The sequence below is a fragment of the Rhodohalobacter sulfatireducens genome (assembly GCF_022012475.1).
Classification (GTDB): Bacteria; Bacteroidota; Rhodothermia; order Balneolales; family Balneolaceae; genus Rhodohalobacter; species Rhodohalobacter sulfatireducens.
In genome coordinates, this window is the sequence record NZ_JAKLWS010000015.1 from 1 (window position 1) to 99,961 (window position 99,961).

Below are 99,961 nucleotides of genomic sequence, written 5' to 3' on the forward strand. Positions count from 1 at the left end.
ACAACCGTATTTCTTTACAGCTCTAGCGAACTATGTACGTAGCTCGGCTCGCCTGAGCCGATAAGACAAATCAAACAAATTACCCTGATAAGCACGTTACTGGTAAATTGTATTGATGGGGAGCACTGAATGAGTAAAAAACCTTCAACTTTCTACCAGGACCACATCTTTGTTGTTCACGGCTCATGGAAACCGTATTACGTCTTTTTTTCCTTCACAAAAGCGTTGTGTTGCTTCTCTCTTTCGATGGTTGTGACCGGCCCATGTCCCGGATATACGGTTGTATTATCCGGCAAAATATAGAGTTTTTTACGGATTGATTGAGCAAGCGTATCAAAATTTCCTTTATAAAGATCCGTCCGCCCAATGCTTTCAAAAAAGATCACATCGCCAGCTATGAGGACCCCTTCTTCCTTAAAATATAATGATACGTGGTCCGGGGCGTGGCCCGGTGTATAGAGTACATCAAACGTAAAATTACCCATCGTAAAGTCCTCCTGCTCAGGGAGCGGTTCGGGAGTAAAATCAAATCCGACGGATTGAAATCCAAACGCCTTTGACTGCTGCTCAAAATGATTCCACAAATAGAGATCGGAATGATTCAGGTAAACAGGAACCTCAAAATCTCGCAATACTCGGTGAAGCCCTAAAATATGATCCACGTGAGCGTGCGTGAGACAAACCGCTTGTAACTCAGCCCCGGTATCTTCTAATTCGCTTTTAAAAGATTTGTACTCATTTGGAGAAGAGAATCCAGGGTCAACAACCAAGGCCTGGTCGTCTTCCAACAGCAGATAGGTGTTTTCGGAAAAAGGGCCTACTTCGAATTTCTTTAGCTTCATCGGCAGTATATAAAAAAAGGATGCAATGACATTCACTGCATCCTTAAATTAGAAACTGAATTTGGTTACTTATTCTTGTTGTAACGTTTATTAAAGCGGTCGATTCGGCCAGCTTTCTTCTGAATCTTCTTATTCTGGTTGTAAAACGGGTGATTCTTTGAATCTACCTCACTTTTGTAGACCCCTTCTTTAGTATTCATGGTACTTCTGGTGGTAAATTCAGTACCATCACTCATTACAACTGTAATTTCTTTGTATTCGGGATGAATTCCTTTTTTCATGGTCTTATAATATTATTCAAAATCTTTTCAGACCCAAAAGATAAGAATATCGATTTCTTCATGCAATCGTAATGTTTGATATAAAGTTGTTCCGGTAATCATCATTTAAAATGGCCAGATAACCGGGGCAAGAAGAATTACAACAGTCCAGAGGATCAATTGCAGCGGGAATCCAACTTTAAAGAAATCTGTAAACCGGTAGTTTCCCGGACCGTAAACCATCAGGTTGGTTTGATATCCAATCGGGCTGATAAGCGACATAGACGCCGCAAGAGTTACTGCCACAAATATTCCTCTTGGATCGATATCCATTGATCCGGCTACCGACAATACAATCGGAAACATGATAGCCACAGCCCCGTTATTTGTGATTATCTCAGTTAAAAATGCAGTAACCAATACAATACCGGCAAGCAGCACCCAGTTGCCATACTCGCTCGTTAAATCAATCATCCAAAAGCCTATCAAATCTGCCGTACCGCTTACCTCCATCGCTTTCCCTAAACCTAATGCAGCACCAATTACGATGAGAACGGTCCAGTCCACGGATTTTCTGGCTTCCCCTGGATCGATCACATTAAATGCCAATAATACTGCCACACCTATTAAACCAGCCAAAGCAATATGAATGATGCCGACAGCTACACTTACAACAATTCCTAAAAGTACAGCTACTGAAACATAAAGAGACTTACCCTCCGGTCGTTCTTCCTTTACTTCTTCCTTGTTTTCTATCTCTTCACCGCCTGCCTCACTTGTGAGGAAAAAATCCTCCGTATCTTCATAAGCACCCCGGAAGCCCCGTCCTGTATCCAGTAGTAGTACATCACCGGGTTGTACCACAAAATCTCCAAGGGCTTTATCAATTCGTTTTCCCCTTCTCCTTACACCTGTTACAGCCGCCCCAAATCGCTCAAGCAATCGCGCATTCTCCAGGGATGAACCTACCAGCCGGGACCCTTCTTTTACTACAATCTGGTGCAATTCTCGATCCTGTTTCTTTTCCCTTTTAATAATTCTCGGGGGCTGATATAATATCTGCAACCCGGGGTAATCACTTAGAGATGGCACCTTCGCTGCAATTCCACCCTCTGCTGCATACATTAAATGATCACCAACCCTGAACTTTTCGTTTGGGGGTACCGGTGCTATTTCACGATCATTTCTATTAAGCCTGGAAAGATAGAAACCCGGTAGTCTGGCCAAACCAGTCTCGCGAATTGTTTTCCCGACAATCTGTGCTTTATCAGTGACTTCAATTTCAACCAACAGCTCCCGCTTTCTCTCCTCCTCATAACGAATATCCCTTCGCGCCGGTGTTAGTATCGGAGATACAAAAACAAGGTAGGTCAAACCTACAGCGGCACATGGTAGTCCAAGCCAAGCCAATTCAAAAAACGAGTACCCTTCAAAACCATAATCTTGTAAAAGCCCATGAGCTATAAGGTTCGTACTGGTTCCGATAAGTGTACATAACCCACCCAGTATCGCTGCATATGAGAGTGGAATTAATAATTTTGAGGCCGGAATCCGGTTCTTTTGAGACCAACTTCTGATTGCAGGAATTCCCATCGCTACGACGGGCGTATTATTCAAAAAAGCAGAATAAACCGAAACACTCGGGCATAGCCTTATTAAAATTCTGCGAATTTTCTTTGATTTTCTCCCGAGGATAAACTCACTGGCCCTGTCTAATGCCCCGCTTTCTCGCAATGCGGCAGCTATAACATAAAGGCTCCCAAGGGCAAGAAGTGTTGTATTGCCAAATCCCATGGCAGCTTCTTCTAAGCTCATTACTCCCGATACAGTAACAATTGCAACTGCAGTTAACAATACCGCATCAGGACTCCACAGATCTGAAGCAAGCGCAATAATGGTAAGTAACAAAACCCCAAAAACAATGATTTGATCTGGACTCATTTTGGCGAATAAATTTTTTTACTTACAAATATCGATGAAGAATTCTGTGATACTTGAGATAACGACCAAATCAAAATAACATAAATGACAGTATATTTACTATGTTTTTATGGAAGTATGCTTATGCGTTTTTTTGTTGATTTTTAAATCGAAATGTAACAGGAATTTCCCCATCAGTTGGAGTTCCAATGTGATAGAGTTCCCATTCAGAATCGTAGTTTGTAATCCTGTCTCTTAAAATCCTTACCAAATCTTCAGAGCTTCCATTTTCGGAATCGAAATTAAACTTCTCCACACGAAATCTGAGTTTTCGATCTTCTCCGTTTACATGAACATCAAGATTTACAATTTTCTTTACATTGGGCACAGTGAACTGAACGCGTACGTTATGCATGATTTTAGGAGTTAGGTTTAATCAAAGGCATTGTAATGAATTTATTATCAAGAAATGTGCCAAACAGTTCTATATGCCTCATTGAACAAGTTCTAATGATTTCTTCGGTCAATCCTGTACGAAAACATACGGTTCATGTCCGATATTGGACACTGAATATCTTCATAAAAGATTACTCGCTAACGTCATTCATATAGTCTTTCAAACGATGAGGTTCTTCAAACAGATCAACCAACTCCGGGCTGTGCGAATCTTTTTCTTGCTGATCCCACTTCTCCAACAGATATTTTACAGCCAGATGTGTGCTCTCATGAAAGTGATTACCGCCCAGGCTACGTGCCAAACCCGAACGCATCAGTAGTTTTTGGACCGGTGTTTTCATCCCGGCAAAATGGAATTCTATATCCCAGTTTTGGAGAGTTTCCATTACAGATCGAAGAGCTTCAATGGCGGTTGTATCCAGGTCGTTGATACTCTTCGCGTCCACGATGACAGCACGGATTTTCTTATTTCTCTCTTCACTTTTGTGAATAATAAAATCTTTGATGAACTCTGCATTGTTGAAATTTATGGACGCATCAAACCGAAGTATGAGCACCTCTTCAATTGGAGAAGCCTGTGGATTTCGGGTCACATCCCGATAGGTCCTTGACCCTTGCACGTGACCTAAAACTGCAAGATTGGGCCTGCTTGAGCGATAAAGGACGAGGAAAAGAGATGCCCCGATTCCCATCAAAATTCCTTCCTGAATGCCGATAAGTAGTACACTTAAAAATGTAAAGATTGCGATGTACCCATCTTGAGGCTTAGTGCGGAAGAAGTATTTTAGTTCTTCCAAATTGATCAACGAAAGAGCGGCCAAAATGATAATGGCAGAGAGACCCGCCAACGGAATGTAATAAAACAGGGGAGTTAAAAAGAGTAACGTTAAGCAGACAACAATTGCACAGATAACATTTGAAAGGGTAGTCCGGGTACCGGCCTGCTCGCTCACAACCGTTCGCGAAAAACTGCCTGAAATAGGCGGGCTTTGAAAAAAGCTCCCGATGAAGTTTGCCGCACCTATTGCAAAAAATTCACGGTTTGGGTTGATGGGATATTTGTATTTGTTGGCATAGGTCTTACCGAGAGAAATCACTGTCATAAGCTGGACCAATACCAAAGTTGTTATGGTGGGAATTAGCCTGCGCAAGTTGTCGAGAGTAAAACCCGGCAGTTCAAATGAAGGCAACCCCGATGGAATCACTCCAATCACTTCAATACCATATTCCTGTAAATTTAACCACCAAACCATCACACCTCCTGCAACTAAAAGCACAAGTGCTCTCGGGAAAAGAGGATTCCATTTTTTTAGCAGATAGAGAATCATAAATCCAATCAACCCGATTCCCAATGCTGTAAAATTAACCATCTCAATCTTTTCGATAATCTGCATCGCTATGATGCCGATATATTGGGATCGTTCGAGATCAACACCAAGAATATTACCCAGCTGGCTGAATACAATGATGAGCGGTGCAGCGGCCGTAAAACCAAAAATGACAGGTTTTGAAAGGAGGTTCACCAAAAATCCCATCCGCAACAGGGATAGTGCAATGTGAACCAGTCCCACAAACATGGTGAGCAGTAATACTACAGACACGTACTCCCCGGTTCCCGGTTCGGCGATCATTCCGGCACCGGACGCGATAATAATCATGTCAGTTGCTACAATCCCGAGTGAAAGATGGCGCGAAGTTCCGAATAGCGGATAGATCAAAAGCGGAATAAGTGATCCGTATAATCCGTAAATAGGCGATAAGCCGGCAATGACAGCGTAAGCCATAACCTGTGGGATTACAATCACACCAATTGTAAGCCCTGCTTTTGTGTCGGCGATAAACTCTTGTTTGGAGTATCTGTGAATCCAGGTTAGAATAGTAAATTTATTCCTGATCCAGGAAAGAATAGCCGTCAGGTCCATATCTCAATGATTGAAACCTTGTTTTTTGTGATCGCCGTTGCCACAATTAATGATTTGATTAGCGGCTGAATATCAATCGGTAGTAGATTTAGAATCCGCTTATCTCCCTGAAAATATAAATAAAAATGCAATAATTGCGGTTTGTTTTATCTCATTCCATCGTGAATATGGATGAGTAAATATCCATACCGTACCAAATGTTTCCGATCCGGATATTTTCATCCGGGGCGTGCTGATTATTGTCATGATTCGCTATAGGGACAATTACAATCGGTTTTTGCATGATCTGCTCAAAATGATAGATAGGCAGAGTTCCACCCATGGTCGGGTAGAGTATCAAATCATCAGAAGTGGCTTGTTTGATAGCATCTACAATTTGCTGTGTCATGGCATTATCAACGGACGTCCGCATGGCCGGGTAACCGATTCCCCGTGTTACTTTAGCTATTTTTCGGTGCTTTAGACGAGTTTCCATATCCGGATCTTCCCTCACGATATGATACCCCTGTTCGCGTATATGCGCTTCCAATTTATCCTTCATCTCTCCGGGTTGATTTCCTTTTGCCAGACGAATTCCCAACGATGCAGTTGCTGTCGTAGGAATTACATTTCGAGCCAGCTCACCGGTATTTCCGCTCGAAAATCCACGGATGGTTAACGTTGGATACATATAACTTTCAATGAGTGATCGCCCCTCATGTTCGGTCCATGTCAAGCCGAGATCTTCCCGAATTTCATCGTCCACATCCGGCAAGGTTGCAAATGCTTGGCGGTCGGCTTCTGTGATTGGAGCTGTGCTTTCATTGAAATCTTCGATCAAAATTTCACCGGTTTCATTTTTCATACTTGCCAACAAGTTGGCGAGCATCTGTCCGGGTACCGGAGACCATCCCCCGTAATGACCACTATGTAACGGGCGCGAGGGACCGTAAACAGTTACTTCCATTCCCGTCACACCCCGAACGCCAAACACAACCTGCGGCCGGCCACTTTGATGCATCGGTCCATCAAAAAAGAGCCACAGATCTCCATCCAGCATCTCTTTGTATTGCTGCAAAATTTGGCGAACGTGTGGAGATCCTCTCTCCTCCTCGCCATCAAAAAAGAACTTCAGGTTTGATGTGAGTTCCAAATCGTTTTGCTGAAGCGCATCCAGCGTTGCAAGAATAGCTGCGAATGGTGCCTTGTCATCCGAAGCCGATCTACCGTAAATTCGCCAGTCAGGATTGATCGGTTCATCGACTTTGGGAAATTCTATCGGCTCTCCCCCATCTTCCATCGAAGCTGAATATAGCGTAGGCTCCCATGGTGAATGCGTCCAATTGACAGGGTCTGCGGGCTGACCATCATAATGTACGTAAATAATCAATGTTCGATCGGCCCCTGGTGTGTTGATCTCGCCATAAATAACGGGCGGTACTTCCGGTTGATCCGGCAGAGTCAACAACTCCATATTCGCACCGCGTTTTTCAAACTCAGTCATAATCGCACCTGCATTTCGCCGGATGTTCGGAAGATCGCAGGCCACATTCGGGATTCTGATTAACTCAAAATGAGTTTCCAGGATGGAATGAGCATGTTGGCTCCTGTACTCCCGGGTAGCTTGAACAGCAGTTGATTGAGCAAATATTAGGGAGGGAGTAAACAATAAAAAAAAGATGAGAGAAAGAAATCGGAACATAATGGCGGAGTTAACGCATTTTTGGTTTTATTGATGTAATGACGCTTCTTTGTGAACATTCATGTCTTTGCGCCTTTTTGTGATTCATAAAGGGCGCCTCGAAAGCCCGAAGGCTCTAAGAAACACGAAGTATATTTTCCATTTAATAAATATGTTCAACTGATTAAATATAAATAGACAGGTTAAATGTAAGGAGTAAAAATGTAGAGTTAATTACTCAATATGAAGGGTAGTTTAATGATGGTGATAAAACCCCTTCAAAACATCGTTATCAGGCAAATTATTTATACTTCGGTCTGACTCTAAAAAATCTACAGTCGAATCAAAAGCATCTCTCAAAATATCGTATTCGCCCTCTTTCGCAAACACTGTAAAACTATAAAGCCGTTCTTTGCCACGGTAAATGGAGATTCTACCGTTATGAGTAATATCGCGATCAAATCGAACCAGGAGTTCTCCGTAGTGAAAATCATAGATCTTCTTCCCGAGAGGGATCTCCATCTCCTCTTCCCTTTCCTCAATATTTGATAGAATCCGATCAAGATCGATCTCGGGAGCTGGATGCTTTGACCGTTGATTATTTGAAAACAGGTTTGAAAAAAATCTCATAACAGATTTATGGTTTTACCGGCTTGCACTCAGAAATAATGTAACGGAAATGGATGATTGAATGAAGTAACGGCTTTAAATTGTTGTATTGAATGGAAGCAATCGATAATTATAAACACCTATACACCATGAATTTACTATCATCTGATGAAATTTTAGATTTGACGGAAAACATTATCCATGAAGACACACAATTGCATAAAAACCACCTTGATCTGACCGTTGCCGAAGTTCATCGAATGGACGGTGCCGGTTCTTTAGATTTTGGCGGAAGTGAATTTACACCTGCAGACTCAAAGATCATTGATCCGGAGAAACGAAACGCGAATGATTCGTATGGTTGGTGGGATCTGAAAATTGATACTTACAAAGCAGTTTTTAATGAATCATTCGAGGTTCCTGAAAATACGATTGCCGTAATTACACCACACAGCCATGCAGAGAAAGCCGGGGTCATTATCAACACCCTGTACATATCGCCTGAAGATGATCTCAATGACCTGAATATGCATTTTCACGTTCCGGTTGCGGGTTGTAAAATCAAGGAGAACGCACGTATTGCAACGCTAAGATTTCTTGATCTTTCGTAGATTTTCACGGCTCAGCAAGGCATGCTACGTACACCAACTCGTTAAGCGACTAAACAACTTCGAGTCATCAATAAAATCAGTACCTGCAGAATTAAAAATTTTTGAATCCCTGAATCTCATTATTCAATCACCCGAGTTTTCATACACGGCTCAGGCGAGCCGTGCTACGTAAATCGGCTCGCCTGAGCCGATAACTCCCAAAACCTGATTCCACTAAAAACTCCTATTTCAACTTATTTCCACAACATCTCCCCCCATTTCGTCTGAATAAAAACAACAAGGAGGGTCGCGGCTCAGTGAGACGCGTTACGTATTTTGGCTCACCTGAAATCATAACTCCCAATCCTCTTTTTGAATGAGACCGAAGTATAGATTTCTCATTTTGAAATTAAATTCAACGTTCTCTACCGTCCCCATTTTATCTACGGCTTAACTCAATCGTGATACAAATCCAATCCATCCGTTTACTCATCGTACGGATTCTCTTCAACGACCACACCATCTTTTAAATTGACAATCCGATTTCCGTAACCGGCCATCTTTTCGGAATGTGTCACCTGTATTATCGTCACTCCTTCTTTGTTCAATTTTGTGAACATCTCCATGATCTCTTCGCTCTGTTCGGAATGAAGATTTCCGGTCGGCTCGTCAGCGAGAAGAAGTTTAGGACTGCCAATGATCGCACGGGCCACTCCCACAACCTGTTGCTGCCCGCCTGAAAGCTGAGGCGGGAACAGGTCTTTCTTTGCCACGATATTAAACCGATCCAGCATTTCAGCAACCATCGCCTTTCGTTTTTTGGATTTTACCTTCCTGTAAAGGAGTGGCATCTCGATGTTTTCGTAAACGGTCAATTCGTCAATCAGGTGATAGGCCTGGAATACAAAGCCGATGTGTGATTTGTGATAGTCCGACTTTCTTTTTTCAGTCAAATTATGAACCGGTTCATCCAAAAAGAAGTACTCACCCTCGGATGCATCATCCAAAAAACCAAGAATATTTAGCAGAGTAGATTTTCCGGCGCCGCTCGGCCCCATCACTGTTATGAAATCTCCCTCTTTTACTTCGAGATCTATATCCTTCAGAATAAAGGTCCTTTGAAACCGCTTATCGATATACTTGTAAATCTTCTTCAGTTTAATCATTGAATATTATTTTTGATGATATCTCAATCGAATTCAATCAGATCATATGGATTCAGCCGGATCTAATTTTGCCGACTGAACGGCTTGCCAGCTCACAGTTGCAAATGCTATGATTAAAGTCAATCTATTACCGGGAATGTTTTGGATCACCCCTGTTACTTCATAATCACTGCCTCCAATCTCAAGTGTTTGGCCAACTGCATTATCATCCCCAAAATATCGGTCAGACATATCCTGAGTGAGAACTGCAGACTCAGGACTTTTTAATGCGTCATTCTCGTTACCGGCTATCAACTCAAAATCAAAAACATCAAAAAGACTGGAGTCGGCGTAGACGATACTTCGCTGTTCGAAGACCCGGTTTTCATGTCGAACTACCAATGGGTTGAAGGAGCCCACATCAAATAATCGAACACCGGTTTCAACTTCGGGAAACAAACGTTTGCTGGTTGGGAGAATCATGGAGGGTGTCATTGCAATATGCGCCCTGGGATGATCAATCGTTACTCTGTAGATACGGTCTGATTTAGTGTGATATTTATCATACGACATCTCATGAGATACATACAGATAGATCAGGCTGCAAACCGCAATTCCTACTGCAAGCCCAAGGATATTAATAAACGAGTATCCCTTGTGCTTTTTAATATTTCGGCAGACAATTTTGAGGTAATTTATTAGCATGGTTTTGGATATTCTTAGTTGTCCGTGGATAGTGGTTTATAGATTACAACCAACAACTGACAACAAACCACTAACCAATTCATTCACTCCTCAAACTGTCCACCGGGTTTACCAACGTAGCTTTCACCGATTGATAACTAACTGTAAGCCATGCCACAACCAAAGCCGAAATACCCGCCAACAAAATAATACCTAAACCGATATCAATTCTGTAAGCAAAATTCTGCAGCCAGCTCGACATGAAATACCAGGCAACCGGTACTGCAATTACAAAGGCGATAAGAACAAGTTTTGTAAACTCCTTGTTAACCAGCAAAACAATACTTGAGGAAGTTGCTCCCAAAACTTTACGAACTCCAATCTCTTTTGTTCGTCGAAGTACCATTAAGGATGCCAAACCAAATAATCCCAAACAAGCAATAATGATTGCAAAGAAGGAACCAGTTGTAACGATCCGGCTCAAGCGTTGCTCCTGACGGTATTGAGCCTCGAGGGATTGATCGACAAAGGTGTAATTAAAAGGAGTGCCGGGCGATACAGTTTCCCATACGTTCTGGATAGATGCCATTGTTTTACTCAAATTGCCCGTATTGAGCTTAAATGAAAAACGAGGAGATGGCGAATTGCTCAACATGATGTTATTGATACCACTAAATATAATTTCCGGATTCATGGTCATTGCAAGTGGGTCAATCTCTGTATGCAGCGATTCGTAATGGAAATCCTCAACAACCCCAATCACTTCGTGATCAATAAATTCCGGCCCGGGCAATCGCCGGCCAATGGGATTTTCCCATCCAAAGTAATCGACCAATGACTGATTCACGATCATAGCACGGCGTTCATCAGAGGGATTCACATCGGAAAAGTTTCTGCCCTGGATAATTTCAATTCCGAGCGTGTTAATAAATTCAGCATCAATCACATTTGCGTGTAAATTTTGCTGTTGATTCTGATTATCACTGAATCCTATTCGAAACCAGCCAAATACCTGAACCGGTGAAAATGTGGAAACCGAAATAGATTCTACTCCCTGAGCTCCTGATATTTCATTTGCTATTAAATCTCTCATCTGATACCCGTTCTGTATCAGCTCGCTCATAGGCACGGAAGGGCCCGCAGAGAGCCCGGACTCCACCACAACTACCTGGCCTGTTTGATATCCCAGATTCTTGTTTTGCATAAAGCTCAGTTGGCGATGAACCGTAATAGTCCCAAATATAAGTGCAATCGAGAGTGAAAATTGAAGAACCACCATCGACTGCCGGAAGAAACTTTTATCAGCCGAAAGATTCAGATGACCTTTCAGAACTTCAACCGGCCGGAAACCTGATAATATCAATGCGGGATAGATCCCTGCAATCAAGCTGATTAAAATAGCAAGCCCGGCTAATATTCCGATCGATCCGAGAGTGAGTTGAAATTCAAGAGATGTGCCGGAAAGATCATTAAAGAGCGGAAGTAATAACTCACTGAAGGCAACTCCAACCGTGATAGCGAGAACGGTCATCATCAATGCTTCACCCCAGAATTGAGCCATCAAATGCTGACGAATTGCACCCATCGTTTTCCTGATTCCAACTTCCCTCGCCCGGGAAGCCGATTTGCTAATAGACAACGTCATAAAATTCACACATGCAATAAAAAGAATGAGTAAAGCGATAGCAGCCAACAGATAAGAGTAAGCCGGGTCACTTACAGAAGCGATATTAGGAGGAAATTCCGGATTGAGATGAATATCTGTCAACGGCTGTAAACCAATGGCGAAGTTTGTTTCACTCTGCAGTTCCTCTCCCAAAACTGTCTGCAGCATCGATTGGAATTTTGCATCTAATGCGTCAGATTCAGCATTCTCGGCCAAAAGTACATAGGTAGGCCCAAAAATATTAAACCAACTATTGAACGAATTTTCACCTACAAGCCGATCTAGATTCTCATTCGGAAGAAGAATACTGTACTCCAGGCTGGAATTAGATGGAGCATTTTCAAGGACACCGGTTACCGAAAAGCTCTGAAACTCATCATCAATACGAATGGAGAGTGTTTGCTGTAACGGGTTATCAGAACCAAAGAACCTCTCTGCTGTTTCCCGGCTTATCACCACAGATGACGGATTCTGAAACATAGTTTCTCTGTCCCCACTGATAAGTTCGAAATCAAATATGTCAAAGAAATCATTATGAACAACCAGCATCTGTTCATTTTGTTGATCCGGTCTTTCCGGTGCCTGAACAAGATTATTGAACCGGAATATGTAGGTCGATTTTTCAATCTCCGGAATGTACTCCTCCAGTGCCTGCCGGAGTGGAATCGGGGTAGATGTGTTTAACAATTCTCTGCCATCTTCCATGGTTTCCGTTGTCCATGCCCTGTAAATTCGGTCAGAGTTGGAGTGAAATGTATCGTAACTCCACTCATTTTGAACATACAAACCAATGAGCAGGCAGCAGGCAATCCCCACTGCCAAACCAAAAATATTTATAAATGAGTAAACCTTGTGCTTAAACAGGTTTCTAAGGGCAATCTTGAAGTAGTTTTTGATCATAGTTTTGTGTGTTGTTAGTTGTCAGTGGTTAGTAGTTGGTTGTTTTCTTACAACAGACAACTGACAACCAACCACTGACAAATTTATTCACTCCTTAAACTGTTTACGGGGTTTACGATTGCTGCACGGATGGACTGATAACTGATTGTCAGCCAGGCAATTACAATGGCGGAACCACCTGCAATTACAAATGACCAGACCGGCATATCAATCTGGTAGGCAAAGCCTTCGAGCCATTGATCCATAGAATACCAGGCGATTGGTGTTGCAATGGCGATCGCCATAATCACGAGAAGGGTAAATTTCGTTGAAAGAAGCCATACGATTTGTGAAATACTGGCTCCAAGTACTTTTCGAATTCCAATCTCCTTGATTCTCTGCTGAGTTGTAAAAGAAGCCAATCCAAACAAACCTAACGCGGCGATGATGATTGCAATCAATGAAAAGAATCCGAAAAGTGTACCCAGCCGTTCTTCAGAGTTGTACTGTTCATCAAAATTGTCCTGAACAAATGAATACGTAAATGGATAGCCAGGGCGCAGCGTAGCCCACTGCTCTTCCAAAAAACTTAGGACCTCTTCGCGGGAATTATCCCGGATTTTAACCGCTACATTCCTGATTCGATCATCAGGAATCATGAATACAATTGGTGCAATCGATTGATGCAGTGACTCAAAGTTGAAATCATTCACCACTCCGATAACCCTGCCCCTTCGGCCGCCATACAAAAACTGCTTTTCTATTGCCTCTTCAGGTGAATTCCACCCGATCGTTTCCACAGCAGATTCATTCAAGATAAATGCTTCGGTAGAATCGCTGGCCAGGTTGATATCAAAATTTCGTCCGGCAACCAGGTCGATATCAAACGTTTCAAGGAAATTATGGCTGATATGGATATCGGCAATTCGAAAATCGATATCCTGTAATTCGCCATCTACTTCGGCACGTGTACCCTGGGAATCCAGTAACCGACCTGAAGGCACACGACTGGCAACAGATACGTTTAAAATTCCGGGATGCCCAAGAAGCCTCTCCCGAATATTTTCATAATTTGAAGTAATCTGCTGGCTGACCGGTAAAACGGCAATATTTTCCTTGTTAAAACCCAAGTCCTTTGTTCGCATAAAATCGAGTTGGGTGTAAACAATAATCATGCAGGTAATCAAGGCGATGGAGATCGCAAATTGAGTTACCACCAAAACAGACCGGAATCGTTCATGGACTTTCCCGGCCTTGAACGAGCCTTTCAAAACAGTTGCAGGTTGAAATCCTGAGAGAAAGAACGCCGGGTAACTACCTGCTACTAATCCCACAAAAAGAACAATTCCAGACAGCCAGAATAGTTGAGTGTAGTTCTGAAGAAGGTCTAATTCCAGGTTCAGGTTAATAAAATCATTCACAACCGGCAGCATCAGTTCAACAATTAAAATGGCAAATAGCAGGGAAAGCACGGCCATAACCACAGATTCCCCGATAAACTGGCGTATTAACGACCATCGATTTGCACCAATCACTTTTCGAAGACCTACTTCCACCGCTCTTTTTACCGAACGAGCAGTGCTCAAATTCATAAAATTGATGCAGGCAATGATCAGAATAAAAAGTGCAATAGCACCATAGATATACACATATTCGATCCGGCTGTTGGCTTCAATTTCTGAATCGAGGTTCGAGTACAGGTGGATATCAGTGAGAGGTTGCAAAAAAAGCATAGTACCATCAGAAGCTGTTACCGGTTCTCCATCTTCTCCCAAATGAGTTTCTTCAGTACTCAGATGGCGATCCATAAATGCGGGAATCTGCTCTTGTAGCCGTTGATAATCGTACCCTTCCGGAAGCAGCAGATAAGTGGCAAAGTTGTTACTGCCATAGTTTTGCATGAATGCTTCTTGTCCCCCATAAAACTGAACGACCGGTTCCATCGATGCCAGGAAATCGAACTGGAAATGTGAATTCTCAGGAACATCTTCCATAATACCCCGAACCTGGAATTGAAGATTCATCCCCCGGATCTCCGCTTCAATGGATTTTCCCATGGGATCTTCATCCCCAAAATATTTCTTCACCATGCTCTCCGTAACCACAAGGCCATCGGGGTAGGTTAACGCGGTAGACGGGTCACCCTCTATCATCTCCCAGGAAAACATTTCAAAAACTTCAGGATCTGAAAAGAAAAATCTATTTTCTACAAACGCGTTCTCTTCATATCGCAGGAGTGGGCTGATTTCTAAAAAACGAACCATCTCTTCGATCGTACCCTCAAAATCTTGTTCCAAAAGCGGGCCAAAAGGCGGTGCGGCATGGCCAAGATGAAGACTGACCTGCCCATCCTGGTTGAACCAGGCGCGTGATGTACGAACGATACGATCAGAATTTTCATGATAATCATCGTAGCTGAGTTCATGCTGAACGTAGAGCAAAATGAGAATACAAATCCCCATCCCCATGGCCAAACCAAAAATATTGATAAAGGAGTACCCCGGGTTTTTCCGAAGGTTTCTGAACGCGATGGTTATGTAGTTTTTAAGCATAATTTTGGTTGTTGAATATTGTCAGTTGTTTGTTGTTTTGTTGGGCTATTGTACTTACAACTCACCACTCACAACTAACTACTTTACAAGTTTAATCAACTATCATACCAAACCTTTTAAACTCCCTAAATTCACTTTAAACGCCTGTTTTATAGAACGATCTTGTTCGGATTGATACAACTACTGTACGATTGCGAACAGTTTTCCAATGGATTAGTATTTATCAGCCCGAATTTACCAGGTTAGCGAAAAATTGATTCCTGTCTCTCTCTTTAAACTATAATTCATTTGTCAACCTATACAATGACGATGCACCACATTCTAATACCAATAATCCAGCTCGGTCTTCTTCACCACGTATTTACCATAGGTGGAGGCGAATTCGAGATGCATCGGGTGCTCTTCGTACGATTTGAGATCTTCAAGGCTTTTAAACGTCAGAAACATACAGTGAGAGTAATCAGCATCTTCCTGGATATTGGTTCCGAACTCTAGCTCCCGGATTTGGGTAATATTTTCTTCGAGTTCTAATAAATCCTGATTCTTCATTTTCACGATAGAGTCAGTTGCCTGTTCATTCAAATTTAAGAAAACCACATGCCTTAAAACCCGGGATTGGTATTCTGTTGCATCCTTTATTTGGGTGAATCCAAAAAGGGCTGCGATTAAGAAAATTCCAACTGTGATAAAATGAAATCTATCCTTCATGATTTTCTGAGTTTTGCATTGTTGTTAAGGAGAATCGTTCAATCCAAAATTCCTCATATCATATAAATTTTTCATTTTAATCAGGAGCCTCACGCACAAAAAAGAAAATAAACCCTGTCTGATATTGGGATATTAACCCGAAAATCAATAATCATTTTACCTATAAGAATATTAATTGTGACACTACATTCAATCAATAAAAGCGCTTTTCTGAAGTAATAAGTGCAGGTTGTCCGAATTAGAACTTTCTCCTTCTACCTGATAAATTTTCTTTTTTACAATAGAGGCTTGACATGAATTGATTTAGTGTTTAACCTGAATTCACGTTAAAAACGACTTGATGTCTAACACAATTTTTTAATGAATCAGCAAAACGGTTCCACAAACTTTTCCGCGACCGAGCACAAAAACATGTGCTGTATGATGTGTTGTAGAATGCCGCGAAAGGTAGTGGAAAAATTATGCTGATTTAATACAACGATCTTCATACAAAGCCCGCTACCGAACAGGTGGTGGGCTTTTTTGTTTTAAAAACCTGTCTGCCTGTCTGGATGTTAGCTGGGCTTTGTGAGAATGAGCTTAAACACCAATCAAAAACACAAAGCACAAAACAATGCCAGATACACTAACACAAAAAAGAGTACTCGTAACTACCGATTGGGCAGCTGATCATCTAACCGATGAAGGCGTCCGTTTTGTAGAGGTCGACGTAGACACTGAAGCCTATGATTCAGGACATATTCCGGGATCAGTCGGCTGGAACTGGAAGAAAGACCTCCAGGATCAACTCCGAAGAACCATCGCATCAAAAGAGGATTTTGAAAAACTGCTTCAAAAATCCGGAATTGATGAAGATACCACGGTTGTCTTGTATGGTGACAACAACAACTGGTTTGCCGCTTGGGCTTACTGGTTGCTTAAATACTATGGCTTCGATGATGTTCGCATTCTCGATGGCGGGCGCAAAAAGTGGGAAGCTGAAGGGCGTGAACTCACTACAGATCTCCCCAAATACGACTCCACCGATTACACAGTAGGTGATGTAAAAGGTGAATACCGTGCTTTCCGGGATGATATAAAAGAACGACTCAATTCTGATGACTTCGGACTCGTTGATGTTCGCTCTCCGGATGAGTTCACAGGAAAAATCCTGGCTCCTCCCGGACTCGATGAACTGTCTCAGCGTGCCGGCCACATCCCCGGAGCGTCTAACATTCCATGGTCGAAAGCCGTGAATGAAGACGGAACCTTCAAAAGCAAAGAAGAGCTCACCAAAATCTATGCGGACGAAGGAATTACACCTGATAAAGAGATTATCGCTTACTGCCGAATCGGGGAGCGGTCAGCGCACTCCTGGTTTGTCCTGAACGAGCTGCTAGAATTCCCAACTGTGCGGAATTACGACGGTTCATGGACAGAGTGGGGGAACCTGATTGATGCTCCAATCGAACGGTGATCTACCATAACAAAGGACTTGCTCGTTGCGGGCTTCGGCCTCGCAACGGGTCAACTCCTTTCTTCTAATTGATTCTACTCCAACCAATTGTACAGGAATTTAAATTAACGCATCACCCCACAAATGAGCAGTAAGAAAAAGAAAAGTAAACTCGAAAAAATAAAAGAAGGCAGTGAGTACCTTCGCGGTCCATTGGATGTTGAGGTCACCAATGATGAAGATCATTTTAGCAAAGATGCCATCCAGGTATTGAAATTTCACGGTACCTATCAACAGGATGACCGCGATAAACGACAAGGCAGAGACCGCCATTATATGTTTATGATTCGCAGCAGAACTCCGGCAGGAAAACTCACACCGGATCAATACCTGGCTGTGGATGATATCTCGAATGAGTACGCTGACGGAACCATTCGCGTGACGACACGGCAAGCTTTTCAGCTTCATGGAATTATCAAATCAGAGCTCAAGAAAACCATCAAAGAAATTAATGACTCTCTGATTACAACTCTCGGTGCCTGCGGTGATATTGTTCGAAATGTGATGGCCACACCTGCTCCCGATATTGATGGACGGCAAGCCAAAGTTCAGGATTTTGCGGATGAACTGTCGGATATTCTGCTCCCCGCTACGAATGCCTATCATGAAATTTGGCTGGATGGCGAAAAAGTCTATTCCGGCAAAGAGGAAGTGACAAATGGCACCACCGAGCCGTTGTACAGCAGCAGTTATCTTCCACGGAAATTCAAAGTTGGAATTGCTCTTCCCGGCGATAACAGTGTAGATCTATACACACAGGATATTGGCCTGGTTGCTATTTTTGATGATGAGAATGAGATCATAGGATTTAATGTCGTTGTTGGCGGCGGCATGGGGATGCACCATCGCAAGCCGGAAACGTTCCCACGATTGGGAGATCACCTCGGGTATATCACCAAAGACAAAGTGGTGGAAGTGGTAAAGGGAATCATCGGCATTCAGCGCGATTACGGAAACCGCGAAAACCGAAAACAGGCCCGGATGAAATACCTGATCCATGATTGGGGACTCGACAAATTCAGAAGCGAATTGATCGACCGAATCGGGTATGATCTCGAAGAATTTCGGGAAATCCCTAAGTTTGAACTGGAGCTCTACTTGGGATGGCACCAACAGTCCGACGGAAATTGGTTTCTCGGCGTCTCTGTAGAAAACGGCCGCATTAAAGATGAAAGAGATCTGAAACTGAAAACCGCCCTTCGAAAAGTTGTGAAGGAGTTCAGAACGGAAGTTCGCATGACCCCGAATCACAATGTTCTGCTCACAGACATACCTGAAGATCAAAAAGAACCGATTGAACAGGCCTTCAGAGATCATGGAGTGGCCTTGGCCGATGAAATTCCAAACGCCATCAAATTTTCGATGGCCTGCCCTGCCCTTCCAACTTGCGGACTTGCCATTACGGAGTCAGAGCGAGCTTTACCTGCTGTCATTCGGGATCTGAATGATGTACTTGAAAAACTTGAACTGCAAGATGAAAAACTCTCTGTACGGATGACCGGCTGCCCCAACGGATGCTCGCGTCCCTACGTAGCTGACATCGGTTTTGTGGGCCGATCCCTCGATAAATACAGCATTTTTATCGGCGGTGATCCGTCAGGTACAAGGCTCAACAAAGAGTATAAAGACATGGTACCGCGAGAAGAACTGGTGCAGGAAGTGCGTCCTCTGCTTGAACAGTTTAAGAATGAACGCACAGATAACGAATCCTTTAGTGATTTCTGGAACCGAGTTGGAATACAAAATCCTGAAGAGGTACCGGCTTAGATTATGAACACACTCAAACATTTAGAAAAAGGAAAGGTGTACCTGGTTGGTGCCGGCCCCGGCGATCCAGACCTTATAACAATGAAAGGATCGAAAGTTCTGGAATTGGCGGATGTCATCGTTTATGACCGACTGGCCAATCCGGAACTTCTGGGGCTTACCGGGGAAGATTCTGAACATATTTATGTGGGTAAAAGCCCGAATAAACCCTCTGTATCCCAGAAACAGATCAACCAGATTTTGGTATCGAAAGCGCTGAGTGGCAAACATGTGGCCCGGCTTAAAGGCGGCGACCCGTTTGTATTCGGACGCGGCGGTGAGGAATGCGAAGAGTTGCGAGCCAACAGCGTTCCTTATGAAGTGATTCCGGGCATCAGTAGTGCATTGGCAGCTCCGGCTTTCGCAGGCATTCCGGTTACGCATCGTAAAGCAGCCCGTTCATTTACCGTTGTTACGGGGCATACGATTAAAGGAACCGACGATTTTGAAAACTGGTGCCATCTCGTTCATGCAGATACGCTGGTTGTGCTGATGGGCGTCAGAAATTTGCCAAATATTTCAGAGACTTTGATCGAACTTGGAAAGAGCCCCGACACCCCGGCAGCCGTTGTTGAAAGGGCAACCTTTGAGTCACAAAAAGTAGCTGTTGGAACATTGTCGAATATTGCCGAAAAAGCTTCACATTTGTCGCCCCCGGCTACCATTGTGATTGGGGAACTTGCTGCTATGAGTCACGATTTAGCTTGGTTCAACACCGAAAAAGTGCGAGCGGACATCGATGTTCAACATCAATTATTAGCTATTTAAAAATTGTCAGTTGTGAGATATGATGTTGTCAGTTGTTTGTAAAGACATATTAAAAAACAACAAACCACTGACAACGAACAACAAATATTCTTTGAATTATGCAGGACGTTCTCGAACCAATTTTGAAAACAGATAAATTCTCCTCAACAGAACTCAACCAGCTTAATCAACAATTTGAAACTACTGATCCCGGCGAAATACTTTCGTGGGTATATGAAACTTTTGGCACAGAGATGGTTCTCGGCACCGGGTTTGGTTCATCGGGTGTTTTCCTGATTCATCAGTTGCAAACGTACGGTATTGATATCCCGGTTTTTTATCTCGATACGAATCTCTTGTTTGATTCTACATACGAGTTAAAAGACAGAATTGAAGCTCGTTACAATATTGATATTACTAGAGTTACCCCTGAACTATCTTTGAAAAAACAAGCTGATCGATTTGGTGATGAACTCTGGAAGAGAAATCCTAATCAATGCTGCTTTTACAGGAAGGTGCTTCCGCTTCGGAACTATCTTTCTGATAAAAAAGCGTGGGTGACCGGAATCCGCCGAAGTCAATCGGACACAAGAAACCAGGTTCGAATTGTGGATTGGGATGAAGAGAATGATGTAATTAAAATCAACCCGGTGGCCCATTGGTCAGGTAAAAAAATTTGGGATGAAATTCACCGACATAATTTGCCTTATAACCCGATGCACGATGAAGGATATCCGAGTATCGGATGTATACCATGCACTCAACCGGTCAACGCCTCCAAGGAAAGCGACGACCGAAACGGCCGCTGGAATGGTACGGACAAAACAGAGTGCGGAATTCATTTTCCCGAGCATTATAAGAATGGGAGTTGACAATCCCCCTTTGAAGGGGGAAAAATCAACAACGTTGATTTAGGGGGATGACCTGTTGAGATCGAATTCACGCTAATAAACTTATTCGAATTCCGAGTGACCATCCCCCACAACTCGCGCAAGTTTGCAACTTGTGCGATAATCGATTTTGGATATTTAGTCTAAAAAATTAACAACGAAATCAACTAGAATTAATCTCAAAAAAATGTCAAAAGCATTAGATGTCTACCCAATTTACCTTCGCCGATTAAAAGAACGGAAAACCGTCATCGTAGGTGGGGACTGGGAAGCTGAAGGTAAGGTGAAAGATTTTCTGGATCGGGGGGCCTGGCTGACGGTTATCAGTCCGGAATTGAATGAGCAACTGCAGGAGTGGGCGGATGAAGGACGTTTTGAATGGATTCCCCGTCAATATCAATATGGAGATTTTGAAGGTGCTTCGGTTGCTATCGTCGCTGAATTCGAAGGTGATATCAATAAAATAGCTTACAAAGAAGCCAAAGAGCGAAATATACTCATCAATGTGATGGACGACCTTCCCCATGCTAATTTTGCATTTGGGTCAATCGTAAAACAAGGTCCGCTGACGATCTCCATATCTACAGGCGGAGCTGCTCCGGCCTTAGCTGTTCGGCTTCGTCAGCGATTCGAAAAGGAGTTCGGAACAGAATACGGCGAATTCCTTGAGTTCATGCAGAGCCTCCGGAAACCGATGAAGAAACACATCGACGAATTCGATACTCGCAAGAAACTTTGGTATGAGCTGATCGATTCAGAGATTCTTACCCTTTTCCGCGAAAGGAAAGTTGATGAAGCTTACAAACGAGCAAAGAAAATTTTGGGTGATGAACTTGTAGATGATGCTTTGGGAGTTGAAACTGCGGATTAGATGTTGATTGTCAGTGGTTTGTTGTCAATTACAACTAATAAAGAACAACAAATCACTAACCAGTTCGATTTATTTCTTTAATAGGCCTGCCATCTGCAAAAAAGCAAATCACCCTTACCAACTCGAAATCTCACTATCCATCCATGCGAGGCGTTGATCCAACCAATCCCGCAGGTATTGAACCTCCTCCTCGTATGTATCAAATACATAATAATTTCCAAATACCTGGTTACCCAGCAAAAACCAACGATCGAAGTTACGTGCTACAGCACCATCCTCAACCGGCGTAAATATAAGGTCTGAAATCAGTTGATTGAGTGATTCGTTACTCCATTCGGTTGCACGCATCTCCTGCCATCGCTCTTTCACTTTTTGTCGAAACATGGGATCATCAACCAATCGCTCCCACCAAAACGGGACCAGCCAAAGATCATTCGGCAAAAATTGATTGTATTGATAGATCCACGTCTCCGGTGATCGCCTGAACTCCTGTCCATCATTTCCCATCGACAGGTTAAAATCCCACACCGGACCCATATTTAATTTCCCATTGCGATCTTTATACATATATGTGCTTATCCGATAGGCATCCGCATTATGAGCTAACTCATTCAACAAAAAGAAATCCACAAAACTATCGATATTCGCATAATCAGTAAACGTGTACTCACCGTCAAAGTCTTCCGACGTATCGTTCAAAAGAGCCGTTTCAAACTCATGTATATAATTTTGGATATACTCTTTCTGCTGATCGGTAATATCTTCCCAGGCCGGATCTTCATATAGAAAGTATGTTTCCTCGCTCTTCTTATCGAAATATGGATCGTATTCGAGTTCATTTCCATTGACTCCATATTGCGAACGAAATCCTAAAAATTCAGTATAGGTATGATCATTTTCAACCGGATCACCTGCAGTTTTGTCAATTTTCAGGATATAACCGCCGGTAATTTCTTCCGGACCATTTTCATCGGGATCGAGATCAGACAGGTCCAGGCGGACATCATCGCGCTTTATTTTTTCCATGAACACATATATACCCAAATATTCACCATCCAGGAATACCTCACAAAATCGTGTTCTTGATGCGTAATGCCCCATGTTTCTGGCTAACCTGTAAATAAAAACATTCCTGATAAGAGTTTTATCACTGTATGGCCCGTACAGAATCCAATCCTCCTCTTCAGGAAATCCCAGGAGGTCTACATCGATGTCGTCCCCGAATTCATCCCAGGTTTCGATCCCGTACGATTTCTTTGGGAAAAGAGCCTGAGAAGTTGCCCCGCGGTATTCAATACCAATATGGCCGTCGTATGTGATTGAACCGTTCTCGTATACTTTTAAAAGAGCCGGGACTTTGGGTTCATCCACAATTTCTTCACTCTGAAGAGTGATGGACAGTTGAGGTAATTGACTGTTGATATTTACCTGGTCCGGTTCAGGATCGGGCTCAGATCCATTTGAAGTACTATTTTCTTTACAACCGGATAAAGTGCTCCCGAAAACTACCAAGAAAACAATGAAAAGGATATATCGAGAGTTTGAAGTAACGTGTATCATCTATTGATGGATTTTCTCAGAAATTTCTCTCAATATAGTGATTTTAAGCCCTTTGCATCCACAATTCAGTATTGAAACCAACTGTACTGAAAACTGTCAGTCCTTTGTGGCAACTTTAAAACTGACAACTAACCACAAACAACAAACTATACGTGAAACCCTTCCTGCATATTCTCTGTCACCACGTGGCCGTCGAACAAGTGAATCACGCGTCGGGCGTAATCGGCATCATGGGGAGAGTGGGTTACCATCACGATAGTCGTTCCGGCATCGTTGAGTTCAGCAAGCAATTTCATCACTTCGTCTCCGTGATCAGAATCGAGATTACCGGTCGGCTCATCGGCGAGAATCAGTTTGGCGTTTGCTACAACCGCACGCGCAATGGCCACTCGCTGCTGCTGGCCACCGGATAGTTGCTGCGGAAAGTGATTACGCCGGTGCATCATTCCCATTCGCTCAAGGGCAGCTTCCACTTTCTCTTTGCGTTCTTTGGAATCCACACCAAGATAGAGAAGCGGCAGTTCCACATTTTCAAAAACGGTGAGTTCATCAATCAGGTTAAAGCTCTGAAAGATGAATCCAATATTTCCTTTTCGAAGCTGAGCTCGTTCCCGTTCGGAATGGTCTGAGATCTCATGATCCATAAAATGGTACTCACCTTCCGTTGGATTATCCAAGAGCCCCATAATATTCAGCAGAGTAGATTTTCCGCATCCGGAAGGCCCCATAATCGCGCAAAATTCGCCATCTTTAATTTCCAGGTTCACATCATTCAGGGCGGTCGTTTCCACCTCTTCAGTGACGTATACTTTTTTCAGATTCTTTGTTTTAATCATGATTTTGTTCGGTTTGTTGTTTGGTACTTGATAAAGTTTGTAAGGAATTCATGGTTTTCGGTTCATACTTGTAGAAGCTGTCCGTTGTGTGTTGTTAGTGGTCAGTTGTTTTCTTCAACATTCATCAAATCCTTCTCATTATGGATATATCTAAATCAAATTTTGAAAATTTAGAGGTTTATCAACTTTCTGAAACCTTGGCTGATACAATTTGGGATATAATTGTCGTATGGAATTACTTTGCTAAAGATACAGTTGGCAAACAACTTGTTCGCGCTGCTGACAGTATTGGGGCAAACATCGCCGAAGGCAACGGCAGGGGCACTTTCAAAGGAAATAAACGATTTGTAAAAATTGCCAGATCCTCTCTTTACGAAACCAAGTTCTGGCTCAAAAGAGCTTCTAAGCGAAATTTGATTAGTAAGAAAGAACTTCATGTGATCGCTCCTATGATTAACGAATTAGCACCAAGATTAAATGCGTATTTAAATTCAATAGGAAATTAGTTAGTGGTCAGTAGTTTGTTGCTTGTTGTAGGTCGGTATTAAAAATTTACCACTAACAACTAACAACTAACTACATCCAATTTATTCCAAAACCAGAACCTCATTATCCCCAAACGTATCATAACTTGAGGTAATCACTTTATCACCGGGTTCGAGGCCGGAGAGTACTTCAAAATATTCGGGATTCTGTCGGCCTAACCGGATCTCATGCCGTACGGCGCGAGTCTCATCCTCATTCAACAGAAAGACCCAATTGCCGCCTGTGGTTTGATAAAATCCGCCTCGAGGTAAACGAACAGCCTGCGCCGATTCTCCCAATTCAAGCCTGATTCTAACCGTTTGGCCTCTCCGTAATCCATCAGGCGCATCACCGATAAATTCCATATCCACTTCAAACTGTCCATTGGTAATAACCGGGTATATTTTCGTAATGACAAGCTCGTGATCTTCTCCATCAAAGGGGAACGAACCTTCCAGTCCCGGTATAATCCTGGAAAGATGAAACTCGTCGATATTCACACGAACCTTATAATCATCCAGGTTATCAACTTGCCCGATTCTCTCGCCCGCTGAAATGGATTGACCCTGGTTCAGCTCAATGGTACTGAGTTGTCCCGATGCGGGAGCCGTAACCGTTAAATTTTCCAAAATCTGTTGAACAGCTTCCAGGTTTTGGTACATTCGATCTTCTGAGTTATCCAGTTGCCGAGCCTGCGTGATGGTTTGGATAGAATCTCTTCGGTAGGATTCATAGGTCAACTCATATCTTTCTTTTTGATAGCTATAGTTTGCCTGTGTCTCCTCAAATTCTTGTTCCGAGATTAGATCCTGTTCTCGCAGATGCTGATTCCTTTCGAACCGGGCCTCTAAAATCTGTAATTGCGACCGCGCATTGGCCAGCTGTTCCTGGAGCTGTAATGTGTTCTGCTCGAGGTTCAGGCGAGAATTTCGAACGTTATTAATTTGATCATACAGCGCTGAAGTCTGCTGCATCACCTGTAATTGTAAATTGGAGTTCGACATCTCCAGAATTGTGTCCCCCTCCTGAACCATGGTACCCGATTCGAGGAACACCTGGTTTACAACCCCCCCTTCAATGGCATCCAGGTATATCGTCTCTATGGGCTGAACGGTACCCGTAACTTGTATAAATTCCTGGAAAACATCCTCCTGAACGGTTGAAACTGTAACTCGTTCCCTGTCTACATTTAGCGTCGATCGTACATCCATAAACCCGATTACATACACAATCAATGCAGCGATGAGGATCCCTCCAACAACCATCAAAATACGCTTGGTTGTCCAGGTTTTCTTCTCAATTTTCCGATCCATTCCCATATTTAAAGCAATTCTTATGTTTTGAATATTATTAGTTCAACAAGCATGCCAAACTTTATAATCGATGTTCACACGCTTTGAGCAACTGTTATTAGTATTTCAACTGTACGAATTGCAACAGGGTGTGTTCGATTCCGTACAGTTTTTCGACTAAAACCTTGGATTATAGTTAATATAAAGTACTTTACTTCAATGGTATGATTTTTGAGCAAATTGGTGTGAATGTACGGGAAACAATTTAAAATGTTATACAAGCCGGTATGAACAAAGAACAAAAAATGGGACGTGTTCTCGTAATTGATGACGACAAGGATGTTCTGCATGCAGCACAACTTTTCTTAAAACAACATGTTGAGAATGTTAAGATTGAATACAATCCCAAACGTATTCCCAACCACTTAGAGGAGCATGATTACGATGTTGTTCTGCTCGATATGAATTTTACCGATGATGTTAGCAGTGGCGAAGAGGGCTTTTTCTGGCTTGATAAAATTCTTGAAATCGACCCCTCGATAGCAGTCGTCTTAATTACCGCTTATGGTGATATTGAAAAAGCTGTTAAAGCTGTAAAAAAAGGAGCATCTGATTTTGTCTTAAAACCCTGGCAAAATGAGAAACTTCTCGCTACCGTACATTCCGCTGTGAATTTGAGCACATCAAAAAAAGAAGTGCGGGAGCTAAAAACCAAGTATGATACTCTGCGGTCTGACCTTGAACAGCCCTACCAAAATATCATTGGTACCAGTCCGGCTATGCAGAAGGTGTTTCACACTATCGAAAAAGTAGCAAAAACGGATGCCAATGTACTCATAACCGGGGAAAACGGTACTGGAAAAGAACTGGTTGCCAGGGCACTGCATCGACGGTCCAACCGAAGTGAAGACACTTTTGTAACGGTGGACATGGGAGCCTTGCATGAAAATCTTTTCGAAAGTGAGCTGTTTGGTCACCAGAAAGGAGCCTTTACAGATGCACGAGAATCACGGGTGGGACGATTTGAGATTGCCAATGGCGGCACGCTTTTTTTGGATGAGATCGGGAATCTGCCTATTCATCTTCAACCCAAGTTGTTATCCGCTCTGCAAACTCATAAAATTGTTCGAATCGGATCCAATAAACCGATAGAGGTTGACATTCGGTTGATTTGCGCCACAAATGAGCCACTCAAAGAGATGGTTTCAGAAAATGCTTTCAGGCAGGATCTGCTATACAGAATTAATACGATTGAGATTCACCTCCCGCCGCTTCGGGATCGAAATGAGGATATCGATCTGCTGGCCGATCACTTTCTCAAGCAGTACAAAAAGAAATACAAAAAAGAGAATCTGAAACTATCTGACAAAGCATTGGTTCATCTCAAATCCTACCATTGGCCCGGAAATATTCGGGAGTTGGAGCATGCTGTTGAACGGGCAGTGATTTTATCAGATGAGGATATTTTGTCCCCTGGAGACTTTCTGTTGACATCCGGTACCGGGGCATCGCACGAAATTCCCGTGGACGACCTGAACCTGGAAGAGATCGAAAAAGCGGTCATCCAAAAAGCACTAGAAAAACACCGGGGAAATATCTCCCGCGCTGCCGAGGATCTCGGGCTTACGAGAACATCTCTTTATAGAAGAATGGAGAAGTATGAGTTGTGATTTGGTTGGTTGTATGTGGTCGGTTGTTAGTGATTGAATTGATTTTACAACTAACAACTAACTACACACAACTAACATGTAATTTGAATGATTTAGACATACTGAAGCATCAAATAAACTCTTAAAAAGTAAGAACCCTTAAATCAAAAATATGATCAAACGCTTTCGTTTAGGAATTGCAATTCGGGTGGTGTTACTCACTGTAACGTTGTTCTTGCTACTCTACCTGATTCTTGAGACGGAGTACTACATCAGCATGGGGTTTATGGTAATTTTAACCATCATGCAGATCGTTTTTTTGATCCAATTTCTTGAGCGAACCAATGTACTTTTAACCCGTTTCCTGGAATCCATTCGCTATTCTGATTTCACAGGTACATTTCAAAATCACGGCTTAGGGAGTAATTTTAATGAGTTGAATGAGGTATTCTCCAATGTGATTGAAAAATTTAAAGAAGAACGCAGCAAGAAAGAAGAGAGCCTGCGTTACCTGGAAACAGTTGTTGAACATATCGGAATTGGTTTGATCTGTATCAATTCCAATGGGGAAGTTATCCTGATCAACCGGGCAGCCAAGCGGCTTTTTGGGGTTTCCAATATGCGAACCATTCAATCCTTCAGAAAAATATCTGTTTCCCTCACCGATAAAATTATAAACCTTGAGGGAGGAGACCGAACCCTGGAACGAATCTCAATAGAAAATGAAAACCTGGATTTGGCCATCGAAGCAACTGAATTTCGAATGAGGGGCGAGGCATTCAAATTGGTTTCCTTTCAAAACATCCAGACCGAACTGGAAGAGAAAGAGATGGAATCGTGGCAAAATATCACACAGGTTCTCGCACATGAAATCATGAATTCCATCACTCCCATTGCATCTCTTTCCGGAACTATTCACATGCTTATTCAACAGCGTGCTAAAGAGGAGAATAATCATATTTTATTGGATCGCGAAACAGCCGAGGATGTAAATGAAGCGCTGAATACCATCAATAAGAGAAGTCACGGGCTGATGCGATTTGTCAACTCTTATCGCGACTTTACCCAGATTCCCACACCTGATTATGAATATTTCTCTGTTAAAGAACTTCTGCACCGAATTGAACATCTGATGAAAGCGGAATGCGAGAAAGAGGGAGTTGCTTTACATACTGAACTTCAGTCTGATACTCTTGAACTCCGGGCTGATCCCCAACTGATTGAACAGGTGTTGATCAATCTCACAAAAAATGCGTTGAGAGCTCTTCGAAACGTCGAGGAACCGGCTTTAACCTATAAAGCCGGGATCAGCATGGATGGACGAATTTACATCGATATCATCGACAACGGTCCGGGAATAAAAAAAGAGGACCAGGAAAAAATCTTTATTCCGTTCTACTCAACCGCCGGTAATGATCCGGATAAAGGAACGGGAATCGGATTGAGTCTTTCCCGCCAAATTATGCGGATTCACGGCGGCGCACTCCAGGTAAAATCCGAGCCCGGCAAACAGACGGTTTTTACGTTGAAGTTTTGATATGCTCCTCCTCTTGATATTTGTTCAACAATAATGGTCACGCTTTAATCTGTTTCGGGGTTTATCCCGGAGAGAGAGTCAGATTGGATTCAGCCCACTTCGGGGCTGCCACTTTTTGAATTCCATGTTCATAGCGCTATGCACTATGCTGACGATGGGCGCTCCTTTGGAGCTTCATTTATTACCGGTTCCAAAGGTCTCCTTTGGAACCTACACCTCGAAGTTCTGCTTCCACTGGAATCGGAGATTCAGAATAAGTGAAGAAATTGATAACTAAGAAAAAGATGTAAGGACTTTGCAGAATTCGGTTCATACAGATAGTGACTGGTCCCAAAGGGACCGTTGTCATCAGCATAGTGCGAAGCGCTATGCCTTTACATGAAATAATTTACAAAAGCCCTGAAAGGGCGAAGTCCGTAATCCATCAAACCATGCCACAATCATTATCCAAAGTATACACTCATATTATATTCAGCACCAAGCACAGAAAAAATATGATCGACAACCACATCGAAAATGACTTGTACAATTATTTGGGTGGAATTTGCGGAGATTTTGGGTGCAATCCCGTTCAAATCGGAGGGCATAAGAATCATGTCCACATTTTGTGTCTTCTGTCCAGAAAAGTTGCCCAAATGAACCTGATACAGGAGATCAAACAGGGTTCCTCCAAATGGATTAAAACGATGGGAAGCAAGTATGCTGACTTTTACTGGCAGGATGGCTATGGGATTTTCTCTGTATCTCCTACAAATGTTGATAAATTAATCGATTACATTCGAAACCAGAAAATTCACCATCAACAAAGAAGTTTTAAAGAAGAATTAATCCTATTTCTAAAAAAATATGGTGTGGATTATGACGAACGATATCTTTGGGCATAATTGTACCGGAGAGTCAGATTGGAATCAGCCCACTTCGGGGCTGCCACTTTTTGAATTCCATGTTCATAGCGCTGTGCACTATGCTGCCGATGGGCGCTCCTTTGGAGCTTCATTTATTACCGGTTCCAAAGGTCTCCTTTGGAACCTATACACCGAAGTTCTACTTCAAATGGAAGCGGAGCTTCCTATAGGCATTCCGAAGCTGAGCTTCGGAACAAGTGAACTACGAAAACACACCTCTAAGATAATTTCTATACGGATGTCTCCTCCTCTCCCCGACGGTTCGAGACAGGCAAGAGGAGAGTTATTCTACCTCTCATCAAAATCTTCGTCGTCGAAGCCGGTCATACCGCCGAGCATACTTCCCAGCATATCTGAATAGGTTCTGGTGATGTCAGCATCTTCTTTACCCAGTTTCGAGTTTTGGTGAAGTGCTTCGATCACCAAGTCCATCAATGCATATTCGTCATCGGAAGAATTTTTGGTAAATTTTTTCACGATTTGATGGAGTCCGGTCACATTATCTAATCGAGCTTTATACTCTTCGGAACTGAGCAGGTCAGGGATATCGAGCGAATTTCCTTTCGCAAACCAATCCAGGATCTCCTGGTATTCACCCTGTTCTTCTGTATCTGACCTTTTCTGGGGATCAGGAAAGTACCCTTTAAATGTTTTATTGATCGCCTTTCCGATGATATGCTTTGCTACATTGGCAGCTCCTTCCTGTTCACCTTCATAAACCAATTCGAGTTTACCGGTTAGTGCGGGGATCATCGCGTAGAGATCTGTAATTCGAAGTGTTACTTCCGATTCTCCATTCGAAACTGCACGCCGCTCCGCAGCGGAAATAACCTGCTCCATAGCCGTGATGGTCATACGTGTGGAAACACCACTTTTTTGGTCAATGTATTCACTTTCCCGTGCTTCAAAAGCCACATTTTCGAGAATGGTTCTGTAGCTGTCGGGGATGATGACCTTTACTTCGCCATTTCTCTCCGCCCATGATTCCTGCCTGGTAATTTGAATAGCCACATCCATTTCGCGTGGATAATGGGTGATGATCTGAGAGTCAATCCGATCTTTCAGCGGTGTAATGATGTTCCCGCGATTGGTGTAATCCTCAGGGTTGGCAGAAAAAGCCATAGAGACATCCAAAGGAATTCGAATATTGAACCCGCGAATCTGGATATCACGCTCCTGCATAATATTAAGCAACGCTACCTGGATTCTTGGCTGGAGATCGGGAAGCTCATTGATCACAAAAATTCCGCGATTCGTTCTAGGTATCAGGCCAAAATTTATAACCTCTTCATTGGCCAGCGCAATCTTTTTTGATGCCGCTTTTATCGGATCGAGATCACCAATCAGGTCCGCAACGGTTGTATCCGGAGTAGCCAGTTTTTCACCGTATCGCCGTTCCCTGTGAAGCCATTCAATAGGTGTGTCATCTCCCTTATCATCCAGCAAATCTTTGGCATATTTCGACACAGGATTGTATGGATCGTCATTCACCTCCGATCCTTTTACAACCGGTATATATTCATCCAGAAACTGAACCAACATCCGTAATATTCTTGTTTTGGCTTGACCACGGAGTCCCAAAAGAATCAGGTCATGCCTGGCAAGGATTGCATTTTGAATTTGTGGACTCACCGTTTTTTCATATCCCAAAATACCGGGAAAAAGTTCTTCTCTGTTTTTCATCTTTTGGATGAGATTTCTCCGCATCTCCTCTTTAATAGATACAGATTCCCATCCACTTTCCTTTAACTGACCAAATGTTGTTGCTTTTTTTGTCATTTCAATTTTTTAATTCAATACCAATTGCAATTTCATAACTTAAAAACCGTGAGCTTCATTTCTAAAGATTCAATTCTCTTTCAAAAATTTCAGTCACGTTTCTGGATTTAATCATACACTCCTCCCACTCAGATTCCGGGTCAGAATCACTCGTAATGGCTCCGCCAACCGGGTAAAAAAGTGAATCGTCCTGCAGGATTGCTGTTCGAATAACGACGTTAAAATCAAAATCATCCTCCGGGGTGATATACCCGATTGCGCCTGAATAAATTCCGCGTTTGTACATTTCTAATTGATCCGCCGTCTTCATCACTTCAATTTTTGGAGCGCCGGTCATAGATCCCATGGGAAAACAGTTTTTGATGATCTCCACCGGATCTATATGCTCTTTAGCCGTCGATTCCACAACTGAAATAAGTTGATGTACGGTACCGAATGTCTGAACGTCGTAAAGTTTTGAAACTTGTACAGATCCCAATTTTGATACTTTTGACAGATCATGCCGAACCAAATCCACAATCATCAAATTCTCTGCACGATTTTTTTCATTCATCAACTCATCGCGGTTAATCTTGTCCAGCTCCGAATCTAACGACCGCGCGGCAGTACCCTTTATGGGTTCAGAACGAATTGAATTTCCATCCTTTTTCAAAAAACGTTCGGGAGATGCACAACAGACGGAAAATTTTTCATGAGATATAAATGCTCCAAATGGGACTGGATTAATCTCACGCATTCGTGAATACAACCAATATGGATTGCCCAGGTAACCTCCACACAAGGGAATGGTATAGTTCATCTCATAAAAATCTCCCTGATGAATTTTTTGCTGGATGGTTTTCACCGTTTCAAGATACTCGTCCTTTCCAATCAAAGGTTGAAATTCCATCTCAACGGAACCGGGCAGTTCCGATTTCAACGTCGGCTTCCAATCAAAATCATAGCCTAATAATTCTACATTGCTATCTTCAATTTTCAGCAAAATTTCCGGCTCCATAAAATACATGTCCGGGGTGTTGCTCAGAGGTAAATTTTTTGATTCCAAATCCTCAACGAAATTCTTCAAATCATATCCAAAATAGCCAAAAAGCCAGCTTTTTTTATCTTTTCTGAACTCCTGAAGTGCATCCCAGGGATTCATTTCGAACATTTTTTTATCTCCATTTTCGAAGATTTCTATCGTTGAACCGTAAGCTGTAATTGAGCGTTTGGGTTTTGCCGCTATATAGGAACTCCCTGAAGAGGGGTGCCCGGCCAATTGCGATTCGAGTAAAATGAGTGGATATTGACCCAGTATTCCGTACAGCTCATCTATAGACTTATTTTTTAGCGATGATTTCATGTGCTCAATGATAGTAGAAATATTATAACCTATGAACAAGTTTCGATCTTAACCGTTCACTCACTACATTACAGGAAATGTGTTCTGACCAAAAATTATGTATAAATATTTAGCTCGGCCTCTGTTATTCAGATTATCAGCTGATTCAACGCATGATGCAACGGTAAAAATGGCATCATCCATTAGCAAACGGGCGTGGATGAGCAAAGCGGTTGGCTCTATCTACTCTTATTCTAACCCAAGCCTTGAACAAAATATCTTTGGATTAAAATTCCCGAACCCAATTGGGCTTGCCGCAGGTTTCGATAAAAACGCCACTATGGCCCCAGTGCTATCTCGCATGGGCTTTGGTTACCTGGAGATTGGGAGTATTACCGCCAACCCATCCACCGGCAACCCAAAACCACGCAGTTTTCGGCTGCCGGCTGATCGTTCACTTATCAACCGGCTTGGTTTGAATAACGACGGAGTTCAAACCATTTCACGCAGGCTAAAGAATCTCGATCTGTCGATTCCGGTTGGTATTAATATTGCCAAAACGCACGATCCCACAATTACAGGGGAAGATGCAATCAGGGATTATGGATATAGCTTCATCATTCTCAAAGAAATTGCCGATTACATAACATTAAATATTTCTTGTCCGAATACCACGGAAGGAAAAACATTTGAAGAACCTGAAACCCTGAACGCTCTTCTCGAACATCTTGAAATTGGTAAAGACTCAAGTTTGCCGCCGGTACTTGTAAAATTTTCAGTTGATCTGGATGACAATCAGCTTGACGAATTGATTGCAATTTGTGAAGACCACGCTGTTGATGGTTATGTGGCTACAAACACCTCATCCGAAAGATATAATTTAAAGACTTCTACTTCGAAAGTTGAGAAAATTGGCAGAGGCGGACTCAGCGGTAAAGCAATTGCAAAACGAAGCACGGACATAATCCGCAAAATTCATAAAATCACGAAAGGAGAAAAAGTGATCATGGGTGTTGGCGGAATTAGCAGCGGAAAGGATGCAATTGAAAAATTAAAAGCGGGTGCTGACCTTCTGCAAATTTACACTGCATTGGTGTATGAAGGGCCCGGAGTAGTTAAAAAAATAAACCGGGAAATTGCTCAATATCTTAAGGAAAATGATATAGAGCATGTGTATCACATCCACAAAATTAAAGATTAAAGGGAAAAATCATCGTGCATTCAACCGGCTCTTCTGAGGAGTGAGCATCGAACCTCACATTGGTTTCAATTCCGCTTTCAAGCGCCTGGGGTATTCCTGAGCGATCCATCCGGCTGAGTTGTTCGTAGGATTGAATGGTTCCATCCGGCTCAACCACAAACAAGTACTCCAGTTCACCACGAATAGATACATCCTGCGTCCACTCCGGGTAGCTCAGTGAATTCATAAACGATTCCATATCTCCACCCAGGTTGAGGGTGATTCCGGCCGCTTCACAGCTCGGATAATTCCCCATCTCTTCCTCGGTTTCCTGTTGATCCTGAACCATCGTTGAATCCCTGACGCCAAGCGAACCTACCGATGGTTTGGAAAGTGTTTCCCGAAGAATTTGTACCTGTGGCATGACTGTACTAGCAGAATACTCAGTTTCAATCTCCTGTAAAATGGACCGGGTGCTATCCCAATAAGCACCTTCAAAGGGGTAATTTTCCGTAATTTCTGGTTCCTTGAATGTCGAATCGGCAATCTGCTGCCAATATTGTTGGCGGGTATCATCTAGAGTGGTATCTGCCAGCATAACCCGTGCTGAGTCTTTAAGCTCCTCAAACTGGTTTCTTTTTGATTCTATCTCCTGTTGCTCCTCGAACCATTGGCTGAAATCTTCGTCAAATCCGGGTTGATTTCTCCCCTTTTGCATATATGTTTTGGCTTCGTCCAATAATAAAAAGGGGCGAACCAATTCAGCTTCACTGCTGTCAACCACGATCTCTGAAGCCAGGGCTTGAGCGGAATCAACTGTAGAATCGCTGACAGCCACGTTCATTCCTGAATCAGATCTGTTTTCATCTTCAATATTTTCAGACGATGGTATCCCCAATCGTTCCGCCAACCGTTCGGTATAGTTGGAATTAGGGGCTTGTGCTTTCAATTGCTCAAATAAATTTCCCGCTTCTTCCTGTTGATTTAGAAGTAATTTAACTTCAGCAATGGAGTAGAGAGATCGTATCGCCAGATCCTCATCATATCCTGAATTGGCCACTTTTTGGTAGTAGACCCCGGCACTGTCGGGCATATCCAGTGAGAGAAAGAATAAATTTCCGAGCCGGTAGTTGTAGGATTCAATTTCTGCGTACATCTCATTTTTTGCCTCCTGTGAAAATGGAATTTCACTGGTGTCAATTGTGGGTTGGATCCCCGTAGCTCTGAGATCTACAGAGTTATCTTCGCTTGAATCATCTTCAGCTGCACGAACTTGGTCGAACCTGCTGCCACTTACTACCGATCTTCGTCGCCAGTTATCTGCTAAGGGGCGATCGCCCCATATTGCCTGGAACTGTAAACTTGCATCGGCAAGACGTGTGGCACTTTCAATATTCAGAAACCCATATTCAGTAGTAGTTGCTGCCTGAGCCGGCTCTTGAGATTGATCAGCCACTAGCATTTGATCCCTCTGATCCTGGATTTCCTCGAGCTCTTCCTCCATCTTTTCCAGCTCCTGCTGACGTAACTCATCCAGAAATGCCTCCAACTCTTCCTCATCCAATTCCGCAAGGTTCAGCAAGCTGTCTCTCCTTGAAATGTTCTCTTTTATAGACACATATTCGCCATACGAACGGGCCAGTTCCCGGGCGTTAAAATCATCATCTAAAAGTGACTCATCCACTCTCTGCGATGCAGCAGAATCAAAATAAGCAGCTGCCATCCCCAAATCCTCATATTCATCTCGATAGATTTCACCAAGTCCGTAATAAGTTTTTGCAAGTGTAAAATCTGTAGGCGGCTGGATACGATTTCGAAGTACACTGTTGTAATTTTGAACAGCTGCCGCCTGATCGCCTTTTAATTGCAATGTTCGAGCAATTTCATACTGAAGGTCACTTCGGTACTCCAGGAATTTATCGTCTCGCCGCATTCTCTGATAGATAGATACTGCATAATCATAATTCCCGATTTCACGTGATACTTCAGCCTGCTTTCGTATAGCATTAAATTCAAGGTCAAAGTCTGTCCGTAAATCATTGATTTGCGAATACGAGAAAAGCGCCCGGCTTAACTCATCCATATTTTCAAACACCTGACCCAGTAAAAACCGGGTTTTGGCTCGTTTTTCCTCTTGCTCTATGCCGGATAGTGACATTTCTAAATAATTGGCAGCCGTCTCCCAGTTTTCCAGTTCGGTATGAAGTTCACCTAAAGCCAGCTGAGCCTCCGCCCTCCATTTTGGAAGCCAGTTTTCCTCCCCACTCAACTCAAACTCCAAGACCTCAATTCCCTGATCATAATTAGACATCTCCAGGTAAGTTAAGCCGAGCCAAACGACAGCTTCCTGCCTTTGCTCTCCTTCGGCAATTGTATCCAATTCCTGGAATTTTTCGAGCGCCGCAAAAAAATCGGAGCGGTGATAGTAGGACTTACCTATAACAAAGAGTGCCGGTACCACAAATTTTGAATTGTCATGATCGCGGAGAATAGCACTTCCCTTTTCAATAGCTTTATCAAAATCTTCGAGACCTGCATCCGTAGGCGAGGGATGTACACGGATCGGAACTAAAGGGTTAATCTGCGGCTGTTGATTTCGATTTTTCTCTAACCCGCTGTTATAAAACTTTTTGGCATTATAGAATGTATTATAGTAGGCTGTAAAATTATTCCAACCCTGTTTCAGGCTGCCGCAGCCGGCAAGAAGAAAAACCAAAACAGTTATTTGAACAATTTTTCTCACGGTATGATAACGCCGGAGCTTCCTCCAACGTATTTATTGATCTGAAATGGTACTGACCTTGATCATATTTGTACGCCCGCGCTTGGCAAGTGGCATTCCGGTGGCTATAATAACCCGGTCTCCATCCATCACCAATCCGTTTTCGAGCAGATAATCTTCCATCATTTTTACACTCATATCAGTGTCAAAAATTTCATCGAGGCGAACTGAACTCACTCCCCAAACAAGATTTAACTGCCTGCGCACAATCTGGCTTTCAGTAAATGCCACAACGGGTACTTTAGGCCTGAATTTTGCAATTCGCCTTGCTGTATTCCCGGAGTGCGTGATGGTACTGATTGCCTTGGCATCAACGTTATCAGCAATGGTTACGCATGAATACGCTAACGATTCAATCACCTGTTTTTCCTTCCAATCGGGTTTACGGTATTTCAGGCTGTAGTAAATTGAAGTAGCATTTTGCTCAACCGATTTGATAATTTTCTCCATAGTTTGAACAGACTCAACCGGGTATTTACCGGCTGCTGTTTCCCCTGAAAGCATTACAGCATCCGTACCATCAACCACAGCATTGGCTACATCTGAACTTTCTGCTCGAGTTGCTCTCGGATTGTTGATCATAGAGTCGAGCATCTGTGTAGCTGTAATCACCGGTTTCCCCGCTATTCGGCAACGTTCAATTATTTTCTTCTGAACCAATGGAACTTGCTCACTTGGAATTTCAATTCCAAGGTCACCACGTGCAACCATAATACCGTCGGCTTCTTCGATAATCTCATCGATCACTTCAACTGCCTCCGGTTTTTCGATTTTTGCGATAATAGCAGCGTTGCTTCCCTTTGCACGAACTCTCGAAATTACATCCTGAACATCGCGTGCGGACCGCACGAACGACATTGCAACAAAATCAACCCCTACATCAAGTCCAAATTCAAGATCTTCAATATCTTTTTCAGTGAGTGAAGCCATCGAAATATCAACATCCGGAAGATTCACTCCCTTTCGTGATTTTAAAACGCCTCCAACAACTACATCTGCAGTAAGTTCAGATCCATTCTTTTCAACAATTTTAAGCTCTAGAAGCCCGTCATCTACCAAGATCTGGTTTCCTACAATTGCGTCTTCTGCAAGATTCGGATAGTCGATGGGTATCACTTCATTTGTTCCTTCAACATTTTCAGTGGTTAGCTTTACCTTTGATCCTCTTTCCACAAACTGCCCACCGTCTTTCATTGAACCAACCCGAATTTTCGGTCCCTGCAGGTCCATCAAAACCGGAATAGAATATTGGTGTTTTTGTGCTACCTCACGTACATATCCAATTGTACGCTTATGATCTTCGTGTGAGCCGTGAGAAAAGTTAATCCGCACCACATTCATCCCAGCATGAAAAAGCTTTTCAATTCCTTCGAATGTGTTGCTGCTTGGACCTAATGTGCAAACTATTTTTGTTCTTCGGGCACTTCCTAACATAAATATGTGTTTGTTATTGAGAAAAATTTTGAATAGATAATATTAATACTGCTAAAGGTAAGCAATTATCACGCAGATTTACTGTTATAATAATGCAAAGTTCGTCTTTGCTATTATCAAGGACATTACCCCAGGTAAACGCATATTTATGAATTTAACTATAAAGAAGTACAGCCTACTGTTTTTTTTGATCTTTGCAATGTACATGACGGGTTGTGTACGGTCTTCAAATCCTGATGTGGAGAGAGGATCTACGTTTCGTTTCCAGGATGGATACCCCGAAATCCGTATGTCATCCATTGGAATTTTGAGTGAAGATGACGAACCACTAATTGATATAACAACCGATATTGTTCTCGGAAGTTTGATCTATTCTACCAATGATGAGGGAATCCGGACGGCAAATGTATCTATTGAGATTCGAATTCTTCAACAAAATGGAGATTTTAATAAAACATTACGCAATGATTTTGTTGTTGAATCTGAATATGATGGAAGCTACCAAAGCCAGGATGTATTTAGTAATCGGCAGCGCATTGAAGTTGTTCCAGGTCAATTCGAAGTTACGATAACCGTTCTCGATCAATCTTCAGGAAAGGCCTCAAGCCGTACCAGTGAAGCAGATATACCTGACCCTCAAAACCCGGAAATTAACCTTACAACAATCCGCCTGATGGGTAAACACTCCCCTGAAGAAGTTGAAAATCCTCAATTTTTCCCAATTACTACATACACGGCATCTTCAGGTTTAGACAGCCTCCAGTTTATGTTCCAGGTGACAAATAATAACATGGAGGATCCTCTTACTATCCAATCCCGGCTACTTAAATATGAAGCTGATACGACCGCTGCCCGGCCCATGAATTTTAACAACTATAGCCCTTCTACCCTGCCTTATGAGGGAATCGATATGAGAGATCCGGAAGAGATTGATTTTACCACACGTAGATTAGATCAACCCGGAAGTGTTCTCATTGAATTTAAATACGAACAGCTTGGAAGAGGCACATACCGGTTTGAAGTGGAAACCACCAAAGAAAGTGGTGAAGAGATCTATAAGGCCAGGGACTTTTCAATAAAAAGTGAAAATTACCCAACTCTTCAAAATCCCAAGGAACTGGCCGCTCCACTCATTTACCTGATGGACAGAAAAGATCATGAAGAGATGATGGAGATCGAAAACCCGGATTCTCTGAAAGAAGCCATCGATCGTTTTTGGCTTTCCAATATAGGGAACATGAATAAAGCAAAATCTGTCATTAGCCTTTACTATGAACGTGTGGAACAAGCCAATAAACAGTTTACCAATTTCAAGGAGGGTTGGAAGACAGACCTTGGTATGGTCTACATACTGTTTGGCCCGCCCTGGTACGTAGACCGGTATCTCAATACAATGGTTTGGTCTTACTCTTACGACAGGACTGACCCACGTTATAATTACACTTTTGAAAGGCCACAGATGAGAAACGAGTATTTCCCATTTGATAATTACCTGCTCCAAAGAAACCAGGGATATTTCAATATCCAGTACAGGCAGATCCAATTGTGGTTATCCGGGAATATTTTAACAACCCGTATTTGATGCTCCAGAATCGCGCATGTTTACAATGTGGGTGATAGAAAAATGGAAATTGGTACAAGTTGCAAACTTGCACCAGTATAGTGATCAGTGATCAGCCTTTAAGTGTTTAACTCTCCAAACTCTTAATAACGGTTTTCTGTTGCTCAACTCGCTCAAGTTTGTAACTTGGGCGATTAAAGATTCGAAAGCGGTTGTTCAACCCTTATAATCTCCTTACTTGCAGTGACCTCTACCTACAAAAAAAGCCCGCCATAAAATGACGGGCTTTTCTAATTTTTTTGAGCGGTTTCTCAGTCTTTCTGCTGCTTTTCTTTTATAAAAGCTTCGAATACCATCTCTAAATCCTGGGCGACTTCTTGTTTCGTTCGCCCTTCAATTCTGTGCCGGGGGATCATCGCCTTAATTTCACCATCTACAAAAAATGCGAATGCAGGTGAAGAAGGTGGGTACTCGCTAAAATATTCACGCGCCCGCGCAGTTGCCTCTTTATCTTGTCCTGCAAATACAGTTACAAGATGATCCGGTTTTTCTTCTACATTCTCCAGGGCAATTCCAAGTCCCGGTCGGGCATTGCCGGCGGCGCATCCACATACGGAATTGATCGCCATCAGCATGGTTCCATTGTTATATTCTTTCATCGCTCGGTCAACATCTTCGGGAGTTTTTAATTCCTCCACTCCAATGTCTGTCAGCTCTTTCCTCATCCAGGAAGTATCAGGGCCTACGCCAAATCCAAATTGCATAGTGTACTTTGTTTTGTTGAAATTTATTTGTCAAATATAACGATTAATCATCACATTTCTTACCCACCTGTCTTTTACTTTTCCTATCGGTATATTCACTAAAATTGATAAAGAAAATGATTTCTTTTTTAGTGTCTCGCTCAGTATCCTAAAGAGTATCCTCAGACACATTCAACTATTAAGTAATTATGAGTTTCATTCGTACTATCCTTTTATTCATTCTTGGTATTCTGCTTGTAAACTGTTCAGGCCCGGAACAACTTTCCATTTATAAGGAGAGTCAACCTTTGGAGATTGATGGAAACATCACAAATTGGAATCAATCCGAAACGCTGCTCGATTCAAAAACCGATGTAGATTACTATGCGGCTATATACGATAATAATTTATATCTATTTGTTGATGTTAAAGATCTTATGAAACACAGTGCTATCACGAAGTCTGGTTTAATTGTTTATTTGTCAAACTCAGAGAATAACCGAAAAAGGACCGGTATTGCATTTCCTCCAGGTTCATACAATCTCCTGAGAGAGTATCCTAATGCTTTTGAGGAATTTACTACCGATATGGAATGGTCTCGTGAACCTGAAAATACCGAACTTTTGACTGATCTCAGCGAAGAGATGTACTCATCTGTATTGATTGTTGAGAGACCCGGCAGCTCCAACCATCCAGAATATGGATTTGTAGATAAATCGCAAATAGAAGTGAATGGCATTGAAGTCGCTGCCAATCGCGATCAGCGACATCTTTCCCTGGAGATGAAAATTCCTCTCGGAGAAAGCCCTCTTTTTAACTTGTCCGGTGATAACATCTGGCTGGGATTTGCAATAGAACCGCCCGATTTTAATTTCAGAATTGAAAATTCGTCTGCACCCAGCAGGCAAAGAGAGCGTTACGCGGACCAAAGCCGCCGAGAAGCCAATATGCGGTATGCAATCAGCCGAAATCTTGGTCAGGGTGAAGACTGGTACATCATCAACGTGGAATAAAAAAAGGCGTTTCCCAAAAATGCGAAACGCCTTTAAACAATCATTACGCTAAGTTAACTAAACTTGTTACTTAGCATTTTGATAATTCTCTTCAACCTGATCCCAGTCTATAACGTCCCAAATTGCGGCTAAGTAGTCAGGACGTCGGTTTTGGTAATGCAAGTAGTAAGCATGCTCCCAAACATCAACACCTAATATTGGTGTTAACCCGTGCATATAGGGACTATCTTGATTTGCAGTTGAAATCACTTTCAGTTCTCCGGAATCATCAACACATAACCATCCCCATCCGGATCCAAACTGACCTGCAGCTGTAGATGAAAACTTCTCCTTAAACTTATCGAAGCTGCCGTATTTATCACTTATTGCTTCAGCAAGTTCTCCGGAAGGTTCTCCGCCACCGTCTGGTGATAATACTGTCCAGAAGAGTTTATGGTTTGCGTATCCACCGCCGTTGTTTATTACTGCTTGGCGAATGTTTTCAGGAACCTCTTCAATTCTCGTCAATACTTCTTCAATTGGGAGGTCGGCAAATGGATGCCCTTCGAGAGCAGCATTCACTTTGTTTGTATATCCCTGATGATGCTTTCCATGATGAATCTCCATCGTTCTTTTGTCAATGCTTGGTTCAAGTGCATCATGTTCATATGGTAATTCAGGAAGTTCGTAAGCCATTATATTATCTTTAGTTTTTTTAATTAAGATTTAATTCTCTAACACATTGATGTTAAATGTGTTATCTGTTATCCATTACATTAGCAATAATAAAAATATCAATCAAAAACGTTCCAATTTTTTTAGCTGCACCAGATATTCATTAAACTTCGGAGGAATTGCTCGGTTAATTCTTCTATCTTTAGTTTTTCGAAATTTTAATCAACTATTTTATGAAGTACGATTACGATGTAATCATTATTGGCAGTGGCCCGGCAGGTTTCTCCTGTGCAATGCAAAGCACAAAATTTGATAAAAAAGTGTTGATCGTAGAAGCAAGCGAAGAGAATCTCGGGGGCTCCTGGATTAACAAGGGAACCGTTCCAAGTAAAGCACTACGGGCAGCCGCCAAGCTAATACAGTCTTTTCACTCTCAATTCGGTGACGAACGAGGCAGAAAACCATTCGAGCGTTTTAGGATGGAAGATATTATGGATTACAAACGTCCCATTCTTGAGAGTAAAAACAAGAAAGTAAAGGATGATATCGTTAAAAATGAGGTGGATACAGCCAATGGATGGGGAAAAATTATTGATGCAAATACTGTAGAGGTTTTTAAACAAGGTGAGGATACTAAGACTTATACCGGTAAAAACATTTTAGTTTCGACGGGTAGTCGTCCATCGGCCCCTCAAAATGTGAATATCGACAAAACAAAAGTCTTGGATTATGCATCCATTCTAGATATTACACACATTCCGCGCCGGTTAGTAATTGTTGGAAGTGGAATTATAGCATTTGAATACGCAACCATTTTTGCTGCTCTTGGAACACGCGTCACGGTTTTAAGTGATCTCAGTGAAATATTACCATTCCTGGACCACGAAATTAAAAACGCAATGTTCAAGTCCATTCAGAAAAAGAACATACAGATCTTTAACAATATCTCGATAGAGAATATATCGAGTAACGACCTCAGAACCTGCGAAGAGGTGTTGTTCAAAACCAAAGAGAATAATCGATTGCAAGTTGTGGAAACCGACCACGTTCTTTACATCGGTGGTAAGATTCCTAATACCGATAACCTTGGACTTGAAGAACTTGGCATTGAGCGGGATAAGGCCGGATACATGAAAGTGGACGGAAAGTATCGTACAAATGTCCCAAATATTTACGCTGCAGGTGATGTAATTGGGTATCCTGCTCTTGCATCCGCTTCATTCCTGCAGGGACGACTCGCATCCTGCGAAATGTTTGGAAGCAAAGCCATAGCTGAAATGAGTGATACAAGTATGCCATATGGAATTTACTCCATACCCGAAATTTCCGGTATCGGTTTAACAGAAGAACAAGCAGAAGAGCTAAATATTGATGTGACAGTTGGCCGAGCTTATTACTCCAATCTCACCCGTGCCGATCTGAACCACGAAACAGATGGGATTCTAAAGTTAGTTTTCAGAACTGATAATTTAAAACTGCTCGGGGTTCACATATTCGGCGAACAAGCTACAGATATGATCCATCTTGGGCAGAGTATCATGGCTCACAACGACAATATTAAATATTTCATCGAGCGCGTTCTGAACTACCCTACATACACCGAGGCGTATAAAATTGCGGCCTTTAACGGTTTGAACCGTGTTCACAAAGCAGGTGTGAAGTACAAGAAGATTTTGAACAAGAGTTAAGAATATGCAGAGTCATCGGATGAGTGAAAATGCTTACCTATCTTGCAAGCTTATAATACTCATCCGTTGACTGATACAGCTTCAACAGTGTCTACCCGTCTGACCGCTTTGAGCGTTCTGACGGATATTTATTTGGAAATCAAACGTAGTGAATTGCCTTCACCAAGCCATGTGAATCTTTCTCAGGATCTTCCGGAAGTGTTTTCAATCCCTTCTTTTGTGATTGCTTTGCCGCAAGAGCCAAAGCCATGGAATCCACAATATCATCTTCCTCCACCTCGTTTCTGCGAAACTCCTCTTTGATATCCCGGAAAAAATCTTTGGCGATCTCTTCTCGATCACTCACGAGCGAAAGGCGATGGCGTAACCCTTTTTTGGTATTCTTCTTCTGAAAAATCATCCCACCATTCAGATTTCTAAAAATCAGTTCAGGGTGACTTTCAAAAACCTTTTCCTGTAGTTCCGGTTGATCGGTTAAAAATTGATCGACAGTCTTTATTTTTGGTGTGATATTCCACGCTTGGAGGGTCAGCTTTTTTTCGGTGAATTCGTAACTTTGCATATTCGCTTCCACATACGATGGAGCGTTCAGCGCCGGACGAATGGGCGGGCTAAACACGCTAGATGCATATTCTGAACCTAACTCTTTTCGGAGAAGTGCATCGCATTCTCGCGTGTATTCTTCATCTTCCAGGCCAATCGGCATATCTATCAGAATCCGATCGAACTTGTGAAACGCTCCCTCTAAATCCTCGTCTGTTCGAAGTACTTCATAGAAAGCATTGTCGTCGTCAAATGTAATTAAAATCCAACCGGCTGCACAGCCGTCTATTCCCGCAGTTTTCAAAATATACTCTATTTAAGTTGATAATTAATTCTTGGTCATCAAATAAGTCGTTACGAGTAAACACTGTAATCTTCATGTTTCAAACAGGAGATTGCCGTGGTTGCCAGGCTCCCAGGCAATGACTTTAATACCTAACTGCTACTCTGACTCGCGCAAGTTTATAACTTGTGCGATTTAGGTCCATGTTACCTCGAAGAGATCCATTGCGGGGCAAACTTGAACCAGTTTCAAAGCTTTCTATAAACCGAAACCGCCCCCTTCGGACCATCGGACTCTTGAAGAAGGCTCTGATGGTGCAAGTGTCCTCGCTAGTGACCAATCCCTTCTGAGTTCGTCTCACGGATCAGCGACCCAAGCTACTTATTTACCGTATTTCTCAGAGAAATATGGAGTTCAAGTAGCTGCTCTTCGTCAACCTCGCCCGGTGAATTATCCATCAGACTTTGTGCACGCTGGTTCTTTGGAAACGCAATCACATCGCGCAGACTTTGTGCTCCGGACATCAACATAATAATTCGATCGAGCCCAAATGCGATTCCACCGTGCGGTGGTGCTCCATATTTAAAAGCATCCATCAGGAAACCGAATTTTTCGTTCGCTTCTTCATCATCTATGCCCAGCACGTTAAATACTTTCTGCTGAAGTTCGGAGTCGTGTATACGAATAGAACCACCACCAAGTTCATTTCCGTTCAGCACTAAGTCATAAGCTCTCGATTTTACTTGCGCGGGTTCCTCATCCAGTAAGTCAATATCCTCCGGCTTGGGTGCTGTAAACGGGTGATGAAGCGAGTGGTATCGCAGATCTTCTTTCGACCACTCCATCAACGGGAAGTCGGTAACCCATAAAAATTTGGTTTGATCCGTTTGAATAAGGTCAAAATCTTTGGCGACCATGAGCCTTAGTGTTCCCATCTGTTTATAAACGGCGGGAGATGGTCCCGCAAGAATCAATACCAAGTCCCCTTCTTTAGCGCCGGAAGTTTCCGCCATATTTGCCATTGTTTCATCATCCAGGAATTTCCCAACGCTGCATGTGAGCTCTCCACCCTGCCATTTCATAAAGATCATTCCGGCTGCTCCCGTTTGTGACTGAACTCGATCCGTCAACCGGTCGAGTGCACCCCGTCCCATTGTTCCCTCACCGGGAACAGTTATGGAAACAACACGTCCGCCTTTGGCAACGGTAGATTGAAAAATCTTGAATTCTGAATCTTTTACATCATCGGAAATATCGTTGATTTCCAAACCGAACCGGAGATCCGGTTTGTCAGATCCATATTTATGAAGTGCTTCCTCGTATGGCATACGCTGAAAGGGCGTTTCGATCTCTATATCCAGGTGCTCTTTCCAGAGTTTTGCCATCAGCTCTTCATGCACTTCAAAAATATTCTCTTCATCCACGAACGACATCTCAACGTCAATCTGAGTAAACTCGGGCTGGCGGTCGGCTCTCAAATCCTCATCCCGAAAACATTTCACGATCTGGAAATAGCGGTCCATCCCGGAAACCATCAGTAACTGCTTATAGGTTTGCGGACTCTGTGGGAGCGCAAAAAACCGGCCGGGATTCACACGGCTTGGTACCAGGTAATCCCTGGCTCCTTCCGGAGTTGACCGCATCAAGACAGGTGTCTCAACTTCTGCAAATTTCTTGTCGTGATAAAAATTTCGAACCGCGTGAGCTACGTCCGATCTCAACATCAGCTTGTCCTGGATCTCTTTCCGACGGATATCCAGGTAGCGGTATTTCAGCCGGGTTTCCTCGTTGGTTGGTATTCCATCTTTAATTTCAAACGGAGGGGTTTCCGCTTTTGAATAGACAACCAGATCCGTCACCTCTACTTCAATCTTTCCCGTGGGCATCTCGGGGTTGATGGTTTCTTCATCCCGTTCAATTACTTTCCCCTTCACGCCAATAACATACTCCGAGCGAAGATCTTCCGCCATCTCATGAAGCTCCTTATTGGTCTCATCGAATACAATTTGGGTGATGCCGTATCGATCCCTCAGATCGATGAAGATGAGGCCACCTAAGTCACGGCGTGTAGAGATCCAGCCGTTTAGTACAACCTCCTCTCCTTGATTGTTAATTGTTAATTCGCCACATGTATGGGTTCGGTTCCAGCTCATAAAAATCTTTATTGATTAAATCCTTTATAAATCGTTTTCTTTGTAAGCGGCAAAAATAAAGAATCTGATAACCATTCGCTCATTTCATCTATAACTTTATGTTGAGTCTCGCGCTTATAGCCAACATTTTTTGCAGTTTTGCCCTTTTTGGGTTGATTTGGTGTGTACAGCTTGTTCACTATCCGTTTTTTCTTCGAGCTGATAAAATCAATTTTATCGATCATATCGACTTTCACAAACTTCGAATTTCCATTGTTGTAGTTCCATTAATGACGATTGAATTAGCTACATCCGGAATCCTGGCTTTTACATCCGCGCAATTTGCCGGCTGGAATATGTTCGGCTTTGCAGTTGTGACTTTAATTTGGCTTGTGACATTCTTTGTACAGGTTCCGTTGCATAATCAACTTTCAGATGGTTATGATGAATCAACTGTTCAAAAACTTATAAAAACCAATTGGATTCGTACAGCTTTGTGGTCAGCTAAATCATTTTCGAGTTTGGTACTATTATTTTTTCTAGTCTAATATTCAGTGAATGATAAAATCCTTTACATTTTAGGATAAAGGATTATATTGATACAAGTAAAGACGGACCTACAGGCTATCACGATGGGCAAAGTTCATGTATTAGTTGCGGAAAGTTTCGATATCTACAGGCACGGATTGGAATCTATCCTGAACTCCTCTAATAAAGTTCATTTGGAATACGTCTGTAAATCCGGCAATGAACTTATCAAGTATTTCAGAAGAAAACCTACTTCAGTTTGTCTTGTCTCTTCCGGAATACCTGATATGAACATACATGACCTGATGATGGAATTAGAGAAAGCTATCGAAGAACCTCCCGTAATAGTTCTTACCCACTCAACAGAACTTACCCATCTCAACCAATCCCTGAAGGCCGGAGTGAAGGGGTATCTCACGAAAAACTCTCCATCTGAAGAATTGATCGATGCGATTCTTGAAGTGAGCCAGGGACGGCAGGCATTCGGAAAATCGGCTTCACAGTTGATGATTGGCAAATACGCCGACAGTGCAAAAAAATTGCCCTCAAAAGGAAAAAAATTGATTACCAAACGGGAAAGGGAGATCGTAAAATTGATTGTACAGGGATACACCAGCGCAGAAATTGCCAACTTGCTCTATATCAGTACCCGGACGGTAGAAACACACCGCGCCAACCTGATGAATAAACTGGAGTTAAAGAACACCGCTGCACTCGTTCGGTATGCGATGGAACAAGATCTAAGCTAACACCACCCTACTACGTATTTATACGTAACTAAATTACGTTCAAATACTTATTGCAGAAGGCTCTTGATAAAAGTATGTTAAATTTGCAAATGGGGTAATAGCCGTCTGTAGATGATATTTAGCAGCACTCTTTGATCGGAGTGCTGCTAATTTTTTGCCCCCTGCTTTCCTGAATCATCCATTTTCAAACTTACTATACTTGAACTAAGTTTTAATATTTGGGTGCACCAAGGTAGACTGATTAGTCAAAATTTCTATCCAACTCTCAAACCACTCCGGATATTCAGTATCATACAAAAGAGTATTTCCAGGTGCTTCCACTACATCGGATCCCCAGGAATCATTCACTTCAATAACACACAAACCTTGCTCCGATAGTGTGACATCCCATCCAAGGCAAAGAGTTTGGTAGTGTCTGTGAAGCATTTTTGTAAATTCAACTAATTCATCCCAACGGTAGAGTTTGCTACCTGTAATTTTTTCACCGGTATCAGGATGATAATCAAATGAAAAAGAGTTGTTAATAGGTTTTGATCTGACAGCCTTCCCCAGTGTTCCGGTTTGAATATCGATTTGCGATGCTATTCCACTTAACGAAAAATTATCTGCATCAGATTTTTCAACGGGCATTCTTAAAGCTGCAAGGAAGAGGATAATCTCCTCATGATCAAACGGTGACCGACCGGTTACTATTCTACACGTTGCTAAGGATCCATTTGAGAATTTTCTCCACTTGTCGTGATTTTTCACTGCATCCTGGATAATCAAACTACGTCTTTTTGAGCCTTCTTTTAAGTAAGAAAGGATCTCATCATCTGTAAACGGCTGTCCTTTTAGGTCAATGAAAGAGTTTCCGGTGAATTTAAAATATTTTGCCCCGTCTCCTCTACCGCCGGCTAACTCTTTTATGAATAGATCTTTTGGAGGTAGTTTTGGTTTTTTTTCTTTTGGATAAATGAGTCTCCCATCCTCAGCTATACCATGTATTTTCGGTGTATTCCAACCATTTTTCTCACACAACTGATAAAAATCGAACTTATTATTTATGAAATTTGATTCCCCTTCACATAAAAATCCGCTAAATCTTCTAAGAATTGAATAGTGTCTGCCAAAACTGAATCTTTCCCTATTCTCCCATCTATGTTGATCAAACAGATTATAAGATCTAAAAGCGCGTGTATCTGTCCGAACACTAAAAGCCAAGTAAGCCATCCTTTTCCATTGCTGAAAATAAGAGAGGCCTGACATTTTTTTAATTAAAGTGCCATATGTTCGCAGATTCAACAGTAGATTGATATTCCATTTAATCAGATAAAAAATATCATCCTTAACCCAAGACAATAATCGAATCGGCAGCTTTTTTTCATAGGATCGTTTATCACTCCATTTCTGAAAAGAATAATGGCGTTTGCTGTTCTGTATTCTTTGTAGCCAACGTTTCTTTTTTACAATCTTTTCAGTCATTATGCCCCACCTAATAAGTGCAATAATTTACATAGATCTCATTCATATTTTTCCATCCACTTCTCGAAAAGTTCGGGATAAGCTGTATTCTTTAGCGAATCTTGAAATGGAATTTCATAACTACACGATGCCCAAGTAACGTTTCCTTCAATCATACTGCAACCCTTTGTAGTTAGACTTACATCCCATCCTATGAATAGTGTTTTAAAATGTTGATGAACATCCAGAGTAAACTTTAATATATCATCCCAATATGGTAAAATTGCTCCATCAATTTGATTACACGTATCAGGGTGTTTTGTAAATTCAAATTTACCTTTTTTGGGAGTGGACGAAACAGCAACACCCAATTTTCCAGTCGATATATCAACGGGCGCAATGATCCCACCCAAAGAGTAATTATCCGCAACTAAATCACCTGCCGGCATTCTAAAGCAGCAAAAAAGAGGAACAATATTCAAATCATTAGGCATTTTTGCTGTTACGATTCTGCATGTAGCTAAACTCCCGGGTGTAAATTTTGCCCATGAATTATGATTTTTAAGCATGGGTTGTATAATTATAGCTCCATTGCTCAGAGATATCTCCTTGAGTTTGTCCTTTAACTGTTCTGAAGAATAGCTATTAGTTCTGTCTCGATAAGTCCCGTTTACATATTTAAATCTATTGGTCCCGTCTCCACCCCCTCCCGATAGTTTTTTAATAAAAACAGATTTATGAGGAATGAAATCATCAAACAGTTGATATGTAACTTCACCACTCTCAATTACTGCTAATATTTCTGGTGTTGGAATATTTTCTGATACACAGTACTGATTGAACTCAAACTTATTTTTTAATATAGATAATTCACTTTTTGAAGACAGTTCTGCTAATTTCCGCTGCAAAGGGTAATGTTGAAGCGCAAAATCATCTATTAATTGTAAATTCTCTTTTTTAAAAAGCAATCTTGTTCTATAGTGTTTGGGATCACATCTCAGTACAAACTTAACATACATAATTCCTTTCCACTGACTCCAGTATGATCGTCCATACTCTCTTCGAATGGCAGGCCCATATCTCCGTATTTGAAGAATAACATTCAAACTCCATTTTGTTAAGTAAACTAAATCTTTCTGAAACCACCTTAACAGGCTAACAAGTGAATAAGGCTTTTTCCAATTTAGTAAGCTTAACTTTTCAAAAAAATACTTTCTCCTTCTTCTCTTCAGGCGATCATAATAATTTTTGAAATATTTTGGATTAGAATACTCCAAATGGCAGGTTTTTCTCAAATATTTGTAGATGAAATAAAAACTACTTAATAATAAAAAAACCACATCACAATTCCCTTTAATATGGCTATTATTAAGTACCGTGGGGTGAAATCAAACTGCCGCGTGTCAACTCTTGGATATGAATCCGATCTTCTTTCCAAAAAAAATGCCACATCACAAACATGCAATGTGGCTTTTTGTGTACCGTGGGAGGGACTTGAACCCTCGGCCTCCGGGTTATGAATCCGACGCTCTTACCACCTGAGCTACCACGGTAGTTCACTTTAAAAAATCAGAGTCTCAAAGATACCATTTTTATCAGAATGGTAAAATGTTCATTCTATAATTTTTTTCTGAAAAAACTTCTGTTAAATGATCTTTATCTTAAGATAATCATAAACTATTTTTCGACACTTAAAACTAATCAACAAAAGATCACTGATGGCGAAACGTATCACGAATAGAAAAGACGATTATTCACAATGGTATTTAGATGTAGTAAAAGAGGCAAAACTGGCTGATCACTCCCCGGTCAGAGGTTCTATGGTGATACGTCCGAATGGTTTCGCATTATGGGAAAATATGAAGGGCGCGCTTGACCAGATGTTCAAAGATACAGGTCATGAGAATGCATATTTCCCATTGTTTATTCCCAAATCGTTTCTATCAAAAGAAGCACAACATGTAGAAGGATTTGCAAAAGAGTGCGCAGTCGTTACCCACAGCCGGCTAAAAAGTGTGGATGGCGGCGTTGAGGTCGATCCAGAATCAAAACTGGAAGAGGAGTTGATCGTGCGCCCCACTTCAGAAACCATCATCTGGGATTCGTACAGAAACTGGATTCAATCATACCGCGATCTGCCAATTTTGATTAACCAATGGGCCAACGTAGTACGCTGGGAGATGCGTACCCGCCTCTTTCTCCGAACGATGGAGTTTTTGTGGCAGGAAGGCCATACGGCTCACTCGTCAGAAAAAGAAGCTGTTGAAGAAACCCGCAGGATGCTGGACGTTTATAAAACGTTTGCCCAGGATTTCATGGCGATGCCCGTTAAGACCGGTGTAAAAACCGCATCTGAGCGATTTGCCGGTGCCGTGGATACCTATTGTATTGAAGCGATGATGCAGGATGGAAAAGCACTGCAAGCAGGAACTTCTCACTTCCTCGGGCAAAATTTTGCCAAGGCGTTTGATGTAAAATTCCAGGATACCGACGGCGAGCACAAGTACGTCTGGGCTACAAGCTGGGGCGTTTCGACCCGACTGATTGGTGGCTTGATTATGACTCATTCAGATGACCAGGGACTTGTTCTGCCTCCTAAACTGGCACCCACCCAGGTAGTCGTGGTCCCCATTTACAGGAATGATGACCAACGCACGGAAGTACTCGACTATGCTAATCCTCTCATTAAAGAATTGAAAGATAAAGGTGTATCCGTGAAACTGGATGACCGCGAAAACCAGCAGCCAGGATACAAATTTGCTGAGCACGAAGCTGCTGGAATTCCGCTGCGGGTTGCGGTAGGTCCCCGGGATGTAAAAAACGGGAACCTGGAACTGGCCAGGAGAGATACACTCGATAAAAATATTATCAGCAAAGATGGAGCCGCAGAACATATTTCCGATCTTCTTGAAACGATTCAAACGGATCTATTCAATGCGGCACAAGAGCGAACAGAGAACGTAACCCGAGACGTGGAATCGTATGATCACTTCAAGGAACAAATTGAAGATGGCGGATTTATTTACGCTCATTGGGACGGCACCGACGAAACTGAAGCCAAAATCAAAGAAGAAACCAAAGCAACAATTCGGTTGATTCCAATCAACGGCGAATCTGAACCCGGAAAATGCATGGTTACAGGAAAAGAATCCGTACAAAAAGTGCTCTTTGCACGTTCTTACTAAACAATGCCTGATAAAATTTCCATACCGGTTGAATGTAAACTATCTAGCGCAGAACAGTCGCGATCTATGGATTCCAATACCATCAATGAATTTGGAATTGATGGTTTTACACTCATGGAATTGGCTGCTTCTTCAGCTGCTGAACAGATCAAAAAACTACAGGGAACCGGTAAATCTGGTTTATTTATCTGCGGAAAGGGAAATAATGCCGGCGACGCCCTTGCGGCAGCCCGTTATTTAATTAATGACACCCGGCACAACGCCACTTTCTTTTTTGTTTTGGGCGATGACGATCTCTCCCCCGATGCTGGAACGAATCTTTCACTTCTTCATAAATTGAAAAATTTTGGCGCTGACATTGAGTTCATAAAAGATCTGCAAGATCTTGATGAACAAGAGTTTGACTATGTAATAGATGGTATTTTCGGAACCGGACTCAACAGCGATCTTCGGGGAAATCTGCCCAACATTGTGCAGAGAATAAACTCATTTTCAAAACCGGTGTATTCGATGGATATCCCCTCCGGTTTACATGCGGATACCGGACAAATTCTCGGGAGCTGCATCAAAGCGGATTACACCTTTACATTTGGATCAAACAAAATTGGTTTACACTGGAAGGATTCACGAAAATACACGGGTGAGGTTGTATTCTGCAATCTGCCGTTCCCATCAACTTACAGGGAATGGGATGCCGTACTGATCAACCAAAAACTTGTGAACTCTATCCCTGTCATTGAACGAACAGCTCGTCACAAATACGATGGTGGTGTTGTTCATATTATGGCGGGATCTGAAGGATTAACCGGCGCAGCTATGATGGCCGCAAAAAGTGCCTGGAAACAGGGGGCCGGAGCTGTTTTTCTATACGCACCGAAGGCACTCCTGCCTACTTATGAATCCACCCTGCCAAATATCATTAAAATTGGCGTGGGTAATGATTCTGATACCATCTTTAAGAAAAAACATGCCGAGATCATCAAGAGAAATATTCACAATAAACAAGGTGTATTGCTTGCCGGTCCGGGCATTGGAAGGAGTTCTGATACCGGTGCTTGCCTGGTTTCAGTGTTGAAGGAACAAGAAGGTCCCACCATCTTAGATGCTGATGCACTCTCATTCTGGGAAAATATTGAGTCCTCTGATATTCCAATGGCCCAAAAAAGGAAATGGTTGTTGACCCCCCATATCGGTGAAGCAACAAACTATCTTGGCGCAGAATTTAAAAATGATTACGAGAGATTTAAATGGGCTCAGAATTTTTCGAATCAATCTAAAGTGTCACTTCTCATTAAGGGTAACCCGACTTTTGTATCACTCCGGGATGGTAATAATTTTATAACAGGTTACGATACCTTCATCTTTTCAAGAGCTGGTTTTGGTGATGTTCTGTCCGGTGCTCTGGCAGCAAATATATCAATTTCACAAAATGTGGAACTTGCCACAGTTTCTTCACTTTACAGTGCATATAGACGTTCACAAGAATTTGGTGAAAGTGAGTCATTTGGCCCCGAACATTTACTATGATTGACAGAGCAATTCTCTACTGTCTGAAAAACAGGCAGCTCATAAAAATTCTCCTAATTATAGCTACTCTGGTAACTCTGTTTTTCACGATGCTGCCACCTGAACGAATGGGTAGTTCTCAACTTTACAGTTACGACAAGTTAGGTCACTTTCTAATATTTTTTGGATGGACACTGTTATTTGGCCTATTCATGTTTTCCAAAAAGCAAACTGAAATAAAGTTTATCCTGATATTTCTTATTGGTTCTTTATTTGGCATATCAATTGAGATTTTGCAGGGAATCCTACCGATTGGCAGAACAATGGATATGTATGACGCAGTCACAGATATTTTGGGAAGTTTTGTGGCAGTAGTCATCCTTTTTTTGATAAAACGAAGGTATTTAAGCGGTGAAATGGAGAAAGAACTAAAAAAAATATAAAAATAATATAAGAATGAACCTGACCGTTGGATAATTACATGAAAATGAATTATACTCTCAATTGTCTCTAAGTAATAGTAAACCACAAATAACGACCAATGACTGAACGCAAGAAACCAGATGCCGATTTAAGAAATTTCCACACGGTTTTTCTCGAACTTGGCCTACTTATCACACTGGTTATATTCATTATAGCTGTACGAATGGATATCACCAGTGCGGAACCAGAAGAGGTTCAACTCGAAGAACAGGAAGTGGTTGAGATGGAAGAGGTCATCAGGACCGAGCAAGTTGAAACTCCTCCACCTCCACCCAGACCACCCGTACCCGTTGAAGTACCTAACGATGAAATTGTAGAAGATGTAGAGATCAACATTGGTGGTGATCTTGATTTAGGCGGACAACTTGATATGCCTCCTCCACCTCCACCGGCTGAAGAAGATGAAGGAGAAGAAGACTTCTTTGTAGTTGTTGAACAGATGCCGGAATTAATCGGTGGACTTGGAGAACTTCAGAGCCAGATTAAGTATCCGGAAATGGCACGACGAGCCGGTATTGAAGGCCGTGTATACATCCAGTTTATTGTAAACGAGCAGGGCAATGTTGAAGATCCACGCGTTATACGTGGAATTGGAGGCGGAGCTGACGAAGAAGCTCTTCGTGTTGTACGCCAGGCGAAATTTAAGCCAGGAATGCAACGTGGACGACCCGTTCGTGTTCAGTACAGTTTACCGATCTTCTTCAGATTGCAGAACTAACAGACTGATTTAGTAAGATTCTAAAAAAGGCACAATTGTTCACTCAATTGCGCCTTTTTTATTTGTAATATAATCCCAGTTTATTGACAAGAGGGTCGGGACGCATTTACTTATCAGAATTTATGACCTACCCAACTTCATTCAGGACATCTACGAGGTTCTGGAACTCCACTATCTTTTTTGCCTTTCCCAGCTCTTCCCATTTTACCTCAGTAATACCCTCTTTGACTTCCGGGGAGAATTTATAATCCGAATCTTCAAATTTCATCAGATACCAGTGGGTGGTTTTCCCATATTTCTTCCCATCTGCCTTATACGTATGATAGGTATCACAAAGAAATTTTTCGATGGAAAGGTCTTCAGCTCCGACCTCTTCTTCAACCTCACGAACAGCGCACTCTTCTATAGTTTCTCCATCTTCGAGTTTTCCTTTTGGTATATCCCAAAATCCATTTCGCTTAATTAATAGGACTTTTTTCGGGCTAGACCCTACATCGTAAAGCACACCGCCTGCTGCAATAACAGGTGTAATGTTGTTACTTGTCATCGGCTGAACCGGCTTCTTCTCCACTATCTTTTTTCTTTTCGTCTGCGTAGTTGAGCCTGAGATTGGTTAGTGTTTGGCTCAAAAAATCATCCAGTTCCTTCGGCAGATTGCCTTCGGTAAATTTATCAAGCATAACCAAGGTATCAATAGCATACTTGGCAGATTTCAAATCCCTCTCAATCTTGTCTGTAGCTGGGTTTTTTACTTTACCCATACCCATCATAGCAATCTGTTCGTGCTGTTGAATCAGCATCATAAAAAGTAGCTGCTGCTGCTGATCGGGACTAAACTTTTCATTATTTGGAGATGTTTTTTCGTTCTCGCTCATGTCAGTTAAATATTTATTTAAGTTTAGATTTATATACGCTGAAAAGTAAAAGAGTTTGTATACTTAACATTCATCAAAAATAAGAAAACGAACAGACTTAATGGCAATAATTCACCCATTTAAAGGTTGGCTGCCCAAACCAGAAAAAGCAGACGAAGTAGCCAGCGTCCCCTATGATGTAATCAGTACCGAAGAAGCCGACGAGATGGCCAAGGATAAACCTTTTAGTTTCCTTCACGTTATTCGTCCTGAAATTGACCTTCCTGAAGGAACAGCTTTTAATGACGAATCCGTTTATGAAAAAGGAGCGGAAAATTTGAAAAATCTCCTTCGGTCAGACCTTTATGAACAAGATTCTAAATCTGCCATCTACATCTACCAGTTAGAAACGGACGATCATACCCAAACCGGTGTTTTTACGTGTGCTTCAGTGGAAGATTATGATAATGATGTTATTCTGAAACATGAACTCACCCGGCCTGATAAAGAAGATGACCGAACCCGGCACATACTTACGCAGGAAGCTCATGCCGAACCGGTGATGCTTACATTTAAAGATACAGAAGATATTGCTTTTCACATTCAGAAAGTGACGATGACTTCTGAACCTTTCATCGAGCATACGGGCGATGACGGAGTTACTCACAAAATCTGGAAGTCTTTTTCGACTGTTGATTTTGTGAAGGGCTTCTCAAATATCGAAAATCTATACATTGCAGACGGTCACCATCGCTGCAAAAGTGCGTCACGTGTTGCGGAAATGCTTAGAAATAAAAGAAAAACATTTCCCGGAGAATCTGAATTTGAGTACTTCCCGGTCGTGCTGTTCCCGATGGACCAGATGAGAATTCTACCTTATAACCGGGTTTTGAAGAACGTATCAGATGAAACCTTTGACAAACTTGTTGAAAAGTTTGGTGCTGAGAAAACAACTTCAAAAGAGCCGGAACAGAAAGGTGTAATCAACCTCTATTACAAAGGTGACTGGTGGGAAATGAATCTGCCTGAAGCCAAAGATGACAAGGTTGCTTCATCACTGGATGCCGCTATCTTGCAAGATCAGATCTTAAACCCTTTTTTCAACATTGAAAACCCACGAACTGACAAGAAAATCAATTTTGTTGGAGGAATCCGGGGTACGAAGGAACTTGAAAAAGTTGTTGATTCCGGAAAATACGATTTAGCAATCAGTATGTATCCCACAAGTATACAGGAATTGGTAGACGTATCAGACCAGGGAGAATTGATGCCTCCAAAATCAACCTGGTTTGAGCCCAAATTAAAATCAGGATTAATCATACACACATTTTAAAATAATCATGAACAGAGTACACAATTTTAGCGCAGGACCGGCAACACTTCCCGTTTCGGTCTTAGAAAAAGCACAATCTGAATTAACCAATTACAAAGGCAAAGGGGCTTCCATCATGGAGATGAGCCACCGAAGCACGGAGTATAAAGAAGTAAACGACCAGGCTGTAGCACGTCTGAAAGAACTGACCGGGGCTGGTGATGACTGGGAAGTTCTTTTCTTGCAGGGTGGAGCCAGCACACAGTTTTTAATGGCGCCTTTTAACTTTTTAAGCGAAGACCAAACTGCCGATTATATTGATACAGGCTCGTGGTCTGCAAAGGCAATTAAAGAAGCCAAGCTTTTTGGGAGTGTTTATGTTCCGTTTTCAAGCAAAGACAAAAACTACACACGGATTCCAACAAACGAGGAACTGAATTCGTCTGATGATGCTATTTATACGCACTTCACCAGCAACAATACTATTTTTGGAACTCAATTCCAGGCAGAACCCGAAACCGATGGGTCACTTTTAGTATGTGATGCATCTTCTGATTTTCTCTCACGGCCCATTGATATTGACAAATATGGGTTGATTTATGCCGGAGCTCAGAAGAACCTGGGACCTGCCGGTGTTACTGTTGTAATGATTCGGAAATCACTCATGGAGAAGCAGAAGTCAGTAGCTCTTCCAACCATGATGAATTACCAAACTCACATCGATAAGATTTTTAACACACCCCCCGTATTTGCTGTCTACATGGTGAATTATGTTCTGGAGTGGGTTCAGGAGAAGGGGGGAGTTTCTTACTTTGAAGAGTTCAACACCAAAAAAGCTGATCTACTTTATTCCGAGATCGATAAAGATGAGTTCTATCATGGAACAGTCGAAAAAGATTCCCGATCAAAAATGAACGTGACTTTCAGAATCAAGGATGAAAACCTTGAACAAACATTTCTGTCTGAAGCGGCAGAAAGCGGTCTTGTTGCACTGAAAGGACACAGAAGTGTAGGTGGAATTCGAGCGAGCATCTACAACGCCTGTGAGTACGACAGTGTAAAAACGCTAGTGGATTTCATGCAGGAATTCCGAAATAATAACGGGTAAAAACTCCCCCTTCGAAGGGGGAAAGAATCGACGACGTTGATTCAGGGGGATGACTCTCTTAGCCTTAATTCGGTTTGTAAATAGTTATTCGTTAAAAATTTTGTCATCCCCCATTGCCCACTTCAAAGGGGGACACTTCTAATTTCGGGATAGCGCGAGCAGCCTGTCCCAAAATGTCGGGATCTCGCTCGTGCTTTCTTTTTTTGGCACAAGCCAGACGCTTGCGCCATTAAATTCCGTAAGGTCCACGCAGAGTTCGTTTCGCTTTACTGAAGCATGGTATTTCTTTTTAAGTTGAACAAGTATAAGCGATTTCAATTCATTATATGCTGATTTCCATTTCTTTGATCAGCAAAAGAAATACCATGTTTTTTTGTTTACAGAAGTCCAAGAATCGTCAAAATATGATCGATGCTGTTGGGCACGAAGAACAGCAGGTATAGAATCCCCCAAATGGCCCCGGCAATATGAGCTTCATGGTTTATTTTCATAGAACCTTTTTGTCCCTCATAAATACTGTATGCCAGGAAAGCGGCTCCAAAAAGCCATGCAGGAATAGGAATGGGCAGTAGGAGAAGTATTAATTTCTCCGTCGGGAAAACAAATATGTAACTAAATAGAACAGCCTCTACAGCCCCTGATGCTCCTAACGTTGCATAACTCGGATTATCCCTGTGAAATAAAAAAGAGGGAATTGATGAAACTGCAAGTCCGCTTATATAAAGTGCTAAAAAGTGGTAAACACCTAGAACTTGCTCCATCACCGAGCCAAAAAAGAAGAGAACAAACATATTAACCAAAAGATGAGCCAGGCTTCCGTGCAAAAAACCTGAACTAATCACTTCATACCAGCTGTTTTTTCTCACCGTTCGATACGGGCGAAGCATTCCTAATTCGTAAATTTTTTCATTTCCATAAAGAGCTATCAAAGAGATTACGCAGGTTATGCCAATTAGAATAATTGTAACTGATATTGTCATTAGGAGATTTAAAACAATTTGTTAATCGAATATGAGTTTATAGGTCAATAAGTCCTATATTTTTACCGTGTATAAGATAAAGACTTCTGCAATCCAGAGCCCAAAATATCATCTGTAGCCGTAACATGTCAGTAAAACATTCAAAAATCACACTTGCTATTTTGATGGTTGTTCTTTTGCTGATCACTTCATCCTGTGGGGTTATCCGGCGTTCATCACCTCCTGAACTATCCGGATCGGGACGAATTATTGGAAGTGGCATCGCCAGCTGGTACGGCCCTAATTTTCATGGTAAACTCACAGCCAATGGCGAACGGTATAACATGAATGATTACACCGCGGCTCACAAAACACTGCCTTTCAATACGATGGTACGGGTTGATAATGTTGAAAATGGGAAATCAGTCGTGGTAAGAATTAATGATCGCGGACCTTACATCGACAACCGAATCATCGATCTCTCAAGAAAGGCGGCACGACAGATCGACATGATAGGTTCGGGTACTGCTAGCGTACGCCTGTCCGTTATGCGTGAAGGAGATCGGCCGATTGATCAGCAAAATATCAGCAGCTCAGAAACCTTTACCATTCAGCTTGCTGCTTTTGAGAGTGAGTCGGAAGCCAACGCCAAATCAAGTGAGATAACAAACTCAAGAGTTGAAAAAGTAAATGTGGAAGGCCGAACAATTTTCCGAGTTTACTATGGAACTTATTCCAATCCTCAAAATGCTAAAGTCGACCTTGATCGGCTTAATAACAAAGGTATTGAAGGTTTTGTAAAACAGGTTGAGAATTAAAGTACTCTCCTTTTGAGTGGACACAGGCGGTAAAGCGTTTAGCTCGACCATCAGAGAAGTGTTTATAAACTTATAATTGGAGTCTACACCATCCCCAACCGCCCACTTCAAAAAGAAATTCTATTAGCCATTCAAAAAAAATCGCTAATTTGGATTGATTCACTTCGTATTTTGGTTTGTAAGGGCGAACTAAAAAGAAAGTTGGTGTATGAAGAAAGATATTATCGTTATCGGAAGTGGTTTTGGAGGCCTGGGAGCTGCCTCGAGACTACTCTCACAAGGGCACAATGTTACAATTTTTGAGAAAAGAGATAAACCCGGTGGACGGGCTTATGTATATGAGATCGATGGATTTAAATTCGATGGAGGCCCTACCGTTATTACAGCTCCTTTTATGTTTGATGACATTTTTGAAGCAGCCGGGAAGAAGAGAGAAAATTACATAGAGTTTGTACCTTGTAATCCATTTTACAGGATTTTTGATCACAAAGGAGGTCAGTTCGACTATAATGACGATCACGAATTTACTCTCGAAGAGATCAAGAAACGAAATCCTAAAGACGCCAAAGGATACGAGAAATTTCTAAAAACCACGAAAGCCATATTCGACAAGGGTTTTGTTGAATTAGCCGATAAGCCATTTCTAAAATTTACGGATATGCTGAAAGTGGCTCCCGACCTGATCAAACTACAATCCTATAAAACAGTTTATAAGTACGTTTCCCAGTTCATTAAAGATGAGTTTCTAAGGCGATGTTTTTCATTTCATCCGCTGCTTGTGGGTGGAAATCCGTTTGATACAACATCTATCTATGCAATGATCCATTACCTTGAACGTGAGTGGGGAGTACACTATGCATTGGGTGGAACCGGGTCAATTGTTGAAGCTCTGTGCAAATTGATTGAGGAACAGGGCGGCAAAATCCATCTGAGTTCTGAAATTGAAGAGATACTGGTTGAAAATGGAAAAGCAACGGGTGTTCGTCTAAAAAATGGGGATATTCACATGGCAGATGCAGTGGTATCAAATGCGGATGTTGCCTTCACCTATAAAAATCTAATCAACCCAAAACACCGAAAAAAATATACTGCCCGGAAGATCGAACGAACCAAGTACAGCATGTCTCTATTTGTGATCTACTTCGGGACGAAAAAACGGTATCTCGACTCCGGCCTGGCTCACCATAATATCATTTTGGGTGAACGCTATAAAGGACTTCTGGAAGATATCTTCCACAAAAAATACCTGGCGGAGGATTTTTCTTTGTATTTACATATGCCAACCATCACAGATCCCTCGATGGCACCGGATGGTCATGAGGCATTTTATGTGCTTTCTCCTGTCCCCCATCTCGACAGCGGAACTGACTGGAATGAGATGACCCCCAAGTATCGCGATGCCATTATGAATTTTCTTGAAGAAAACTATCTTCCAGACCTTCAGGAAAATATCGTGGCGGAACATACTATCGATCCGCTTCATTTTAAAAACACACTCAACAGTTACAAGGGGTCTGCATTTTCGGTTGAGCCGATCTTAACTCAATCCGCTTGGTTTAGGCCCCACAACAGATCAGAAGACGTGGACGAGCTTTACTTTGTGGGAGCAGGCACTCATCCCGGTGCGGGACTTCCGGGAGTGCTGTCCTCAGCCAAAATTGCAGAGAATTTGATCGGTAAAGCCTGAGGTTCTGGTTAAAAAAACTCGATATAGAATTAACTCCTGAGATGGATATCGATCATCTCTTTATATAGCTGCTCAACAGAATCCTTCGGTGATTGTTCAGTATCAATTTTAATCAGATGCCGTTCATCAATTTCTTTCGGAGGTTGGAAGCCTGCTGTCAAAGTTTCAAAATCTTCAAGGCGCGCGTCAGAAATTACACCCGATTTCTCATCACGCGACTTTAATCGCTCAGTTATTGTCTCGTCACGGGACTTCAGCTCTATAAAAAGATACGGAGTAGATTTATGTTTTAAGCTATTGATGAGATTCCTCCTTTGTGCACTCTTACTATAGGTGGCATCCAGGATGACCGTTTCCCTGCTCTTGATGGAATGAAGTGCCCTGGATATCAAGGTGTCATATGTTTTTTCAAACATGCCGGGGCTGTAGAGTGCTGATCGTTTGATTTCTGGTGTCCGTTCTGTTTGTGACACACCCGCCAGTGTTTTTCGAATTATATCTGAGGAGTGGTGCTTGATATCCAGATGGTCTGCAACAACTCCGGCCAGAGTGCTTTTGCCCGTTGCAACCCTGCCCATGAATATAATTACCATCGGCTCCGATCCCATCAATGCATAACGATGAGAGAGTTTGAAATAGCGAATAGCACGTTTTGAAGACCGTTTGCGCTCTTTTTTGGGCACCTCCTCCTCAACGCTTTGAAAACTTTTTACTTTTCCTTTTACATACGCCCGGTAGCACTTGTAGAAATCGATAATCTGTATTAGATCATCATCCTTCAAGTTATTTGACATCTTTTCAATAAAATAACGTTCCTCCTTTCTGCATCGGTTGAAATCGAAATCCATTGAAAGAAATGCAAGGTCAGCAGCAAGATCACCATATCGAAACCGCTCGTTGAATTCAATGCAGTCATATATCTGAACTTTTTCGGGAGTGATATGGATATGCTCCAGGTGTAGGTCCCCATGCCCGTCTACAATCCGTCCATCTTCAATACGTCGTTGAAAAAGCTGCTGATTTTTTTGAAAATAGTGATTGGTGAAGTAACGGACAGCCTCATAAGCATTTCGCTGAATTGTATGGCCGATAAATTGTTCGGTTTGCCTAAAGTTCTCATCCGTGTTGACCTTAATTGTTTGAACCTCACCCCACTTCGATAACTTCCGGCCTTGTTTCTGTTTGAGATAAAAAGGAGTTAAAGTATCGGCAACCCGATCAAGATGTACATTAGATAGCTCACCATCTTCAACAATTCGGTTCAAAAAATAAGCTTCATTCAATTTTCTCATCTTCACCACGTACTCAATAATCGCATCTGAACAGTTGTTACTCTCTTCAAAATTAAAGTGCCCCTCTTTTCTGCAAATTCCCACAACTCCGATATAAATATCATCACTTAAGCGCCGGTTTAGTTCTACCTCCCTGTGGCAATATTTTTTACGCTTATTCAGAGTACTATAATCCAGAAATCCGAAATCGACGTGCTTCTTTAATTTGTAGACAAATGGTCCGGCAATAAATACATGTGAAATATGTGTCTGTATATGTTCAACTTTATCTACGGGGTGAGGATAAGATTCTTTGCTTTCCAAAAAACCTATAAGCTTTGAAAAAACATTATTTCTAGTACTCTTCCCCATATATACCTGTCACCTCATTCAATATCTGAAACTAACACAGATCCACTACCTATTTATAAAACGTTTTTAATTCTTAAAAATTGATCTTATCCCATTCTGTGTCTTTTGGAAAACTCTATTTACGCCCTGAAATCGTAGCATACTCTCTGTTAGATATAAATCAAAAAATTCTGAGCTAAAGGAAAATCAATGGATTGACACTCATGTTCTTAAATTTCCGAATAAACAACCTTATAAATTTTATAGACATCACAGAACATCTAAATGTTCGCAAACTTTGCCCTGTTTTTATTAAAATAAATAATTTTTTTATTCATAAATATTTAAAAAAGTTAAGTATCTGATTATTGGAACCGCTTACATGACAAAATAAATTAAATAATTAAGCTATTCGCCTTAATTTTTAACTTAAAAAGGTGTTATATTGTAAATTCTTTATGCCTATATTGATAATAACTTTGTTTTGTTTATCATTTTGTTATAGCTTTTCAGGTGCTTACCAATAATGTCTATCAAACCAAACAATATGAAAATAAAACACTGGGGAAAATTCCCTTTACTACTGCTAGCCTTCCTTTTCTTACTATCAACACCAACCCTTGCACAAGACGGAGCTTCAATTGATACAGGTACAACTGCCTGGATGCTCGTTTCCACCGCACTTGTTTTGTTAATGATCCCCGGATTGGCCATGTTTTATGGCGGACTGGTTCGTACCAAAAACGTTCTTGGAACCATGATGCACAGTTTTGCTGCAATGGGCATTATGACTGTTCTTTGGGTGGCTGTTGGTTATGCGATGGCTTTTGGCCCGAATGTTCTCGGCGGATGGTTCGGATGGAATCCCGGGTACGTATTTCTGAACGGAATCGATGATGCCATTATGGATGCCGGTGTTCCTGAATATGTATTCAGTATGTTCCAGGGTAAATTTGCAATTATTACTCCCGCGCTGATTGCCGGGGCATTTGCCGAGCGTGTAAAATTCAAATCCTACTGTTTGTTTATTGCCCTCTGGGGACTTCTTGTTTACAACCCGCTTTGCCATTGGGTATGGGCTGAAGATGGATTTCTCTACAACCTTGGTGCTAACGGTGCAATTGACTTTGCTGGCGGAACAGTTGTACACATTTCAGCCGGTATTAGTGGTTTGGTAGCTGCTATCTATCTCGGCGCAAGGCGGGGATTTCCTGTCACCAACATGCCGCCCAGTAACCTGGTTATGACGATGATTGGCGGTGGACTCCTTTGGGTTGGCTGGTTTGGATTCAACGCGGGTAGTTCTGTTGCCAGTGGTTTGAGTACGGCCCAGGCATTGACTGCAACACAAGTTGCCGCTGCATCCGGAGCAATTACATGGATGATTATTGAAACATGGCACCAGGGCAAAGCAACCGCTCTCGGCATCATGTCAGGTATTTTGGCCGGTTTGGTAGCTGTAACTCCCGCTGCCGGTGTAGTACAACCGTTCGGAGCCTTTATGCTCGGAATATTTGCATCCGTTTTCTGCTACATCGCCATCATTGCGAAAAACAAATTAGGATACGACGACAGCCTCGATGCTTTTGGTATTCACGGAGTTGGCGGAATTGTTGGAGCGATTCTCCTCACCTTCTTCATCCGGGATAGCTGGATGGCCGAAGCCGCTGAACTTGCCGGTGGAAGCTGGACAGTCTGGCAGCAACTGGGCGTCCAGTTTATAGCTGTCGTGATCGCTATTGCTTACGCAGCCATTCTTACTCTAATCTTGTTGTTCGTTGTGAACAAACTTGTAGGCTTCCGGTCTGATCCGAAAGAGGAGATGCAAGGCCTCGACAGCGCCTACCACAGTGAGCATGGTTACGGAATGCTCAATCCCAACTAACCTGAGATTAGTAGGACAACTATGTTCAAAGCAGATAACCATACTACCGTCATCCCGGACTTGATCCGGGATCTCCTTCCGTTATTTGCACATGGAGATTCCGGCTCGAAGGCCGGAATGACATATTGTACGTTCGTTTTCTATCTCAACCAACCATTTTAACAACATTTTAAACCTACCAACACATGAAACTTGTCATAGCCATAATTCGGGAAACACAACTGGATGAAGTACGGGAAGCCCTCATTGAAGCCGACATTCGCCGGATCACCGTGATGCGTGTATCCGGCCACGGCAAAGCTGAGGATGTAGAGATCTACCGCGGTAAACAAGTCGTTCCGGGACTCATTCCTCGAGTTCGGCTGGAAATTGCCGTCAACGATGAATTTGTAGACATTACAGTTGATACGATCATCAAAACGGTGAAATCCCGCTATAAAGATAAAGAATCCGGCAAAACTACGGGCGACGGTAAAATCTTTATCACTCCGCTTGAAGAGTGTATTCGGATTAGCACCGGTGAACGAGGATCGGAGGCGATTTAAATTTTTGTTCGTTGTTAGTTGTCGGTTGTTTGTGGTTTGCTGTTAACAACCAACAACTGACTATATACAACTAACGTCATTCGATCTTTCTTTAGAGCCGGATGATATCAAAGCGGCCCTTGAATTTGCCTCAAAAATGATGGACAGCACGTTTACGGTTAAACCCGTTGCGTGATGCCTCGTTTTTTAGTTGATGTTAATCTCCCCTACTATTTTTCACTGTGGGATCATGATGATTATCTCCACCAAGCGGATATTGATGACACATGGACTGATAAACAGATTTGGGAATACGCAAGAGAAGAAAACCTGATTATCATCACTAAAGACACGGATTTTTATAATTCTATTTTAGTTTCCGAGCCGCCTCCTAAAGTTATCTATTTGAAAATCGGCAATATGCGTTTGAAAGAGATGCATGAATTTTAGAATCGTATTTGGCCTGAGATTCTGAACCTTATCGAAACCAAGAAATTGGTGTCTGTGTATACCGATCGTATTGAGGGAGTATAAGCGGATTCGTATAGCTGATAAAAATCTTAAGAGATTTAAATAGATCGATTCAATAATCTTCTTTTTGAAAAGGAAGGTTTTTGCTGTTTTTCGCTTTATTAATTTGGGTTCTAATCAACACAAAAAAAGTTGGTTTGGGTTCACGCTGATTATCGCTGATGAACCGCTGATTTCCTCAGATTATATCAGCGAAACTCAGCGAGAATTGAATAACGGTTGTTACTTTTAGCGCAGCTTCTTATCGTTCTCGTATGAAACGGAATTACACCTCAACCTTACTTGCTGCCATTGGCTCAATCTTCTTACTGATGAGCTGCCAATCAGAAATCAACTCCTCGACTCAACAATCCTTCCAATCCCAAACAGAAGAACAAGCCATTGCCAAATGGGAATCCCAAAAATATTCCATGTTCATCCATTTTGGAGCCTATTCAGAACTGGGTGGAATCTGGAATGATGAACGAGTAGAATATGGCTACAGTGAACAGATTCGGGCTCACGGAAATATTACAAAAGAGGAATTTCGGGAAGTGGCGAGCACCTTCAACCCTGTAAACTGGAACCCGGATTCAGTTGCAGTTTTGGCGAAAAATGCCGGGATGAAATCAATTGTGATTACCGCCAAACATCATGACGGATTTTCCCTCTACGAGACCGAATATTCCGATTTTGATATTATCGACGCCACGCCTTACAAACGAAACATCATCAAAAAACTGGCAGAAGCCACCCGTGAACAGGGGCTCGATTTTGGTGTCTACTTCTCCCTCATCGACTGGGATTATGAACATGCCCTTCCAATCTCCTCGCACAACAGCGATTCTATTCCGCCACAGCATCATCAGTTCAATCTGAATCAGGTTGAAGAACTCATGACCGAGTACGGACCGATCTCAGAAATCTGGTTTGATATGGGAAAACCCACTCTTGAGCAAAGCAGGGAGCTGAAAGAGATGGTGAAGAAGCATCAGCCCAATACGTTAGTCAGCGGACGCCTATGGAATGACCAGGGCGATTTTGTGGTAATGGGCGACAACGTCTCCCCCGATTTCCGAATGGGAACACTTTGGCAAACACCGGCTTCTATGTTCGATGAAACCTGGGGCTATCGATCGTGGCAGGAGCGCGGCAATCCACAGGAAAAAGCAGCAGAAAAATTGAGAAAGTTGGTTAAGGTAGTCAGCAACGGCGGAAATTATTTGTTGAATATTGGTCCGCGAGGGGATGGAAGTATTGTGGAATTTGAAAAAGAAGTGCTGCTTACAATCGGCGAATGGCTCGATAAAAATGGAGAAGCGATCTACGGAACTACTACCTCTCCCCTTTTTGAACAGAGTTGGGGGACGGTCACCTCCAAACCGGGGCAACAGTTTTTATTCTTGACTGACCCGCCGGAAAATGGTCAGATTACAATTGAGGGACTTCGTTCTGAACCGACTCGAACATACCTTCTTTCCGAGCCATCTCGATCGTTAACAGTAAATCAAAACGGAGAAGAGTATAGCATCGATATCAGTGCGCTGCCCGAAACTGATATGGTAAATGTGGTTTTGATTGAATATGACGGAGAGTTGGAGTATGTACCAGCTACTACAATCTCATTATCTGCTGATAATAATTATCAGCTCACAGCAGAAAACGCCATCGATTATCACAGCTTGAGCGGTGAGGATTATTACACTACTGAACCAACAGTCGTTGAAAGAGAATGGTTTATTTTAAACCCGGAGAAAGAGGAATTTCTGCTTCGACTCCAATATCCATCAGACATAACCGTGAAGAAACTAGAAGCCACTATTAATGGAAATCCAACAGAGATCTCTCTGGATGATCGAATTGAACCCGAACCATCCGGAAACTTTGTAAAAGAGGTAGGAACCGTTTATCTGCTTGCCAATGACCTCAACAAAATTAAATTAAGACTGGCTGATCAATCCAATCCTCATAAAGATTTGAATGTAGAGGGTTTGATAATTGAACTACAATAAATCCTCTGCGTTTCCCTGCACCCTTAGCGGTTCTATTTTTTAATCGCGGAGAACACAGAGACAGCTGACTTGCCAATCGTTGTAAGTACAGTTATTATATATTTTATCACCTAAAAAATCCATCCACTCAAAGTATTTCCTATGAATAAAGCAGTTATCTATGTCATCTTTTCTCTATTTCTCATCACGTTATTTTCATGCAGCTCTTCAGAGGACAATGCCGATCTGCCTCGCATCGCAATCGCCGGAATTGCGATTGAATCCAGTACGTTTTCACCGGCCGTAACACATGAAGAAGCGTTCAAAGCGCGGTACGGAGATGAAGTTTTTTCATACTATCCGTTTATGGATGAAGATGATGATTTCCGCGAGCGAGCACAGTGGTTCCCGACACTGCGCGGTCATTCCATACCCGGTGGGATTGTGACCCGTGAAGCGTACGAATCCCTGGTTACAAAAACACTGGAGAGAATCGAAGAGAATTTACCCTATGACGGACTCTTTTTTGATATCCACGGGGCGATGAGTGTTCAGGGACTGGACGATCCCGAAGGAGATTTTATCAAACGGGTCCGTGAAGTGGTTGGAACTGAAACCTTGATCTCCACCTCAATGGATTTGCATGGAAATGTTTCCTGGGAGTTGGCCAGCCATTCCGATCTGATCACCTGCTACCGAATGGCACCTCATGAGGATGCACTTGAATCCAAAGAACGTGCTGTTCGAAATCTTCTGACCCGGCTGGAATCAGGAGAAGGTAAACCTGAATATAAAGCTTGGGTTCCGGTGCCAATTCTCCTACCCGGTGAAAAAACCAGTACCCGGGTGGAACCTGCCAAAAGTTTATATGCGAAAGTAGATCCTGTCACAAAAAACGAAGGCGTGATTGATGCCGCTATCTGGGTAGGCTACCCGTGGGCGGACGAGCCTCGAAATCACGCGGTTGTGATGGTGACCGGTGATGATCAGGAAGCTGTAACCAGTTCAGCGGAAATGCTTGCACAAAGTTTTTGGGATGTTCGAAACGAGTTTGAATTCATCGCTCCCACAGCCTCCCTTGAAGAGAGTTTAAATATGGCTGTTGAAAGTGAAGTTCAGCCATTTATCATCAGTGATATGGGAGATAATCCAACCGCGGGCGGCGCCGGAGATGTAACCTGGACTATTCGGCAAATATTGGATCGGCCTGAGTTTGAAACAGAAGACGGACCGTCCTTAATTTATGCTTCCATTCCCGGACCCGATTTTATTGAGGCTGCTGTTGAGGCTGGTATTGGTGGAACGGTTAGTGAATATGCCGGTGCCCAGGTTGACGACCGCTACTCCCCTCCTATATTGCTTGAAGGAGAGATCACTGCAATTGAACATGGTGATGAAGATGCTAAAACGGAAGTTGTGGTAAAAATTGGAAGTGCGAATGTGATTGTTACCAAAAAACGAAAGCCCTATCACCATGAAAATGATTTTACGAATTTAGGATTGAATCCCCGAGAAACCGATATCGTGGTTGTTAAAATCGGTTACTTAGTTCCTGAATTGTACGACATGCGAGAAGACTGGATCATGGCTCTGACTCCCGGTGGAGTCGATCAAGATTTACTGCGGCTTGAATACGAAAGAATCCAGCGCCCTATGTTTCCATTTGATCCGAATATGGAAGATCCGGATCTGTCAGCCAGGCTCGTACCGGCATCAGATGAAGTGGAGTAAATGAACTCATCATGCATATAAGATAGCGCTATCAATATGGTGGGGATCATAAAAAACCCGGAGGTTGCTGATGTTTTTAATAACTACCCGGATCATGTCCGCCCAAAAATGATGCATCTTCGGCAATTGATCCTGGAAACGGCCGACGAATCTGATATTGTAGGTGAAATCGAAGAAACACTCAGCTGGAGTGAGCCGAGTTATAAAACAAAAACGGGAAGCACGGTTCGAATGGACTGGAAGCAACAGCATCCGGACCAGTATGCCATCTATTTCACTTGCACAACAAGCTTGGTCGATACATTCAGAAATCTTTACAGCAGCACACTCAAGTTCGAAGATAACCGAGCTATTGTTTTTGATTTGTCAGAACAACTTCCCGAGAAGGAATTGAAGCATTGTATTTCACTGGCGCTAACATATCACAAAGTTAAACATCTAACGATGTTGGGTGTTTAAATCCTTTAACTGCATATTTTCTCATCTATGTCCACAAATAAAGATTATAAAGTACCCGCTCAAACACGTATCGGTCATGTTCACCTGAAAGTTGCAGACATCCAGCGCTCTCTTGACTTTTACTGTGGCCTCCTAGGCTTTGAGCTCATGACGATGTACAACTCAGACGCAGCATTTATTTCAGCCGGTGGGTATCATCATCATATCGGATTAAATACGTGGCATAGCAAAAACGGTCCGCCGCCGTCCCGAAATTCTACGGGACTATTTCATACCGCAATCTTATATCCAACCCGAAAAGATTTAGCCACAATTTTTCAGCGTTTACGTGAAGAAGAATATCCACTGACCGGTGCTTCCGATCATGGTGTTTCTGAAGCACTTTATCTCAATGATCCCGATCAAAATGGCGTAGAACTGTATTGGGATCGCCCAAAAAATCAATGGCCACAAAAAGAGGACGGTTCACTCGACATGTACACCCGTCCTCTAAATTTAAAAGATTTGTTGAGTGAATTGGATTGAGCCTTTTTTAAGACCCGCCAAGTTTTTCATGGACTTGCAAAGTTAGATCTATTTATAAGATGCCGGCTTTTCAGCAATTAACAGATCAGGAAGTAGCAGATATTCATACATTTATCAGGAATGATTTTGGAAATTCTGCCGGGGCTGTTATTCCCGGAGAAGTGTATGAAGAGAGAAAGAGTCTTTATTGATTTAAAACTCAATTCTCAAAAAGGTCAATATCCGGGTAATCAATTTGATTATTATTCAAAATTTCAAGCAATGCACCCTGAATATCATACACAAACTGGTCAGAACCTACAGCCCTGGAGTTGAATAATAGCACAATATTTTTGCCGTTTGCATGTCTCATAAATGCTGTCCGTGTACCCGGCAACGAGCCATAGTGGAACCAAACATTTTGTGCCTGCCAATTTGAGATACCGGCTGCATATCCTCCGCCCACAGCACTTGGTTCTGTAAACTTATTCATTGTTTCTGAGTTCAGAATGTCTGGCCGGGTGTTAAAGCCATCAATTGCATTCACAAACTTCAGAAGATCCTCCGCAGAAATTACAACACCCGCGTCTCCATCTCTTCTGTCAGCAATGGTATACACATATTGATTTTCCGATCCCTGTCCATAGTATTCCACTTCATTGGGTTGTCTGTCTTCAATATCAAAAGTTGTAACATGGAGTGAGGAGAGTGTTTCATTGCCTATAAGCTCCTCTTTCAGGTAGTTTTTAAACGTTGTTCCCGATACCTGTTCAACGATTCTGGCCAGTAAAAAATAACCTGTATTGCTGTAGACGAACTGCTCACCGGGCTCATAGGTCAACGACCAATTATCAATCACATAACTGATAAAATCACCATGATTCAGTTGAGGCTGATAATCAATCGGATCTCCACCACTGCTTACCCCCCAGCCGCCGAGCGTATGATGCAAAAGATCTTCAAGCGTTATTGACTCCAGCCTGTTCCCATAGGGTTGAGTGCCATAGTTCATCCCAAAAATACTCTCTTCTCCAAAAACTTTATCAGAAAATGATAATTGGCCTTCTTGCACTAATTTCATGATTGCGGCTCCCGTAAATGTTTTACTGCAACTTGCAATACGGAAAACATGATTATCTGTCATCTCAATATTTTCCTCGGTATTTGCATATCCAAAATGCCTGCTGTAAACCATCCTGCCATCTTCGCTGATGGTTAGAGAAGCCCCTGGAATTGAATATTCGTTCATGATTTCTGTGATAAGCTGATCTACCGCCTGGATTTCGGATACCTGGTTGTTCTCATCTTGTTTATTTTCTTTAGGTCCCGCGGGATTATCTCCACTACAAGCGCTAAGTATTAAAGCAGTAAAAAGAACAGGGTAGAACCATTTAAATTTCGGAAGCTTCATTTTCATGCAGTTTGAATATTATTATTGTGATACATGTGCGGGCCAACAACCCACTCATTTTTATATGCATTGTTTCCGATCTAAAAAGCTCATGGTTTTCCAAATTTTTTCATGGACTTACAAAGTTAGATCGATTGATGGATTATGTTTATTGATGAACCTGCCTAAACATGAAATTCAACAACTAATTGCTCAATCATAAAGCGTTTTCTAATCTGTACCTGCCTCCCTTTTTTATTAGTTACTTGTAGTAGAATAGTTCAACTATTGGTGCTACATTCTTACTATATTCTTGTTTCTTAGAAAAATCTAAAATGGTTTTAAAGGTTGAGCCAAATCTTAGATTTCACTATCTAAAACAAGTTTTCAGTTTGCATATAAAATTTTAACTAATGGCTATTCATGGAAAAAACATCGGGACTGATATCGGGGAAAGAAATTTACCAGGCAGAACTGAAAAATGTTAAAGAACACAAGGACTACCGGGGATCTTTTTCAGAAATTTTCCAGGATCATTGGAATACGTGTATAGAACCCGTTCAATGGAGCCTTGTAAAGTCAAAAGAAAGAGTTTTTCGGGGGATGCACCTTCATAAGCGGCATGATGAATACTTTTGTCTTCTCACAGGTCACTGTCTTCTCGCGTTGAAAGACATTCGACCAGGCTCCCCCACTGAGGGCGTTTATTCATTGTATGAGTTATTTGAAGAAGATCTGGCTGCTCTGTCTTTCCCAAAAGGATTATTGCACGGCTGGTATTTTCACACTCCATCTATTCATGTGCAAGCCGTATCTGAAGCATATATTGATTACGGAAAAGATGACAATCACGGGGTGATATGGAACGCACCCGATCTTGGCATTCCATGGCCCATGGATGAGGTGATTCTTTCGGAACGAGCCCAGGATTTTCCGACCGAATCAGAACTTAAAGCTTCATTAGGCGATTGGCAGCCTTTCGAATAATTTTTTTCGGTACGTCTTTAAGGCTATGACCTTTAACAGTTATCAGTGGTGGAGAATTTACCTTTTTTTGCAAGTCGATTTTTTCTTCCAAAAATGAATGAAATGCTTCACGCCGAATTTTATCTGCATCTTGCAGATTTGTAATTCTTTTCGACCAGTTATTCAATTCAGTTTTTCTTTCAGAAATTGGTGCGCCGGGAAAATTACCGCGTTTAAAATATAGGATGGTTGGTATATAATGAGAATAAACAGCACTTTCCTTGTGTGCTAAAAATTGCTTCCACATATATATGTCGGTAGAATCGGTCACCGGAGTTGTTCTCCATCCATAAGGAAGTTTATGATATAATTCTATAGTATGGCTTACAGATGATAGCGGTATGATAGCTGTTTCAATTATTTTCTTTCTTTTCTCCGTAGCAAGGCCAACATAGTTTGGATGTGTACCGATGGTGAGACTATTATCAGATCTGACAGGAATGACTCTTGTTGATATAAAATTGTATTCCTTATGAAGTTTTGCCACTGTCTCAAAATGATCCGGCAGCATCATATCTCTGTCGCATAAATAACACACATAATCGCTTCCCGCTTTCTGGAGTGCTTTATGTCGATAGGGTTCTCCCCTCCTTTCATGTTTGGGATGGTCAAATAATCTTATTCGCGAATCTTTCTTCCTCATCTCCCCGATCAAATCCCTGGCTTCGTCACTTATTCCATCCCCAATGATAAAAATTTCAAAATCCTGTATCGTTTGATTTTGAATACTGCCGATAGAATAAGGTAATAGAGAACCTCTGTTTCCAGTTGTCGGCAAAATAACTGTGAATGTTGTCTTACTCATAATTCACCTCAGATATTGTCTTTATCATCTGTTTTTCATCTAAAAACTGAAATCTTTTTGAATAATTTTATAAAAGCTTCTTTGATGGTATGCCCCCTTATTGAAATCGGTGATTTATACATTTTCAGCATAAACCACTTTAAATCATTTTTTTCCATTAACAGGCCACCTATTGCTTTTTTCTTAATGTCGTTGATATCATCCGGATTTATAATTTTTTTCGACCATTTCTCTAAATCTCGTTTTCTATCGTTTACTGATGCACCGGGAAAGTGACCTCGTTTAAAATAGATAATGGTCGGCTTCACATCTGAATAAGCAATACACTCGGGATGCCCATTAAACTGCTGCCACATATAAACATCTGTAAATTGATCTTTTGGTGTGGTGCGCCACCCATGGGGTAGTTGATGGTATAAATCCAGCGTATGCCCAACGTTCGATAATGATATGCCACCTCCCCTGGCTGCCGCTTTATGGTCTGAAGCCTTTCCATAATAGCCAATATATTGACCCATACTTAGCCGACCATCCTCTTTAACATCAATGTAGGTAGTCGATGCAAAATTATATGTTGCCAGCAGTTCCGCTAACACTTCAAGATGATTGGGCAACATCATATCCCTGTCACATAAGTAGCATACAAAATCACTATTGGCTTTCTGGAGCGCTTTATGCCGATAGGGCTCTCCCCTTCTTTCATGTTTGGGATGATCGAACAATCTTATCCGCGAATCTTTATCCATCATACCTTCGATCAACTCTCTTGTTTCGTCACTTATTCCATCCCCAATGATAAAAATCTCAAAATCCTGTATCGTTTGATTTTGAATACTGCCAATGGAATAAGGCAATAGAGGCCCTCTCTTACCGGTTGTGGGAAGTATTATTGTGAACTTCGATCGGCTCATATCTTATGTTCAGCTAATTCTAAAAGTTGATGTATATTTTTTATGACTTCAAGGCCGTCACTAAAATTACTCCGTGGCGGGTCACCTCCATTCAGGTAATCCAGGAATTCCTTTACCTCAAAATGAAGTGGCGGAGTCTTTTCAAATACTCTTTTTTCAATCTTTAATTCGTTCGGATCACTTTTATCATCACCATGAACAACCTTAATGTAGTCTACTTTTTCATCCTCAAGGATTGCCACACCCTTTTCACAGTGAACCCGAACCTCTCTGATTTTTCGCTCATACCGATTCGAGACTTCAAAAACTGCATAGGGTTCATCTCCCAACAATGCCGTCATTCCCCGGATCATACTGTTATGTTCTTCCGTGACAGCAGATTTGGGCTTGGGAATCTCCCCCAAAATAGCTTTAGCAATGGTAATGTCGTGAGGTAACAGATTCCAGGCACTGTCCGTATCTTTTCGGGGACTGGTCCAATTGGCTCTTGTGGACCGAACACCATGAACTGCTCCCAACTCTCCGGATTTTGCAATGTCTTGCAACATAATTATGCCGGGGTGATAGAGCCAGATGTGCATCAGGTAGATATCATCCGTTGGAATATTTTCAAGGGCCAGCGCATCCTCGAGGTTTATTGTCAATGGTTTTTCAAGGAAAATCGGCAGTTCTAACTCAGCAATTTCTTCAAGTATTTTCCTGTGAGTTGAGGAAGGCGTTGCGATAATTACTCCATCGAAATGATCTTCAACGGCGGGTAATCCGGCCTGAAAGCTCTTAGCTCCAAGCGTAATTAACTTTTCATGAAGACTCACATCAGGTTCATAAATATGTACTTCAGCATCCAGGTTCACCAACTCTTTCAGAATATTTTGTCCCCAAATACCACATCCGATAAGTGCTATTTTTTTATTCATTGTATGTTTTGAAATCCACCAACCTTCAAGCTTAATATTCAATTTTTATTTGTTACCTCAAATCGATTATTATAGCAGTTAATCTAAGTTTATGAAAAGAAAGATCACATTTCGCAAATCAGTCTTGATCATTTTTTTTGGTCTCCAGGTAATTGGAATCCTTGTGGGAAAATTTACAGATGCCAGATTCTTTTGCTGGGCCCCGTACGACCAATTCTCTTTTTATGAAATCAATGTTTCAATAGATGGCCATGAATTAAGTGAACATGAAATCATACAACGATATCGTATGGGTAAAAAAGGACGAAATAATCGAAACATCCATAACGTGATCTCAAAAGTCCGGCAGTATGAAGAAACATACTCCAATGAAAAAAATGTAATTGTTGAACTCTCATACGAAATTAATGGACAACGACAAGGAACCTGGATTTGGCCACAGGATCAGGTCATTTCTAAATAGAGAGCTACCATCGCATATTGTTATTGCGCATAAAGCTTTGCTTCTTTATGTACTGATCACATATCGGTGGTTATTTCTCGATTCTTCCGTTCGCTTTCCATTCCTTCCGTTTATAACCGTATTTGATGCCATTCCCTCCGTAGTATACACAGGGCTTCTATTCATTCTTTTTGTGGCAATTATTTCATCATTTTTAAAATTTATCAACTACAGAATCTCTAGCCTGATTTCAGGATCTATCATTCTGATCTTGATTCTTTCTTCCAAAAACCTCTTTAGCAACTCCCTCACATTCGTTGCCTGTCTTTTGATATTGATCGGCCTATATAGGAAGAGAGATCACCTCTTTCGTATCCAAATTGCACTTCTATATGTCGGTGCATCCATGAACAAAATGATCGATCCCGATTGGTGGAATGGAATATATTTCGACTTTTTCTTTCGGGATATTTTTGACGTGACTCTCTACCAATCATGGGTGCCCGAGAAAAGTTTGGCTATTGCAAAAAGCTTCGGTATTGCTACGATTTTCACTGAGCTTTCATTAGGAATTGCAGTTTTAATCCCAAGAATAACGCGCCCTACAATTATTTTCGGTTTGCTTTTTCACATTTCTATGTTGGTCATCACTTCAGGTCGTTTGTCAAATATTTTCTTCTATATTATGTGTGCCGGTTTCTTGCTGATTTCCAATATTCACATACAACAACTCAAACTATCCTATAAGTTTAGTGCGCTTCCAAAATTGCTTCGTTACTTAGATCCCTCAGATTCAATAATTCTCGGCAATCAAACTAAAGACAAATTCATCCTTCAAACAAATAATGGAATCTACTACGGAATTAAAGGCGTAGTGAGATTATTTTTCAGTAAGCAAGTACTCATCTCCGCATTCTTTTTATTATTTATGATTTATATGCAAAAAGGGTTTTTTATTAGCAAAATCTTACACCCGATCTTTTCGATTTTTTGAATAATTGAGTATTAGAGGGCTTTGCAGAAACATAGATTTGTTTTTCCCGAGTAGCCGGGATCGTACCTCCTCATTGTCCCGAAGGGATCCCTTTGGGGCGCTCAAACTGACGTCCTATTGAGCGCAGCGAAGCAGCCTTCCCCGAACCGTCGGGGAAGTCGAAATACCCAGTATTTCAAAGCCCTCTATTAAACTAACGACCCTTTATAATTTCCAATTCCAGGAACTTGCAAAGTTAAATTGATTTATGGATTATACATTTAATTGATTGTGTTTAAAAAAAACTAACTACCATCTTATCAACGATGAAGAATATCCTAATCTGTATCTCTATTCTAATTTTTACCGGTTGTTCGCAACAAAATGATACTGAGTCCAATCAACAAACCACGACTTCTGAAAGTGAATTGATTCCAATTATTATCGACACGGACGCCAATAATGAACTGGATGATCAACATGCAATGGCGTACCTGTTTTTTAATAATGACCTCTTTAATACGATTGGCGTAACAGTAAATGCCACGTACAGTGGAGGGCCTATCGATCAACAAGTGGCCGAAGCTGAACGAGTAATGAAGCTGACAGATGTAATGGGTCAGATTCCATTACTACCCGGGGCCAACGGTGATTTTGAGGAGATACGACCGAATTTAAATCAGCCGGAATATGACGGTCATGCCGCTGTTGAATTTATAATCGAGGAAGCACGGAAACCGAGAGATCAAAAACTGATTCTGCTTCCCGTTGGAAAACTGACGAACATCGCTCTCGCCCTTGAAAAAGCTCCTGATATTAAAGAAAATGTTCGGATTGTTTGGTTAGGGTCAAACTATCCTGAACCGGGTGAATACAACCAGGAAAATGACATTCCTTCACTTAATTACATACTGAACCAGGACGTACCTTTTGAAATAGTAATGGTGAGATACGGCGAGCCGAGTGGATCTGATGCCGTTCGGGCAACACCGGCTGAAATCGAAGAAAATATGTCCGGAGCTGGTCCTGAAGTTGATCCTGTAACCGGTCGTCACGGTGGTGAATTCACAAATTTTGGAGATTATTCGGTGAACCTCTTCTCAGAAATTGAACTTCACGGGGATCCGCCGTCACGGGCCTTGTTTGACATGGTGGCTGTAGCGATTTTAAAGAATCCGAATTGGGGAGAAGCCACAGAAATACCGGCTCCAATCGTAGATGGCGAGGATTGGGAAGAACGGCCCAATAACGACCGAACCATCACAATTTGGGAGAACTTTGATAAGGAAGCGATTCTCGATGATTTTTATTCCACGATGAGAAGTGAATAATCTCCCTTTGAAGGGAGACAGTTCTGATTCAGATAATTCTGGATCAGAACAGAGGGATGTTCTCAGTTTATATTACGAATCGTAAGCCATCCCCTCTTAATCCCCTTCATAGGAAAACTTTTTTAACAACAAACTAACTCTACCTACATGATTGGTTTAGAATCGTATACACTCGCTGTATTTTTACTTGTCATCACAATGTTAAGTTGGGGTTCCTGGGCGAATACCCAAAAGCTCGTTAGCGGTGATAAATGGCCGTTTCAGCTTTATTACTGGGATTATTCACTTGGTATTATCCTGATGGCCCTGTTATTTGGTTTCACTGTGGGTAGCTTGGGGGAAACCGGCCGAGGATTTACTGAAGATCTCTTACAGGCATCAGCGTATGCCATCCTTTTTGCAATATTGGGCGGAGCTGTCTTTAACCTGGCAAATATTTTGATCGTTGCAGCGATCGATATTGCCGGAATGGCAATCGCTTTTCCAATCGGGATTGGAATTGCACTGGTTGAAGGTACCATCATCAACTATATTGCAGAACCAACCGGCAACCCAGTTCTCATTTTTACAGGAGTTACACTGGTCACTATCGCAATAATTATCGATGCCATAGCCTACAGACGGCTTCCACAGCAGGACACAAGTACCTCTACGAAAGGAATTGTCATTTCCATAGTTGGCGGGCTTTTGATGGGCTTGTTTTTCTACCTTGTACAAGTTGCCATCGCCTTTGATTTTAGCAATCCGGAGCCCGGGAAAATGATGCCTTTTGCAGCAGTGTTTATCTTTTCCATTGGTCTTTTTCTGTCCAATTTTATTTGGAACACATGGGCAATGGCAAAACCTTTTTCCGGTAATAAGGTTAAATATTCGCAATACTTTTCCGATGGAAATTCTAAGCGTCATCTCGTTGGTCTGTTGGGTGGAGCGATCTGGTGTATCGGGATGGTGTTATCGAACTATACGTCCGAAGTGGCGGGCGATGCAATCTCCTATGGATTAGGCCAGGGAGCTACAATGGTTGCGGCAATCTGGGGAGTCTTTATCTGGAAAGAATTTGAAGATGCACCCAAAGGAACCAATACTCTTCTAACGTTTATGTTCCTGTTCTTTTTAGTTGGACTGGGACTTTTGATATATGCAAGGGTTGCATAAAAATATTTTCATCCTTGCAGTTTATGAAAAAGACCTAACAGCGTGCCAACGGAGGTTGGTTCCTGTCAGCGTCTATGCAAACGTCAACGCTGTCAGGACCTTCGGACGCTGACAGGTTGTTTGAAATTTAAATCATCACTTTTAAAGAACCATGAGCGAAATAATTGTCCTCGGTAGTTCCAATACGGATATGATTGTAAAAGTGCCCAGAATTCCTGCTCCGGGCGAGACAATTCTTGGCGGTGAATTTGTAAAAGCCGCCGGTGGTAAGGGAGCGAACCAGGCCGTGGCCGCTGCACGAAGCGGCGGAGATGTGACTTTTATTGCGAATACCGGAGATGATAACCTTGGAAAAGAAGCGATCGAAGGATTCAAAAAAGAGGGAATCAACACCAATCACATTTTTGTGGATGCGGATGCTCCCTCCGGGGTGGCACTCATTTTTGTGGGGGAAGACGGTGAAAACAGTATTGCCGTAGCATCAGGGGCGAATGGAAAATTAACTCCATCACAAATTGATGAAATAGAGTATGTTATATCCGGTGGAAGCATCCTGTTAACACAGCTTGAAACACCTCTTGAAACCGTTGAACGAGCGATTAAAATTGCCAATAAGAATGGTGTTAAAGTGATTCTGAATCCGGCTCCTGCTCAATCCCTGAGTGACGATCTTCTCAAACAAATTGATATCCTCACTCCCAATCAATCGGAAGCTGAGTTATTAACAGGAATAAAAGTTGATAATAAACAGAGTGCTCAAAAAGCAGCAGCCAATCTGATTTCAAAAGGTGTAAAAACCGTCATTCTCACGCTCGGTCCAGACGGAGCTTTTTTGATGAGTGAAGATTTTCAAAAAATGATTCCCGGCTTTAAAGTGGAAGCTGAAGATACAACTGCTGCCGGAGATACATTTAACGGAGCACTTGCTGTGGGACTGGCTGCAGGAAAAACAATGGAAGATGCCATTACGTGGGCTCATGCGGCAGCCGGACTTTCTGTGATGAAAATGGGGGCACAACCATCGATTCCACAACACGATGAGATTAACAATTTTCTTACCAATGCTACGAATTAGAAAGGCAAAACCATGAAAAACCTACATTCCATATTACTTATTCTGATAAGTTTTTTTCTTTTTTTATCCTGTCAACAAAATGAATCGGCTGATCAGAATTCACCAAATACATCATTAGTGAATCCAAATCTTGAGTACGAAGAGTACCAACCCAATGAATCTGATATTGTTATTTCCAGAGCTCAATATGCCGATAAACTCTATGGTTTCTGGCTGGCGCAAAACATCGCCAACTGGACCGGTTTGGTAACTGAGATGGATAAAATTGGGAATACGGGTGAAATCAAAACCGGTGATTTTTACACACGCGAGGACTGGGGAAAGCCCGATCAACCCAATATCTGGTCAGAGGAACCGAGTGAAATATCTGAGACAATTGATTTTGTCTTCCGGGATGAAGGTGAAGTCTGGGGATCCGATGATGACACAGATATCGAATATATGTATCAGCACCTTTTACTTGAAAATGAAACGAGCATTCTCACCGGCGAACAGATTCGTGAGGGATGGCTGAAGCATATAATGCATGAGGAGGAAAATTACCTTTGGGTATCCAATCAAACCGCACTGAATTTGATGATTGACGGGGAAACACCACCTGCCACAAGCAACCCGGATCTGAATCCAAATTATGATATGATTGATGCCCAACTAACCACCGAAATTTTTGGGCTCTTTGCTCCGGCCCAGCCTGATGTAGCATTAGAAATAGCTCACCTACCGATTCGAACAACCGCCAGAGAAAACGCAGCATGGATTTCCGAGTTTTATGTGATCATGCATTCGCTCGCATCTCGTGTTGATGAGAATCTTTCGATGCAGAACAAAATAATGTGGCTGGCGGATCGGGCATCAAACCGGTTGCCGGCGGAATCATATTCACGAAAAATGTATGATTTTGTGTTAGATCAATATGAATCCGGAGTAACTTGGGAAGAGGCCAGAGACAACCTTTATCAACGCTACCAGGTTGAGGAAGCCGACGGTTATACGATCTCTTCGAACGAACCGACTTGCAGCGGTTGCTTTGCAGCAGGGATCAACTTCGGAGCGAGTTTGGTCAGTCTTTTTTATGGAGAAGGCGATCTAAAAGAAACCATAAAAATTGGGGTTTTAGCCGGATGGGATTCTGATAATCCAACTGCAACCTGGGCAGGACTTTTAGGCTTTATGCTTGGAAAAGAGGGAGTTGAAGAGGCTTTCGGACGTACCTTTGCAGATCAATATAACATCCACAGAACTCGTCAGAATTTTCCCAATGGCGGAATGGATACATTTGAAAACATGGCTGAGAAGGGTGTTTTTATAATTGATAGAGCTGTACAGGAACAGATGAACGGAGGTATCGATCTTGAAGAAAATGTATGGTACATTCCTGATAGAGAATTAAATATTACTCAAACATCCAATAACTAAGAAAATGTTTCGATTAGCACTTACAATTCTCGCACTTTTTCTGATTTCAAATTATACATTGCAAGCCCAAAGTCCTGTCATTGCAGATGGGACTGAACTCAACCTGGTTTCCGATCAATTCTCATTCACCGAGGGGCCTGCAGCCGACAGCGAAGGGAATGTCTACTTCACAGATCAACCCAATAACGACATCTGGATTTACACCATTGATGGTGAACTGAATAAGTTTATGGATGAATCCGGACGATCAAATGGACTTTATTTTGCTGAGAATGGAGATCTACTGGCTTGTGCAGATGCAAAGAATGAGTTGTGGTCGATTTCTCCACACATGGTAGTTGAAGTTTTAGTAGATGGATACGAAGGAAAACGATTGAACGGACCCAATGACTTGTGGCCTGATCCAAGCGGCGGCATCTATTTTACGGACCCCTATTATCAGCGGGAGTATTGGGATCATACAGAGAAAGAGATCGAGGAGGAACGTGTTTATTATCTCTCTCCGGATCGGGAGGATTTGATCATCGTTGATGATGACTTGGTTCAACCCAACGGAATTATTGGGTCACCCGATGGTAATACGCTTTATGTGGCGGACATCGGAGATGGGAAAACGTACTCATACACTATTCATGAAGACGGAACCTTATCAAACAAAACTCTCTTTACCGAAATGGGTTCGGATGGTGTTACTCTTGATGAGCAAGGAAATCTCTACTTAACCGGCGATGGAGTAACTGTTTTTAATCAGGAAGGAGAACAGATTGAACACATTTCGGTTCCCCAAAACTGGACGGCAAATGTTACGTTTGGAGGTACAAACAATCAGACATTATTCATCACTGCTAGTACGGCTGTTTATACGTTGGAGATGAAAGTAAAAGGTGCTTCCTGAAAATGGAAAAAAACCTAAGAAATAGGTTCGTTTGTTCAATTATTACTTGAAAAAGATCCATTTACTCAGAATCCTTATAGATGAATTCTTTATTTTATTGATATAAGAAGTTTTTTCTCAATTAATAGATAGAGAGATGAGAAAGAATTCAGGCTTTCGCGGTAAAAAAATAGGATTGCTTTACATTTGGCTCACTGATTTTTGGCTATCTCTTTTCATTCTCAGCGGATCATTCTCATCATTAGAAACGCTTTACCTTAGCTATGCACCTGTTCCCAATAGCGGCAGAGAGATATCTACTCAGACAGATCGGGAATTGGATTCGCAGGCCATCGTATCACATTTTAACACTCGGAAAAATGAAAAAAACTAAATTTTTTTGTCCATATCTGATTTTAAAGGAAACTGAATTAAAAGTGATGACGGTGATATTGCTGTCATTACTTCTTGTTTTACCCTCCCAAGTTTTTGGGCAAGGGGAAACTCCTGAGATGAACTTGCACATGGCCGTTTTACAAGGAAATTTAGATATCGTACAGCAACATATCACATCCGGCTCAGATCTGGATCAGAAAGATGCATTTGGGTCTACTCCATTAATCATTGCAACCACATTTGGAAAGACAGATTTGGCAAAAATCTTAATTGAAGGCGGTGCAAACCTGGAAATCACTAACAACGAAGGCTCTTCACCGTTGATTATTGCTTCTCTTTTCGGTCGTACCGAAATCGTTAAATCCTTACTAAACCATGGCGCAAACAGGTATTACAGGAATAATGAAGGTTCCACGGCTTACGATATTGTGGCAGCTCCTTTCGAGGAAGACAAACCACTTTACGATCAACTGGCTACTGCATTAGCCCCCCTTGGGCTGAAACTTGATTATGAAAATATTAAATCTTCCCGTCCCAAAATCGCAGAAATGTTGCGCTCTGAAACCGAAGAGCTTAAAAATATCTTCTACCAACCATTGCAAGAAAATGATTGGAAAGTTTCTACTCCTGAGGAGCAGGAATTAGATCCCATGCTGATAGCAGAACTCTATCATGAAGCATCGAAACTTGAAACCATATATAGCCTGCTAGTGGTCAAGGACGGATATCTGGTAGCTGAAAAATATTTTAATGAAGGTACCATTGACCAAAAAGCCCGCTTGCAATCGGTGACTAAAAGCTTCACTTCGGCTCTCGTTGGAATTGCGTTGGAGCAGGGCTGTTTAGAAAGCGTAGATCAACCGATGATGGAATTTTTCCCTGAAATTCGTGAGCAAATCAGCGATACCAGAAAAGAGGAGATAACCATTCGCCACCTGCTTCAGATGCGGTCCGGATTTCCATGGGAGGAATCAACGCAAGAGTTGTTTGATTTACTATATGAGGGATTCCGGCCTTCAACCTTGGTCGATGTTGCCCTCACACACGACTTGGATACAGAATTTCAATACAGCAACCTTTCGTCCCATATACTTGGTATTATCGTAGCGCGGGCATGTGAGACCAACCTTAAATCATTCGCTCTGACACACCTGTTTGAACCGATGGATATAAAACCGGGCGAGTGGATACAGGATTGGGAAGGATACTATAACGGTCACGGAGATCTCCACCTAACGGCGCGCGATGCAGCCAAATTTGGCCTCCTATATCTGGGTTATGGCAGATACAAAGGGAATCAAATCGTACCGGCAGCATGGGTAGGAAATTCACTTCAAAACTACTCGGAAAATGTCAATTCTGCGGGTATAAGAAATGGTAGTGTGGGCAGGTACCTGAAAAACATTGGCTACGGTTACCAATGGTGGTCGGCCGCTGTAGATGATTATCGTTTCAACCTGGCATGGGGGCACGGGGGACAATTCATTTTCCTGCTGGATGAGTACGATATGGTCGTTGTAGTTACCTCTGATCCATTCTTCGGCCAACATGATGATGAAGCCTGGAAACATGAACGTTCTAATATCAATCTTGTAGGAAAATTTATTCAGTCTTTGCTCAAAAGTGATCCATTAAAATAATATTCAAAGCTGGTAAGATGAATATATGATGGGTTAAAGCTTTGAAAACCGACGGTTTTATTACTTTCTCATCCTTATTTCAAGTGACATTTAGTTTTCATAATATTCGTCAATCTTTTCGTTTTTCCATCCATTAGGTCAGACTTTAGCTATTCTTATTTATGAAAATCTGTGTTGCTCAAATAAAATCTATACCCGGTGATATTCAACAAAATTCAGCCATGCACATAAAGTATGTTGACCTCGCCGTATCTTTTGGTGCACATGCCATCTTTTTCCCGGAACTCTCTCTTACGGGTTATGAACCAACATCAGCAATAGATTTAGCAATAAATCTTGGTGATAAAAGACTGAATATTTTCCAAAAAATCAGTGACTCAAGTAACATTATTATTGGTATTGGAGCACCTACGATGCATACAGATGGCACCTGTATCAGTATGGTAATCATTCAGCCCAATCAATCAAGACGCCTGTATTCAAAACAATTTTTACATGAAGATGAAAAACAATACTTCGTCAGCGGAAAAAAATCACCAATATTGAAAATCGGTGACCATAAAATTGCCATTGCCATCTGTTATGAGATTTCAGCTCCTGCGCATTGTAAAAATGCTTACGAAAAAGGGGCTAATATCTATCTTGCAAGTACCGCGAAATATTCATCGGGAATCGACAAAACTTTAGATAAACTCTCGCAAATTGCCGATAAATATTCTATGACTGTACTACTGTCGAACTGTATTGGTAGGACAGATGGAAATGAATTTGCCGGTAAGTCCTCTGTCTGGAATGACAGAGGTACTTTACTCGCTCAGCTGGGAAATTCGCAAGAGGGTATGCTCATCCTGGATACTGAAACGCAAATGACTTCAGAGATACTATAAAACCAGCGATTTTCTAATTTACTTCTTTAAACTCTCCTGGAGTTTCTCCCAATCTGAAATAAACCGCTCAAGGCCCGTATCTGTCAATGGGTGCTTCAGCAGTTGCTCAATAACTTTGAGTGGCATTGTGGCAACATCAGCGCCAAGCCGTGCAGCTTCAAGCACGTGCATCGGATGACGAATACTCGCTGCCAGGATTTCCGTCTCAAAGCCGTAATTATCATAAATCTGTACGATGTCTTCTATGATGGTCATTCCGTCGTTGGAAATATCATCCACTCGACCAATAAAAGGTGAGATATAGGTGGCACCGGCTTTTGCGGCAATCATTGCCTGGGTTGCAGAAAAGCAGAGTGTGCAATTTGTTTTAATACCTTCTTCCGTAAATGTTTTAATCGCTTTTATGCCATCTTTAATCAATGGAACTTTTACGACAACATTATCCGCAATGGATGCAATATTTCTGCCTTCCGCAATGATATCAGCATATTCAGTTGAAATGACTTCAGCGGAAACGTCACCATCAACTATATCACAGATTTTTGCAATATGTCCTTCAAAATCACTCACACCAACTTTGTGGCAAAGACTGGGATTGGTAGTCACACCGTCCAGTACTCCCAAGTCATTGGCTTCCTGAATTTCATTCAAATCGGCTGTATCAATAAAAAATTTCATAGTGGATAATATTTTTTGGTTTCTTCTTGTTTCAAATATAATGAATGTATAGAATCAACAAAGAGTGAATTTTATTTATTTGGTTCAGGATTTTATATCTTTAATAAAATCAAACAAACCACTTTTCAATTATGAGTAAATCAGGAAAAGATTTTGCACTTGGATTAATAACCGGTGCAGCACTTGGCACAATAGCTGCTCTTCTTTACGCACCCGATTCCGGAACTAACACACGAGACAGGCTGTCTTACCAACTGAGTAAGTATGTTGATGAGATCAATCGTATGATCAAAAAACTTCAGGATGAAAAGGAAAAATATTCATCGGATGCCAAACAGAAGGGTGACGATGTGGTTACAGATGCCAAGAAACGTGCCGATGACCTCATCAAAGAGGCTGAAGAACTTCTTGAGAATATTGAGAAATCTAAAAGAAATTAGATTCAAATAGCGCAAACAGCGCAAACGTCCTTGTTTTCATACTGATTCCGAAGGAGACCTTCGGAATCATCTGCAGAAGCTCCGCTTCTATTTATATATGCGCGATCCAGATTTACTACCTTTCTTTTACTGAGAAGCAGAACTTCTCTTTGGCGTTCCGAAGCTCTTGCTTCGGAACGAGATCCAAGTGAGTTGCGCTTCAATCTATCTCATCACAGTTTTATCGCTAATCTTTGTTTTGAATTGCAAATTTTCTCTGTGCATATCAAAGTCAGCGATTCGATACAAAATAATTGATTCCCCCTAATAAAAAACCGCGAAGTTTTTGAATCATCGCGGTTTTCAATTGTAAACTTACTTTCTAAAACAAAAAAGCCCTGATTCTCATCAGGGCTTTTTCCTATTCTATTCGTTTTCTTCTTCCGCTTCCGGATTGTCCGCTCCAAGTGTTTCGAACACTTTTTGGACTTCTTCGTCCTGCTCGTCGAGATCTGCTTTTGAACCAACAATAAGTTCTTCGTATTTCTGCAGTCCTGTACCGGCAGGTACTTTGTGACCCACAATCACATTCTCTTTCAGGCCACGGAGGTGATCTTTCTTCGCCTCGATGGATGCCTGTGTAAGAACTTTTGTGGTTTCCTGGAAGGATGCGGCAGACAACCAACTTTCGGTTGAAAGCGATGCACGTGTAATTCCAAGCAGAATTGGCTTCGAAATGGCCGGTTCTGCTTCACGTGTCTGTAATTCGTCTAAGCCTTCCTTGATCATCTCATTGTTGTAATCTCGAACTTCACGTCTGTCGAGGATCTTACCTCGTTTCAGATCGCTGCCACCCGGATCAGTTACAACAAATTTACCGATCAATTCATCATTCTTATTGTTCAGCTCGAATCGGTCAACTTTATCACCTTCGAGGAACATCGTGTCACCCGGATCAGTTACCTCAACCTTCTGCATCATGGTGCGCACAATAACCTCAATGTGCTTATCATTAATTTTCACACCCTGCAGTCGGTATACCTCCTGGATCTCATTTACCAAGTAAGACTGAACAGCAAATGGTCCAAGAATATTGAGGATCTCCTGCGCCGGAATGGTTCCGTCGGAAAGTGCCTGACCTGCTTTCACAAAGTCGTTTTCCTGAACGAGGATATGCTTAGACAGCGAGATTAAATATTTCTTCTCTTCAGTGCCATCTTTACTCTCAACAATTACTTCCTGAGAACCTCGTTTTCGACCGCCCATTCGAACGATACCATCAATCTCAGATACAGTTGCCGGATCGCTTGGTGACCGTGCTTCAAACAGCTCGGTTACACGTGGAAGACCCGCGGTAATATCTTTCGATTTGGAAGCAGCCCTTGGAATCTTAGCCAGAACCTGTCCCGCCTGAACTTTTTCGCCGTCATCTACAACGATATGAGTTTCAACAGGGAGCGTATTCTCGCGGATTCGATCATCGTCACCCTTCACAACAAGTGTAGGTACAAGTGATCGGTCTCGGGAATCGATAATTACCTTTTCCCTGTGTCCTGTCTGTGCATCGGTATCAGCGGTGTAAGTAATTTCTTCGATGATATCCTTATACTCAACAGTACCTTCTAACTCACTAAATATCAGTGCGTTGTATGGATCCCACTTACAGAGAGGCATTCCTTTTGGAACTTTATCACCCTCTTCTACAAGCATTTCAGCTCCATAAGGTACATTGTACGTATTGAGAACTTTTCCGTCTTCGCCGGTGATCTTCATCTCACCCGCACGGCTCAATACCACATTGTGGATCTCTTCGCCATCATCATACTCTACAACACGTACATTTTCAAATTCAATCTTTCCATCAAATTTGGCTTTGTGTTGTGAATCAGATTCCAGTCGGGAGGCAGTCCCACCAACGTGGAAGGTTCGAAGTGTTAACTGAGTACCCGGCTCACCAATGGACTGTGCTGCAATAACACCCACAGCTTCACCCACCTGAACGAGTGCGTTACGAGACATATCACGTCCATAACACTTGGCACAAACACCACGCTCAGTTTCGCATGTAAGTACGGATCGAATTTCAACTTCTTCAATGCTTGTTTCGGCAACCTTCTTAGCAATTTTCTCTGTAATCAACTCATTCGCATCACAGATATGGTCATCGCTGATAGGATCACGAATCTCGTGCATTGATACTCTACCGATAATCCTGTTTTCAAGGCTTTCGATAATATCTTCGTTGTCTTTCAGAGCCTGCATCTTAATTCCACGCAGGGTTCCACAATCATTCTCATTGATAATGATATCCTGTGAAACGTCAACAAGTCGTCTTGTTAGGTAACCGGCATCAGCTGTTTTCAGAGCTGTATCGGCCAAACCTTTACGTGCACCGTGAGTTGAAATAAAGTATTCAAGTACAGTCAACCCCTCACGGAAACTTGAAAGAATCGGATTTTCAATAACCTCATTGCCCTGTTGCATGGAGCTTTTCTGAGGCTTCGCCATCAATCCACGCATACCACCAAGCTGACGAATCTGTTCTTTCGAACCTCGTGCACCGGAGTCGGCCATCATGTACACTGCATTGAAGCCATCCTTGTCTTCTGCAAGACTTTGGAATAGTGTCTCAGATACACGGTTTGTGGTACTTGTCCATTTATCAATTACCTGGTTATAACGCTCATTATCCGTGATGAAACCCATTTCATATCGGTCCTGGATTTCAGCAACTTCGCTCTGAGCTTTATCGATCAGTTCTTGCTTGGCTTCCGGAATAATGATGTCTTCAAGGCTGAACGATAAGCCACCTGTGGTTGCTCGCTCAAAACCCATACGCTTCATCTTATCGAGGAAATCAGCTGTTATTGTTGTTCCTGTTGAGCTGTGAATATCACCAATTAGTGTTCGGAGCTCTTTTTTACCAAGAGTCTTGTTCACAAAACCAATATTCTCGGGTACAATTCTATTGAATAGAACTCGCCCTGTAGTGGTTTTTATGATCTCATACTCAGTTTCACCGTCTTCATTCACTTTCGGAATTCGAACGTTGATTTTGGCGTGAACATCAATTTTGTTCTGATCATAGGCAACGAGTACTTCATCTGGATTGGCAAATGTCTTGCCTTCACCGCGTTTGCCATTACCCATTTTTGTGAGATAATATATCCCCAAAATCATATCCTGCGATGGAACCGCAATGGGTCCACCACTTGCAGGACTCAAGATATTATGTGATCCAAGCATCAGGATAGATGCTTCAAGTACAGCATCATGACTCAAAGGAAGGTGAACAGCCATTTGGTCACCGTCAAAGTCAGCGTTAAACGCTGTACATGAGAGTGGATGCAATCGAATAGCTTTCTCTTCAATTAATACCGGCTGATATGCCTGGATTCCCAACCTATGCAATGTCGGTGCACGGTTCAGCAGAACAGGGTGACCGTCAATTACATTTTCGAGTACTTCCCAGACTACCTGGTCTCTTCGATCAACAACCTTCTTAGCACTTTTCACCGTTTTCACATATCCACGCTCAATGAGTCGTCGGATTACAAATGGTTTGTAAAGTTCGATAGCCATCTCTTTCGGAAGGCCACACTCATGCATTTTCAGTTCCGGACCTACAACAATTACAGATCGGCCGGAATAATCAACACGCTTACCGAGAAGGTTTTGTCTGAATCGCCCGCTCTTTCCTTTCAGCATGTCACTGAGGGATTTCAGAGGACGATTATTATTTCGTACTGCGTTTGATTTTCTTGAGTTATCATAAAGAGAATCAACAGCTTCCTGGAGCATTCGTTTCTCATTTCTGAGAATTACATCAGGAGCTTTGATATCGATCAATCTCTTCAAACGATTATTTCTGATGATAACTCGTCGATATAGATCATTCAGATCTGAAGTAGCAAATCGTCCACCTTCGAGCGGTACTAGCGGCCGAAGTTCCGGTGGAATAACCGGTATTACACTTTGAATCATCCACTTGGGATTATTCTCTGTGTGCTGATTTGCAGAACGGAAGGACTCAATTACCTGGAGTCTCTTCAGTTTTTTCTTCTTACGCATCTGAGATGTTTCATTTTTCACTTCATCTCTCAGCGTGTAAGCAAGGCTGTCCAGATCCATGTTGGTGAGAAGTGCCTCAATAGCTTCGGCACCATCTTTCACGATGAATTTGTCTTCATCGTCATCATCCATTTCGTAATGATCCTCAGGAAGTTGATCGAGAATATCGAATTTCTCTTCCTCAGAAATCATGTCTCCTCTTTTATACCCGAGGTCTCTTGCGAAGCCCGGGTTGATTACTACAAAAGTTTCGTAGTAAACAATTTTTTCGAGGTTTTTGGATGAATAACCCAGCAAATAAGCAATCTTGCTCGGTAAAGACTTGAAGTACCAGATGTGTACGATCGGAACCGTAAGGGTAATATGTCCCATACGTTCTCTACGTACAGCTTTACGGGTTACTTCAACACCGCAACGGTCACAAATAATCCCTTTATAACGGATTCGCTTGTATTTTCCACAGTGGCATTCATAATCTTTAACCGGACCGAAGATCTTTTCACAGAAAAGACCGTCCATTTCCGGTTTGAATGTTCTGTAATTGATCGTTTCTGGTGTAAGAACTTCTCCATGCGATCGGGATAAAATGGTTTCGGCAGATGCCAAAGATATCCCAATATTGTCGAAGTCTTTTTTAACAGTTAATGTTTGAGTAGACGGCAAAGGAAAACCTCCTTTTGGATTTAATTAACAGAACAAAATATTAGTCGATATGGATTTCGAGACCGAGACCCATCAATTCGCGTAATAAAACTTTAAACGATTCAGGTACATCGCCTTCGGGCAGGTTCTCACCTTTCACGATGGCTTCATAAACCTTAGATCGTCCTTTCACATCATCACTTTTAACAGTGAGCATCTCTTTCAAAATATTGGCCGCACCATAAGCATAAAGTGCCCAAACCTCCATTTCACCAAGTCGCTGGCCACCAAACTGTGCTTTACCACCCAGAGGCTGCTGCGTAATTAATGAATATGGACCAATTGATCGGGCGTGCATCTTATCCTCAACCAAGTGATTGAGTTTCAGCATGTACATGTACCCTACGGTGGTTTTTTGATTCAACTGCTCACCGGTTTGGCCATCATACAAGTGCACACGTCCGTCTTTTGGAAGTCCGGCTTTTTCCAGCTCTTCCTGGACCTGGTCGTAAGATGCACCATCAAAAATCGGCGATGCATATTTAACGCCAAGCTTCTTGCCTGCCCAACCCAGTATAGTTTCATATATCTGGCCAAGGTTCATTCGGGAAGGTACACCAAGCGGATTCAGTACGATATCAACAGGTGTGCCATCTTCCATGTACGGCATATCTTCAACGGGTACAACTTTGGCAATTACACCTTTGTTACCGTGTCGACCGGCCATCTTGTCACCAACCTGCATTTTTCGCTTCTTGGCAACATAGACTTTGGCTTTCTGGATAATTCCCGGTGGCAGCTCATCGCCAACCTGAATCTGGTACTTGCGACGCTTCGCTTCGGTATCAATATCTCTTCGAAGTTCCCTGTAATTCTTAAAGAGTAACTTCACATGCTTTACAAGCTCCTCGTCGGTCGCCCAGTCAATATTTTCATTAATATTCACAGGATCGAGCTCTTCAAAAACGGATTTTTTATACTTCTCTCCTTTTGGAATCAACTCAACATCACTGTAGTTGTAAACTCCCGGAGAAGTTTTATCCCGAAGAAGGCTGTACATTTTGTCAGCCCATTTTTGGTTGAGATCGGCAAGCTTTTTAGCATGCCGCTCATTTTCCTGCTCAACCATTTTCTTCTCTTCCTTTCTGGAGATTTGTTCATCCCGCTTACGGCTGAACAATTTCGTATTGATGACAACCCCTGATACACCGGGAGGTGTTTTCATGGATGCATCTTTCACGTCGCCGGCTTTATCGCCGAAAATTGCGCGGAGCAGTTTTTCTTCCGGAGTTGGATCGGTCTCTCCTTTCGGAGTGATTTTACCAACAAGAATATCCCCGTGGTTTACTTTTGCACCAACACGGATAATTCCTCGTTCATCGAGATCTTTTGTAGCATCTTCGCTTACATTTGGAATCTCGCGAGTCAGTTCTTCTTCACCACGCTTTGTATCTCGAACCTGTTGTTCAAATTCAGTGATATGAATGGATGTATATACATCATCCTGAACGATTCGCTCACTAATGACGATAGCATCCTCAAAGTTATAACCACGCCACGGCATGAAAGCCACAAGAAGGTTTCTGCCAAGTGCCAATTCGCCATCTTCAGTAGCACAGCCGTCAGCAATAGCTTCGCCTTCTTTCACTTTATCACCAACACTTACGATTGGCCGCTGGTTTACAGTTGTATCCTGGTTACTTCGTTCAAATTTCTGGAGAGTGTAGCTTTTAATTCCTTCATCGAAATAGCAATCCTGCTCCATCTCTGTACGCTCGTACTTTATGCGAATCTCATCGCCACTCACGTACATCACTTCACCATCACCTTCGGCAGTTATGATTGCGCGAGAATCTTTCGCAGCGCGTTGTTCCAGTCCCGTACCCACAATGGGTGATTCGGGTCGCAACAGCGGTACAGCTTGTCGCTGCATGTTTGAGCCCATCAATGCACGGTTGGCATCATCATGCTCAATAAACGGAATAAGTGCCGCTGCTAACGAGGTAATTTGGTTCGCAGAAACGTCCATATATTCGATTTGATCCGGTTTTGCCAAACCTACGTTACTGTCTCTGAATCGAGAGAAGATGGATTCATTCACAAAAGCACCTTCATCAGTAATTGGCGCGTTAGCCTGCGCAATAACGGTTTCATCTTCCTGCTCAGCAGCAAGATATTCTACATGATTGGTTACATTGCCTTCCTCCACTTTTCTGTAAGGAGTTTCAATAAATCCGAAGTCATTCACTTTTGCATGAACACAAAGTGATGTAATCAAACCAATGTTAGGACCTTCAGGTGTTTCAATCGGGCAAAGACGACCATAATGAGTATAGTGAACGTCTCGAACTTCGAAACCGGCTCTTTCGCGGGTCAAACCACCAGGGCCTAATGCTGACATACGTCGTTTGTGTGTCAACTCAGCGACCGGATTTGTTTGATCCATAAACTGAGAAAGCTGGTTGGTTCCGAAGAAACTGTTAATCACACTTGAGATAGTACGTGCGTTAACAAGATCCTGGGGAGTTAACTGTTCTGCATCCCTTGAGTTCATTCGTTCACGAATCGTACGGGCCATTCGTGCCAAACCGATTGAGAACTGCTGTCCCAACTGTTCACCAACAGTTCGCACACGACGGTTACTCAGATGATCAATGTCATCTACCTGAGATTTCATCTCTTTGAGGCGTATGACCTCTTTAACAATGGCAACGATATCTTCCTTGGTGAGATATTGTATATCCGGGTCGATATCCAATTTCAAACGCTTATTGAGTCGGTATCGACCTACTTCTCCAAGATCATACTTCTTGTCGCTGAAGAATAATCGTTCAAGTACTTGTCGGGCAGTTTCAGGATCAGGCATTTCACCGGTTCTGATCTGCTGATAAATCTCACCCAGTGCCGTTACGTCGTCATGAGAAGGGTCTTTTCTCAACGTATTCATAATAACAGACCGTTCTGATTCTTCTTCATCGATCTTTTGAACCAGAACTTTCTCTACATTGGCTTCTTTAAGCACACCGTAGTCGTCCTCAGTTAATTCATGATCGCGCTCCAGAAGAACTCTTCGTTCAGTTGCTTCAGTTACTTCACCGGTTTCATCATCCACAACCTCCTCGGTTACTTCAACGGTGATGTCTGTTGCTAATCTCTTGCCTACAAGATTGTCGTTATATTTTTTCTTTGAACCGAAAGTTTCTTCTTCAGAAAGTTCAAAGAGGCTCAGAACATCGAGGTCTGTAGAAAATCCGAGAGCACGTAAGAGAGTAGTCGCTGGTATTTTTTTCTTCCTGTCGATATAGGCCCAAAGTACATCACGGATATCGTTGGTAAACTCAATCCAAGATCCTTTAAAAGGAATAACCCGTGCTGAGTACAATACAGTACCATTCGGATGTACATTCTGGCCGAAAAATACACCAGGGGATCGGTGCAACTGGCTTACAATCACACGCTCGGCTCCATTAACGATAAATGTTCCGCGTTCTGTCATCCAGGGCAGGTCTCCAAGAAAAACTTCCTGCTCAATAGTTTCAGACGCTTCATCGGAACTATCGGCGGCCGAGAGTCTTAATTTTGCCTTCAACGGAATAGCGTAGGTGAGTCCGCGTTCCTGGCATTCTCTGATATTATATTTCGGTGTATCGACAGAATAATAGATAAATTCCAGGATATGAGTTTCCCTTGAATCCTGGATTGGGAAATTCTCATTGAAAATTCTCTGCAACCCTTGATTCTTTCGATCGTTAGGAGCAACATCAAGCTGCGCAAAACTGTTGAAAGATTCGAGTTGTATATCTAAGAAGTCTGGATAATCTATTACATTTTTAATTCTGCCGAATGAAAGGCGATCGGTAAACGGGATTTTCTCCATAGTTGTACTCTAAAGGACTTCTCCTTAGTTAAAAAGAAATGTGAGAGAACTCTGTTCGATGAATGAGTTCTTTATTGGAAATCTCACATATGATTTAGACGCCAAAAGCCAACACCTAAAATAGATGTCGGCTAAGGGCAATAGTCGGTTTTGCCGGTTACTTGAGCTCTACTTCTGCTCCGGCTTCTTCAAGTTTAGCTTTCAGATCTTCAGCTTCTGCTTTAGCAACTGCTTCTTTTACAGCATTAGGTGCATTATCAACCAGTTCTTTGGCTTCTTTCAGTCCAAGACCGGTGATGCTGCGTACTTCTTTAATCACTGCAATTTTCTTAGCACCAGCAGATTTTAGAACAACATCAAATTCTGTTTGTTCTTCAGCGGCATCTCCTTCTCCACCACCTGCGCCACCACCAGCTACAGCTACAGCGGCAGCGGCAGGTTTGATGTCGTATTCTTCTTCAAGAACTTTTGCAAGTTCATTTGCTTCTTTGATCGTTAAGTTAACGAGTTGTTCTGCGATTTCTTTAACGTCAGCCATTGTTATTATTCTCCGTTCGTCGGTTTAATTAAAAAATTTTTAGTGTATGTTATTCGTCGCCTTCTTCAGCGATTGATTGAATTGCTCCTGCCAGATTGCTTCCTTGTGCTTGCAATCCACTTACTACGTTCGACATTGGTGCCATCAACAGACCAATAATATCGCCGATAACTTCGCTCTTAGACTTCATTGCGGCCAGCGTATCTAGTTGGTCTTCTGTATAATAATCACCGTCAATTAAGGCAGCCTTAAATTTTGGCTTGTCATTCTCCTTAATGTAGCTTTTTAAGACTTTGGCAGGTGCAGCCAGCTCTTCTTCCACAAATGCAAAGCCGTTTTGCTCAGCGAGATGTGGATAGAGGTCTTCATATCCGCCAATTGTATCCATCGCTCTTTTAATCAGTGTATTTTTATACACCTTAAAGCGCACATTACCTTCACGAAACTTTCCACGCAATTCACCCATATCTCCAACAGACATGCCGGAGTAATTGGTGATATATACAGCGTTTGAATTATTAAGCTGTTCGGTAATTTCTTCTACAACTGCCTTTTTTTCTGTTAATGTTGGCATTGTTTTAACTGTTTAATTTCTAAATTGAAACAATTGATGATCGGCTAATTTCAATACTGGGCCCCATCGTGGTACTTAAAAAAGCACTTCTGACGTATTGACCTTTGGCAGATGCCGGCCGTAATCTCATAATGGTTTGCAGAAATGAAATAAGGTTTTCGCGCAATTCACTTGCATCGAAGCTTACTTTTCCTACGGATGTATGGAGAATACCTGTTTTATCAACCCGGAAATCAATCTTACCGGCTTTAAATTCTTTAACAGTTTCCTCAACATCAGTAGTTACTGTTCCACTTTTAGGATTCGGCATCAAGCCACGTGGTCCCAAATGTCGACCGAGCTTACCAATTTTGCCCATAACATCTGGTGTAGCAATGATTACGTCAACTTCAGCCCAACCATCTTCAATTTTCTCAATGTATTCATCAAGACCAACATAGTCGGCTCCGGCTTCTTTCGCTTCTTCCTGTTTTGCCTCATTTACGAAAGCAAGTACACGAATCTCTTTACCAGTTCCGTGCGGAAGCGAAACAGTGCCACGAACCATCTGATCTGCATGACGAGGATCTACACCTAACCGAAGATCAAGATCTACGGAAGCGTCGAAAGACGTTGTGCTTGTTTGCTTCACAAGATCACAAGCCTCCTCGAGGGTATATTCCCTTTCAGGGTCAATCAATTCAGCGACCTGTTGATATTTCTTACTTCTGTTTGCCATTTCTTATCATCCTGTTAATTATCTCGGATTACTCTCAAACCCATACTTCTGGCGGTACCTGCAATCATCTCTGCAGCGTTGTCAACATCATATGCATTCAGATCTTCCATCTTTTGTTGTGCAATTTCTCTGCACTGGTCGAAGGTAACTTTCCCGACTTTAGCTCGGTTCGGTTCACCTGATCCTGATTTGATGTTGGCAGCTTTTTTGAGAAGTACTGCGGCTGGCGGAGTTTTCGTTTTGAAGCTAAACGATTTGTCCGCATACACAGTAATCTCAACAGGTATAATGGTACCTGACTTTTCCTGGGTTTGTGCATTAAATGCTTTACAAAACTCCATAATATTGATGCCTGCCTGACCCAAAGCTGGCCCCACGGGTGGGGCGGGATTGGCCTGACCACCAACAATTTGAAGTTTAAGCACTGTATCTACTTTTTTTGCCATATAGAATCAATTAGTGATTCATGCTTCTGTTTGCTGCGTAATAGCTCACGTTTAAGTTGTTAAGTGGTAGATTCAACCTGGTTCAGATCAACCTCAACCGGTGTTTTTCTACCAAAAATGCTTACAAGTACTCGTAATTTCAGTTTATCTGTGAGTACTTCCTGAACCGTTCCATCAAACTCTTTGAACGGTCCGTCAATTACTTTTACAATATCACCCTCTTTATACGGGATATCCACAACCCCGCCTTTTTCGGCCATCTCTTCACTATCCATTACTCGGCCGAGAATACGATCTACCTCTCGTTTTTTAAGAGGAGTAGGGGTTACGTCACTTTTTCCTGCTTTCAAAAAACCAATGCAGGATGGTGCCGCTTGTACCAAATTGTTTACCTCTTCGTCGTATTTGGTATAAACCAAAATATATCCTGGGAAAAAGTTTTTCTCTTTCGTGCGTTTTTTTCCAGACCTGATTTCAACAACAGTTTCAGTTGGAATCAGTATCTCCTTTATCTTGTGTTCAAGTCCCTGGTCTTCAATTTCTCTCGTCAGAAACTCCTTCACTTTTTTCTCGTGACTGGAAAAACATCGAACTACATACCAATCAAATCCGTCGTCATTTCTTTCTTTGGCTGAACTCATTGATAGATTGCCCCCAAAATGGTGCTATAAACTTGATCAACTCCAAAGATGAACGCAGAAATAATAATTGTAAACACGATCACAATGATTGTACTGTCGATTAATTCTTGTTGAGACGGCCATGATACTTTTGCCATCTCCTTGCGAACACCTTCTATGAATTCTTTTATTTTCTTCATAATCAATCTATTACCTGATAGCACGGGTGGAGAGACTCGAACTCCCGACACCTGGTTTTGGAGACCAGTGCTCTGCCAACTGAGCTACACCCGTAGTAAAACACAAGGCAAAGTTCCCTTTACCTTGTAGATTCACCTACGACTTTAATCAGTCGTTAATTTCACTAACCACGCCCGCTCCGACGGTACGTCCGCCTTCGCGAATCGCAAACCGAAGGCCTTTCTCCATCGCCACCGGCTGGATC

Annotated in this window: 87 protein-coding genes and 2 tRNA genes; 44 read left to right on the forward strand and 45 right to left on the reverse strand. The window is 42.1% G+C overall.

Annotated features, from left to right (window positions below; translation table 11 throughout):
• Positions 1 to 197: 197 nt before the first annotated feature.
• The 7 genes from L6773_RS12135 to L6773_RS12165 all read right to left on the reverse strand — a co-directional run bounded on the left by L6773_RS12135 (position 198) and on the right by L6773_RS12165 (position 7,690).
• Positions 198 to 842, reverse strand: coding sequence for an MBL fold metallo-hydrolase (locus L6773_RS12135; protein WP_237854692.1), 645 nt, complete (start codon positions 840 to 842; stop codon positions 198 to 200).
• A gap of 65 nt (positions 843 to 907) precedes the next feature.
• Positions 908 to 1,123: a 50S ribosomal protein L31 gene (rpmE, locus tag L6773_RS12140; protein WP_237854693.1), complete on the reverse strand. Its 216-nt coding sequence runs from the start codon at positions 1,121 to 1,123 to the stop codon at positions 908 to 910.
• A 105-nt stretch (positions 1,124 to 1,228) separates the two neighbouring features.
• Complete coding sequence (locus L6773_RS12145) at positions 1,229 to 3,043, reverse strand: SLC13 family permease (protein ID WP_237854694.1); 1,815 nt, start codon at positions 3,041 to 3,043, stop codon at positions 1,229 to 1,231.
• A gap of 121 nt (positions 3,044 to 3,164) precedes the next feature.
• Positions 3,165 to 3,437 (reverse strand): hypothetical protein, encoded by a 273-nt coding sequence (locus L6773_RS12150; RefSeq protein WP_237854695.1) that lies wholly within the window; start codon positions 3,435 to 3,437, stop codon positions 3,165 to 3,167.
• Positions 3,438 to 3,609: 172 nt separating this feature from the next.
• Positions 3,610 to 5,400 carry a SulP family inorganic anion transporter gene (locus L6773_RS12155; RefSeq protein WP_237854696.1) on the reverse strand — a complete coding sequence of 597 codons (1,791 nt, stop codon included), beginning with the start codon at positions 5,398 to 5,400 and terminating at the stop codon, positions 3,610 to 3,612.
• 151 nt (positions 5,401 to 5,551) lie between these two features.
• Complete coding sequence (locus L6773_RS12160) at positions 5,552 to 7,081, reverse strand: M20/M25/M40 family metallo-hydrolase (RefSeq protein ID WP_237854697.1); 1,530 nt, start codon at positions 7,079 to 7,081, stop codon at positions 5,552 to 5,554.
• A gap of 234 nt (positions 7,082 to 7,315) precedes the next feature.
• Positions 7,316 to 7,690 (reverse strand): hypothetical protein, encoded by a 375-nt coding sequence (locus L6773_RS12165; RefSeq protein ID WP_237854698.1) that lies wholly within the window; start codon positions 7,688 to 7,690, stop codon positions 7,316 to 7,318.
• Between the two features lie 128 nt (positions 7,691 to 7,818).
• Between L6773_RS12165 and L6773_RS12170 the strand changes: the two genes are divergently transcribed.
• Positions 7,819 to 8,280 carry a dCTP deaminase/dUTPase family protein gene (locus L6773_RS12170; protein ID WP_237854699.1) on the forward strand — a complete coding sequence of 154 codons (462 nt, stop codon included), beginning with the start codon at positions 7,819 to 7,821 and terminating at the stop codon, positions 8,278 to 8,280.
• A 464-nt stretch (positions 8,281 to 8,744) separates the two neighbouring features.
• Here L6773_RS12170 and L6773_RS12175 read toward each other — a convergent pair whose 3' ends face one another.
• From L6773_RS12175 to L6773_RS12195, 5 genes are all read right to left on the reverse strand, one after another.
• Positions 8,745 to 9,425 carry an ABC transporter ATP-binding protein gene (locus L6773_RS12175; RefSeq protein ID WP_237854700.1) on the reverse strand — a complete coding sequence of 227 codons (681 nt, stop codon included), beginning with the start codon at positions 9,423 to 9,425 and terminating at the stop codon, positions 8,745 to 8,747.
• Between the two features lie 42 nt (positions 9,426 to 9,467).
• Positions 9,468 to 10,109 (reverse strand): ABC transporter permease, encoded by a 642-nt coding sequence (locus L6773_RS12180; RefSeq protein WP_237854701.1) that lies wholly within the window; start codon positions 10,107 to 10,109, stop codon positions 9,468 to 9,470.
• Positions 10,110 to 10,188: 79 nt separating this feature from the next.
• On the reverse strand, positions 10,189 to 12,654 hold the full coding sequence (locus L6773_RS12185) for an ABC transporter permease (protein ID WP_237854702.1): 2,466 nt from the start codon (positions 12,652 to 12,654) through the stop codon (positions 10,189 to 10,191).
• A gap of 83 nt (positions 12,655 to 12,737) precedes the next feature.
• A complete protein-coding gene (locus L6773_RS12190) occupies positions 12,738 to 15,185 on the reverse strand; it encodes an ABC transporter permease (RefSeq protein WP_237854703.1) in 2,448 nt (815 codons plus the stop codon).
• 321 nt (positions 15,186 to 15,506) lie between these two features.
• Positions 15,507 to 15,893 (reverse strand): Dabb family protein, encoded by a 387-nt coding sequence (locus tag L6773_RS12195; protein WP_237854704.1) that lies wholly within the window; start codon positions 15,891 to 15,893, stop codon positions 15,507 to 15,509.
• 613 nt (positions 15,894 to 16,506) lie between these two features.
• Between L6773_RS12195 and L6773_RS12200 the strand changes: the two genes are divergently transcribed.
• From L6773_RS12200 to L6773_RS12220, 5 genes are all read left to right on the forward strand, one after another.
• A complete protein-coding gene (locus L6773_RS12200; protein WP_237854705.1) occupies positions 16,507 to 17,349 on the forward strand; it encodes a sulfurtransferase in 843 nt (280 codons plus the stop codon).
• Between the two features lie 123 nt (positions 17,350 to 17,472).
• Positions 17,473 to 19,155 carry an NADPH-dependent assimilatory sulfite reductase hemoprotein subunit gene (locus tag L6773_RS12205; RefSeq protein ID WP_237854706.1) on the forward strand — a complete coding sequence of 561 codons (1,683 nt, stop codon included), beginning with the start codon at positions 17,473 to 17,475 and terminating at the stop codon, positions 19,153 to 19,155.
• 3 nt (positions 19,156 to 19,158) lie between these two features.
• A complete protein-coding gene (gene cobA / locus L6773_RS12210) occupies positions 19,159 to 19,962 on the forward strand; it encodes a uroporphyrinogen-III C-methyltransferase (protein WP_237854707.1) in 804 nt (267 codons plus the stop codon).
• Between the two features lie 98 nt (positions 19,963 to 20,060).
• Positions 20,061 to 20,813, forward strand: a complete 753-nt coding sequence (locus tag L6773_RS12215; protein WP_237854708.1) for a phosphoadenylyl-sulfate reductase — start codon at positions 20,061 to 20,063, stop codon at positions 20,811 to 20,813.
• A 205-nt stretch (positions 20,814 to 21,018) separates the two neighbouring features.
• Positions 21,019 to 21,702, forward strand: coding sequence for a precorrin-2 dehydrogenase/sirohydrochlorin ferrochelatase family protein (locus L6773_RS12220; RefSeq protein ID WP_237854709.1), 684 nt, complete (start codon positions 21,019 to 21,021; stop codon positions 21,700 to 21,702).
• Between the two features lie 114 nt (positions 21,703 to 21,816).
• Here L6773_RS12220 and L6773_RS12225 read toward each other — a convergent pair whose 3' ends face one another.
• Together L6773_RS12225 and L6773_RS12230 are read right to left on the reverse strand one after the other, a co-directional pair.
• Positions 21,817 to 23,262 (reverse strand): CotH kinase family protein, encoded by a 1,446-nt coding sequence (locus L6773_RS12225; protein WP_237854710.1) that lies wholly within the window; start codon positions 23,260 to 23,262, stop codon positions 21,817 to 21,819.
• Positions 23,263 to 23,408: 146 nt separating this feature from the next.
• The gene (locus L6773_RS12230; RefSeq protein WP_237854711.1) at positions 23,409 to 24,098 is read right to left on the reverse strand and encodes an ABC transporter ATP-binding protein; all 690 of its coding nucleotides are present in this window, start codon (positions 24,096 to 24,098) and stop codon (positions 23,409 to 23,411) included.
• 146 nt (positions 24,099 to 24,244) lie between these two features.
• Here L6773_RS12230 and L6773_RS12235 point away from each other — a divergent pair, with 146 nt between their 5' ends.
• Positions 24,245 to 24,604, forward strand: a complete 360-nt coding sequence (locus tag L6773_RS12235) for a four helix bundle protein (protein ID WP_369431572.1) — start codon at positions 24,245 to 24,247, stop codon at positions 24,602 to 24,604.
• An 81-nt stretch (positions 24,605 to 24,685) separates the two neighbouring features.
• Here the strand turns inward: L6773_RS12235 and L6773_RS12240 are convergent, their stop codons facing one another.
• Positions 24,686 to 25,936 carry an efflux RND transporter periplasmic adaptor subunit gene (locus L6773_RS12240; RefSeq protein ID WP_237854713.1) on the reverse strand — a complete coding sequence of 417 codons (1,251 nt, stop codon included), beginning with the start codon at positions 25,934 to 25,936 and terminating at the stop codon, positions 24,686 to 24,688.
• Positions 25,937 to 26,202: 266 nt separating this feature from the next.
• On the opposite strand from L6773_RS12240, the gene L6773_RS12245 reads away from it, so the two are divergent.
• The 3 genes from L6773_RS12245 to tnpA all read left to right on the forward strand — a co-directional run bounded on the left by L6773_RS12245 (position 26,203) and on the right by tnpA (position 29,985).
• On the forward strand, positions 26,203 to 27,585 hold the full coding sequence (locus tag L6773_RS12245; RefSeq protein ID WP_237854714.1) for a sigma-54-dependent transcriptional regulator: 1,383 nt from the start codon (positions 26,203 to 26,205) through the stop codon (positions 27,583 to 27,585).
• Positions 27,586 to 27,736: 151 nt separating this feature from the next.
• Positions 27,737 to 29,101 carry a sensor histidine kinase gene (locus L6773_RS12250; RefSeq protein ID WP_237854715.1) on the forward strand — a complete coding sequence of 455 codons (1,365 nt, stop codon included), beginning with the start codon at positions 27,737 to 27,739 and terminating at the stop codon, positions 29,099 to 29,101.
• A 431-nt stretch (positions 29,102 to 29,532) separates the two neighbouring features.
• The gene (gene tnpA, locus L6773_RS12255) at positions 29,533 to 29,985 is read left to right on the forward strand and encodes an IS200/IS605 family transposase (RefSeq protein ID WP_237854716.1); all 453 of its coding nucleotides are present in this window, start codon (positions 29,533 to 29,535) and stop codon (positions 29,983 to 29,985) included.
• A 309-nt stretch (positions 29,986 to 30,294) separates the two neighbouring features.
• Here tnpA and L6773_RS12260 read toward each other — a convergent pair whose 3' ends face one another.
• Both L6773_RS12260 and L6773_RS12265 read right to left on the reverse strand, forming a co-directional pair.
• Positions 30,295 to 31,785 (reverse strand): magnesium chelatase ATPase subunit I, encoded by a 1,491-nt coding sequence (locus tag L6773_RS12260; RefSeq protein WP_237854717.1) that lies wholly within the window; start codon positions 31,783 to 31,785, stop codon positions 30,295 to 30,297.
• Positions 31,786 to 31,846: 61 nt separating this feature from the next.
• Positions 31,847 to 33,127, reverse strand: a complete 1,281-nt coding sequence (locus L6773_RS12265) for an anthranilate synthase component I family protein (protein WP_237854718.1) — start codon at positions 33,125 to 33,127, stop codon at positions 31,847 to 31,849.
• A 97-nt stretch (positions 33,128 to 33,224) separates the two neighbouring features.
• Here L6773_RS12265 and L6773_RS12270 point away from each other — a divergent pair, with 97 nt between their 5' ends.
• Entirely contained in the window at positions 33,225 to 34,307 is a 1,083-nt protein-coding gene (locus L6773_RS12270; protein WP_237854719.1) for a quinone-dependent dihydroorotate dehydrogenase, read from the forward strand.
• On the opposite strand, the gene porW is transcribed toward L6773_RS12270, so the two are convergent.
• A complete protein-coding gene (gene porW / locus L6773_RS12275) occupies positions 34,297 to 37,029 on the reverse strand; it encodes a type IX secretion system periplasmic lipoprotein PorW/SprE (protein WP_237854720.1) in 2,733 nt (910 codons plus the stop codon). The genes L6773_RS12270 and porW overlap by 11 nt on opposite strands.
• Positions 37,030 to 37,062: 33 nt before the next feature.
• A complete protein-coding gene (gene pyk / locus L6773_RS12280) occupies positions 37,063 to 38,502 on the reverse strand; it encodes a pyruvate kinase (protein ID WP_237854721.1) in 1,440 nt (479 codons plus the stop codon).
• A gap of 148 nt (positions 38,503 to 38,650) precedes the next feature.
• On the opposite strand from pyk, the gene L6773_RS12285 reads away from it, so the two are divergent.
• Positions 38,651 to 40,084 carry a GWxTD domain-containing protein gene (locus tag L6773_RS12285; RefSeq protein WP_237854722.1) on the forward strand — a complete coding sequence of 478 codons (1,434 nt, stop codon included), beginning with the start codon at positions 38,651 to 38,653 and terminating at the stop codon, positions 40,082 to 40,084.
• A 290-nt stretch (positions 40,085 to 40,374) separates the two neighbouring features.
• On the opposite strand, the gene L6773_RS12290 is transcribed toward L6773_RS12285, so the two are convergent.
• On the reverse strand, positions 40,375 to 40,827 hold the full coding sequence (locus L6773_RS12290; RefSeq protein WP_237854723.1) for a BrxA/BrxB family bacilliredoxin: 453 nt from the start codon (positions 40,825 to 40,827) through the stop codon (positions 40,375 to 40,377).
• Between the two features lie 188 nt (positions 40,828 to 41,015).
• Between L6773_RS12290 and L6773_RS12295 the strand changes: the two genes are divergently transcribed.
• Positions 41,016 to 41,819, forward strand: a complete 804-nt coding sequence (locus L6773_RS12295; RefSeq protein ID WP_237854724.1) for a hypothetical protein — start codon at positions 41,016 to 41,018, stop codon at positions 41,817 to 41,819.
• A 66-nt stretch (positions 41,820 to 41,885) separates the two neighbouring features.
• Here the strand turns inward: L6773_RS12295 and L6773_RS12300 are convergent, their stop codons facing one another.
• The gene (locus L6773_RS12300) at positions 41,886 to 42,494 is read right to left on the reverse strand and encodes a superoxide dismutase (protein WP_237854725.1); all 609 of its coding nucleotides are present in this window, start codon (positions 42,492 to 42,494) and stop codon (positions 41,886 to 41,888) included.
• Between the two features lie 212 nt (positions 42,495 to 42,706).
• Here L6773_RS12300 and sthA point away from each other — a divergent pair, with 212 nt between their 5' ends.
• The gene (gene sthA, locus L6773_RS12305) at positions 42,707 to 44,161 is read left to right on the forward strand and encodes a Si-specific NAD(P)(+) transhydrogenase (protein WP_237854726.1); all 1,455 of its coding nucleotides are present in this window, start codon (positions 42,707 to 42,709) and stop codon (positions 44,159 to 44,161) included.
• 139 nt (positions 44,162 to 44,300) lie between these two features.
• Here the strand turns inward: sthA and L6773_RS12310 are convergent, their stop codons facing one another.
• Positions 44,301 to 45,008, reverse strand: a complete 708-nt coding sequence (locus L6773_RS12310) for a DUF429 domain-containing protein (protein WP_237854727.1) — start codon at positions 45,006 to 45,008, stop codon at positions 44,301 to 44,303.
• A gap of 356 nt (positions 45,009 to 45,364) precedes the next feature.
• On the reverse strand, positions 45,365 to 47,140 hold the full coding sequence (gene aspS, locus L6773_RS12315) for an aspartate--tRNA ligase (protein ID WP_237854728.1): 1,776 nt from the start codon (positions 47,138 to 47,140) through the stop codon (positions 45,365 to 45,367).
• 98 nt (positions 47,141 to 47,238) lie between these two features.
• On the opposite strand from aspS, the gene L6773_RS12320 reads away from it, so the two are divergent.
• Both L6773_RS12320 and L6773_RS12325 read left to right on the forward strand, forming a co-directional pair.
• The gene (locus tag L6773_RS12320) at positions 47,239 to 47,667 is read left to right on the forward strand and encodes a hypothetical protein (RefSeq protein WP_237854729.1); all 429 of its coding nucleotides are present in this window, start codon (positions 47,239 to 47,241) and stop codon (positions 47,665 to 47,667) included.
• Between the two features lie 48 nt (positions 47,668 to 47,715).
• Positions 47,716 to 48,396: a response regulator transcription factor gene (locus L6773_RS12325; protein ID WP_237854730.1), complete on the forward strand. Its 681-nt coding sequence runs from the start codon at positions 47,716 to 47,718 to the stop codon at positions 48,394 to 48,396.
• Between the two features lie 204 nt (positions 48,397 to 48,600).
• Here the strand turns inward: L6773_RS12325 and L6773_RS12330 are convergent, their stop codons facing one another.
• From L6773_RS12330 to L6773_RS12340, 3 genes are all read right to left on the reverse strand, one after another.
• Positions 48,601 to 49,860 (reverse strand): sugar-transfer associated ATP-grasp domain-containing protein, encoded by a 1,260-nt coding sequence (locus L6773_RS12330; RefSeq protein ID WP_369431571.1) that lies wholly within the window; start codon positions 49,858 to 49,860, stop codon positions 48,601 to 48,603.
• A gap of 38 nt (positions 49,861 to 49,898) precedes the next feature.
• Positions 49,899 to 51,179, reverse strand: coding sequence for a sugar-transfer associated ATP-grasp domain-containing protein (locus tag L6773_RS12335; RefSeq protein WP_237854732.1), 1,281 nt, complete (start codon positions 51,177 to 51,179; stop codon positions 49,899 to 49,901).
• 139 nt (positions 51,180 to 51,318) lie between these two features.
• Positions 51,319 to 51,392 (reverse strand) — tRNA-Met (locus L6773_RS12340).
• 165 nt (positions 51,393 to 51,557) lie between these two features.
• Between L6773_RS12340 and proS the strand changes: the two genes are divergently transcribed.
• The 4 genes from proS to L6773_RS12360 all read left to right on the forward strand — a co-directional run bounded on the left by proS (position 51,558) and on the right by L6773_RS12360 (position 55,731).
• Entirely contained in the window at positions 51,558 to 53,024 is a 1,467-nt protein-coding gene (gene proS / locus L6773_RS12345; RefSeq protein WP_237854733.1) for a proline--tRNA ligase, read from the forward strand.
• Between the two features lie 3 nt (positions 53,025 to 53,027).
• The gene (locus tag L6773_RS12350) at positions 53,028 to 54,551 is read left to right on the forward strand and encodes an NAD(P)H-hydrate epimerase (RefSeq protein WP_255727749.1); all 1,524 of its coding nucleotides are present in this window, start codon (positions 53,028 to 53,030) and stop codon (positions 54,549 to 54,551) included.
• Positions 54,548 to 54,973, forward strand: a complete 426-nt coding sequence (locus L6773_RS12355; RefSeq protein WP_237854735.1) for a VanZ family protein — start codon at positions 54,548 to 54,550, stop codon at positions 54,971 to 54,973. The genes L6773_RS12350 and L6773_RS12355 overlap by 4 nt, the downstream gene beginning before the upstream one ends.
• A 98-nt stretch (positions 54,974 to 55,071) precedes the next feature.
• Entirely contained in the window at positions 55,072 to 55,731 is a 660-nt protein-coding gene (locus L6773_RS12360) for an energy transducer TonB (protein ID WP_237854736.1), read from the forward strand.
• Positions 55,732 to 55,858: 127 nt separating this feature from the next.
• Here the strand turns inward: L6773_RS12360 and L6773_RS12365 are convergent, their stop codons facing one another.
• Positions 55,859 to 56,278: an NUDIX hydrolase gene (locus L6773_RS12365; protein ID WP_237854737.1), complete on the reverse strand. Its 420-nt coding sequence runs from the start codon at positions 56,276 to 56,278 to the stop codon at positions 55,859 to 55,861.
• On the reverse strand, positions 56,268 to 56,606 hold the full coding sequence (locus L6773_RS12370; protein ID WP_237854738.1) for a DUF1844 domain-containing protein: 339 nt from the start codon (positions 56,604 to 56,606) through the stop codon (positions 56,268 to 56,270). The genes L6773_RS12365 and L6773_RS12370 overlap by 11 nt, the downstream gene beginning before the upstream one ends.
• Before the next feature lie 100 nt (positions 56,607 to 56,706).
• On the opposite strand from L6773_RS12370, the gene L6773_RS12375 reads away from it, so the two are divergent.
• Together L6773_RS12375 and serC are read left to right on the forward strand one after the other, a co-directional pair.
• A complete protein-coding gene (locus L6773_RS12375) occupies positions 56,707 to 57,918 on the forward strand; it encodes a DUF1015 domain-containing protein (protein ID WP_237854739.1) in 1,212 nt (403 codons plus the stop codon).
• Positions 57,919 to 57,925: 7 nt separating this feature from the next.
• Entirely contained in the window at positions 57,926 to 59,005 is a 1,080-nt protein-coding gene (gene serC, locus L6773_RS12380) for a 3-phosphoserine/phosphohydroxythreonine transaminase (RefSeq protein ID WP_237854740.1), read from the forward strand.
• Positions 59,006 to 59,382: 377 nt separating this feature from the next.
• On the opposite strand, the gene L6773_RS12385 is transcribed toward serC, so the two are convergent.
• The gene (locus tag L6773_RS12385) at positions 59,383 to 59,985 is read right to left on the reverse strand and encodes a rhomboid family intramembrane serine protease (RefSeq protein WP_237854741.1); all 603 of its coding nucleotides are present in this window, start codon (positions 59,983 to 59,985) and stop codon (positions 59,383 to 59,385) included.
• Positions 59,986 to 60,110: 125 nt separating this feature from the next.
• Between L6773_RS12385 and L6773_RS12390 the strand changes: the two genes are divergently transcribed.
• Together L6773_RS12390 and L6773_RS12395 are read left to right on the forward strand one after the other, a co-directional pair.
• The gene (locus L6773_RS12390; protein WP_237854742.1) at positions 60,111 to 60,782 is read left to right on the forward strand and encodes a septal ring lytic transglycosylase RlpA family protein; all 672 of its coding nucleotides are present in this window, start codon (positions 60,111 to 60,113) and stop codon (positions 60,780 to 60,782) included.
• Positions 60,783 to 60,990: 208 nt separating this feature from the next.
• Positions 60,991 to 62,469: a phytoene desaturase gene (locus L6773_RS12395; RefSeq protein ID WP_237854743.1), complete on the forward strand. Its 1,479-nt coding sequence runs from the start codon at positions 60,991 to 60,993 to the stop codon at positions 62,467 to 62,469.
• Positions 62,470 to 62,498: 29 nt separating this feature from the next.
• Here L6773_RS12395 and L6773_RS12400 read toward each other — a convergent pair whose 3' ends face one another.
• Positions 62,499 to 64,064, reverse strand: coding sequence for a bifunctional aminoglycoside phosphotransferase/ATP-binding protein (locus tag L6773_RS12400; RefSeq protein ID WP_237854744.1), 1,566 nt, complete (start codon positions 64,062 to 64,064; stop codon positions 62,499 to 62,501).
• 574 nt (positions 64,065 to 64,638) lie between these two features.
• Here L6773_RS12400 and L6773_RS12405 point away from each other — a divergent pair.
• The 8 genes from L6773_RS12405 (at position 64,639) to L6773_RS12440 (ending at position 71,907) form a co-directional block, all read left to right on the forward strand.
• Positions 64,639 to 65,976 (forward strand): ammonium transporter, encoded by a 1,338-nt coding sequence (locus L6773_RS12405; RefSeq protein ID WP_237854745.1) that lies wholly within the window; start codon positions 64,639 to 64,641, stop codon positions 65,974 to 65,976.
• Between the two features lie 185 nt (positions 65,977 to 66,161).
• A complete protein-coding gene (locus tag L6773_RS12410; RefSeq protein ID WP_237854746.1) occupies positions 66,162 to 66,521 on the forward strand; it encodes a P-II family nitrogen regulator in 360 nt (119 codons plus the stop codon).
• Positions 66,522 to 66,695: 174 nt separating this feature from the next.
• Positions 66,696 to 66,950, forward strand: a complete 255-nt coding sequence (locus tag L6773_RS12415) for a DUF5615 family PIN-like protein (protein ID WP_237854747.1) — start codon at positions 66,696 to 66,698, stop codon at positions 66,948 to 66,950.
• A 392-nt stretch (positions 66,951 to 67,342) separates the two neighbouring features.
• A complete protein-coding gene (locus L6773_RS12420) occupies positions 67,343 to 69,022 on the forward strand; it encodes an alpha-L-fucosidase (RefSeq protein WP_237854748.1) in 1,680 nt (559 codons plus the stop codon).
• Between the two features lie 141 nt (positions 69,023 to 69,163).
• The gene (locus L6773_RS12425; RefSeq protein ID WP_237854749.1) at positions 69,164 to 70,732 is read left to right on the forward strand and encodes a M81 family metallopeptidase; all 1,569 of its coding nucleotides are present in this window, start codon (positions 69,164 to 69,166) and stop codon (positions 70,730 to 70,732) included.
• A 36-nt stretch (positions 70,733 to 70,768) separates the two neighbouring features.
• Entirely contained in the window at positions 70,769 to 71,191 is a 423-nt protein-coding gene (locus L6773_RS12430; RefSeq protein ID WP_237854750.1) for a DUF1801 domain-containing protein, read from the forward strand.
• A 27-nt stretch (positions 71,192 to 71,218) separates the two neighbouring features.
• Entirely contained in the window at positions 71,219 to 71,716 is a 498-nt protein-coding gene (locus L6773_RS12435) for a VOC family protein (RefSeq protein WP_237854751.1), read from the forward strand.
• A 59-nt stretch (positions 71,717 to 71,775) separates the two neighbouring features.
• Positions 71,776 to 71,907, forward strand: coding sequence for a c-type cytochrome (locus L6773_RS12440; protein WP_237854752.1), 132 nt, complete (start codon positions 71,776 to 71,778; stop codon positions 71,905 to 71,907).
• A gap of 8 nt (positions 71,908 to 71,915) precedes the next feature.
• Here the strand turns inward: L6773_RS12440 and L6773_RS12445 are convergent, their stop codons facing one another.
• The gene (locus tag L6773_RS12445) at positions 71,916 to 73,106 is read right to left on the reverse strand and encodes a serine hydrolase domain-containing protein (RefSeq protein WP_237854753.1); all 1,191 of its coding nucleotides are present in this window, start codon (positions 73,104 to 73,106) and stop codon (positions 71,916 to 71,918) included.
• A gap of 402 nt (positions 73,107 to 73,508) precedes the next feature.
• Here L6773_RS12445 and L6773_RS12450 point away from each other — a divergent pair, with 402 nt between their 5' ends.
• Complete coding sequence (locus L6773_RS12450; RefSeq protein ID WP_237854754.1) at positions 73,509 to 74,072, forward strand: dTDP-4-dehydrorhamnose 3,5-epimerase family protein; 564 nt, start codon at positions 73,509 to 73,511, stop codon at positions 74,070 to 74,072.
• Here the strand turns inward: L6773_RS12450 and L6773_RS12455 are convergent.
• From L6773_RS12455 to L6773_RS12465, 3 genes are read right to left on the reverse strand one after another with little or no spacing between them, the layout of a single operon-like run.
• Positions 74,035 to 74,916, reverse strand: coding sequence for a glycosyltransferase family A protein (locus tag L6773_RS12455; protein WP_237854755.1), 882 nt, complete (start codon positions 74,914 to 74,916; stop codon positions 74,035 to 74,037). The genes L6773_RS12450 and L6773_RS12455 overlap by 38 nt on opposite strands.
• Positions 74,917 to 74,951: 35 nt before the next feature.
• Positions 74,952 to 75,827 (reverse strand): glycosyltransferase family A protein, encoded by an 876-nt coding sequence (locus L6773_RS12460; RefSeq protein WP_237854756.1) that lies wholly within the window; start codon positions 75,825 to 75,827, stop codon positions 74,952 to 74,954.
• Entirely contained in the window at positions 75,824 to 76,744 is a 921-nt protein-coding gene (locus tag L6773_RS12465; protein ID WP_237854757.1) for a Gfo/Idh/MocA family protein, read from the reverse strand. Before L6773_RS12465 ends, L6773_RS12460 begins: the two co-directional genes overlap by 4 nt.
• A 91-nt stretch (positions 76,745 to 76,835) precedes the next feature.
• Here L6773_RS12465 and L6773_RS12470 point away from each other — a divergent pair, with 91 nt between their 5' ends.
• From L6773_RS12470 to L6773_RS12515, 10 genes are all read left to right on the forward strand, one after another.
• Positions 76,836 to 77,207 carry a hypothetical protein gene (locus tag L6773_RS12470; RefSeq protein WP_237854758.1) on the forward strand — a complete coding sequence of 124 codons (372 nt, stop codon included), beginning with the start codon at positions 76,836 to 76,838 and terminating at the stop codon, positions 77,205 to 77,207.
• Between the two features lie 394 nt (positions 77,208 to 77,601).
• Positions 77,602 to 78,180: a hypothetical protein gene (locus L6773_RS12475; RefSeq protein ID WP_237854759.1), complete on the forward strand. Its 579-nt coding sequence runs from the start codon at positions 77,602 to 77,604 to the stop codon at positions 78,178 to 78,180.
• 305 nt (positions 78,181 to 78,485) lie between these two features.
• Positions 78,486 to 79,490, forward strand: a complete 1,005-nt coding sequence (locus L6773_RS12480; RefSeq protein WP_237854760.1) for a nucleoside hydrolase — start codon at positions 78,486 to 78,488, stop codon at positions 79,488 to 79,490.
• Positions 79,491 to 79,637: 147 nt separating this feature from the next.
• Positions 79,638 to 80,645, forward strand: coding sequence for a GRP family sugar transporter (locus tag L6773_RS12485; protein WP_237854761.1), 1,008 nt, complete (start codon positions 79,638 to 79,640; stop codon positions 80,643 to 80,645).
• 151 nt (positions 80,646 to 80,796) lie between these two features.
• Positions 80,797 to 81,720 carry a ribokinase gene (rbsK, locus tag L6773_RS12490; protein WP_237854762.1) on the forward strand — a complete coding sequence of 308 codons (924 nt, stop codon included), beginning with the start codon at positions 80,797 to 80,799 and terminating at the stop codon, positions 81,718 to 81,720.
• Positions 81,721 to 81,732: 12 nt separating this feature from the next.
• Positions 81,733 to 83,136, forward strand: a complete 1,404-nt coding sequence (locus L6773_RS12495) for an ADP-ribosylglycohydrolase family protein (RefSeq protein ID WP_237854763.1) — start codon at positions 81,733 to 81,735, stop codon at positions 83,134 to 83,136.
• Between the two features lie 4 nt (positions 83,137 to 83,140).
• On the forward strand, positions 83,141 to 84,031 hold the full coding sequence (locus L6773_RS12500) for an SMP-30/gluconolactonase/LRE family protein (protein WP_237854764.1): 891 nt from the start codon (positions 83,141 to 83,143) through the stop codon (positions 84,029 to 84,031).
• Positions 84,032 to 84,167: 136 nt separating this feature from the next.
• Positions 84,168 to 84,404 carry a hypothetical protein gene (locus L6773_RS12505; RefSeq protein WP_237854765.1) on the forward strand — a complete coding sequence of 79 codons (237 nt, stop codon included), beginning with the start codon at positions 84,168 to 84,170 and terminating at the stop codon, positions 84,402 to 84,404.
• Positions 84,391 to 86,046 (forward strand): serine hydrolase, encoded by a 1,656-nt coding sequence (locus L6773_RS12510; RefSeq protein WP_237854766.1) that lies wholly within the window; start codon positions 84,391 to 84,393, stop codon positions 86,044 to 86,046. The genes L6773_RS12505 and L6773_RS12510 overlap by 14 nt, the downstream gene beginning before the upstream one ends.
• A gap of 161 nt (positions 86,047 to 86,207) precedes the next feature.
• Positions 86,208 to 86,933, forward strand: a complete 726-nt coding sequence (locus L6773_RS12515; RefSeq protein WP_237854767.1) for a carbon-nitrogen hydrolase family protein — start codon at positions 86,208 to 86,210, stop codon at positions 86,931 to 86,933.
• Between the two features lie 18 nt (positions 86,934 to 86,951).
• On the opposite strand, the gene fsa is transcribed toward L6773_RS12515, so the two are convergent.
• Positions 86,952 to 87,611, reverse strand: coding sequence for a fructose-6-phosphate aldolase (fsa, locus tag L6773_RS12520; RefSeq protein WP_237854768.1), 660 nt, complete (start codon positions 87,609 to 87,611; stop codon positions 86,952 to 86,954).
• Positions 87,612 to 87,742: 131 nt separating this feature from the next.
• On the opposite strand from fsa, the gene L6773_RS12525 reads away from it, so the two are divergent.
• The gene (locus tag L6773_RS12525; RefSeq protein ID WP_237854769.1) at positions 87,743 to 88,051 is read left to right on the forward strand and encodes a YtxH domain-containing protein; all 309 of its coding nucleotides are present in this window, start codon (positions 87,743 to 87,745) and stop codon (positions 88,049 to 88,051) included.
• Positions 88,052 to 88,456: 405 nt separating this feature from the next.
• On the opposite strand, the gene rpoC is transcribed toward L6773_RS12525, so the two are convergent.
• The 10 genes from rpoC to L6773_RS12575 form a co-directional block, all read right to left on the reverse strand.
• Positions 88,457 to 92,764 carry a DNA-directed RNA polymerase subunit beta' gene (gene rpoC, locus L6773_RS12530; RefSeq protein ID WP_237854770.1) on the reverse strand — a complete coding sequence of 1,436 codons (4,308 nt, stop codon included), beginning with the start codon at positions 92,762 to 92,764 and terminating at the stop codon, positions 88,457 to 88,459.
• A gap of 40 nt (positions 92,765 to 92,804) precedes the next feature.
• The gene (rpoB, locus tag L6773_RS12535; protein ID WP_237854771.1) at positions 92,805 to 96,620 is read right to left on the reverse strand and encodes a DNA-directed RNA polymerase subunit beta; all 3,816 of its coding nucleotides are present in this window, start codon (positions 96,618 to 96,620) and stop codon (positions 92,805 to 92,807) included.
• A gap of 157 nt (positions 96,621 to 96,777) precedes the next feature.
• A complete protein-coding gene (gene rplL / locus L6773_RS12540; protein WP_237854772.1) occupies positions 96,778 to 97,158 on the reverse strand; it encodes a 50S ribosomal protein L7/L12 in 381 nt (126 codons plus the stop codon).
• Between the two features lie 49 nt (positions 97,159 to 97,207).
• On the reverse strand, positions 97,208 to 97,732 hold the full coding sequence (rplJ, locus tag L6773_RS12545) for a 50S ribosomal protein L10 (protein ID WP_237854773.1): 525 nt from the start codon (positions 97,730 to 97,732) through the stop codon (positions 97,208 to 97,210).
• A 19-nt stretch (positions 97,733 to 97,751) separates the two neighbouring features.
• Entirely contained in the window at positions 97,752 to 98,450 is a 699-nt protein-coding gene (gene rplA, locus L6773_RS12550) for a 50S ribosomal protein L1 (protein WP_237854774.1), read from the reverse strand.
• Between the two features lie 14 nt (positions 98,451 to 98,464).
• Positions 98,465 to 98,896 (reverse strand): 50S ribosomal protein L11, encoded by a 432-nt coding sequence (rplK, locus tag L6773_RS12555; protein ID WP_237854775.1) that lies wholly within the window; start codon positions 98,894 to 98,896, stop codon positions 98,465 to 98,467.
• A gap of 59 nt (positions 98,897 to 98,955) precedes the next feature.
• On the reverse strand, positions 98,956 to 99,537 hold the full coding sequence (gene nusG, locus L6773_RS12560) for a transcription termination/antitermination protein NusG (RefSeq protein ID WP_237854776.1): 582 nt from the start codon (positions 99,535 to 99,537) through the stop codon (positions 98,956 to 98,958).
• Positions 99,534 to 99,716 carry a preprotein translocase subunit SecE gene (gene secE / locus L6773_RS12565; protein ID WP_237854777.1) on the reverse strand — a complete coding sequence of 61 codons (183 nt, stop codon included), beginning with the start codon at positions 99,714 to 99,716 and terminating at the stop codon, positions 99,534 to 99,536. The genes nusG and secE overlap by 4 nt, the downstream gene beginning before the upstream one ends.
• Before the next feature lie 21 nt (positions 99,717 to 99,737).
• A tRNA-Trp gene (locus L6773_RS12570) sits at positions 99,738 to 99,810 on the reverse strand.
• Between the two features lie 54 nt (positions 99,811 to 99,864).
• The coding region (locus L6773_RS12575; RefSeq protein WP_237854778.1) for an EF-Tu C-terminal domain-related protein at positions 99,865 to 99,961 on the reverse strand (97 nt) is incomplete at its 5' end.

Coding starts and splice junctions, on each gene's coding strand:
- L6773_RS12430 (WP_237854750.1), top strand. CDS start 70,769: ATGGTGGGGATCATAAAAAACCCGGAGGTTGCTGATGTTTTTAATAAC.
- L6773_RS12525 (WP_237854769.1), top strand. CDS start 87,743: ATGAGTAAATCAGGAAAAGATTTTGCACTTGGATTAATAACCGGTGCA.
- L6773_RS12195 (WP_237854704.1), bottom strand. CDS start 15,893: ATGAAGGATAGATTTCATTTTATCACAGTTGGAATTTTCTTAATCGCA.
- L6773_RS12245 (WP_237854714.1), top strand. CDS start 26,203: ATGAACAAAGAACAAAAAATGGGACGTGTTCTCGTAATTGATGACGAC.
- L6773_RS12170 (WP_237854699.1), top strand. CDS start 7,819: ATGAATTTACTATCATCTGATGAAATTTTAGATTTGACGGAAAACATT.
- L6773_RS12500 (WP_237854764.1), top strand. CDS start 83,141: ATGTTTCGATTAGCACTTACAATTCTCGCACTTTTTCTGATTTCAAAT.
- L6773_RS12190 (WP_237854703.1), bottom strand. CDS start 15,185: ATGCTTAAAAACTACATAACCATCGCGTTCAGAAACCTTCGGAAAAAC.
- L6773_RS12415 (WP_237854747.1), top strand. CDS start 66,696: ATGCCTCGTTTTTTAGTTGATGTTAATCTCCCCTACTATTTTTCACTG.
- sthA (WP_237854726.1), top strand. CDS start 42,707: ATGAAGTACGATTACGATGTAATCATTATTGGCAGTGGCCCGGCAGGT.
- L6773_RS12240 (WP_237854713.1), bottom strand. CDS start 25,936: ATGGATCGGAAAATTGAGAAGAAAACCTGGACAACCAAGCGTATTTTG.
- L6773_RS12165 (WP_237854698.1), bottom strand. CDS start 7,690: ATGAGATTTTTTTCAAACCTGTTTTCAAATAATCAACGGTCAAAGCAT.
- L6773_RS12220 (WP_237854709.1), top strand. CDS start 21,019: ATGTCAAAAGCATTAGATGTCTACCCAATTTACCTTCGCCGATTAAAA.
- L6773_RS12480 (WP_237854760.1), top strand. CDS start 78,486: ATGAAGAATATCCTAATCTGTATCTCTATTCTAATTTTTACCGGTTGT.
- L6773_RS12205 (WP_237854706.1), top strand. CDS start 17,473: ATGAGCAGTAAGAAAAAGAAAAGTAAACTCGAAAAAATAAAAGAAGGC.
- L6773_RS12355 (WP_237854735.1), top strand. CDS start 54,548: ATGATTGACAGAGCAATTCTCTACTGTCTGAAAAACAGGCAGCTCATA.
- L6773_RS12410 (WP_237854746.1), top strand. CDS start 66,162: ATGAAACTTGTCATAGCCATAATTCGGGAAACACAACTGGATGAAGTA.
- L6773_RS12230 (WP_237854711.1), bottom strand. CDS start 24,098: ATGATTAAAACAAAGAATCTGAAAAAAGTATACGTCACTGAAGAGGTG.
- L6773_RS12505 (WP_237854765.1), top strand. CDS start 84,168: ATGAGAAAGAATTCAGGCTTTCGCGGTAAAAAAATAGGATTGCTTTAC.
- L6773_RS12370 (WP_237854738.1), bottom strand. CDS start 56,606: ATGAGCGAGAACGAAAAAACATCTCCAAATAATGAAAAGTTTAGTCCC.
- L6773_RS12390 (WP_237854742.1), top strand. CDS start 60,111: ATGTCAGTAAAACATTCAAAAATCACACTTGCTATTTTGATGGTTGTT.
- L6773_RS12225 (WP_237854710.1), bottom strand. CDS start 23,262: ATGATACACGTTACTTCAAACTCTCGATATATCCTTTTCATTGTTTTC.
- rbsK (WP_237854762.1), top strand. CDS start 80,797: ATGAGCGAAATAATTGTCCTCGGTAGTTCCAATACGGATATGATTGTA.
- L6773_RS12465 (WP_237854757.1), bottom strand. CDS start 76,744: ATGAATAAAAAAATAGCACTTATCGGATGTGGTATTTGGGGACAAAAT.
- L6773_RS12460 (WP_237854756.1), bottom strand. CDS start 75,827: ATGAGCCGATCGAAGTTCACAATAATACTTCCCACAACCGGTAAGAGA.
- L6773_RS12290 (WP_237854723.1), bottom strand. CDS start 40,827: ATGCAATTTGGATTTGGCGTAGGCCCTGATACTTCCTGGATGAGGAAA.
- rplA (WP_237854774.1), bottom strand. CDS start 98,450: ATGGCAAACAGAAGTAAGAAATATCAACAGGTCGCTGAATTGATTGAC.
- L6773_RS12150 (WP_237854695.1), bottom strand. CDS start 3,437: ATGCATAACGTACGCGTTCAGTTCACTGTGCCCAATGTAAAGAAAATT.
- rplK (WP_237854775.1), bottom strand. CDS start 98,896: ATGGCAAAAAAAGTAGATACAGTGCTTAAACTTCAAATTGTTGGTGGT.
- L6773_RS12215 (WP_237854708.1), top strand. CDS start 20,061: ATGCAGGACGTTCTCGAACCAATTTTGAAAACAGATAAATTCTCCTCA.
- serC (WP_237854740.1), top strand. CDS start 57,926: ATGAACAGAGTACACAATTTTAGCGCAGGACCGGCAACACTTCCCGTT.
- tnpA (WP_237854716.1), top strand. CDS start 29,533: ATGCCACAATCATTATCCAAAGTATACACTCATATTATATTCAGCACC.
- L6773_RS12285 (WP_237854722.1), top strand. CDS start 38,651: ATGAATTTAACTATAAAGAAGTACAGCCTACTGTTTTTTTTGATCTTT.
- L6773_RS12425 (WP_237854749.1), top strand. CDS start 69,164: ATGAATAAAGCAGTTATCTATGTCATCTTTTCTCTATTTCTCATCACG.
- L6773_RS12445 (WP_237854753.1), bottom strand. CDS start 73,106: ATGAAGCTTCCGAAATTTAAATGGTTCTACCCTGTTCTTTTTACTGCT.
- L6773_RS12160 (WP_237854697.1), bottom strand. CDS start 7,081: ATGTTCCGATTTCTTTCTCTCATCTTTTTTTTATTGTTTACTCCCTCC.
- L6773_RS12475 (WP_237854759.1), top strand. CDS start 77,602: ATGATCGATCCCGATTGGTGGAATGGAATATATTTCGACTTTTTCTTT.
- rplL (WP_237854772.1), bottom strand. CDS start 97,158: ATGGCTGACGTTAAAGAAATCGCAGAACAACTCGTTAACTTAACGATC.
- L6773_RS12185 (WP_237854702.1), bottom strand. CDS start 12,654: ATGATCAAAAACTACTTCAAGATTGCCCTTAGAAACCTGTTTAAGCAC.
- L6773_RS12405 (WP_237854745.1), top strand. CDS start 64,639: ATGAAAATAAAACACTGGGGAAAATTCCCTTTACTACTGCTAGCCTTC.
- L6773_RS12420 (WP_237854748.1), top strand. CDS start 67,343: ATGAGCTGCCAATCAGAAATCAACTCCTCGACTCAACAATCCTTCCAA.
- L6773_RS12175 (WP_237854700.1), bottom strand. CDS start 9,425: ATGATTAAACTGAAGAAGATTTACAAGTATATCGATAAGCGGTTTCAA.
- L6773_RS12515 (WP_237854767.1), top strand. CDS start 86,208: ATGAAAATCTGTGTTGCTCAAATAAAATCTATACCCGGTGATATTCAA.
- fsa (WP_237854768.1), bottom strand. CDS start 87,611: ATGAAATTTTTTATTGATACAGCCGATTTGAATGAAATTCAGGAAGCC.
- rpoB (WP_237854771.1), bottom strand. CDS start 96,620: ATGGAGAAAATCCCGTTTACCGATCGCCTTTCATTCGGCAGAATTAAA.
- cobA (WP_237854707.1), top strand. CDS start 19,159: ATGAACACACTCAAACATTTAGAAAAAGGAAAGGTGTACCTGGTTGGT.
- L6773_RS12270 (WP_237854719.1), top strand. CDS start 33,225: ATGTATAAATATTTAGCTCGGCCTCTGTTATTCAGATTATCAGCTGAT.
- L6773_RS12145 (WP_237854694.1), bottom strand. CDS start 3,043: ATGAGTCCAGATCAAATCATTGTTTTTGGGGTTTTGTTACTTACCATT.
- rpmE (WP_237854693.1), bottom strand. CDS start 1,123: ATGAAAAAAGGAATTCATCCCGAATACAAAGAAATTACAGTTGTAATG.
- L6773_RS12250 (WP_237854715.1), top strand. CDS start 27,737: ATGATCAAACGCTTTCGTTTAGGAATTGCAATTCGGGTGGTGTTACTC.
- L6773_RS12200 (WP_237854705.1), top strand. CDS start 16,507: ATGCCAGATACACTAACACAAAAAAGAGTACTCGTAACTACCGATTGG.
- L6773_RS12435 (WP_237854751.1), top strand. CDS start 71,219: ATGTCCACAAATAAAGATTATAAAGTACCCGCTCAAACACGTATCGGT.
- L6773_RS12365 (WP_237854737.1), bottom strand. CDS start 56,278: ATGACAAGTAACAACATTACACCTGTTATTGCAGCAGGCGGTGTGCTT.
- L6773_RS12470 (WP_237854758.1), top strand. CDS start 76,836: ATGAAAAGAAAGATCACATTTCGCAAATCAGTCTTGATCATTTTTTTT.
- rplJ (WP_237854773.1), bottom strand. CDS start 97,732: ATGCCAACATTAACAGAAAAAAAGGCAGTTGTAGAAGAAATTACCGAA.
- L6773_RS12295 (WP_237854724.1), top strand. CDS start 41,016: ATGAGTTTCATTCGTACTATCCTTTTATTCATTCTTGGTATTCTGCTT.
- L6773_RS12375 (WP_237854739.1), top strand. CDS start 56,707: ATGGCAATAATTCACCCATTTAAAGGTTGGCTGCCCAAACCAGAAAAA.
- L6773_RS12135 (WP_237854692.1), bottom strand. CDS start 842: ATGAAGCTAAAGAAATTCGAAGTAGGCCCTTTTTCCGAAAACACCTAT.
- L6773_RS12260 (WP_237854717.1), bottom strand. CDS start 31,785: ATGACAAAAAAAGCAACAACATTTGGTCAGTTAAAGGAAAGTGGATGG.
- L6773_RS12360 (WP_237854736.1), top strand. CDS start 55,072: ATGACTGAACGCAAGAAACCAGATGCCGATTTAAGAAATTTCCACACG.
- L6773_RS12455 (WP_237854755.1), bottom strand. CDS start 74,916: ATGAGTAAGACAACATTCACAGTTATTTTGCCGACAACTGGAAACAGA.
- L6773_RS12180 (WP_237854701.1), bottom strand. CDS start 10,109: ATGCTAATAAATTACCTCAAAATTGTCTGCCGAAATATTAAAAAGCAC.
- L6773_RS12510 (WP_237854766.1), top strand. CDS start 84,391: ATGAAAAAAACTAAATTTTTTTGTCCATATCTGATTTTAAAGGAAACT.
- L6773_RS12330 (WP_369431571.1), bottom strand. CDS start 49,860: ATGACTGAAAAGATTGTAAAAAAGAAACGTTGGCTACAAAGAATACAG.
- L6773_RS12350 (WP_255727749.1), top strand. CDS start 53,028: ATGCCTGATAAAATTTCCATACCGGTTGAATGTAAACTATCTAGCGCA.
- L6773_RS12450 (WP_237854754.1), top strand. CDS start 73,509: ATGGAAAAAACATCGGGACTGATATCGGGGAAAGAAATTTACCAGGCA.
- pyk (WP_237854721.1), bottom strand. CDS start 38,502: ATGTTAGGAAGTGCCCGAAGAACAAAAATAGTTTGCACATTAGGTCCA.
- L6773_RS12300 (WP_237854725.1), bottom strand. CDS start 42,494: ATGGCTTACGAACTTCCTGAATTACCATATGAACATGATGCACTTGAA.
- aspS (WP_237854728.1), bottom strand. CDS start 47,140: ATGAGCTGGAACCGAACCCATACATGTGGCGAATTAACAATTAACAAT.
- L6773_RS12265 (WP_237854718.1), bottom strand. CDS start 33,127: ATGAAATCATCGCTAAAAAATAAGTCTATAGATGAGCTGTACGGAATA.
- proS (WP_237854733.1), top strand. CDS start 51,558: ATGGCGAAACGTATCACGAATAGAAAAGACGATTATTCACAATGGTAT.
- L6773_RS12395 (WP_237854743.1), top strand. CDS start 60,991: ATGAAGAAAGATATTATCGTTATCGGAAGTGGTTTTGGAGGCCTGGGA.
- secE (WP_237854777.1), bottom strand. CDS start 99,716: ATGAAGAAAATAAAAGAATTCATAGAAGGTGTTCGCAAGGAGATGGCA.
- L6773_RS12155 (WP_237854696.1), bottom strand. CDS start 5,400: ATGGACCTGACGGCTATTCTTTCCTGGATCAGGAATAAATTTACTATT.
- L6773_RS12495 (WP_237854763.1), top strand. CDS start 81,733: ATGAAAAACCTACATTCCATATTACTTATTCTGATAAGTTTTTTTCTT.
- nusG (WP_237854776.1), bottom strand. CDS start 99,537: ATGAGTTCAGCCAAAGAAAGAAATGACGACGGATTTGATTGGTATGTA.
- L6773_RS12485 (WP_237854761.1), top strand. CDS start 79,638: ATGATTGGTTTAGAATCGTATACACTCGCTGTATTTTTACTTGTCATC.
- L6773_RS12385 (WP_237854741.1), bottom strand. CDS start 59,985: ATGACAATATCAGTTACAATTATTCTAATTGGCATAACCTGCGTAATC.
- L6773_RS12440 (WP_237854752.1), top strand. CDS start 71,776: ATGCCGGCTTTTCAGCAATTAACAGATCAGGAAGTAGCAGATATTCAT.
- L6773_RS12320 (WP_237854729.1), top strand. CDS start 47,239: ATGTTGAGTCTCGCGCTTATAGCCAACATTTTTTGCAGTTTTGCCCTT.